Origin of the sequence: Bacillus sp. FSL P2-0069 (genome assembly GCF_038593315.1) — a bacterium.
Taxonomy (GTDB): Bacteria; Bacillota; Bacilli; order Bacillales; family Bacillaceae; genus Bacillus; species Bacillus safensis.
The window spans coordinates 2,240,380-2,355,722 of record NZ_CP151984.1 but is presented as its reverse complement, the minus strand read 5'-3'; the positions used below and the strand labels follow the sequence as shown (position 1 = coordinate 2,355,722).

Below are 115,343 nucleotides of genomic sequence, written 5' to 3'. Positions count from 1 at the left end.
ATCCAGAATTATATCCAGGCGGGGAAAACGAGCGTTATCTAGAAGTATGGAATCTCGTGTTCTCTGAATTCAACCATAATCCAGATGGATCATATACCCCACTGCCGAAGAAAAACATAGATACAGGGATGGGCCTTGAACGAATGGTATCTGTCATTCAAAATGTGCCAACGAACTTCGATACAGACCTTTTCATGCCGATTATTCGTGCAGTCGAAACCATTTCTGGAGAAAGCTATGGTTTGGCGAAGGAAAAAGATACAGCATTTAAAGTCATTGCTGACCATATCCGGACAGTTGCCTTTGCTGTAAGCGACGGTGCGCTTCCTTCCAATGAAGGCCGCGGATATGTATTAAGACGTTTGCTGCGCCGCGCTGTGCGTTATGCAAAAACGATCCATATCCACCGTCCGTTTATGTATGATCTAGTGCCAGTTGTTGCTGAGATCATGAAGGATTTCTACCCAGATGTACAAGCAAAAGAAGAATTTATTGCGAAAGTCATCAAAAACGAAGAAGAACGTTTCCACGAAACACTGAACGAAGGGTTAGCGATTTTGTCAGAAGTGATCAAAAAAGAAAGAGACAAAGGCAGCTCACAAATTTCAGGTGAAGATGTATTTAAGCTGTATGACACGTATGGATTCCCTGTCGAGCTGACAGAAGAATACGCAGAAGATGAAAACATGACAGTTGATCGAGAAGGCTTCCAAGCGGAAATGGAGAAGCAGCGTGAACGGGCAAGAAATGCGAGACAAGATGTCGGCAGTATGCAGGTTCAAGGCGGCGCTTTAGGTGATATTAAAGTGGAAAGTACCTTTGTTGGCTACGAAAATTTAACTGCGGAAACTCGCATTATCGAACTGCTTCAAAATGGTGAACTTGTCTCTGAAGCACATGAAGGAGACACGGTGCAAATCTTGTTAGATGAAACACCTTTCTATGCGGAAAGCGGCGGACAAGTGGCTGATAAAGGGACACTAAAAAGTGCAGAAGCCATCATTGAGATCAAAGACGTGAAAAAAGCACCAAACGGTCAGCATGTCCATGAAGGAGTCGTCGTAAGCGGTACGGCTCAAAAAGGTCTCGAGGTCACTGCTGAAGTGGAATCAGCTCTTCGAAAAGGCATTGTGAAAAACCATACAGCGACACACCTTCTGCATCAAGCGCTGAAAGATGTATTAGGCAGCCACGTAAACCAAGCAGGTTCATTGGTAAATGAAAATAGACTTCGTTTTGATTTCTCTCACTTTGGACAAGTGACGAAAGAAGAATTGTCTCAAATTGAAAAAATCGTGAACGAAAAGATTTGGGAAGGCATCTCTGTTGCCATTGACCTGAAACCAATTGCTGAAGCAAAAGAAATGGGTGCAATGGCGCTCTTTGGCGAGAAGTATGGCGATATTGTCCGTGTTGTCCAAGTGGGCGATTTCAGCATCGAGCTATGCGGCGGCTGTCACGTGCAGAACACTGCGGAAATCGGTTTGTTTAAAATCGCGTCTGAGTCGGGTATTGGTGCTGGAACACGCCGTATTGAAGCTGTGACTGGTAAAGGCGCTTATGAAGAATTAAATGACCAGCTGGCGATTTTAGAGCAGGCAGCAAGCGAGCTGAAGTCAAATACGAAGGATGTACCAAAACGGATTGCTTCATTACAGGCAGATTTAAAAGAGGCTCAAAGAGAAAACGAATCTCTCCTGGCGAAATTAAGCCAAGCAGAAGCAGGCTCTATTTTAGAGAAAGTGACAGAAGTTGGCGGAGTGAAAGTATTAACTGAAAAAGTAAATGCTAAAGACATGAACCATTTAAGAACAATGGTTGATGACTTAAAAGCTAAATTAGGATCAGCTGTCATCGTCCTGGGAGCCGTTCAAAACGGAAAAGTAAACATTTCAGCAGGAGTAACAAAAGACGTGATCGAAAAAGGTCTTCATGCAGGAAAGCTTGTGAAGCAGGCAGCTGAAATCTGCGGCGGAGGCGGAGGCGGACGTCCAGACATGGCACAAGCAGGCGGAAAACAACCAGAAAAGCTTGAAGAAGCACTGGCAACTGTCGAAGAATCTGTCAAATCCGTTTTATAATCAGGCGATGTAGTGTAGAATAATGGTATTAGATGAGCGGTTAGAAAAAAGCTTGCTAGTAGAATGTTGGAAGAGAGGTGCAAGAAGCAGTGAGTTCATTTGATAAGACAATGAAGTTTAACTTCTCTGATGATTCAGCTGAAACCAATGTGAATGAAGTGCTCATTACAGTTCATGACGCACTCCAAGAAAAAGGATACAACCCGATCAATCAAATTGTCGGATACTTGCTGTCAGGCGACCCTGCTTATATTCCAAGACATCAGGATGCACGCAACCTAATTCGTAAACTAGAACGAGACGAATTAATTGAGGAATTGGTTAAATCGTACTTAGAGACACATAAAGAGGCGTAAAACATGAGAATTCTGGGCTTAGATTTAGGCACGAAAACCCTTGGTGTTGCGATCAGTGATGAAATGGGATGGACAGCGCAAGGGATTGAAACCATTAAAATTGATGAAGCAGGCGGAGACTTTGGTCTCAGCCGCCTGTCTGAGATCGTTGCAGAATTTGGAGCGGATAAAATTGTACTTGGCTTTCCAAAAAATATGAACGGCACGGTCGGTCCTAGAGGCGAAGCCAGCCAATCATTTGCGAAAGTGCTAGAAAACACGTACAATGTTCCTGTTGTGCTTTGGGACGAGCGTCTGTCAACTATGGCAGCAGAAAAAATGCTCATCTCTGCAGATGTGAGCAGACAAAAGCGTAAAAAAGTCATTGATAAAATGGCGGCTGTTATGATCCTGCAAGGATATTTAGACAGCTTAAATTAAAATGAGGTGAATCAAATGGAACACGGAGAAAAGCAAATTACAATCGTTGATGATAATGGAAATGAACAGCTTTGCGAAGTACTATTTACTTTTGAAAGCGACCATTTTAACAAATCTTATGTCCTTTACTACCCAATTTCTGAGCAAGACAATGAGGAAATTGAAATTCATGCATCAAGCTTTACACCGAACGAAGACGGTGAAGATGGCGAGCTAGAGCCGATTGAAACGGATGAAGAATGGGACATGATTGAAGAAACGTTAAATACGTTCTTAGATCAAGAAGACGAAGAATAGAACAAATAAAAGGCCTGTGAACAGATCTTCTTGATCTTTCTTCACAGGTCTTTTTTTACGATCAATATGTTAACTAAATTTGATTTTATGTTGACATAATGAATTGTACCTTTTACTCTGTTTTTAACAATAAATTGAGTGAGGGGCATGGAGATTGAAAATACAAGATATGATGCAAATAGCGTTAATAACAGCGGTCATCGGGATGTTAGGCTTGATCCCGCCGATTTTACTTACATTTACACCTGTACCGATTACATTGCAAACCGCAGGTCTTTTGCTTGCTGGGGGGCTGTTAAAGCCTAAACAAGCACTAATCAGTTTATGTCTTTTTCTTTTGGTTGTGGCAGCAGGCGCACCTCTTTTGTCAGGCGGGAGAGGCGGGATAGGGGTCTTTTTTGGTCCAAGCGGTGGTTTTCTTCTTGCTTATCCTGTTGCTGCCTTCATGATCAGCTTATGGGTGAACCGGCTGAAAAAAGTAACCGCACTGCGTCTTTTTGTGATCTATGCGGTTTGCAGTATTGTGATTTTGTATATGTGCGGCATCCCCTTTCAAGCCATGATGATGCATATGAAGGTCTCGCAGGCGGCTTTCCTTAGTTTGATTTATCTTCCAGGTGATCTCATCAAAGCGGGAATGTGTGCTGTCTTTACGGTCAAAATCATACAGGCCATGTCATATCGAAAAAGGGATCTGCATAAAGGGAGGCGTGCAGTTTGAACAGAATAACGGAAAGCTATGCAGTACATGCAGAAATGAAACCAGATCAGATTGCCATCATAGATGAGCAAGAAAGCATTACATATCAAGATTGGTATGAACGTGTGCAGAGATCAGCACAGTGGTTACAAGGAACGGTTCATCAGCAAAAAAGAATCGCTTTTTTATTATCAAATGGTGCTTCTTTTTTGCAAATATTTGCGGGCGCTGCTTATGCAGGATGGACAGCCGTTCCGCTTGATCCGAGATGGAGTCATGAAGAATGTGTCGAAAAGCTCCTGTTAAGTGAGGCGGATCTCGCCATTATAGAGGATCGATTGATAAAGAGATTTGAACAGGGAAGCGTGGACATGCCGCTTCTTTCTTTATCAGAATGGAAGGAAAGAATGAGCCTTCTCACAGACAGTCCATATAACAGCTGCGATACCGAGAAGGATCCCGTCTTTTATATGGGGTTTACGTCAGGATCAACGGGCTCACCGAAAGCCTTTATTAGGCGTCAGCAGTCTTGGATCGAGAGCTTTCGAATGACCGCTGCTTCATTTGGAATCACTCATCAAGATCATGCTCTTATATTAGGTACACTCTTATCCTCTCACTTTTTATATGGTGCTATTAGTACATTATACTTTGGCGGCACAGTGACGCTTTTAGAAAAATTTGTGCCAGTAAAAGCGAAGAAAGCCTTAGAGACAGGTGATATCACCGTGATGTATACTGTCCCGACAATGACAGAAACGTTACTGCAAATCGAAGCTTATAGAGAAGACAATCCGCTTCTTGTCATGTCATCGGGAGCAGATTGGAGCGTCTCTTCAAAAGAACAGCTCGTGACCAACTATCCACATGTCACTTTTTTTGATTTTTATGGCACATCAGAGTTAAGTTTTGTCTCTTATTTGTCTTCAAATGACTTTATGCAAAAACCTTCTTCTGTTGGACGGCCTTTCTCCTCCATTCAAGTAGAAGTAAGGCGGCCCGATCAATCTGTCTGTCAGCCAAATGAAACAGGGAGAATTTATGTAAAGAGCCCAATGACGTTTTCAGGATACTTGCATGAGCAGAAACCGCCGGAGGAGTGGCTGACAGTTTACGATATGGGATGGCTGGATGAAGACGGTTATCTGTATATGAGCGGTCGTGAGAATGGCATGATTGTCTATGGAGGACTGAATATTTTCCCAGAGGAAATTGAGCGTGTGCTAAATGAACAGCCAGAGGTCAAACGGTCGATTGTGGTTGGCGTTCCTGACCCATATTGGGGTGAAATCCCTGTTGCCATACTGGAGCAAGTGCCGCAAATAAAGGCGGTTCGACAAGCTGTTAAAGAAAAACTGGCGGCCTACAAGGTACCAAAAAAATGGCTTGTGATTGATCAAATGATTGAAACATCCGGCGGAAAAATAGCCCGCGCGAGCATAAAAAAGTGGGCGGAGGAGCAATTGTCATGCAAGCAGTGATCGTAGAAGCAAAACGAACACCCTTCGGTGATAAAAATGGGATGCTGAAAAATTATCGCCCAGAGCAATTAGCCGCTCCCCTTATTCGGCATTTGTCTCAGATGAGGACGCCGGATGACGTCATATTAGGCAATGTCGTCGGAGGCGGTGGAAATATGGCCCGTCTGTCCTCATTAGAAGCAGGTCTTCCTTTACACGTTCCCGGTATGACAATTGACAGGCAGTGTGCCTCGGGTCTTGAAGCGATCCGAACAGCTTGCGTCATGGTTCAATCGGGGGAGGGCACGATGTATATCGCTGGCGGGACTGAGAGCATTTCCAGATCACCAATGAAAGAGAGAGCCCGCTTTTCACCGGAGCGGATAGGAGATCCGCATATGGGAGAAGCAGCTGAGCTGACCGCGTCGGCATTTTCTGTCACGAGAAAAGAACAAGATGACTATGCCCTTTTAAGCTGGGAAAGAAGTTTAGCAGCATTCACACATGGTACATATTCAGAAGAAATCGTTTCGATTGACGGGATGAACATAGATGAAGCGGCTGCTAAAATAAGACCGATGGCAAAGCTGATCAAGCGGGCAAAGCCTGTATTTTTACCGGGAAAAGGAACTGTGACCGCCGCCAATAGCTGTAAGGAAGCAGACGGAGCAGCCGCCGTCGCTGTGATGGAAAGATCGCTAGCGGAAGCAAGTGGATATAAGGCAATGCTACGATACGCCGGAAGTGCTGTGACAGCGATACATCCTCATTTTCCAGCTGCTTCACCAATTGATGCGATCAAGAAGCTTTTACATCAAGAGAACATCAAGGCAGAGGAAGTGGCGTTATTTGAAATCAATGAAGCGTTTGCGCTGAAAGCTGCACTTATTGCCCGGACGCTGGGGATACCATATGACCGAATCAATAGAAGAGGCGGTGCACTTTGCCTTGGGCATCCTTACAGCGCGTCAGGAGCTGCTATGATGGTGAGATTATTTTATGAAGGGCGCGCCTTACCGAATGGAAGCTATGTCATGGCTGCTATTGGAAGTGGTGGCGGCATTGGTTTAGCCGTGTTATGTCAAGTTCTGTCATGACATGCATAAGCAAGTAATTGCCGAACTCCGTCGAATCATGTACTATAAAAGCTAGATGTGAGGAGGGCCATGCATGTTTTCAGAACAAAAGAAACGACCATTCTTCAAAAGAAAAATGGGGATCGTCCTGTTATCTGTCCTTGCTGTCATCATCATTGCAGCATTATCAGGCTTTTTATATGTTAAATCAGCACTCGGACCGGTCGATCAAAAAAGTAAACAAACCATTAATATTCATATTCCAAATGGGACATCTGTCCGCGAAATTGCAGGCATTTTAAAAGATAATGGGCTCATTTCGAATGACGCGATTTTTACTTATTATGCAAAATACAAAAAGGCGTCCGGCTTTAAAGCGGGATATTTTCATTTAAAACAAACAATGGACGCAGACACGCTGATCAAAAAGCTGACATCTGGCGGGACAGATTACGCCTTTCAGCTTGTGATTCCAGAGGGAAGACAGCTGTCTGATATTGCAGCCATTATTGCAAATCAGACGAATTTTTCAGCGAAGGAAGTTGAAGCGAAGCTGGATGATCCTGATTTTATTCAAACACTAATGAAAAAATATCCGAAAACCGTGACATCACAGGTGAATGGAAAACAGGTGAAACATCCGTTGGAGGGTTATTTATTCCCTGCTACGTATCCATTTTATCGTGAGGATGAATCGCTCGAAACGATCATTGAAACGATGATTAAACAAACAGATCAATACGTGAAAACGTATGAAAAAGACATGAAAAAAAGAAACATGTCCATACATGATGTGTTAACGATGGCATCACTGATTGAAATGGAAGCAACAGAAAAGACAGATCGGGCAAAAATCTCAAGTGTATTCTATAACCGGTTGAAAAAGGACATGCCGCTTCAAACTGATCCAACCGTTCTTTATGCACTTGGTGAGCATAAATCCCGCGTGTATTACAAAGACCTAAAAGTGAAATCTCCTTATAACACGTATAACAACAAAGGGCTGCCGCCTGGACCTATTGCAAATGCTGGTGAATCCTCTTGGAAAGCCGCTTTGCATCCAGAGAAAACGGATTACGTTTACTTCCTTGCGAAGAAAAATGGCGAAGTCGTATTTACGAAAACGTTAAATGAGCATAATAAAGCAAAAGCGAAATACATCACAGGCAGCAATTAATGGACAAGTGAATCGAAAAAGACTGTAGACAATATGAGATTGCCTGCAGTTTTTTTCGTTGGAATCTCCATTTTATAGGTTCGCAATTACCACTTCTTTGTGGTAAAATATATCGGGTTGTTTTTACTTAGATGAACGAAAGATTGACGAGAAAGAGAGCTGCAATAGGCAGGACTCTTCTTTTTCAGGTCATGAAGGAGCTAGACAAATAATGACTATCGAAGATGATCGAATAAATGATTATATTGAACATTTAATTCACCCAAGTCCAGATGCAATCGCTCAATTAGAGATATATGCAAAAGAGCATCATGTACCCATTATGGAAAAGGTGAGCATCGAGCTTTTATTGCAGCTGCTTTCGATGAAACAGCCGAAAAAAATTCTTGAGGTTGGGACAGCGATTGGCTATTCCGCCATTCGAATGGCAACAGCTCTTCCAGATGCTGAGATTTATACGATTGAGCGAAATGCAAAGCGCTATGAAGAAGCAACACGGAACATTGAGGAATTAAAGTTAAAAGAAAGAATACACGTGTTTTTTGGTGATGCGATGGAATCGGCTAAAACGGTCCAAACGATGGCGCCCTATGATGTGATCTTTATTGATGCCGCAAAAGGGCAGTACAAGCGTTTTTTTGAATTGTTTGAACCGATGCTCGCTCATGACGGAATAATTATCACAGACAATGTATTATTTAAAGGCTTAGTGGCAACGAATTATGAAGAAGAAATTGAAGATAAACGAAAAAAACAATTAATTGGAAAAATTGATCGATACAATCAATGGCTCATGTCAAACCCTGATTTCCAAACGTGCATTATTCCAGTTGGAGACGGGATCGCCATTAGTACAAAAAGAGGTGACCAATCATGAAGAAACCAGAATTGCTTGTGACGCCAAGCAGCGTGTCAGACGTACTGCCATTAATTGAGGCAGGAGCTGATGCATTCTTAATAGGCGAACAAACATACGGTATTCGTCTTGCAGGTGAGTTTTCAAGAGAAGATGTGAAACAAACGGCTCTGCTTGCACATGCCCATCACAAAAAAGTGTATGTAGCGATGAATGCGATTTTTCATAATGACCGCGTGCAGCTGCTTGGAGATTATTTAACCTTTCTCGATTCATTAAACGTGGACGGCGTCGTCTTTGGAGACCCCGCTGTGATCATGGCAGCAAAGGAAACAGGAGTGAACCTGAATCTTCACTGGAGTACAGAAACGACTGGGACAAACTATTACACTTGTAACTACTGGGGCAGAAAAGGCGCATCGCGAGCTGTTCTTGCAAAAGAGCTGAATATGGACAGTGTGATCGACATCAAAGAAAATGCTGAGGTGGAGATTGAAATTCAAGTCCATGGCATGACATGTATGTTTCAATCGAAACGTACGCTCATCGGCAACTACTTTGAATACCAGGGCAAACAAATGGATGTCGTAGGCAGAAACATGGAGGAAGGGCTATTCCTGCATGACCAAGAGCGTCAAAACAAATATCCTATTTTCGAGGATGCAAACGGAACACATATTATGAGTCCAAATGATGTGTGTATGATTGACGAATTAGAAGAGTTTGTTGACGCAGGCATTGACTCATTTAAAATTGACGGAATTTTAAAGTCACTTTCTTATATGACAGAGGTGACATCACTTTATAGAAAAGCAATTGATTTACTAACGACTGACAAAGACGCGTATGAAGATCAGAAAGAGGACTGGGTGAAGCGGATTGAAGAGATTCAGCCAGTGAATCGTTCGATTGATACAGGGTTCTTCTTTAAAGAAACGGTTTATTAAGATAAGAGGAGGCAGAGGAAATGGCATTATTGAAAGATGGTATTTCTGAAATGATTGATGGGAAACGTGTCATTACAAAAAAACCAGAACTGCTTGCACCCGCAGGAAACTTGGAAAAGCTGAAAATTGCTGTACATTACGGAGCTGACGCTGTTTTTATTGGCGGGAAAGAATTTGGACTTCGCTCAAATGCAGATAACTTTTCAATTGAAGAAATGGCAGAAGGTGTCGCATTTGCAAACAAATATGGCGCACGCATTTATGTGACAACAAATATCTTCGCCCACAATGAAAACATGGACGGGCTGGAGGAATACCTTCAAGGGATCGAAGGCGCTGGAGTAGCAGGCATTATCGTAGCTGATCCACTGATCATTGAAACATGTAAACGTGTTGCACCGAAACTTGAAGTCCATTTAAGCACACAGCAATCTCTTTCAAATTGGAAAGCTGTTCAGTTTTGGAAGGAAGAAGGGCTTGAGCGTGTGGTGCTCGCACGTGAAACTAGTGCGCTAGAAATTAGAGAAATGAAAGAAAAGGTCGATATTGAAATCGAAACATTCATTCACGGTGCGATGTGTATCGCATACTCTGGCCGCTGCGTGCTCAGTAACCATATGACGGCAAGAGATTCTAACCGCGGAGGCTGCTGCCAGTCCTGCCGCTGGGATTATGATCTTTATAAACTAGAAGGTTCTGAGGAAGCGCCTTTATTTGGTGAGGAAGATGCGCCATTTGCAATGAGTCCAAAAGATTTGAAGCTTGTTGAATCCATTCCTCAAATGATCGAAATGGGAATTGACAGCTTAAAAATCGAAGGACGGATGAAATCCATTCATTATGTTGCCACTGTTGTAAGTGTATACCGCAAAGTCATTGATGCGTATTGTGCTGACCCAGACAATTTTGTCATTCAGCAGGAATGGTTAGATGAATTAGATAAATGCGCAAACCGTGACACAGCACCAGCCTTTTTCGAAGGCGTACCAGGAACGGATGAACAAATGTTTGGCATTCATGGAAAGAAAACGACATTTGATTTCGCAGGTCTTGTTCTTCATTATGATGAAAAAGAACAAATCGTGACATTGCAGCAGCGTAACTTCTTTAAGCAAGGCGACGAAGTCGAATTCTTCGGACCAGAAATTGAGAATTTCACATGCAAAATTGAAACAATTTGGGATGATAAAGGAAATGAACTAGATGCTGCTCGTCATCCGCTGCAAATCGTCAAATTCAAGCTTGATCAAAAAGTATACCCTAGCAACATGATGAGAAAGGGGAAATAACAGCCACATGAGGAGTAAACCAGTTGTCATTGGTATTGCTGGCGGCTCAGGTTCAGGTAAAACGAGCGTCACCAATTCAATCTATGAAAAATTTAAAGGACATTCCATCCTCATGCTTCAGCAAGACTTATATTACAAAAATCAAAGTCATATGCCATTTGAAGAGCGCCTGCTCACGAACTATGATCATCCGCTTGCATTCGACAATGACCTGATGTTTGAGCATTTGGAACAGCTCCTAAGATACGAATCCATTGAAAAACCAATATACGATTTTAAACTAAACACACGTTCAGAAGAGACGGTTCATGTTGAGCCGAAGGATGTCATTATCGTTGAAGGTATCTTTGCGCTCGAAGACGAACGTTTGAGAGACTTAATGGATATTAAACTGTATGTTGATACAGATGCAGACCTTCGCATCATCCGCCGCATTTTACGCGATACGAAGGAAAGAGGCCGGTCGATCGATTCTGTCATTGAACAATATGTATCTGTTGTCAGACCGATGCATAATCAATTCATTGAACCGACGAAACGATACGCCGATATCATCATCCCAGAAGGCGGCCAAAACCATGTGGCGATCGACTTAATGGTGACAAAAATTCAAACGATTCTTCAAAACCGAGCAGAGTAAATGGTGGAGAAGAAAAAGACCTTTACAGTGTAAAGGTCTTTTCAGCATCATCTTACCAAACTCTCACAAAAACTTGTCCTAAGACAGACGTTCCTTTATAAAGAGTGATAGTGGCATCGCCACGTGAATGAGCGGTCACTAGCCCACTAGAGCTTACAGAAGCAACACTCTGGTTATCGGTCCAATAACGTGTTGCTGCAGCATTATAGACTGAGCATTGCTCACCAACTCTCATAGGTAAATCGTAATTTTGAATCGAAATTTACATCTAATGTTTTAAATCCCGAGGAGCAGCTATTGACTGTGAAATCCGCTGTTTCTTTGGCTGAAGCCATGCCCATTAGTGAAAAAGATAAGGTAGAGATGGATAGAACAGAAACAATTGTTTTCTTCATGTTCATTTAAAACACTCCCTAGCATGTATTTGGTCTTGCATTGATAAAATCCAACAAAAACCAAATATTCCCTTGTTAATATTTGTTAATTGTGTGTGAACATTTATTAAAGCAGCATTCTCGGGAAAAACTTAAGGGTTTGATATGATAAGAAAACAATGAAGAAAAGAAGAGATGGAGAAATCACTACCACATAGCGAAAGAATGAAGTTGAAAAAGTATATTAAAAAAACGACAAACAAATCATCACAAATTTTCAAACAATTCTTGATCAAAATGCAATTTTGTAATAATATAGCATAGACATATCGTACACTGACCATATTATGTATTGGAAGATGGAGAATGGATAAGCTATTCTTCTACATATGATCGAAATGGCCGAACGAGGTACAGGAGCTTCCTGTGCCTTTCCACAGTTTGTGCGATTTTAGACCGCTGCGAGTGGTCCTGTCTAATTAAAGGCATAATAGTTGCATCTAAAAGGGACGCCATGTAAGATGGACTTTTACGAATATGGTACAGAAGGAATGAGGGCCTGAACATGTCCTCATTCTTGTATATTTCAGTCGTCACTCACGTGCAGAAAGTTTGTATGATGAGGATTAATAGAAGGAGTGAATGATTCATGGCACAAGAGAAAGTATTTCCAATGACAGAAGAAGGAAAACGTAAATTAGAAGAAGAGCTTGAATATTTGAAAACGGTTAAACGTAAAGAGGTTGTAGAGCGTATTAAAATCGCTAGAAGTTTTGGAGACCTCTCTGAAAACTCGGAATATGATTCTGCTAAAGAAGAGCAGGCGTTTGTAGAAGGCCGTATTACAACGCTTGATAATATGATTCGTAATGCTAAAATTATCGAAGATGAAGGAAACTCAAATGTGGTTTCACTTGGTAAAACGGTGACATTCGTTGAATTACCAGATGGGGAAGAAGAGTCTTACACAATTGTTGGAAGTGCAGAAGCTGATCCGTTCGAAGGCAAGATTTCAAACGATTCACCTATTGCAAAAAGCCTTTTAGGTAAACAAGTAGACGACAAAGTAACCGTTCAAACACCTGGCGGAGAAATGTTCGTCCAAATTGTAAAAATTTCATAATCACGTTTATCAGGTAAACACCTCGTCCACAATAGGGACGAGGTGTTTTTATGCGCAAAAAAAGAAGAATTCAATGGACAGGTGCGATTATTTTTATACTATTGCTCGGTCTTCTGATGAGACTGGCAGAAATTCAGCTGTTCTTCACAGAATCGTTTTCAAAGCTTGATATCAATTTAATACAAGAAAGTGTCAAACAGCGAACAGAAGAAGTCGTTATTTCAGACGGGCGCGGTGAGTTTTTAGATCGAAACGGCCAAGCACTTCTTACAAAAGAACAGCCTGCGGTTATCTTATTTCCTTTCCTGCAATATGATCTTCCACGCTTGCAGCAAACCGCCTCTATTCTTGAGATGGAAGAGGATGAACTCAAAAAACAGTTAACAGAAACGAAAAAACCTCTCATTTTAAAAGATGACATCACGAAAAAAAAACTGAAAGACATCAATGATATGAAATATTCAGGTGTGTACGGCGTATATATGAAAGAGAAGGACAAAAAAAGACTTGCCCTCCACACATTAGGTTTCACAAGCGAAAATCCAGAACTACTCAGAAAGCGTTATCCTGACAAAAAAGAGCTTTCCATACGTACTGAAATCGGCACATTTGGGCTGGAAAGCACCTTTGACGAATTTCTATTACCCGAGCAAGACACAAAATTGTTATATCATGTGGACGGAAGGGGAAACCCTTTGTTCGGTATGGACGTCAAATATACAGCAGAAGCTCATTCCTTTTATCCACTTCAGGTACAGACAACAATAGATGAAGACATGCAGGCTGAAATGGAGAAGGTGCTCAAAGACCAAGGCGTTGAAAAAGGCGGTGCCGTTCTGCTCGACATTGAAAGCAGCAGTGTACTGGCAATGGCAAGTACCCCAAATGTCACAAGCAAAAATCGGCATGAGGCAAGAAATTACATGCTGACAGCGATTGCTCCAGGCTCTGTCTTTAAAACAGCTGTACTTGCCGCAGCAATCGAAAAAAACCTTGACCAGCCACAAACCATGTATGACTGTCGAAAGAATTTATATGGAGAGCCTGAAGGAAAACAGGAAGTGCTGAATCTGACGGACAGTTTCTCGCAGAGCTGCAATTATACCTTTGCGGCACTTGCTGAAAAGCTCATTCAAACAGATGATCAAATCATCGAAATGACGGCTGCAAAGCTTGGACTCATAGATCGAGCTGGCTGGGAAGGGGATGTCTATCATAAGCATCACTTCAAACAGTTTGATCGTGAAGAAACAGGCAGTGTGTGGGGAGATAAAAGAGACAAGCATGTCAAAAAAGCCATTGCACAAACCGCAATAGGACAAAAAAATGTCAAAACAACTCCTCTGCAAATCGCGAATATGATGGCTGCGATCGCAAGAGGAGGAGAACGAAAAGAAGTGAAAATCGCAGAAAAAGTGCTGTATCAAAACGGAACAACGATGCTGTCCTTTCAAAACAAACGGCCTGAAGGGGGCAGCATTGACCGCTATACAGCTCAAAAGCTGCAAAAATTCTTAAGGCAGGTGGTGACCTCTGACAAGGGAACCGGAAGAAGGTTTCAAGATTTGCCATACGGTGTAGCGGGAAAATCAGGTACTGCCCAAACCGGCAGTCAAGACAAAAAGGGGAATCCGCTTTATCATAAGTGGTTTGCAGGATACTTTCCGGTAGAAAAACCAAAATACGCCCTTGTCGTTGTTCACCTTGACGAGACAAGTGGCCGGGCTAAGACAAATGATGCGTTTTATGATATTGTAAAAAAGGTCAATGAAATTGAAAAGAAACAGACATAGAACATCCCTTCATGACATGTTAGAATAGTAACGACTTAGGGAACAGAGGCAAAGGAGTGCAGAGATTTTGAGTAGAAATTCTCGATTTGAACATCGTGATAAGCGCAGAAAGGCGAATATGGTGCTTAACATATTAATTGGTATCGTTGTGGTGCTTATTTTGGTTGTCGCATCGAGTTTGTTAATTTTTAATAAGCCGAAAGATTCAGATGTAGCGAAAGAGCCATCAAAAACGGCACCTGCAACAAGTGAAAATAAACAAAACTCACAAGAAGATGTGAAAGATCCAAAGAAAGACACATCCAATGATTCAGATGCAAAAAAAGATGATTCATCTGATCAAGACGACGAAACGAAGAAGACAGATGATGAAGAAAAGCCTAATAAAGATGCGTTAAAAGACGCCAAAGAAACAGATGGCGGCAAAACAAGTGACGTAGACAAAACATACGAAAACGATGACTGGGAGCCTGTAGGAACAGAGCAATCCGGTTCACATACAGCAACCTATGATTCCAGCTCAAAAGACTGGAAAGAAATGATCAAAGCCATGTCCTATGCGACAGGAATTTCAGAAGATCAAATGACCGTTCTTTGGTTAGGAAATAACGGAGGTCCTCAAGATGCAAAAGGAACCATCCGTGATAAATCAACAGGTGAACGCTACCGCGTGGAAATTACGTGGGTAGATGAAAAAGGCTGGAAACCTGTGAAGGTTGAAAAATTAAGATGAACATGAAAAAAAGATAGCAGATCTGCTATCTTTTTTGTTTAAACATTTGCTTTAAAATGAACAACTGCTGTATACAAAATCCGCTCATCGATCACAGTCGTTTGATGACTGACAGAATGAACAGTCAGCAGAATCGCTTGATTATGTTCAATTTGTTTTTGGATCTTTTGTTCAAGTTCTTTTAAAGATGTTGCTTCAAAAAATTCTATTTTATCCTTTAAAAAATCCAGCTGAAAATCCATTTGATTCACCTCTCTATACTCTTCATTCATCTTAATCTCTCTCCCTCAGAAGGGCAAATGTTTTTCTGTCTCTCTTAGTATTTTTTAGTAGGAAAGAAACAGAAGTTGTGGTAGGATAGGAACTGTTCGACGGAATAAAACATACTATACGCATAGGAATAAATAGATAAAGTGGAGGGAAAGAAAATGGGACGCGAATTTCTTTCTTTATTTGATCATTGGGCCGACTCTTATGACGACACGGTAAGTGGTCATGACGAGCAGTATAGAGAAGTGTTTCGCCGGTATCCGGCTATTTTAAAAGAAATTGCCCGCCGTTCAGGCCAAGATGTTCTTGAGTTTGGAAGCGGTACGGGGAATCTAACAGCGCTGCTCCTTGCAGCTGATAAAAACGTGTTTGGTGTTGAACCATCAGATGCCATGAAGAAAGCGGCTCTTCAAAAAGGACTGCCAGATCTATTTCATGATGGGGATTTTTTATCATTTCCAGCGCCGCCTTTTGAGCCAGATACGATCGTCAGCTCATATGCATTCCACCATTTAACGGATGAAGAAAAAAAACAAGCCATTCACACCTATAGCAACATCCTTCACTCAGATGGTAAAATAGTTTTTGCTGATACAATGTTTCAAAATCAAGCAGCACATCAAGCTCAGATCGACAAAGCGAGAGCCGAAGGGTTCGACCAGCTTGCAGAGGATTTAGAAACGGAATATTATCCATCCATTGATGTGCTAAAGCAAATCTTTGAAGAAGAAGGTTTTAGCACATCCTTTCATCAAATGAATGATTTTGTTTGGATCGTAGAAGCGAAGAAAAGGGAATGAAAGGATGTTTTTGATTTGAAAATCGCAGTTATAGGTGCAATGGAAGAAGAAGTGACGATTTTAAGAGATCAACTAAAAAATGCTACACAAGAAAACATCGCTGGGTGTGAATTTACAACAGGTGTTTATGAAGATAAAGAAGTGATTTTATTAAAATCAGGGATTGGAAAAGTAAATGCAGCGGTCAGCACAACATTACTGCTTGACCGCTTTCAGCCAGATTATGTGATCAATACAGGATCTGCTGGCGGTTTTCACCACTCATTAAATGTAGGTGATATTGTCATCTCTACTGATGTGAGACATCATGATGTAGATGTGACCATCTTTGATTACGAATATGGACAAGTGCCGGGACTTCCAGCTGCTTTCATTGCAGATGAAAAGCTTGTGAAGCTGGCAGAAGAATCTGCTTTAGAAATTGATCATATTCAAGTGGCAAAAGGAACGATTGCAACAGGAGATTCGTTTATGAATGATCCGGATCGTGTAGCGTTTGTGAGAGAGAAGTTTCCAGAGCTGTATGCGGTGGAAATGGAAGCCGCAGCCGTTGCACAGGTCTGCCAGCTCTTTGGTACGCCATTTGTTGTCGTTCGTGCGCTATCGGATATTGCAGGGAAAGAATCTAATATCTCCTTTGATCAATTCCTTGAGCAAGCAGCGATTCACTCAACCGACCTTGTCTTGCGTATGATAAAGCAAACACAATAAAAGAAGGGGTTTCCCCCTTCTTTTCCATGCAAAGGAAGGGAATCATATGGCTGTCATAAAGGATATTACTGAATTAATTGGCCGCACACCGCTTTTAAAGCTGTCAGGGATTGGCATCCCAAAAGGCGTTGAGGTGTATGCAAAGCTTGAGATGATGAATCCAGGTGGAAGTATTAAGGATCGATTAGGTGATATGCTCATCAGAGAAGCATTGGCATCTGGCAAACTGCGTCCAGGCGGAACTATTGTTGAAGCGACTGCTGGAAACACAGGCATTGGGCTTGCCCTAAGTGCAAGAAAGCATCAATTGCAGACCATTTTTTGTGTACCAGAACATTTTAGTCAAGAAAAACAACAGCTGATGAAGGCGCTCGGTGCAGAGATTATTCATACGCCGAGAAAAGAAGGCATGAAGGGTGCGATTGATCGAGCCCTTGAACTAGAGGCAAGCCTTGACAATGCCTATTGTATTTTACAATTTAAAAACCGAGTAAATCCATTGACTTACTACAGAACACTCGGTCCCGAATTATGGTCCGACTTAAAAGGGAATATCGATATATTCGTGGCGGGAGCAGGATCTGGCGGGACTTTTCAAGGGTGTGCCGCCTATTTAAAAGAGCAGCATCAGGCGTTAAAAACAGTGGTTGTGGAGCCTGAAGGATCAATTTTAAATGGAGGGGACCCGGGCCCGCATAGAACGGAAGGAATTGGCCTTGAATTTATCCCAGATTATATGGAGCAGGCTTTATTCGATGAGATTTACACTGTCAGTGATGATGATGCGTTTCGAATGGTGAAAGAAGCAGCTGAAAAAGAAGGTGTTCTCATCGGCAGCTCTTCTGGTGCCGCTTTATTTGCCGCTTTAGAGGAAGCAAAGAAAGCAGCACCTGGGACAGTCATTGTCACCATTTTTCCTGACAGCAGTGAGCGATATTTAAGTAAAGGAATTTATGAGGGAGGAAAATAGCATGAAACCAAAAACAATGATGATTCACAGCGGAACAACGGGTGATGAAAGAACAGGCGCCGTGTCTGTGCCGATTTATCAAGTGAGTACTTATAAGCAGCCGAAAGCAGGCGAACATACGGGGTATGAATACTCCAGAACAGCAAATCCAACAAGAACTGCACTGGAAACAGTCATTCGTGATCTTGAAGGAGGAGCAAGCGGCTACGCATTTGGTTCAGGGATGGCAGCCATTACGGCTGTGATGATGCTGTTTAACAGCGGAGATCATATTGTCCTGACAGATGACGTGTACGGCGGAACCTACCGCGTCATCACAAAGGTGCTAAACCGCATTGGCATTACTGCAACCTTTGTTGACACAAGTGATCCTGAAGCAGTGAAAAAAGCCATTTTACCTGAAACAAAAGCCGTTTACATTGAATCACCAACCAATCCTTTACTCAAAATAACGGATCTAAAAGCCATCGGCGAATTGACAAAAGAAGCCAACATCTTGATGATTGTCGACAATACATTTTTCACACCGTATTTCCAAAAGCCGATTGAATATGGCGCAGACATTGTCTTGCACAGTGCGACTAAGTATTTAGGCGGCCATAGTGATGTTGTAGGCGGGCTTGTCGTCACAGCGACAAAAGAGCTTGGAGAAGAACTGCACTTTGTTCAAAACTCGACAGGCGGGATTCTTGGACCGCAGGATTCATGGCTTCTCATGAGAGGGATGAAAACGCTTGGACTAAGAATGGAAGCACATCAACAAAATGCACAGAAAATCGCTGAGTTTTTAGAACAACATGCAGCCGTCACACGTGTTTATTATCCAGGTCTCGATACTCACCCTGGACATGAACTTGCGAAAACACAAGCATCCGGCTTCGGCGGCATGATCTCTTTTGATATTGGAAAAGAAGAACATGTCGATGTATTTTTAAGCCAGCTTAAGCTGTTTACAATCGCAGAAAGCCTTGGAGCGGTTGAAAGCTTAATTTCTGTCCCTGCCCGGATGACCCATGCGTCCATTCCAAAAGACCGCAGGGAGGAGCTTGGCATCACAGATGGTTTAATTCGTATTTCCGTCGGAATTGAAGATGTGGATGATTTACTACATGATATCAAGCAAGGACTAAGCGCACTGGCGAATGGATAGATTTACATGCTCCTCGCTTTCTCTCACTATGTTAAGCTATGAATAGACATTGATAACTGGAAGGTGAAACAAGTGAAGAAAAAGTGGAGTGATTTAGTGACAGATTACAAGCAGTACGCTTTTATTTTGCTTGCTGTCAGCACCTTTTTATATATTGGTACGATCTTACCGAACCAGCACATCGAAGCATTTCCAAAAATGCTGATGATGGGAATAGATTGTGTTTTCTTATTAGTAGCTTTTGTTTGTGTTAAACGCGCGATTTTCTTTCAAAAGAAACTGCAAGAATTAGATGAAGATTAATTCGAAAGCCTCCTCATTTGCCTGAGGAGGCTTTTTTTATTGTATTGGATAATCGGACAAGAATAACTGTAGAAATTTAGTCAAAAACACAAAAATCACCTATATGACTAAAAACAGGTTTACAAAATGGTGCTTGCTGGATATACTTACAAAGTAATTAAAAAAAAACGTAAAGGAGGCTGAAGAATATGTTATTCGTATCTACTTGTGATCAATTCAACCAACAATTTCATCATGTCATCAGCCTGTGGAAGAGTTCGTGTCCTTCCTTTGCCTTATACGGTGCACGCTTCAAAACTGTTTAAGTAAACGAGGATTTCACACGTATCATCCATTGCAGGTTGGAAGACACTGTCTTTTGATCTGCATTTTTGTGTGCCCGCAGGTCAACTGATAAAGAAGATCTGCGGGCTATTTCGCGTGCTGCGAACTGAAGGGAGGTGAGCGTATATGACAATCCATTTATTTTTTATTACTTTGACAATTAAGCGGAAATACAAGGACATTGAGACCGTTCTTTACGAACAAGAAGTCGAAACAATTTATGAAGAAATGAAACAGAAACAACTAAAGTATATGAACTAAAACAGGAAATGAAAAATGTGAAAAGGAGGAGATTGACATGTTTATGATGCTAGCCATGCTTGATTGTTATACGATGGAGAAGGACCAGGTTTAGACACGCTCCACATTGATCACCTGCACATATGATACCGTAAAAGGTGATTGTGAGGTGATCAATGAATGTCGATGTCACCATATATGAGATTTCCGTCTGTGGGGCACGGGTATGCATCTATTCCGCATTCCTTAAAGCACGGATACGGCAATCCATACCGCATGCAAAGAGAGCAAGAGGAAATGCTCAGACGTTATATGTATCAGTACCGGACTTATTGGTATTAAAGAAAAGGAGCAGGAAACCATGACGTTTCCTGCTCCTTTTACGTTAGCAAATCCAGCTTGCACCAATGATGATCAACAAAATGAACAGTACAACAAGCAATGCGAATCCGCCTGCAAAACCGCCACCGTAGCCACCGCAGTAGCCTCCAGAATAACCGCCAAAGCCCATAATCTAGCACCACCTTTATCTAATCAAGATACATTTATAAATTATGCAGCTCATGCAGAAAACGAAATCAATCTGAGCACAAATAATGAAAACGCCTATTTAGGTTAAAAAATAATTTTCACTTTCTGCGAAACATTTTCTGAAAAGGAGCGTCTTATAAAAGACAAATAAATTAGGACTAGGTCTTAATTTTTGTTAGGTGAGAGCCGATATGAAAAGTAAGAAAATTTGTAAATAGTTTATTTACTGGTGAAAAGCAGGTGTTAACATTGATTCAAAGCTGGATTGGAAAACAAATGAGGGAACCAAAAGGCTTGTTCTCAAAATGGGTTGCCCGCTATATGGAAAAAAATCATCATAATATCAATGAATGGACGCTTCAACTCTTAAATATACAAGAAAATGACCGAATTTTAGAAATTGGGACTGGAAGAGGCATCACCTTATCAAAGGTAGCTGAAAAACTTGACCGCGGAAAAGTATATGGAGTGGATGCCTCTCGTCATATGATTAAATATGCAAAAAGAAAACATAAGAAGCTTGCGGAACAGGACAAAGCCGTTATTACGCTTGGTAAGGCTGAGCAATTACCTTTTGAAGACAGATCATTCAATAAATTATTTACGGTGCAGACGATCTATTACTTGAAGGATATTGAGCAAGTCATGAAGGAAGTGTACCGCGTCCTTCAAGTGGATGGAGAAGTATTTTTATCCTTCCAAAAGCAGGAGATGATCAACGAACAAAAACGGTCAACATCTTTTTCATCGTACAGTGAAGAAGAGATCAGCCGTCTGTTTTCAGCATATCACTTTAGAGAAGTCTCGGTTTATCACTATGATACATACATCTGTATCAAAGCCTTAAAATGATGAAAATATTTCCCAGGTAATGAACAAGCACTCAAAAAAGAGACTCTTTGTCAGAGGAGCCTCTTTGCCTGCAATAAAAAAAGGCTCTTCATCAGAAGAGCCTTTTGTATGTGATATAGGCGCCAGCCAGGTGTGTAAGGAATGATAGTATATATAAGGAATTTGTTTGTCGATTAAGGATACCTGTCTGGCTTATTTCTTATATCGACACCGTTCTGCAAAAGTTTAGCTTTTTTTTCAATATTTTCTTTTTTATTTCACTGGAAGACACATTTTTCTTTCTCACGTAGACATGTATCTCCTTCTTTTTCACATAATGTGCTGTTTGAAGAAGGGAATTGCTTAAGAAATAGAGAAAATTGTAGAGACTTCATTTTTAAACAAAAGGGAGGAATGAAATCATGTCGGGAAACAAAGGTGTCGTTTATAAAGGAGCAGGAAAAGTAGCAGTTGAGGATATTGGATACCCTGATTTGGTCTTAAAAGACGGCCCGGGTGTACCTAAAGCCAATGTGGGGCGCAAATGTGAGCATGGCGTCATTTTAAAAGTAGTGACGACGAATATTTGCGGAAGTGATCAGCACATGGTGAGAGGGCGTACGACTGCACCTGAAGGACTTGTCCTTGGTCATGAAATTACAGGTGAAGTCGTGGAAGTTGGGCGAGATGTAGAGTTTATTCAAAAAGGAGATCTCGTGTCCGTTCCGTTTAATATTGCATGCGGACGCTGCGTCATGTGTAAGGAACAAAAAACCCATGTGTGCTTAAATGTAAACCCGGACCGCCCTGGCTCTGCCTATGGATATGTAGATATGGGCGGATGGGTTGGCGGCCAATCCGAGTATGTCATGGTTCCATATGCAGATTTTCAACTGCTCAAATTTCCAGACAAAGATCAAGCGATGGAAAAAATACTTGATCTCACGATGCTTTCCGATATTTTCCCGACAGGTTTTCATGGTGCTTATACGGCTGGAGTAAAGCCTGGTTCGACCGTATATATTGCAGGTGCTGGGCCAGTAGGTCTTGCAGCAGCACATTCGGCTCAGCTTCTTGGCGCATCTGCTGTGATTGTTGGAGATCTGAATGAGCAAAGACTGGAACAGGCAAGAAGCTTCGGCTGTGAGACGATCAATCTACGAAAACATGATCGAATCGGCGAACAAATTACGAATATTTTAGGGGAGCCAGAAGTTGATTGTGCTGTCGATTGTGTCGGCTTTGAAGCTTCGGGTCATGGAGACCAGGGAGAAGCACCAGCAACTGTTTTAAATACGATTATGGATATTACTAAAGTTGGCGGCAAGCTTGGAATTCCAGGGCTTTATGTCACAGAAGATCCAGGAGCAGTGGATGCCGATGCAAAAGTCGGTTCTCTGAAAGTGCGAATTGGACTTGGCTGGGCGAAAGCTCATACCTTTGTGACAGGTCAAACCCCTGTTATGCAATATCATCGCAGTCTAATGAAATCCATTTTAAGCGGCAGAGCACAGATCGCTAAAGCCGTCAATGCGACCGTCATTGACCTTGATCAAGCCCCTAAAGGATATAGTGACTTTGATTCGGGTGTGGCGAAGAAATTTGTCATTGACCCGCACGGGATGCTTTCTCGATAATTTTTAACATGAAAGGAGCCGCTCAATAAAATGGGACGGCTCTTTATTGTGGAAAATCACATAGAATATACAAATCCATTTCAAGGGGGAGGAATTAGATGAATTCAGATCAAGCCAAAAGAAGGGTTGTAGAACAATTTGGGAGAAATGCAGAAAAGTATGTGACGAGTCAAACTCATGCAAAGGGAGCAGACCTGGATCTAATCGTTGAATGGACAGCTCCAAAAGAAAGCTGGATCGTCCTCGATATAGCAACTGGTGGCGGGCATACCGCAAAAGCATTGGCTCCATATGTGAATCAAGTATTTGCGACGGATTTAACGAAAGAGATGCTTTCTCATACATCACTTCATTTAAAAGCGTATCCACAAATTTTTTATGTAGTAGCGGATGCAGAAAGCCTTCCTTTTTTAGATGGCACATTTGATATGGTCACATGCCGAATTGCAGCACACCATTTCCCGCACCCTGAACAGTTTGCCAAAGAGGCATCTCGCGTATTAAAGTCAAATGGTCTGTTTTTCTTTATTGATAATGTTTCGCCAAATGATGAAGAGCTTGCACTATTTATCAATGAGCTGGAAAGATTGAGAGACCCAAGTCATGTGTCCTGTCTATCTACAGAACAATGGCGGGAATTGTTTTATAAAGAGGGAATAAAAGAAGTAAGATCAATGGAACGAAAAAAACGTTACCCTTTTCAAGAATGGGTCAAGCGAACAACGAAAACTTTAAAGGAAGAAGAGATCGTTACAAAATACATGCTAGATGCTAACGAGAAAATAAAGCAATATTATAGATTGAACATGACAGAGGATCAAATAGAATCAATAGAGGTGGATGACTGGATTGCTCTTTTCAGGAAAGAATAAAAGTAATTATTCATACCAGTCATAGAAAGGAATCAATCATATGTTACATTTTAAAGGGAAAACCGTCATCATCACAGGTGCAGCCAATGGTATTGGTGAAGCGGTCGCCTGCGGTTATGCAAAAGAAGGGGCGCGTGTGGTGCTTGCGGATATAGATGAAGAGAAGGGGAAGCGTTTGGAGGAGCAGCTGAGAAAAGAGTCCTTTGAAGTTTATTTCATTAAAACAGATGTGAAACAGGAGAAGGATATTCAGCGCTTAATGTCGTTTGCGGCGGAGCACTGCAAAACAATTGATATTCTCATTAATAATGCCGGCGTCATGTGCACTGCATCGCCTTATGAGTTAACGGTCGATGAGTGGGATCATGTGCTGCATACAAATGTAAGAGGGACTTTTTTATGCGCTAGAGAAGCAGCACGTTATATCAAAGAGAATCCAAACGGCGGTTCCATTGTGAACATTTCATCTACCCGTGCGACCATGTCAGAGCCTCATACAGAAGCATATGCTGCATCAAAAGGCGGCATTTCCGCGCTTACTCATGCCTTGGCAGTTTCTTTTAGTCAGGATCACATTACGGTAAATAGCATTTCCCCTGGATGGATTGAAACGAAAGATGAGAATAGTCTTCGAGAAATTGACCATCAGCAGCATCCTTCCAATCGAGTCGGCACGCCAAAGGATATTGTGAAAGCCTGTTTTTATTTAACAGATGAAGACAATCAATTTGTGAACGGCACAGATTTGGTTGTTGATGGCGGCATGACTAGGAAAATGATTTATGCGGATTAACATGAAAAAAACATTGACGCTTTGATCGGAGCGCAGTACAATATGTAACAATTCAGCTGAAGATCGTGATGAAAAAAAGATACAGCGCAAATAGAGAAGAGTACATCATAGCTGCCCCACACAGAGAACACCGTGAAGCTGAGAAGGAGCTGGGAAGCATGATGGAACCAAGCCTCTTAGCTCTGCACCGGATTCCTTCGGATGGTGGTGCAGCGAACTTCTCCCGTTACAGAGAAGGGTGAATAATCACCCGCTAAGGTTCATCTGGCAACAGATGAATGAACTGAGGTGGCAACGCGGAGTAAATCTCGTCCTCAAGACAGACATGTCTTGGAGGCGGGATTTTTTTTATGACAAATAGGGGGGACAATGATGAAAAAACATTGGCGGGATATGAGTATTTTACTTGGAGCCATCGGGATTGCGAACATAGGAGAATGGATTTATATGATTGCCCTCCATCTGCTTATTTTTCAAGAAACGGGCTCTGTACTTGCTGTAACAGCAGTTTATTTGCTAAGACCGGCTGCTGCTCTTTTGACCAATAGCTGGTCCGGCAGTTTGATTGACAGGCTGAATCAGCGGAATGTGATGATCAGTTTAGATATTACCCGTGCTCTGCTCATTGCATGCATCCCTTTTGCCTTATTTTCAGGACATCTGCTCATTCTGTATGTCATGGTGTTTTTCATACAGATGGCACAAGCGATGTTTCATCCAGCGTCGATGGTGTATATGACAGGACTAATCCCGGCGGATAACCGAAAACGGTTTAATGCCATTCGCTCTTTATTACAATCCGGTGGATTTTTACTTGGGCCCGCAGCAGCAGGTCTGCTCTTTCTCATCGGGACTCCTGTGCTTTCAATTTATGTAAATGCGATCTGCCTGTTGATATCTGCTTTGTTAACGATGTGTTTACCGAATTTGGTCAAAACAGATGCTGCCCAAAAGCGGTTTTCCCTTTCAATGTTAAAAGAGGATGCAAAGCTTGTTCTGCGTTTTAGTCTGACGTCACGCCAGATCATGACGGTATATTTATTATTTAGTGCCGCAATATCGGTCCTTCCTACGGCCATAGACTCACTTGAAACAGCCTTTGCAAAAGAAGTATTGATGCTGACTGATACACAATATGGCCTTCTTGTCAGTATAGCTGGAGCGGGTATTATCGCAGGGGCAAGTCTTAATTCGGTCATTGTCGAAAGGCTGTCAGTTTCGCTGATGCTTGGAATCGGCAGTTTGTTTGTGGCGTTTGGCTATCTTATTTATGCATTTTCCAGCAGTCTAGTTGCAGCCGCCGGTGGATTTTTTATATTAGCCTTCTTTTTAGCATTTGCGAATACAGGTTTTATGACGTTCTATCAAACAAATATCCCCGTAGAGGTGATGGGGAGGGTAGCCAGCTTTTATGCTTTGGTTGAAGCCATTCTGACGATGACCATGACAGGAATATTCGGCGGACTCGCTCATATTCTATCGATCAGAATTTCCGTCATCATCGGGTGTCTATGTATGCTTCTTATCTGTCTATTGCTATGTTTTGTCATCTTTCGTCCATTGACTGCCAAAAAAATAGTGCATCCTACTTAGAAAATTAAAAAAATTATGTTATCATTATTTAAGTAAGTTAATTAAATTGATGAGAAAAGGAGTCTTACAAATGAAAGCACTACGCTGGCACGATCAAAAGGACATTCGACTAGAGGAAATTGATGAACCAACAGTTGCTCCAGGAAAAGTGAAACTGAAAGTAAAATGGTGCGGCATTTGCGGTAGTGATTTACATGAATATTTAGGCGGACCGATCTTCATTCCTGTGAATGAACCTCATCCACTTACAAAAGAAAAAGCACCCGTTACACTGGGACACGAGTTCTCTGGTGAAGTTGTTGAAGTAGGAGAAGGCGTGAGCAATTACAAAGTAGGCGACCGAGTGGTTGTTGAACCTATTTTTGCAACTCACGGCCATCAAGGTGCTTATAACTTAGATGAAAACATGGGCTTTTTAGGGCTTGCCGGAGGCGGCGGTGGATTCTCTGAATATGTATCAGTCGATGAAGAATTACTTCATTTATTACCAGACGAAATCTCATATGAGCAAGGCGCGCTTGTCGAGCCTTCTGCGGTTGCTTTATATGCGGTTCGTTCTAGTAAAGTACAAGCTGGGGATACAGCGGCTGTGTTTGGCTGCGGACCAATTGGTTTACTTGTCATTGAAGCATTAAAAGCAGCTGGTGCTACTGATATTTATGCAGTTGAATTATCAAAAGAACGTCAAGAGAAAGCAAAAGAGCTTGGAGCGATCATTGTAGATCCTTCTCAGTATGAAGATGTTGTTCAAGAAATTGCTAGCCGCACAAACGGTGGCGTCGATGTTTCTTTTGAAGTGACAGGTGTACCTGTTGTATTGAAGCAAGCAATCCAATCAACTAGAATTTCAGGCGAAACAGTCATTGTAAGCATTTGGGAAAAAGGCGCAGAAATTATGCCGAATGACATTGTCATTAAAGAACGTACAGTAAAAGGAATTATCGGCTACAGAGACGTATTCCCATCTGTATTAAACTTAATGAGAAAAGGCTATTTCTCTGCAGACACACTCGTCACGAAAAAAATCAAGCTGGACGATGTGATCGAGGATGGCTTCCATGCATTAATCAATGAAAAAGATCAAGTGAAAATTTTAGTCAGTGCTGAATAAGTAAGATAACAAAGAGGATGGCATAAGCCGTTCTCTTTTTTTATGTATTCAGATCTTTTTCATAAAGGGAGCTGCGGTCGAATAGTGATAAGTGAAAAGATGTTTTTGATAAGGGAGATGACATCATGTTTTATCACATCAAAGAATTGCAATATGAAGCAAAGCCCTCAAAGCCTGATCCGGTGTATGCAAAGAAATTACAAGAAGTATTAGGCGGTCAATATGGTGAAATCAGTGTAATGATGCAATATTTATTTCAAGGCTTTAATTGCCGGGCAGATCAAAAATATAGAGATCTGTTATTTGATGTTGGAACCGAGGAAATTGGTCATGTCGAAATGCTGGCAACGATGATCGCACGTTTATTAGATAATGCACCCGTCAAAGACCAAGAACAGGCGTATCAAAGTGATCCAGCACTTGCGGCTGTTATGGGCGGAATGAACCCGCAGCATGCAATTGTTGCCGGTTTAGGGGCAATGGCAGCGGATAGTCAAGGATACCCGTGGAATGCCAAATACATCATTTCAAGCGGAAATTTAATGGCGGATTTCAGAGCCAATTTAAATGCAGAATCACAAGGGAGACTCCAGGTTACAAGACTTTACGAAATGACAGATGACCGCGGCGTCAAAGATATGCTCTCCTTCCTCATTGCTCGTGATACATATCATCAAAATATGTGGCTTGCTGCAATTAAAGAATTAGAAGAGCGAGAAGGGGATGTCGTCGTACCAACCACCTTCCCTCGTTCACTAGAAAAACAGCAAGTATCCTATGACTTGTTTAACTTCTCAAGAGGGGAAGAAAGTAAGCAAGGCAGATGGGCACATGGCCGCAGCATGGATGGAAAAGGAGAGTTCAGATATATTTCTGCACCTGTCGTTTTCGGCTCTGCACCAAAGCTCAAACCCGCACCAAAAGAACTGTTTAACACACCAAAAAAGGGTGAATAAAAAAGTCGATCAGGTTTTTGTGCCTGATCGACTTTTTAACGTCCGAGAGTTCTTCCGTATACGCTGACACGTTTCTCTAATAATGCAAAGGCTAATTCAAAGACAATGCTCAGCAGCCAATAGATCAAAGCAGAGACGAGATAAGTTTCTAAAAACTGATAGCCGTCATTTGCAATGATCCGGGAAATACCCATGATTTCGAGTACCCCAATTGTAAACGCAAGAGATGTCGCTTTTAATAACTGAACGAGCTGATTGCCTAGGTTTGGTAAGGCCACAACAAATGCCTGCGGCAAAATAATGCGTATCATCGCCTGACGTGTGGTCATGCCTACAATTTTTGCCGCTTCAAGCTGCCCTTTATCTACTGCCAGAAGTGCACTTCGGACCACCTCTGTTAAATGAGCGGCTGAATGCAGGCTGAAGGTAATAAGAGCCACAGCTAAAGGGGAGACCATATCCGGATGAAAGGTCAGTCCGAATGTGCCGCTCATACTTGTTAGAAGAAAAGGGAGCCCATAAAAGAAAGCGAACAGTTGAACAATAAGCGGCGTTCCTCTAAAAAAGGAGACGTATAGCGTAACGAGCTGTCTGAGTACAGGGATGCGAAAGAGGCGAATGAAAGCAAAAACAGATCCGATCACAAGACTCACAGCCATGGAAACAAGAGCAATTAATAATGTGAAAGGAACACCTTTTAGAATATGTGGTACTTGGTCAATCGCAAATGGAATATTAATGGTTTGCATCAAATCGCCTCCTTAACGTGACAGACTGGTACGGCCTTTTACAAATTTCTTTTCAAGCAGCATGGTGACTAGTTCAATGCTCATACAAATGAGCCAGTACACAATCGCAATGATCACATACACTTCAAACATGCCGATTCCATAGTTATTTCCTAAGATGATCTTCACCTGTCCCATCATATCGATGAGTCCGATCGTAAAGGCAATCGCCGTGTCTTTCACAAGATCAATGGTGTAATTTCCGAGGTTTGGCAGGGCAATGAGAAAGGCCTGCGGGATAATGATCCTGATCAAGGCCTGTGTATCTGTCATCCCCACAATGTAGGCGGCTTCCAGCTGATCCTTCCCAACAGACGAATACGCACTGCGAAAAACTTCAGATAAATAAGCCCCCGTATGTAAAGAGAACGTCATCATCACAAATAACACACGATCCCAATGATTGATTTGAATTCCTGCCACAAGTAAAAGCTGAGGAAGTCCAAAATAAATTAAGAATAACTGAACAATTAATGGCGTACTTCGTGTAAAAGATAAATAGATAACAGCCAATTGCTTCAGCACTGGGATTTGTTTTATACGTATGCATGCAAATAAGAGCCCTATTAGAATGGCAAAAAACAATGACACTGCAATAATGAGAAAAGTGAGTGGCAGGCGTTCAAGCACCTGTAAAAAAATTCGCAGCCAATCTCCAGCTGTAAACGTCATGACGCTTCCTTCCTTTCTTCATATTGATAGCCTTGCTCTGAGATGTAGTCAATATCTTGAAAGAAATCAACCCCAAACCACTTTTTCGCAAGCTTAGGCAGTGTTCCATCATCAATCATCTCTTGTGTGACCTGGTCCAAGTCTGCTGCAAGCTGCTTCTCACTTGGCTGTAAGACAAGATAGATCGGCTCCTTTGACACGATCCCGCCCACTTTGACCTTCAGATTCAGATGCTTTTGAATGGTATCGAAGGTCGAAATATTCATAAAGGCCGCATCGGACCGTCCGCTTTCAACACGCTTTAAGTTGAGTTCATTTGAAGGGCTTTCAATGGTTGTCAGCGGAATATCTGGATCATGTTCTTCATTATATTGATTTAATATGGAACGCAATCCGCCGCTGGGGCTGACAGGAGCGAGCTTTTTTGATGTCATATCGTCAAGCGATTGAATATCCCGGTTTGATTCTTTCACAATTAATCCTGTCATCGAATAGCCGTACGGAACTTTAGGGTAAAGAAACCGTTTTTCACGTTCAGGGTTACTGAAAAACCAATTAGCTGCCATTTCAAACTTCCCCGCGCCAACACCAATTAAATTGGATTCTTCCTCGCCAAATATGTAATCAAAATGTATGTGTGGAAGTCTTTTTTCCACTTCATTTAAATAATCAATGTTATAGCCAATCGGTTCGTTTTGGTCATTTGTGGCTAAAAAGGGTGGATTGACCTCTGCACTCAGAGCGACTTTCACAATTTGTTTTCCATCATCTGTTGTGGTTTTCACACTGCTGCAGCCAATCAGAGAGAGGAGAATCAGAAGGACACCAGCTGTCATGAATGCTGTCTTTTGCTTCATATGTCTTCCTCCGATCCTTGCCACACTCCGCGATGAATCCTGGATAAAAATTGTTTTGTTCGTTCATGCTGAGGCTTCATGAGGACGTCTTCTGGTGAGCCTTTTTCAACGATTTCTCCATCTGCCATAAAGATCACCGTATCCGCTACGTCCTTTGCAAACGAAATTTCATGCGTCACAATGACCATCGTCATCCCTTGGCTCGCAATATCTTTGATCATTTCAAGGATTTCTCCGACCATCTCTGGGTCCAGTGCGGACGTTGGTTCATCAAACAAAAGCACCGCAGGATTCATCGCAAGAGCGCGGGCAATTCCAATCCGCTGCTGCTGACCGCCAGATAATTCACTTGGAAATGCATCCTTTTTATGAAGCAGTCCAATCCGCTCTAAAAATTGCTCTCCAACCTTTTCTGCTTCTTTTTTAGACATGTTTTGGGACACAATCAATCCCTCTGTAATATTTTCAAGTGCGCGTTTATTTTGAAACAAGTGATAATGCTGAAATACCATGGAAGATTGCTGCCTTAGTTTTAAAAGATCTTTTTTATGATATCGTTCAAATTGAATCGTGGCTTCTCCAACAGTCAGCTCTCCTTTGTCTGGAATATCGAGGCTGTTTAAACTGCGGAGAAGTGTTGTTTTTCCTGATCCGCTCGGTCCAATAATTGCGACCACTTCACCTTCTTGTACGGTGAAATCAATGCCTTTTAACACATGGGTCTGCCCATAAGATTTATGTAGATTAGTAGCTGAGATCATAAAAGCATCACGTTCCTTTGACAGATGTACTTAATATTGATAAAATTTAACACATTAAATCCTATAAGTAAAGTGTGTTTTATTCATTCCAATTGGAAAAATGAGATATCATAGATTGTAAGAAACAGAGGAGTTGGATACGTTTTGTCTAAAGCATTATTTGTCGATACCGATTTTCAAAAAACATGGCTCAATCAGCTGGAATCTCTTCGTGAAACGATCGAACAAAACGCAAAAAAACATGATGAAGGCGCTTATTTTCCTAAACAGAATATCGAATCATTAGTAAACATGGGATATACAGCCCTGTCTCTTCCCGCTGAATATGGAGGCGGGGGTCAATCTGTAACGGATATGGTTCTATTTCAAGAAACCCTAGGCAGCATGGACGGAGCGACTGCCTTATCGATTGGCTGGCACCAAGGAGTTGTTGGTGAAATTTATGAAAAGAAACTATGGAATGAGAAGCAGCTGCAATTCTTTGCGGAAGAAGTGAAGAAGGGCGCCCTTGTCAACCGCGCTGTAAGTGAAGCGCAGACAGGCAGTCCAACAAGAGGCGGCAAGCCTGGGACAACAGCGATGAAATCAGGTGATCGCTGGGTGATCAACGGACGTAAAATTTTCACTACGATGTCACCAGCTCTCACATACTTTTTAGTCGGCGTATGGATCGAAGAAAAAGAAGCCATGGGATTTTTCTTAATTCACCGTGATACAGAAGGTGTTTCTATAGAAGAAACTTGGGATGTTGTCGGTATGAGAGGAACAGAAAGCCATGATTTAATCTTAGATCAGGTTGTGGTTTCAGATGACATGCTTGTTGAAGTGCAAAAAGGACCTCGGGGCGGTACGTTAAACCCTTGGATCGCACATATTCCTTCCTGTTATTTGGGGATTGCGCAAGCGGCAAGAGATTATGCAGTTCAGTATGCCATCACACATTCACCGAACAGTATCAGCGGAACGATTAGCGAACTGCCAAATGTCCAAACACTGATTGGCGAAATTGATTTACTATTAAAGCAAGCACGCCACGTCATCTATTCAACGACAACATTGTATGAAAAGCCTGAGAAAAGAGAGCTGTTAATCAATGAATTCGGTGCTGTGAAGCATACAGTCGTCAATCATAGTCTGCAAGTGGTCGATAAAGCCATGCGTTTAGTCGGTGCAAAAAGCTTAAGTCTCGGCTGTCCGCTTCAGCGTTACTATCGAGATATCCGGGCCGGGCTCCATAACCCGCCAATGGATGATATGACGATTTCAAAAATCGCGAAGCAGGCCATTGAAGAGAAAAAAGAAAGCTAATCTGATCAAAAAGCCGGATGAAACCGGCTTTTTTTATTTGGCAGAAAAGAGGACAAGCGTCCCTTATGTCTCATCGCTCAGGCATGCTACAATCGATAGATATCATAGGAAAAGGAGCGATTTTTTTGAAGAAAAAGCATATGAAATGGCTGTTTTCAGGTTTCATGCTGATGGCACTTTGTATCGGCCAGCCTTCATCAAGTGAGGGAACATCACCAGCGTGGTCAGTAGATGAATTCATGAAAGACCGGGAAGGCACATTTGTGATACAAGAAGTAAAAGAAAAATCGCCATGGGTGTATAACAAAAAAAGAGCGAACAAGCGCTTTGCACCACAATCAACATTTAAAGTGGCAAATGCCCTCATCGGTCTCCAAACAGGCGCAGTGAGAGATGAATATGACATCAAATATTGGGACGGAGTAAAAAGAGAAATTGATAACTGGAATAAGGATCATACACTGGGCTCTGGCATGAGAGATTCAGTCGTCTGGTACTATCAAGCCATGGCGCGTGATATCGGAGAAGAACGCATGAATCATTGGGTGAAAGCCATTCATTATGGGAATGAAGACACATCTGGCGGAATCGATCAATTTTGGTTAAGTAGTTCATTGCGCATTTCTCCAGTAGAACAAGTCCATTTCCTTAAACAGTTATATGAAGAAAGTCTTCCATTTGACCTGTCTGTCATGAGAAAGGTCAAACGAATGATGATCCAAGAAGAAGAGAAACATGCCACCCTATACGGAAAAACAGGCTCCGGCTCAGGCATCGGCTGGTACGTAGGCTTCATCAAACATGAAAACAAAACCTACATCTTCGCCACAAATATCGAAGGTACCGGTCTAGAAGCAAAAGAAATCACCTATCGTATTTTGAAAAATACCATTTGATTGAAGCATCCGTTTAGGATGCTTTTTTATATGTAAAAGGAGATATTTTGATAAGATGATGATATATGGGTTAGTTTTAGGAAAATAATAGTGAAATCACTTGAGTGTTGTAGAAAGGGGGCTTTTGCTTGAACCAGCCTGAGCACTTATTTGTTCGTTCAGAAAAAGATTTCAGGTTCTATCAGAATCTAGTGGATCATGTATTTAATCAAAATAAAAGGCTGCCGCAACAAGTCTTCCGTAAGAATTTTGATTGTTTTTTGTTTCAAGAGTTTGAGTGGGCATTAAGTGATGATATTTTACCTACAATCAAGAATTTATTAAATTCAACAAGTGATAGAGAATTTTTGACCGCAGTCCTTAAGCCAGATCCAGTTGATTATTATTTTAAGGAGTTTGGTTATTACAATTGGCTGAGAGCGAGTGTGAACATTTCCGGTGAGGATTATGTAAATGCACTATGGACGCACCCAAAAGGTTCTATAGCGGATAATATAATTACGAACTCAAACATAGTGGTTTGGTTATCCCGTTCTTTGCAGTGGGCGATTCTAGCAGATAGAGATTTGGAAATTTGTATAATAGGTATGGTATCAAAAAAAGATTGTCCCCAAAATATTTTATTAGAAAAAGGATGGAAACCACTGGATCATCCCGTTTTAGCAAATTGGTTAGAACTGTTATTGAAGGATCAAAAAACATTCAATGAATATTACAGTCAATTGCTATCAAATTATCCGTAATGTTACTTGTGGTTTAAATTGGGAAGTATCAATTACTAATGATAGACAAAGAAATGATTATCAGTAAAGTCTATATATAAAAGGAGCATAAGGCCATGAACATCAGCCAAGATAAAACAGCATTAATCAATGATTTGAAGCAGCGCTATCAATATTGTTTTCATTCAGATTACCCTGAAGAGATCCTATCTTTTGAGGAGGAAACTGGTATCTGGTCCGCTGATTTTTATGAATTTTTCACTCTTGTGACAGGCAGCTTAAGTTATGTGATCGATCATAAACGAATACCAAAAAAACAGTTAAACGTGCTGCGTCAGTCATTTGAAGAGCAATACCCTCAAATCAAATCATTTCAACACGTCCTTGAATCGTATCCTTTATTACATTCCTATATCCAGTACCATGAAGAAACAAGAAAACGAATCATTGCACTTATACAATAACCTCTTGGAGGATAAGCTATGACATTGGTTTTTAGATGAAAAATCCAGAATCTAATTCCTGTTTTCGATGTCAACCCTCTAGAGCAAATCAATGAATTTCACCACTTTAAGGAGTATAATAAATATTACGACTTGACCAATTGTTTTGCTCTTGCACATCACATACGAATCTAGTATCAAATGAATCGTGCTAGTTTCTCTACATATCTGCTACTCATGCTTCCCCATCCCAACATAGAAAGGTGCAATGACATTGAATCGAATCATGAAATGGCTCTTATTTGCGGCGGTCATCGCTGGTTTATTGGTATGTGCATTCTTTGTGTTCCGTTTCAACCAGCCTAAGCCGACAACCAATATCCATTATGCAGACACACAAAATAAACAGCAAACACTCGATATGTATATGCCAAAGGGCAAAGATGAAGACAAAAAGAAGAAGCATCCTGTGATGATCTATCTCCATGGCGGAGGCTGGACAGGCGGCGATAAGAATAGAGTCGCTTCAAAGGCTGATTATTTTACAGGTCAAGGGTATGTGTTTGTTTCGATGAATTACAGGCTTCACCCTGATGCTAATTACGAGCAGATGGCAGATGATACGGCAAACGCCATTAAATGGGTGAAGGATCATGCGGATGAATATCAAATTGATTCATCAAAAATCAATGTCATGGGTCACTCAGCGGGCGGTCATTTGACGGCGCTGGTTGCCACAGATTCGACCTACTTAAAACGTGTGGGGCTGTCGCCAAAAGCGATTAATTCCATCGTGATTTTAGATGGGCCGTTAAACCTCAATCAATTTATACAAGCCATCCCATCGTACAAAAAAGTCTTTGGCAAACAAGAGAAAAATTGGACAAAGGCATCACCTGTCACTTATATGAATCAAGCGAATGTACCTCCTGTCTATTTGGTCACGGGCTGGGAAAATCCTGAGGTGTACCGATTTGCTGAAAAACTGAATCATGACAAAGGCTCTCGGTTTGTTTTTCGGGTGCATACGCTAAGCCATAGTGACCTGAACAAATGGTTTGGATCAGACAGAGCGCCAAAAGAAGCACAAAAAATGACAGAGGCTGTGATGGCTTTTGTTAAAAAACAAAATCAATAATGAAGACCGTATGCTCGGGCAATTCTTTTTGCCGCAGTATAATGATAAAGTGGTTTGAAATTAAAGGAGTGTATGTTGTTGTCATCACGAATGGAAAATAAAGTGTTCAATTGCGAAAAAGAGCTGACGCTGAATATTATCGGCGGTAAGTGGAAAATGCTGATTTTATGGCACCTTGGCAGAGAAGGGACAAAACGTTTTGGTGAGTTAAAGTCGTTAATGCCTGGGATTACGCAAAGAATGCTTGTCAATCAGCTAAGAGAATTAGAGGAAGATCACATTGTGCACCGGGAGGTTTATCCTGTCGTTCCGCCAAAGGTTGAGTATTCTCTCACAGAATTAGGAGAAAGCTTAATGCCGATTTTAGAGGCGATGTATGATTGGGGAAAGCAATATCTGGGCAGCAATTTCTTAAAGGATGATAAATAGAAAGATGACCGATTGTAGACAAAGGGCTAAAATAACTTTATTTTAGCCCTTTGTCTTTACGCTGAGATACTGGCCAAAAGACAGTATCTTTTTTGTAACCATATGCGGAAAAGTATAGTATGTAAAAAAAAAGTGCGTACTTACATTGCGTCATTCCTGTTGTTATACTCATTTCATCGTTCAAGATGCATCATCCGCGGAGCTCTTGAAGATGAGATGAAAAACGGGAGTGAAAGTTGATGAAATTACAATTAGCATTAGATTTAGTGAATATACCAGAGGCGATTGAGCTGATCAAAGAAGTAGAAGCATCCATTGATGTGGTCGAAATTGGGACACCTGTTGTGATTAACGAAGGGCTTCGTGCTGTAAAAGAAGTCAAGCAGGCTTTTCCGAATTTACGTGTACTCGCTGATCTGAAAATTATGGATGCTGCCGGCTATGAAGTGCAGCAGGCCTCCGAAGCAGGAGCAGATATCGTCACCATTCTTGCAGCGGCAGAAGATATGTCTATTCAAGGAGCGGTGAAAGAAGCAAAAGCAAGAGGAAAACAAATTTTAGTTGATATGATTGGCATCAAAGATATCGCAGGCCGTGCAAAAGAGCTGGATGCGCTTGGAGTCGATTATATTTGTGTGCATACAGGCTATGACCTGCAAGCAGTTGGTCAAAATTCATTTGCTGATCTTATGACGATTAAACAAGTTGTCAAGCAGGCGAAAACAGCGATTGCAGGTGGAATTAAGCTTGATACGTTACCTGAAGTCGTAAAATTAAACCCTGATTTAATCATTGTCGGCGGCGGTATCGCAAGTCAGGACAATAAAGCAGAAGTAGCGGCACAAATGAAGCAGCTGATCGCACAATCATGAAGACCAGCGACTATGTGAAAGTCATTTTAAATGAACTTTCTGAGCATTTGTCAGCCATTCAAGATGAACAAGCAGAGCACCTGGTTACAAGTATTTTATCCGCACAAAAAGTCTTTGTGGCAGGTGCGGGCAGGTCTGGCTTGATGGGAAAATCGTTTGCGATGAGACTTACGCATATTGGCGTCAAGGCTTATGTGATTGGTGAAACGAATACGCCTTCCTTTACAGAAGAGGATCTTTTGATTGTGGGGAGCGGATCTGGCCGTACAGAGTCTTTGCTTGTCCTTGCAAAAAAGGCAAAAGCAATTGGCGGAAAAGTGGCAGCGTTCACGCTTTCTGCTGAGTCACCTTTAGCTGATCTATCGGATGAAGTCATCTTATTGTCAGGTGCACCGAAGGATCAACAGGATGGAAACCATCATACCATTCAGCCAATGGGCTCACTATTTGAGCAGTCGCTTCTTCTGATATACGATGCGGTCATTTTAAGGTTAATGGAAATAAAAGAGCTCGACACACATACAATGTACGGTCACCATGCAAATTTAGAGTAGATATTTTCAAAGCCTTTCCTTTCATAAAAGGAAAGGTTTTTTCATTTATCAAGAACAGAATCTTGACATCATCTATTTGATGTAACTATAATTGTTACATCGTTAAAGAAAAAGTGCAGCACGGAAGGAAGATGAAGATGAAAGTACAAATTTGGTCAGATATCGCCTGTCCTTTTTGTTATATAGGAAAAAAACAGCTGGAAACAGCGCTAGAACAATTCCCAGAGAAGGATCAGGTAGAGATAGAGTTTAAAAGCTTTGAGCTTGATCCCCACGCACCTGCTCAAGTCGATCATGACGTTCATGATATGCTCGTCAAAAAATATGGCATGAGCCGCAGCCAGGCCATGGCGATGAATGAGCAGGTGAAGCAGGCCGGCAAAGAGAAAGGGATCGATTTTCAATTTGATCCGCTCGTGTTGACCAACACCTTTGATGCCCATCGATTGGCGCAATATGCTGGTCAAATGGGGAAAGGCGATTTCGTTATGGGAGAGCTGTTTCAAGCATATTTTACAGATGGAAAGCATGTTGGTGATCGTCAAACCCTTTTACAAATTGCAGAAAAAGCAGGTCTTGATGAGAAGGAAGTACAGCAAGTTTTGGGCAGCGAAGCATTTGCCGATCATGTCCGAAAAGATGAACAAGAAGCGAGACAGCTTGGGATCAATGCTGTTCCGTTTTTCTTGATCAATGACAAGTATTCAGTTGCAGGTGCGCAGCCAGCCGATACGTTCCTGGGTGCACTTGAAACAGCTTGGAAAGAGGAAGCAGCTCAGGCAGAGAAAACTCCTGACAATGCGTTTGAAGCGGCATGTGCAGATGGCGTATGTGCGGTGCCTACCCCTAAAGAAGAAGCGTAATAGGCAAGTTCCCTATCTTTCTAAAAGATGGGGATTTTTTCTTGTTTTAATATAAAGGTTGCTTTATACTTAAGTTATCTTAATTATGAAGGTGATAAAAGTGACATCCAAAACAGCTATGATTCAAGAGCTAAACAATATCGAAGCCCGCATCCATCAAAAGCTCCGATTAGAGTTTGAAGAATTATTTGTAGATGAGTTAACCGATAAGCAGCATATTGTACTGAATTTTATTGAGCAGAAAGGGGGAAGTTCTCCTATTCAAATTGCCCAGCAATTAGGCATCACTCAAAGTGCAGTGAGTCAATTGTTAAACACGCTTGAAAAAAAAGAATGGATTCGCCGCAGCATTAACCCGAATAACCGGAGGGAATTGCATGTTGAACTTTCTGAGAAGGCAAAAACGTACCTTGAGAATATGCGAAAGGTAGAGCTTGCGATTATTGAAAAATATTATTCAGCATTATCCTTCGATGAGATCTCCACATTGACATCGATTTATGAAAAGCTTGATCAATTGATCCCACATCAAAACGAAGAGAAAGGATGAGAATGAATGACGCTCAAACAAGAAGTACAGAGAATTCCTCTTATACAGAGAAAAAGAAGGAGGCGCTGCTTGTGATCGGACTGATTCATCAAGGGGAAACGCATGTCTTTCATTTCGGGGATCACCCTATACAAAAGCGAGTGCAGCCAGAGGATGTCATTTTTGAGATTGGCTCGATTTCAAAAGTCTTTACGACAAGTATATTGGCAAGCATGATGCAAAAAGGGCAGATGAAACTCGATAATTCGATTTCTCTGTATTGTCCTCACATTCGAAAGAATCACCCCATTCAAATAGAGCAGCTGGCAACCCATACGTCTGGTCTTCCTCCGCATCGTCTTCTTAGAGATTTGCAGCTATGCTTCCTTCCTAAAGTGAGAAGAGATATGTTCTGTCAGTATTCACTCGATGAATTAATGAAACTGTTAAATTCGAAAAAGTGGAATCAGCCAAAAAGCTTTCCATCTCGTTATTCCAATGTGGGTATGGGTCTGCTTGGTTTAATCATGGGCTGGTCTCGTCACAAAACATATGAACAGCTATTGATGGAATATATCGTGGATGAGCTTCATCTATCAAGTACCTTTATTACGATTAAGGATAATGTAGAAGCAAAGATGTTCTTAGGGCATCGGGAAAATGGAAAAGAGGTTCCGCCGCTTCATATGCTTGACTATCAAGGAGCTGGCGCTATTCGCTCGACCATCACAGATTTATTGTCATTTCTCTCTAGCCATCTACACGCAGATGCGGATTCTTTTTGGAAAATCACGCATGAACCAAGACGGGATATGGGCAGGAACATGTCAATGGGACTCGGCTGGGTCATCGATGACACAGGACTCATTTGCCATAATGGGGCGACGTCTGGATTCTCCAGTTTCATGGGCTTCCGCCCGCATTCAAAAACAGGCGTGGTCGTTTTATCCAACTACCGTAATCGAATCACGCAAGACTCTCCCGATCGTATAGCGTATGATCTGCTGGATATGCTGGAATCTAAAATAAAATGAGCCACTTGGAGTAGGGGCTCATTTTATTCGTTTGATCGTTTCACCTGGAACCAATTCAGGCTCGTAAAACGTTTGATCAGGGAGATTCTTTTTCCCTTGAACTTTTTTAATCATCCAGTCAGCTGCATCCCGGCCCATTTGCTCCTGAGGATGGGTCAGTGTTGTCAGCTTCACATGGGCATTTTTCTGGGCGATATATGAATTATCCTGTCCAATAATCGAGAGATCATCTGGAATGGACAGCCCGATTTCGCTGCATACATTGGCTACTTCTAAACCTACCTCATCGTTATAGCAAACAAGGGCAGTCAGCTCATGTCTGTGCGCCATCAGGAATGTGGAAATTTGCTCCCCTAAATGCTGCTTCGATTCTGTATCGAAAAAAAGCACATGCTCAGGCAGGAAATTAAGCTTCGCTTCACCTAGCGCCTGAATATAGCCCTTCATCCGATATTTTCCCTGTAAATCATCTGTTTTTGAAATAAGCCCAATTTGCTGATGTCCAGAGGTGATCAGCTCTTTTGTGGCTAAATAGCTGGACTTCACATCATCCAAACAGAGAAAAGGAACCTCTAACTGCTCATAATAGGCATTGATCATAATGAGCGGTACATCCTGTTCTTTAAAGGATAAATAGTACGAGATGTTTGGGTTATATAAATTGCTTTTCGTCGGTTCGACAATAAGTCCGTCCACACCAAACGACAGCATCATTTCCAGCGCTTTTTTCTCCTGCTCAACATCGTTATTTGTGCTTGCCAGTAATAAAGAATAGTTCTCTTCGTTTAAACGGCTTTCAATGCCTCGAATGATAGAAGGAAAAATGTAATCGGATATGTATGTTGTAATGACACCAATTGTTTTCATATGTGCATGTCCCGCAGGCTTTGTTTGATATTGATTGGTCACAAATGTGCCCGAACCTTTTTCGCTGCGCAAAAATCCTTCGCTGGACAATTCCAAAATGGCTTTTCGAACTGTATGTCTGCTCACTTGATACATGTCTTGCAGGCTTGATTCGGTTGGAATACGCTCCCCGATCCGATAATCCCCTGTGAGTATTTTGCTTTTTATATCATCAATAATGATCTGGTACTTCTTTTTCATCGTTTCACTTCTTTCTCAGTTGATCATCTACTCGGATTGAGAAGAAATTGTATGGACATATTTTAACATGGTTGTCGGATCAAAAACAGGCGCTTCCCTTTTCTGTTATGACCCCTTCAGAAAAAATGAAAGTTTTTGTCGCATTATGTATGTACAACTATATTTAATATTGACATATGTACGTACAAATATTATATTGTGATTGTACCAGAGAATCAATGAATCTAGAAAAAGAAAATTGAAACCGCTATCAAAAATGGGGGTGGACGTAGAGTGGATCACAAAGAGACGGCCAAAGCCTTGAAAGAAGGACGGACATCTTTAGGCATTGAATTTGGTTCAACACGAATTAAAGCGATTTTAATAGATGAGGAATTTCAGCCAATTGCACAAGGTGCATATGAATGGGAAAGTTTTCTCGAGGATGGAATATGGACGTACAACTTAATTGATATCATTACAGGTCTGCAAGTGGCGTATCGAGAGATGAAAGAACAGGCTGAGCAAAAGTATGGTGTGACCATTCAAACCATTGGCTCAATCGGGGTATCAGCGATGATGCATGGCTATGTGGCATGTGATCATACAGGAGAGGTTCTCGTTCCGTTCCGAACATGGCGGAACGGAGCGACCACCGAGGCGAGTCAAAAGCTGACAGACGTATTTCAATTTCATATTCCAGAAAGATGGAGCATAGCCCATTTGTATCAAGCGGTATTAGAAGAGGAAAAACATCTATCCCGATTAGAATATATGACCACTTTGTCAGGATATATTCACTGGCTGTTAACCGGAAAGCAGGCCATTGGCATTGGGGATGCGTCAGGTATGTTCCCAATTGACGAACAAACGAAGGACTACAATGAAGAAATGCTCCAGCAATTTGAAGCATTGATTGCAGAAAAAGGCTATCCGTGGAAGCTCCGGCACCTTCTGCCGCGTGTTTATTTAGCAGGCGAAGAGGCAGGCATGTTAACGGCAGCAGGAGCAGCCATTTTGGATCAAGGAAAACATTTGCAGCCAGGCATTCCATTTTGCCCGCCAGAAGGTGACGCTGGAACGGGAATGGTGGCGACAAACAGTGTAGAAAGACGGACCGGGAATATTTCTGTTGGGACGTCGGTTTTTGCCATGATTGTGCTGGAGCAGGATCTAAAAGGTGTGTATCCAGAAGTGGATCTTGTCACGACGCCGGATGGACTGCCAGTTGCCATGGTTCATGCGAATAACTGTACAAGTGACTTAAACGCTTGGATGAATATATTCAGAGAGGCATTTGAAGCACTTGGCCTGCAAGTGGAGTCAGAAAGGTTATACGAATCCTTATTGCAGCAAGCTTTAAAAGCAGATCGAGATGGCGGCGGACTCTTAAGCTATGGCTATTACTCTGGTGAAAATATTACGAGACTGCCAGAAGGAAGACCTCTTTTTGTCAGGTCTCCTGAAAGCCGCTTTAACCTTGCTAATTTCATGCGAACCCATTTGTTCTCTGCTTTTGGTGCTATGAAAATAGGTATGGACCGGTTAAAGGAACAGGAACATGTAGTGATCGACCGCTTACTAGGGCATGGGGGATTATTTAAAACACCGCTCGTTGGACAAAAAATGGTTGCCGCAGCACTGAATACACCTGTATCAGTCGTTTCAACAGCCGGAGAAGGCGGTGCGTTTGGGATGGCTGTCCTTGCTTCGTATATGGTCCATCAGCAGCAGCAAACATTGGCTGAATTTCTCACCCACCGCGTATTTGCCCATACATCAGAAGAACTCATGGAGCCCGATCCACTCGATGTCAAAGGCTTTAACGAATTTTTAAAGCGCTATCAAAATGGTCTTGCGATTGAAGAAGCAGCGGTAGCGCATCTCATGCCAAAGAAAGGAGTGACGACGGTATGCTAGATCGCTTAAAAGAAGAAGTGTATCAAGCAAATTTAGATTTGCCAAAATACGGACTTGTGAAATTTACATGGGGTAATGTCAGTGCATGTGATCGTGACAGTGGTTTGTTTGTGATTAAGCCGAGCGGCATAGCGTATGACCAACTATCAGCAAAAGATATGGTCGTGGTGAACTTTGATGGTGAAGTGGTGGAAGGAGAATTGAGTCCTTCGTCAGATACAGCTACACATGCAGTTCTTTACAAACACTTTGAGGAAATTGGCGGCATTTCACATAGCCATTCCATGTGGGCAACCGTTTGGGCGCAGGCAGGACTTGATTTACCAGCAATGGGCACAACACATGCCGATACATTTTACGGCGCCGTTCCGTGCGCTCGTTTTCTAACAGAAGAAGAAGTCAATCGGGGTTATGAGGTAGAAACGGGCAAGCTGATTATCGAAACGTTTGAGAAAAGAAACCTAGATGTGATGGCGGTGCCGGGTGTATTGCTTCAAGGGCATGGTCCATTTACATGGGGGAAGGATGCTAAAAGTGCGGTCACAAACAGTGTGATTTTAGATGAAGTCGCCAAGATGAATCTTTTTGCCAAGCAATTGAACGAATTTGCTGAGCCATTGCCGCAGCGAATTTTAGATAAACATTACTTAAGAAAACATGGAAAGCATGCGTATTACGGACAAAAACCTTCAAGATAAAGAAAAGAGGGATATTTATGTTAACAAGTCTGAAAAAAGAGTTTTGGTTTATCGTTGGGTCACAGCATTTATATGGTGATGAAGCACTGCAAAAAGTAAAAGCAGATGCACAAAAGATGACGGATGCTTTAAATGAGAGCGGTTTACTTCCTTATCCAGTGATCTTGCAGGACCTGGCTGTCAGTGCCGATCAAATCACAAAGCTTATGAAAGAGGTCAATTATCGTGATGAAGTTGTCGGTGTGATGACGTGGATGCATACATTTTCTCCAGCAAAAATGTGGATACGCGGCACCAGTCTTTTGCAAAAGCCTCTTTTGCATCTTGCTACACAATATTATGAAAAGATTCCATGGGACACGATCGACATGGACTATATGAATCTCCATCAATCCGCACATGGAGACAGAGAATATGGCTATATCAATGCACGTTTAAATAAACAAAACCAAATTGTGACCGGTCATTGGTCTAAGCCGGAAGTGCAGCAGCAAATTGCGGATTGGATGGACGTTGCGGCTGCCTATCATGAGAGCTTTCACATCAAAGTAGCCCGGTTTGGTGACAACATGCGGCATGTGGCTGTGACAGAAGGCGATAAAATCGAAGCGCAGATTCAATTAGGATGGACCGTTGACTACTTTGGAATAGGCGATCTCGTCGAATATGTAAATGCAGTAGAAGACGAAGAGGTAGATGCATTATTTGCTGAGTATTTAACGCAATATGATGTGAATTATGGAACGTATTCAGTTGAAGAGTGGGAAAAAAGTGTCAAGGTGCAGGCGCGATATGAGATCGCCATCAAACGTTTCTTAGATGAAGGCGGCTATAATGCCTTTACAACAAACTTTGAAGACTTACATGGGATGAAGCAGCTGCCTGGACTTGCGGTACAGCGGCTGATGGCAAAGGGATACGGCTTTGCCGGGGAAGGTGATTGGAAAACGGCCGCACTTGACCGCTTATTAAAGGTGATGAGCCATCATCAATCCACTGGATTTATGGAGGACTACACGTATGAAATGACATCTGGGCAGGAAGCAGTACTGCAATCTCATATGCTGGAAGTAGATCCAGCGCTTGCCCATACAAAACCTGTCATTGTCGTATCTCCACTTGGAATCGGAAACCGGGAGGATCCAGCACGTCTTGTGTTTGATGGAAAAGCAGGCGAGGGTGTCGTTGTCTCTATAGCGGATTTTGGAACACATTTCAAATGGCTGATACAAGAAGTCGAAGCCTTTGAGCCGGAGGAAGCAGCACCTCATTTACCAGTTGCGCGTGTATTGTGGAAAATCAAACCGAATTTTCAGGATGGCGTCAAAGCATGGATTAAAGAAGGCGGGGGCCATCATACAGTCGTGTCTCTCAATTTAACGGTTGATCAAATTGTTCACTTTGCAAAGCTAGTCAATGCAGAATATGTGGTTTTATAGAAGGGGGAAAGGTCTTCTACTGGTTACAGTAGAAGCACCGGGATGAAATGAAAGCGGTTAATTAAGTGAGGGGGTCATCCACTTGGAGAAAAAAGTATCAAGCAAATTTATCTTCTTTTTCGGGTCCTTTGCAGGCATCTTATTTGGATATGATATTGGTATTATTGCAGGGGCAGAGGGACATATTCAGGAAGAATTTCAGCTCAGCCCATTATGGCTTGGAATCGTTGTCTCTTCATTAATGGGCGGGGCCATCATTGGCTCCATCTTAAGCGGTCTCTTAGGGGATAAATTTGGCCGCAGAAAACTCATTTTGGTCTCATCCGTGATCTTTTTTGTCGGGGCGATCGGATCAGCTGTCGCACCAGAAGAGATTTCACTCACCATCGCTCGAATCTTTTTAGGGACAGCAGTAGGAACAGCTTCATCTTTGGTTCCTGCTTACATGTCTGAAATCGCTCCTGCTAAAATCCGCGGGAAATTATCTGGGCTCAATCAGCTTATGATTGTAACTGGACTATTGCTCAGCTATATTGTTGCGTTTGTGTTTGAGTCCATCCCGGACAGCTGGCGCTGGATGCTGGGAAGTGCCGCTTTATTTGCGATCGTGCTTTATATTGGCATGCTGAAGCTTCCTGAATCTCCGAGATATTTGATTAAACACGGAATGGCTCATAAAGCACGGGAAGTATTAGGATCACTGCGTTCTTCCCGTGAAGAAATCGAATCAGAAATGCAGGAAATTTTAGAAGTCGCCAAAGAAGAACGCTCGGGGATTCGTGAATTGTTTCAAAAGAAATTCCGAATGGCTCTTTTCATTGGGGTTGGAATGGCAACCCTTCAGCAAATTCAAGGCGCGAACTCCATTGTCTATTATGCAACGAGTATCGCTCGGAATGTAGGTCTTGCGCCGCAGGTCGCCGCAGGTTTTACAGTCATTGTCGGTGTCATTTTCGTCGTCACGACCGTGATCTTTTTACAATTTGTTGACCGCTTCGACCGCCGAACGATTCTCACCGTAGGGGGATCGGGCATGGCCCTTTCTTTCTTTGCTCCAGCCGCATTAGGGGCACTTGGTGTTAGTGAAGGAATTTTAAACTGGGTGACATTGATTTCACTTTGCTGCTTTATTTTGTGCTATGCCTTCTCGTGGGCACCGATCACTTGGATCATCATCGGCGAAATCTTCCCGCTTTCTGTCAGAGGCATCGGAGCAGGTATCTCTTCTGCTTTTAACTGGACCGGATCATTAGCAGTTGGACTTGTTTTCCCTATTCTGGCTGATCAATTCAGCTTTGGGGTCATTTTCTCCTCATTCGGAGTCATCTGCTTAATCGGGCTGTTATTCACCCGATTTGTGCTAGTCGAGACAAAGGGAAGAAGCTTAGAGCAAATCGAAACCGATATGGCTGCACGTGTATAAATTTAAGAAAACCATCTATCCCATGTGGGTAGATGGTTTTTTACTCAAGCGTCTGTTTGAGCTCATTTGGCAGTAAATCAATCAATTGATCATAGGAAGACAAATCCAGCACTTCAAGCAGTGCGTAATATTTCGCGTAAATTTCACTCAGCTGATCAGGATGGTTTGTTTGATATTGATTCAGATGTAATTGAGTTAGTTCAAGTGCAATGTCTAGCTTGTTTCGTTCGAATGGCTGTGTCGTGTTGATCATATCGTTCACCTCTTATTTGATAATGAGTGGAAAAAATGCATTGAATAAAAAGAGCTGATGTTTTGTTTTCATGGATGACCTGTCTTCGTAAGATATCACTTGTATAATATGTTAAAATTGTCCTTTTGTAAAGATAGAGAAAACGAGGTCGATAGTGGATTTTTTTTAAAATAGACAAGCATCTAATCACGAAAGGTGCCTCTGACATACGATAGAGTGTAAGTGAAAGACAACTTGAAGGGGTGTTGAGATGAGCCGAAATCGATTAGATGATTTCTTCTTTGGACCTCGCAGAGGAAACCAAGGAGGAGACGAAACGGTTGTTTTCCCCACACGTCAAATTGTCAACACAAGAACGAATGAACAAACGATCAGAAAAATTCATCCAACGCATATCACAAACGTCAATAAAAACATCAAAAGAATCGAAAACTACTATCCGGTCACTGAATCGACTCACAACGAGTATATTGTAGAAGAATACGATTGCGGCAGTGATATCAAAAACCCTTGCTGCCGTCCGGTGAAGCGCTGTAAGTGGTAATGAAGGGGCATCCTTTTATGGGATGCCTTTTGTATGTCTAATGCTCCATTTCATTTAATTGTCCCTGATCCAGCTGGAAGAAACGATTTCCTAACTCTGAATAAAGGTAGCGCTGATGGCTTGTAAATAAAACACATCGATGAGAGAACTCTTTTTTTAATAAAGAAATCGATTGTATTTGAGAGGCTTCATCAAGAGAGGTAAAAGGCTCGTCAAGAATGATCAGCTCTGGAGATCTTGCCACCATACAATTAAAGAAAAGTTTATATCTCATGCCCAATGAATACTGTTTGACAGGCATTTTTAGGGCATGAGTTAAATCAAATGTATCACAAAGCGATAGAAAGGTCTCTTTGTATAAAACCTTTTCCGACTTTTTCATTTTCCATAAAGACTGGATAAGCTCCATATGCTCGAAACCAGTGAGCGCATCATAGACTAAAGGTTTATCTGGGATGTATGCTACCAGACTTTTATATTGAGCGGTTCCAGGGTGATGCTGCTCGTTAAGTAAAATCGTTTCTGATGCTGAAGGAAGCAGACCTGCGATGATCTTTAAAAGTGTCGATTTACCGCTGCCGTTCTTTCCAATAATACAAGCTCGATCACTTTCTTTCAGATCAAATGACACATGATCGAGAAGGGGAGAATTCTCTTCTGTTGTTTCATAGCGAAAAGATAGCTGAGACACTTGAAGTTTAGCCATTGATGAATCCTCCAATAACAAACGCAGTCGTCACAAGCATATACAAGATCACAGTTGCTAAGGCAGCTTTTTTTGATCCTTCAGCATAGTAAATAATTCCATCATAAAGGATCCGTAAAAGATATAAGTTGAATAAGAAGGAAACTATTTGAATCAAGAGAAAATAGTGATCTAATTGTAACACCATCACACAATAGATCGCTGCACTATTCACTAATAAAAGAAATGCATTATAAACCAAAATAACAAGATACATTTTGCGTAAAATAAAAGCTTTATGAAAAAAATACATATAAATAGAAGTTAGGACAGTACTGAGAAAATTTAAAATGAAATAAAGCGGGATTGTCAGCAAAAAGATAAAAACAATGCTGGCAAGTTGTTTCCCAGTGGATAAAGGTTCATCTACTAACAAATCAATAATAAAAAATGTTAAAAAGACAGTCGACACAAATAATGATAGTAAGACAAGGCCTACAATGGTTTTAATCGATTGATTCTGATTGAAAAATTGCTTAGGACGTAGAAGTAGCTCCATGGAACCAGATTCTCCTTTCTTCTATGGTAGATGTACATGGCTAACGTATTGCTCTAAAAGAGATGCCATGAATAAAAGAATGGCTGCTGCAAAAATCAATTGAAGCACAGTTAGGGTCAGTTTTTTTAATTCAATTGTTTCTCCTTTTATAAATCGATAGAGATAAATAAAAGGATAAGAGCTGACGATTGAAAACAGAATTAATCCAAGGACTTCTACGAAAGCATGAGGCAGGAGTCCTGTGAATAGCTGCTGCGCTTTGTGATTGACAATCAAATACTGAACGAGTTTGCCGATAATGTAGCCGTTGTAAAAAAGAATGCCTGCAGACATGATGCCGCCTGTAAAAGCTCCAATTCCTAATATCGCCATTCCAACTTGTAAATTGTTTAAGAAAATAGATAGAAAAAACATCTCTTCATCCTTTTTAAGATAAGGAATCTGATCATAAGGAAGAAGGCTTCCGATTAGCACAGCTGCAATAAAGATAGCAGCGTAGAGGTAACCGAGGCGTAGAATCAGTCTATTCTCCGATATAAAACATCTTATTTTTTTCAACATATTCAATCCCTTTATAGATGGTCTTGCGGCATAACACCCAGCAAATCACTGAAACGATCACAAAATATAAAGCAAACAGAACGCTTATGAGACTTGTAGAATGCTGCAAAATAGGTAGAAAAGAGGTCAAGATCATATAGTACATGAAAGGCAGCACGAGAAAATTCCTTGCAAAGGCCTGTCCTTTATCGATAACTTCTATTTCTTCATTGGTTGTCCCTATTTCATGCTCGTGAATAAAATTGAATTTTGTTGTGAATGGAAACAAATACAGCTGAATCAATGGAAAAATGTAAAAGCCAATCCCCAATGCCACCAATTGAATGAGCATCTGAACATCAAAAAGGTGATATACACTCATGATTGATAGATTAATGAAAAGTAGAAAGAGTGATGGTATAGAAAATAAACAATAAAATAACTGGATTTTTGATAAGAAAAACTGCATAAGAGATGTTTGAGAAAGCTCATAGAGCCAAATATTCTTTTTTTCAGCACTCAAAGAAAATATAGAAGGGGTCAGCATTCTCATTTCATATGTTTGATTAGCTAAAATCATCACATTTAATGTGAATAATATCTGAATTTGCAAAGCTTGATGATCAATAAGCGAGATCAAACCTGTCATAACCCCGACATAGAAGAAGGCTTCATATGACATGAACATATAATTAAAAAACTCTTTAGACAGCAGCCACCTTTTTTCTTTTAACACCTTAAGGTCTTTTTGAATCAACATATTCTTTTGAAACAGCGAGCCCTGAATTTTATCAAGTGCTTGAAAGTACCAATAATATAAATCTCTAAAATGTTTTGAGCTTGGATCATGCTCTTTCCCAGTCGGAATCCAGCGAACAGGGGTCTTAATGACGAGTGTTGCAGCTAATATCACCACGAAAAATGTGACAGGTGAAGTAAAAAGCGCTAGAAATTGTAGAAATACCGAATCCTGTGAAAATAAAGCATGATGGATTTGCTGAAGATTATTCTGATATAAAGACACCAAGTTGTTTGAAAGTGTAATCCAAAACGCATCTTCTGCAAGCGAAGAAATTGATTGAAAAAGTTGTCGGAAGGTGTGATAAAAAGGGAAAATAACGTTCGATATTAGAACCCTTCCGAATAAGAAGAAAAGTAAAGAGATGCTTGCGAAAAAAAGAACACGAATGATCCCAATTTTTTTTACGACAATGTTATAGATGTAAGCACCAAATATCTTATTGCTGACGATAAAAAGTAAGAAGCCTGTCAATATAACATTGAGATGCTTCAACCAAAATATCCAGTCATGTGTTTGAGCAATGAAATATTGAAAGAGAAAATAAATCAAATAAGTACTCAAGCTCGTAAATAGAAGCCATACCAACTCTGAAAATAAAAGCGTTTGAAAAAGGCGTCTCGCGGAAACAGGTGCAAGCTGTATTAACTCTTCAAAAGGAAGAATATGCGTTCTTCTATAAGATTCAATTCCTTTGACAATAGAGAAAAGGAACAAAAATATCACAAAAGCACTTTCCCATTCTATTTGATAGACCGAAGAGTAAAGATATGAAGAAATAACGAATACAATCAGGCATCCGAATAAAGTATCAAGAATGCAAGAAAATAATATGTATTGTTTAGAAGAAAACGATTTGAAAAATGAAACCCTGCGTATTATAAACTGAGCTAGATTTGAATATTGTTGTTTCATTCTAATTGATAGAAGTAGTGATAATAATGGATATAACATCTTCTCACCTGCATAAAAATTTAAATAGAAGGAGAACAAAGTCTCCTTCTATTGGGTCATAAAATTGAATTACCAAGCAATAACAGCTTTACGGCCTTTTTTCTTAATTTCGTTTTTAAGGTACTGACGAATTGTCTCTTTACCAGCCGCTGCAATGAGAGAAAGACCACCTGATCCTACAGCAGTTAAAATGGACACAATTGTTGTAACAGCCCCGCCCGCTTCAACCACGTTCAGAACAACAGCTGCAACACTGCCTGGAATACCAAATTCTTTTGCTAGATCAGCAACGGGCAGCATTTGTAGCGAGAAGGAAAAAAGAGCTAGCATAAGGAATCCTACTGCTAAAGCACCAAAAAGAACATGTAGTTTGATTTCATTTCTTGTTTCTGTCATATCAAATTCCTCCCTTTTTTGTATTTTTATTACTATTTTATCTTAAGATATCTTTTAGTTTATCGCAATCCTTTTTTTTCATTTTTTTCATGAATTAGTTATAGATTAATATAAAAAAGGTGAAAAGATAAGTGAGAAAAGAATCGTTTTTGCTAGAATAAAACACGTAAACATGATCTGAAATACCTTGTTTTCACAGGTGGGAAAGCGAGTCTAATTTGCATATAGGTAAAGAGATATGTGCAGAGGGACCAATATCCTTTGATCAAAATCTTCTTTCAAGATAAAATTGGAAGTATCCATCATTCTTTTGGAGGCGATTTTCTGAATATTCGATTGTTAACACCAGATGATGCTGAAGAATATGCAGCACTCAGACTAGAAGCACTGCGATTAAATCCAGAGGGTTTTGCGATGAGCTATGAGGAAGAGCGAATCAATATAGAGGATAAATATAAAGTGCGTTTTGCTTCGGCGAAATCTATGTGGACTTTTGGTGCTTTTCATCAAGGGCAGCTTGTGGGGGCAGTCACGCTCCTCCAAGAAACCTTGCAGAAGTTAAAACACCGAGCGAATCTGACAGCGATGTATGTAACACCTAGTGCCCGCGGAAAAGGAGCAAGCCAGGCCTTGATGACAAAAGCTCTTTCCTTTGCGCGAGAACGGGAGGATATCGAGCAAATGTATTTATCAGTGGTGACAACTAATCACTCAGCCAAACGCCTCTATCGCTCCGTTGGATTTGAGTCGTACGCTGTCGAAGAAAAAGCGCTAAAATGGACTGATACATATGCAGATGAGGAAAAAATGGTTTTATTTTTATCATAGTCTGGAGGAGATAGAAGTGGATCAACAGGCCATGCGTATCATATTAGCAGCAGGACCCAATAGTGAGCTGGAATCTTTTGCCCTGCGTGCAGCACTTGAAAACTTCGGCGTGAAAGTCGATATGCATTGGATTGGAAGACCGAATGATCTGATTCATGTGTTATCTGGTAGAGTTAGAGGGGAAATAGATTACCTTCTTTTATCGTTTCATGGTGAAGAAGGAGCATTTATCATGCCTGAATTAGGGGAAGATGTTTACGAAGATGAGGAGCCTAGAGATACTGCCTTTGGAGCGGATGGAATCAAGCGGTATGCCTCCTTAGAAGGAGTTCATGTCATCTCTACAGGCTGTACACTAGGAGAGAAAAATATAGCAGATGCTTTTTTAGAGGCAGGGGCTACATCTTATTCGGCGCCGGATGATTACATCGATGGGAATGCAGCATTTATCTTTGTACTGACCATGCTGTACGAGCTTATTAACAATACAAAGACAGTCAGAGCGGCATTTGATCGAGCGCGTTCCATTGATGAAGAAACGAAATTATTTCAACTATATATGCAAAAGTAATCAAAGGACTGAGAAATCAAGTCCTTTTTTTATTCCTCTCTAAAAATGTGTCGAAAATGTGACAATTGTGTGATTTGCAAACTAAAAAGGGGGCATGCAAAGTCTATCCTACAAACACACGTCATTCAGGCATGACGGCATCACGAGAGGAGAATCATTGTGTCAATTAAATGGAAAGTCAGTCTCGTCCTATGCGGACTTGCGATGATCATCGGAATCGCTGCGTTTTATCATAATCAGCAGGCAAGCGGGACAGAGAAGAAGAAGGTAGAACCAGATGCGAGCTATAAAGAAGTTGAGATTGTAACTCTCGTGAATGACGGGAGATACTTGAGATATGCTGTGAACTATCCTGTGTTTCATCAAAAAAAGCTAGATCAAGAGATGAAAAGATTTGCAGAAACAGCGATCGATAAATTCAAAACATCGTTTAGTGAAGCAAGTGATGTCGATGAAGATCATCGATACGAATTAAACATAGATTATGAGATTACTCATTATGCCAAACAAACTGCTGCGATCAAATTCAATACATATGAATGGAAAGGCGGAGTAAAAGGCACACATGAAACGAAGATATTCAATTTTGATTTCAAGAAACAGCAGTTTTTATCAATAGATGATCTATTTTTATCAAAGAAAAAAAGTCTGCAAAAACTGTCTCAAATGACATTTGAGGAGTTAAAAAAAGATCGCTCTCTTGCGGAAAACGAGTATTTGCTTAAACAAGGAACATCTCCTGAGGCAGAGCATTATCAGTATTTTGCCATCAAAGATCGTTTTATTGAATTCTACTTCCCAGCAGGGCAAATTGCACCAGACAAAAAAGGTCCTCAAGTGCTGGCGATTAAGAAAACACTGCTTAAAGGAATGTTAAAGCCAGAATACATTAATAAAGAAAAGAACAAAAACGAGAAAAAAGAACCGATCGCAAAAAGAAAGATCGTAAAACTGCCAAAACAGGGAATATTCAACCCAAATCAAAAAGCCATTGCCCTTACATTTGATGATGGACCAAATCCATCAACAACTTCAAAAATCTTAACAGCTTTAAAAGAAAACAAAGGACGCGCGACATTTTTTGTATTAGGAAGCAGGGTTCAATATTATCCCGATATGCTAGGTGAAATCAGAAAAGGTGGAAATGAAATCGGAAATCATTCCTATAACCACCCTTTACTCACAAGACTGCCATTAAAACAAGCCATCAAACAAGTAGAAGATACGCAGCAAATCATTGAAAAAGCAGGCGGGTTCACACCGACTCACTTTAGACCGCCATATGGTGGAACAAACGGGCAGATTAACGCGGCTGTCAACATGAAAGTTACGCTTTGGGATGTAGATCCCGAAGATTGGAAATATCGCAACAGCCAATACGTTTCCAACTACATTCTTACACATGCGTCTAGTGGAGAAACCGTCTTAATGCACGACATCTATGACACCTCTGCCAACGCGGCTGTCACGATCATCAAGGAATTGACCAAACAAGGATATCAATTACTAACAGTCTCGGAGCTTGAGCAGTGGAAGGAAGCACGGGCGAAAAAGGTGAATTGAATACGTAAAAAAGATGCGAGTCTTAATGGATTCGCATCTTTTTTAAAGCCAATTATGAGAATGAAGGGAAAATATGTTAAAGTGATTGTAGAAAGGGAGGGCTTCGAATGGTGTTGATGAGGTTGATCAGCATATATATGCTGACAGCGTTTAGTTTGGGATTTGTCGTAAACTATGTACCTGGTTTGATGCTGCCCATCTATATTCTTGCGATGATTGGGCTCATTTTATGTCTTGCTCATATTGCGCTTCATTATATTCGGCGAATTAGATATATGTTGTTTGATGAAAAACGATAAGATTTCTCCTATTGTAAACACCTCCTGCTAGTTGCATGAGGTGTTTTTTTCGGTTTTTGATGTTCTAACAGTTGGATGATTTTCTCGTTTGACGCTTTGAGTTGTCTCAAAAGAGAAACGATATTTCTTGTGAATCTTGTGAGTACAATAAGTAAAATGTTGATCATCCACATGCTCTGGCCTCCAATCGCTGACTACTAATACAGTATAATAAGAATGTATAAAATGAACAGTTCGTGCCATATATTCGGCAATTGAATGGAGAATGTTGAGGGGGATTTATTTGAAACGAGTAGACGTGGTTTCAGCTATTATTTATGATGAGGAAGGAAATCTATTAACAGTCAAGAATGTAAAGGGATATTGGGAACTTCCGGGCGGTGCTGTGGAAAAAGGTGAACACCTGCAGCAGGCTGTCATCCGTGAAGTAAAAGAAGAGACAGGGTATGTTGTCAAAGTAAATGAACTTCATTCGGTTCGAGAAGCGTTCTTTCAAGATAAAAAACATCATGCGCTTATCATTACGTTCTTTGCGGGAATCACCGGAGGAGAGATGAACATTCTAGATCCGGATCAGGATATTGAAGAAGTAAAATGGGTCAGCACTCAAACCTTTCAAAAGCTAAACCCAAAGCTATCTCACATGCTAAAATTAAACCAGCAAACACAAGCTTTTTATGATTTTGAGGGGAATAGAACAATTGGTTAAATCCAAATTGATATAGGCATGAAGGAGCGATATTGATGTTTTTATACTACGGGCCTACAGAAGCTCCAGTAGAAAATCCGGGAGAAGAATTCATGAAAAAGATCTTCTTTCAGGAGGGTGAAGAGTATTGGAAACAAGGTAACGGGGAATCTTCCATTGAGATAGAGGAAGATTGGGAATGCGAGACTCTAGTTTTCTTTTATACTGAGCCGTATGGATTCTTTATCATCAGATATCCAGATTGTTTAGTCCCTTTTCAAAAGGTAGAAAAGATCGAAACGATCGAGCATTTCATAGCAGGATCACCATTGCATGTGCCATCATGCAGCTATGTCGACCGTCATCAGGCTTATCAAATCGTCCAATACTTTTTGACGACAAAAACGGTACCTGATTTTGTTGATTGGGTTGAGTTGAGGAATATTGATTTTCAGCAAGATATGAAAGTTAAGGGAGCAAGATAAAAGTGTGTACAGATGAAAGAATACATAGGTTAGATGAGAGTATGCATGTACATGTAGGATATTATGAACAAGGTTGTGATTATGAAGGCGTGTTTTTTAAGAGTTTAGAAACAGGAAAATGGTTATTGTTTTTTGATCAAAAAAGTTACGGGTTGAATCTCTTAAAGAGTTATGAGGAATACAATCATTTAGGCTTATTCATTGGGGAATATCCCATTGAAGATGATCAAATCGAAGAGAAAGGTCAGCAATTATTTGAGTGCTTTTTAAAAGAAAATGGCATTGTGGAATAAATGAATGGATCTTTAACTGACCTTACTTTTCATAAGAATGTACTGATTTTAACTTTCTACCGATAAAATTAGCAGATACAGGTGTTAATTCTTTTTCTCTTGCCCAAACAGAAAGTTGACCGATATGGTGAATTTCGTGGGCAATTATATGATGTAATATTTCATTTTTAGTGTATTCATCTTCATCCCAAGGAACTGTTACTATTCGATCTTGTTTTTCATCTAAATGAAACTTTAAAATTTCAACGATTTCATGTCGTAAAGTAGATGAGAGAGTTTTTACCTTCGTCAGAGACTTGTAATCATCAAAATTCAATACCACGTCTTCTTTACCCTGAATAGCACGGAGCCAACTATATTCAACATCGATAATGTGAAAAAGAGTGTATAAAATACTCCCCACTCCACCTATGCGGTCTTGTAACAACTCTTCTGTTGTTAGTTGATGACACCAGTTAACCCATTCGTCTCTAACCTGCCAGTTGTACTCAAAAAACTTAATCATTATGATCACTCCAAAGTTAAATTGTTTCTTTAAGTACTGCTATTTCTTAAAGATATTCTTGTAGAATTAAACGACACAATGTACATGATCTGGTGTCAGTTTAGAACCAATCATACTATCAACCTTGTTTTCATAACATGACCCTTGGAAACTGTTACGTTTATAGGGTCTCTTGCAGCAAGTTGTTCTTTTGGGTAAGCGGTAGTTTATCAATGTGTTTTAACAAATTACTAAACGCCTTCCTCATACTTCTAATATCCCGAATGTTTGTTCCTGTATTGATTATACTAAGCTTTCTGACAGGTATCAAATATCAACATTTACTTTTAACAGAGCCTTTTTCTCTTCAAAAAAATTGATTAGCAAGAATACACGAAGCATCATATTTTATTTTTTCGTATTTAAATTTTTTAAGCATTAATGCAGAATACAATACTTATATGCAAATCGCTTTGCCATCATTTCCTGCAGTACTCTAAATAGTGGAGCATAATAAATTGATTTCCTTCATGCCTTAGTTCATGACCAAAATCTTGCCATTGTTCTTGAGGGCTAAGGCGGCAGCTATTATCAAAAGAAATGCAGAGTGACAGTAGCTTAGCGCCGAAATAAAAAACAGACCTCATGAGGTCTGTTTTTGTTAGAAGTTAGGAAAATTCATTTTCACTTCCCCTTCTCCCGCTTTCGTTTCTCCTTCTCCGCCCGGTAAAACTCATGAAACATCTTCATAAGCGCGCGCTTCTCAATACGAGACACATAGCTACGCGATATCCCAAGCTCTTTGGCTATTTCCCGCTGCGTTTTTTCTTTTTTTAAATCAAGGCCGAACCGGCCGACGATCACTTCTTTTTCTCGGCCGTCGAGAATATCGATATACTCCTTTACTTTTTCTAGCTCCATGTTGAGCTGAATGGTATCGATCACATCTTCATTTTCGGATTTTAAGACATCAATTAATGAAATTTCGTTGCCTTCTTTATCCTGACCGATGGGGTCATGCAAGGAGACATCCTTTTTTGTTTTTTTGAGCGCGCGTAAGTGCATGAGAATTTCATTTTCAATACACCGCGCCGCATACGTTGCCAGCTTTGTTCCTTTTCCAGAGGAATAGCTTTCGATGGCTTTAATGAGTCCGATCGTCCCGATGGAGATGAGGTCTTCAGCGTCTTCCCCGGTATTTTCAAATTTCTTTACAATATGGGCGACGAGCCGAAGGTTATGTTCAATCAGCATGTTTCTTGCGTGTTCATCGCCCTGTGCCATGAGGGCTAAGTATTTTTTTTCATCATCTCCCGAAAGGGGCTGTGGAAAGGCATTGTTTTTGACATAGGACACTAAAAACACCAATTCTTTGACCATCAATCCCATCGCTGTAAATACTCCTGCCACGATTTTCACCTCCACCATGTTTAGGCCGCTGCCTATATCCTCAAATGTATGTGAAGGAGGGATTGTCTGTGTCTGTACGATGAAAAAATCATCTTTTTCAAAAAAATCGTGCTTCTGTTCGTCTCTTTTTTATGTTTGCGGTTTCTTTGCGGTGCTTGGCGGTCAAGAAGCGTGCTAAAATATGTAATATTAGACCGAAAAGGAAGGGGTAATTTCGGAACATGGGGAAGGTTCTATCTTCACATGTAGGTATGAAAATTAATGAATGGTATCGAATGATACGGCAGTTCAGTGTTCCAGATGCGGAAATCTTGAAAGCGGAAGTTGAAGCGGAAATTGAACAGATGGAAGAGGACCAGCATTTACTGATTTATTATCAGCTCATGTGTTTTCGGCACCAAATCATGCTTGACTATATACACCCTTCAAAATATCAACCTTTCTCAGTATCTAATCTAGTCGATAAAATCGAAAATTCCAACCATGAGTTATCTGATATGCTGCATTATTACCATGCATTTTTTCGTGGCATGCATGAATTTAGTCAAAAAGAATATTTAGAAGCCGTCAAATATTATCGAGTCGCAGAAAAGCAGCTGTCTATGGTATTTGATGATATTGAGCAGGCAGAGTTTCATTTTAAAGTGGCAGAAGCCTACTATATAATGAAACAAACACATGTCTCCATGCACCATATTTTAAAGGCGCTGGAAATATACGATCAGCATGATGCGTATACCATTCGCATCATTCAATGTCTCTTTGTCATCTCAGGAAATTATCAAGATTTAAAACGAAAAGACCGGGCACTGCCTCATTTAAAAAAGGCAAAACAGCTCGCATCTCAAATTGATCACCCGCGCATATACAGTTCAGCGCTCTATAATTTAGGAAAATGTTATGGCGAGCTTGGCTATAGAGAGGAAGCGGAACGATATTTAACGGAATCCGCTGATCTTGCCCGCAAAGAGCTGCTCCCAACGCTTCCGCATACGCTCTATACGCTGGCGAAGCTGCTTTTTAGACAGAATGAACAGGCGGATGCCCTGCGCATATTAGAAGCTGGGAAATTGGCCGCAAAGAAGCATGAAGACCAGCTGTTCTGTCATATGTTTGAGTATCTGGATGCTTTATATGTTCAGGAAATCAATGAAGACCAACTACAAAAAACCATTGATTATTTGGAAAAACTTAGCCTATACTCTTATATAGAGGATATCTCACTAGAAATTGCGACAGCCTTAGAAGCCTCTCAACAATACAAAAAGTCCAACCAGTATTATCAGAAATTATTATGGGCTCAAAATCAAATCCAAGAAGGAGAGTGTCTGTATGAATTCTAAGCAACGTTCGACAGTTGAAGAGAGAAACCAAACGTGAAACAAAGAGCGGGCCAATATGGCCGGCTTTTTTTATTTGAAAAAGAAGCCGGATATCACCATGAAGCTTGCATGAATTGATGAGAAAGCGGGCAATTTATCGGTAATGATGTTCGGTGGAGGAGGCGGTCGAATGAGAGGGCTGCATATCTTGATGTGTATATGGCTGCTATGTGCTATTATTCCTAATAAAATAGAGGCACGTACATTAAAACGAGTGGATCTTGAAAAAACGGGACGTGCCTTTTGGGATGTGAGAGCGGAACGGAAAAAGATTGCGATCACCTTTGATGATGGACCTCATCCAGTGTATACAAATCAAATATTGGATGTGCTGAAGGAGCATCAAGTGAATGCAAGCTTTTTTGTGATAGGGAGCCGAATTCATACATATCCAATGATCGCAGAACGGATTGTGGACGAAGGGAATGAACTCGGCAATCATACGATGAATCATACGTATTTTGACCTTTTGTCGTCAAAGGAGATCAAGCGGGAATTAAAAGAATCAGCGGCTCATATCGCTTCACTCCAGCCTGGCGGTCCCTTATTATTTCGCCCTCCTGGTGGACGCTTAACAATGAAATCATTCCGCATTCTATCAAAGCAAGGGTACGATGTGGTCATGTGGTCCTTTACGCAAGATCCGAAGGACTGGTCAAGACCAGGCGCACGTAAAATTGCAAGCCGAATCATTGATCATATTCAAGGCGGCGATATCATCCTTTTACATGATGGCGGAGGAAATCGCAAGCAAACGGTAGAAGCATTGAAACAAGTGATTCCTGAGTTGAAGAAGAGGGGCTATGAATTTGTAAAAGTAAGTGAACTGCTGCACCATGATAAAGCATATATGCCTGTTCAGCTGCAATAGACAGCATTCGTCAAAAACATTCATTCATTGAAACCAAAAGTCTTGTCGTTTACTATATGAAGAGGGCTTTTGGAGGTGAATGTTGTGAAGAAATATGTTTTCCTTTTCATCCTATTATGTGTTGCTGCTGGATGCTCAAAGCCAGTACAAGAAAGCGTCATTGCATTTGGTGACAGCAATACAAGAGGATCAAACTGGGACTTTCGAGATTATCCAACATCTGAAAAATGGGTGAATCTCATGAAAAACGTCGAGCGCGGCCAAATTCAAGTGAAGAATGCAGGCATTGGCGGGCAGACGACTGAAGACGCGAAACTTCGCTTTGAGCAGGATATTTTAAAACAGAAACCAACTTACGTCCTCATCATGTTCGGTACGAATGATGCGGCGATTTTAGACGGGAAACATCCCCGAGTGACGAAAAAACGGTTTAAAGAAAATTTAACCTACTTCATTTCTGAAAGTAGAAAAGAAGGCATTACCCCGATTCTCATGACCTGTGTGCCTGTTGTAGAAGGCGGGAAAAAGGGCTTGTATTATTACTCCAGATATAAGTCATCTTATTTTGCCGGGAGAGGCGGGGCAAGAGCCTGGCAAAACTCTTATAATGATATCACAAGAGAAGTAGCGAAGGATGAGCAGGTGCCGCTTGTCGACAACTGGAAAGCTTTCATCCGAGAAGCTGGAGAAGATAGTGATCATGCCCTGATTCAGTCTGGCTTGATCGACCCTTCTGGCAATCATATGACACCAAAAGGGGCGAGAATTATTTATAACGAAATCAAAGAGCGTGACGTCATCAAACATTTTTAAATGATGGCCATCTGCCTAAACAAGACCATCCATCCAGCATAGTCTAACAGTATATCTTCCTAGAAGGAGGTAACTGATATGTGGGGATGTCCTTATCCTTACCCTGCGTGTTCGCCTTATCCAGCACAAGGAGCAGGAATCGGTTACGCTTTTCTTGTTGTGTTCCTTGTGGTCATTTTAGTCGTAGGCGGAGGGTTATGGTTTTGGAATGAACAGCCTTGCAATTAAGACACCTCTTCTTTCATCAGAAGGGGTGTTTTTTACGGAAAATAGTAGTAAGCCTATAGCGCAAGTGATATAATATCAGTCACCTGAGTTTAAAAAAGGAGAGTGCTCGGGAGGCATGGTTCCTGTGATATGGAATTAAGAGGAAACAGAGAGCATATGCCCGAGCGAACGTCTTTTCATTTCTGTCTCAATTAATTCAATGAAGTCGCGATTTAAGTTCATTTCATTTGCTTTATAATACGATTCTATAAGTAAATCATCTGACAGCTTTTTCATACTAGAAACCCATATGATGGGAAAAACACCTCCCCTGAAAAAGTTGGCATAAAATTTGAGGAAAAGACATATCATCATAGGTTGATCGACTGTCTTTGAAGTACCTTTAATCTACCATGAATGGGAAACAAGAACAATCGTTCTGTTATCCACATGGTTAAGTGGATAACTTGTGGGTAGAGTGTTTATAATTGAATGAAAGCGTGATGAAATATAGGTGGATAATGTGTGTAAAATTATCCACACCTGTTGAAGGTCCTCGTCATATGTCGAAAACTTTTTCATTGTATTCGATAGACAGACAAATTGTGATTTGATTCGACACAATCGCTGAAAACCAATGGAAGAAAGGGTGCAAATTGTGCTAAAGAAGTATTTCTTACCGGATGAATTTGTGAAAAGTATTTTCCACATTTCACCGCAAAAATTAAAAGAACGAAATGTAAAAGGAATTATTACCGATCTAGATAACACACTAGTAGAATGGGACCGTCCAAGTGCGACACCGCGCTTAATTGAATGGTTTCAAGAAATGAAAGATCACGGGATACAAGTGACGATTGTATCGAACAATAATGAAAAAAGGGTCAAGCTTTTTTCTGAACCGGTTCATATCCCGTTTATTTATAAAGCGAGAAAGCCTATGGGAAGAGCCTTTAATAAGGCAGTCGCTGATATGCAGTTGAAAAAAGAAGATGTGGTTGTCATTGGGGATCAGCTCATGACAGATGTTCTTGGCGGGAATCGTCATGGCTTCCATACGATTTTGGTCGTTCCTGTTGCTGCCTCGGACGGATTTTTCACAAAGTTTAACAGGCAGATTGAACGCAGAATTTTAGGAGCCTTAAAGCGTAAGGGCCACATTCAGTGGGAGGAAGAGTAATAATGGAAAAGGTTGTTTGTATTGGCTGCGGTGTAGCCATTCAGACGGAAGATAAAGATCAATTAGGATATGCGCCGGCAGCATCTCTATTGAAAGAAGATGTGATCTGTCAGCGCTGTTTTAGGTTAAAGAACTACAATGAGATTCAAGATGTTTCTTTAACAGAAGACGACTTTTTAAATATATTGCACAGCATTGGAGAGACAAATTCTCTCATTGTGAAGGTCGTTGATATTTTTGACTTTAACGGAAGCTGGATCAACGGGCTGAGCCGTATTGTCGGCGGTAATCCGATTTTACTTGTCGGCAACAAAGTGGATATTTTACCGAAATCCGTGAAAAAAGATCGTCTGATTCATTGGATGGAACGGGAAGCAAAGGAAAACGGATTAAACCCTATCGATGTTTTCTTGATCAGTGCAAGCAGAGGCCAGGGTGTGCCTGAGGTGATGGAAGCGATCGATCATTACCGCGAGGGAAGAAATGTCTATGTCGTCGGCTGTACGAATGTTGGAAAATCAACATTTATCAATCGAATCATCAAAGAAGTATCTGGCGAAGAGAACGTCATTACTACATCCCAATATCCAGGTACTACACTTGATGCGATTGAAATCCCGCTTGATGACGGGTCTGCTTTATTCGATACGCCGGGCATCATCAACCGCCATCAAATGGCGCACTATGTCAGCAAAAATGACTTAAAGATTTTAACGCCGAAAAAAGAATTGAAACCGAGAACGTTCCAATTAAACGAAGCACAAACGCTTTATTTTGGCGGACTGGCTCGATTTGATTACGTAAAAGGCGGCAGAACATCATTTGTCTGCTATATGCCAAATGAGCTGAACATTCACCGGACAAAGCTGGAGAACGCAGATGATTTATATGAAAAACATGCAGGGGAACTGCTGTCACCGCCATCAAAAGAGGGAATGGAAGATTTCCCGCCGCTCGTTCCGCATACTTTTACCATTGATCAGCCAAAAATGGACATCGTCTTTTCAGGTTTAGGCTGGGTTACTGCAAATGATGCGGGCAAGCAAGTCAAAGTTTATGCGCCAAAAGGCGTTCATGTGTTTATGAGACGTTCGTTAATTTAAATGTTAAAAGGGGGAGAGACCTTGAAACCTTTATACGGAGTAATCGGTAACCCTGTTGGCCACTCAATGTCTCCGGATATTCATAATGCAGCACTAAAGGACGCTGGAATTGATGGACATTATCATGGCTTTCAAGTAGAAAATGATGACCTGAAAGATGCGATTAGCGGCATGAAGGCATTAGGAATCAGCGGCATTAACGTCACTGTTCCGCACAAGGTAGAAATCATGAAGTACCTTGACAAAATTGATGTGACGGCTGAACGCCTCGGTGCCGTCAATACGGTGCGGCTCGAAGGGGATCAGCTCGTTGGATACAATACAGATGGAGAAGGCTTTCTTCATTCATTGCTTGAAGCCTTGGATCAGCCGTTATCAGAGCTGTCATTTCTCTTGATTGGTGCTGGCGGAGCGGCAAGAGCGATTTATACGACAATTGCTCAGTATGCACCGAAGAGCTTTGATATTACGAACCGCACCATTGAAAAAGCTGAAGCTTTAATTGAAAGTGCAGAGGGAAAAATCACATCTCAAGCAATCACATTAAATGCAGCAGAAGAGCGGCTTGGGGAATATGATGTCATCATCCATACGACCTCGATCGGCATGTATCCGAATGTTGAAGAAACCCCGATTTCTTTAGCGAACGCAAAAAAAACAGCGGTCGTTTGTGATATTGTGTATAATCCAATAGAAACAAAACTGCTCAGTGAAGCAGCAGGTTTAGGCTTGAAAACAGTGGATGGGGTTGGCATGTTTGTTGGACAAGCAGTAAGAGCCTTTGAACTGTGGACAGGCATTACGCCTGATGCCGGAAAAATGAAGTCAATTGTCATAGAGAAATTAGGAGGAACACCATGTTAAAAGGTAAGCAAAAACGTTTTTTACGTGCACAAGCACATCATTTATCACCTATTTTTCAAGTTGGAAAAGGCGGGGTAAATGACAATATGGTCAAGCAAATTTCCGAGGCGCTTGAAGCAAGAGAACTGTTAAAGGTCAGCGTATTGCAAAATTGCGACGAGGACAAAACGGAAGTTGCGAAAGCACTTGTCAAAGGTGCAAAGGCTGAACTCGTTCAAACGATCGGAAATGTGATTGTCCTTTACAAAGAATCTAAGGAAAATAAACAAATTAAGCTGCCGTAAAGGTGGATACGATATGAAAAAAATAGGGTTGTTCGGCGGTACGTTTGATCCTCCCCATAACGGGCATTTGCTGATGGCAAGTGAAGTGCGAATTCAAGTGGGGCTTGATGAAATTTGGTTTATCCCAAACCATATGCCTCCTCATAAAACTGGACGGAAACGAGCAGATAGTCATCACCGGATAAAAATGGTGGAGGCGGCGATTCAATCAAATCCATATTTTCGGCTCGAGCTCATTGAAATGGAGCGGGAGGGTCCGTCTTATACGGTAGATACAGTCGATCTGTTAAAGAAGCGTCATCCAGAAGATCAGTTCTTTTTTATGATAGGAGCGGACATGGTCGAGTATTTGCCAAAATGGCACCGGATCGATGATTTGCTTCAAATGATCACCTTTATTGGGATGAAAAGGCCGGGTTACGTTGGAAGTACGGGATATCCTCTTTTGTTTGCAGATGTTCCAGCTTTTGATGTATCATCGACATTGATTAGGCAGCGAATAGAGCAGGGGAACCCTGTCGATTATTTGATTCCGAAAGCTGTTGAGCGTTATATAAAGGAGCATCATTTATATGAATCGTGAAGAAGCATTGAACTGTGTCAAAGAGCAGTTAACAGAGCATAGATATACACATACACTCGGAGTCATGGAGACAGCCATTTCATTAGCGGAACGGTTCGGTGCAGATGTGAAAAAAGCAGAGATCGCCGCTATTTTTCATGATTATGCGAAATTTAGGCCAAAAGAAGAAATGAAGGGGATTATCCAAAAAGAACAGATGAACCCTTTATTGCTTGAATATTCGCCCGAGCTTTGGCACGCCCCGGTTGGTGCCTATTTGGTCAAAAAAGAAGCTGGAATTGACGATCAAGATGTGTTAACAGCTATTGAATTTCATACTTCCGGCAGACCAGACATGACTTTACTTGAAAAAGTCATTTATGTCGCAGATTATATTGAACCAGGACGTCATTTCCCTGGTGTCGAAGAAGTAAGGGAGTTAGCAGAAAATGATCTAGATCGTGCACTGATCCAATCATTAAAAAACACCATCAGTTTTCTAATGAAAAAGAATCAGCCAGTCTTTCCAGATACGCTTGCTACTTACAACTCGCTTGTGCATAAGAACAACTAAGGAGGAATTTTGGATGGATTCATCATCAATTTTAAACGTCGCAGCAGGAGCATGCGATGATAAACGGGCTGAGGATATTATTGCCCTTAATATGCAAGGAATCTCACTTGTTGCAGATTATTTTCTCATTTGTCACGGGAATTCTGATAAACAAGTGCAAGCCATTGCAAGAGAAGTAAAACATCTTGCAGAGGAAAGCGGAATCGAAGTGAAGAAGATGGAAGGCTTTGATGAAGCAAGATGGGTATTGATTGACCTAGGTGATGTCATTGCCCATGTGTTCCACAAAGAAGAAAGAGGATACTACAATCTAGAAAAGCTATGGGGAGATGCGCCGAGAGAAACGCTTTCACTTGGCATTAACTCATGATTTATCAAGGGTTTGCAGGTGTGTATGACGAGCTCATGACACATGCACCTTATGATGAATGGGTTCAGTGGATCCAGCAGTATATGAAGCCGAATGCTGCCATCATCGATGTAGGCTGTGGAACTGGAGAGATTTCTCTTCGATTAGCTGAAAAGGGCCACAAGGTCACAGGAATTGACCTCAGTGAAGAAATGCTGGCCTTTGCGCAGCAAAAAGCGCAGGCGAAAAAGCAGTCGATTCAATTTTTACATCAAGATATGAGAGAGGTTACGGGCTTTGAACAAGCCTTCCAGGCAGCCGTTATTTGCTGTGATTCCTTGAATTACTTAAAAAACGAAAATGACGTCAAAAAAACCTTTAAAAACATGTTTCAGCTTTTAGAGGCAGATGGGGTTTTACTTTTTGATGTTCATACGCCTTATAAAATGGAAGAGGTATTCCCAGGTTCGACTTATGCAGATCAAGATGAAGAGATCAGCTATATTTGGCAGAGTGATAAAGGGGATGACATGTATTCGGTCATACATGATTTAAGCTTTTTTGTAAAAGACGGAGACATGTATCAGCGTTATGATGAGACACATGAACAGCGCACATTTCCATTTGAAGTATATGCAGCGTTCCTTGAGTCCGCTGGCTTTGAACAAATAGAAGTGACTGCTGATTTTACAAATGAAGCCCCCGGTGAATTCGCCGAAAGATATTTCATCTCAGCTAAGAAACCAAAAACCATCGTTTAATAGAACGATGGTTTTTTAAAACCCTTTTTTCGCTTATTGCAAAGGTGATTAATTTCTGCGATCATCAGTGAACACACTTGGCGGATATTGATGCGCAACTGCTTCTAGATCTTCATCGAATTTTTTATGGGTATTTTGAAAGAGAAGGTGAAACATATCTTGCACACCTGCTTCAAGTGCTTTAATGCCTTCACCAGTGACGCCGCCTTTCACACATACTTTGTCTTGCAGTGTCGGAAGGGTATAGACTCTTTTTTCAATCAAACGGCCAAGACCAACAAGCATATCCTCTGATAAGGTGGTGGCTTCTTCTTTAGAAATATCCGTTTCTTCTACGGCTGCTTCAATCATTTTCTGAACGAGAAAACTGATAAAAGCAGGTCCGCAGCTGACAATATCGGAAGCCGCTCTTGTAATTGAATGATGGATCTCGATAGGTGTTGAAATGCACGAAGCTAACTGTCTTAACGCAGTTTTTGTCCCGGCATTGCATGATGAACCAAAAGTTAAAAGTGATGCGCCTGATAAAGCGCGGTTTGTAATGCTTGGAATCAGCCTGGCTGTTTGACAAGGAACGATATCCTGAAGCTGTTCAGGATGAACCGGACTTGTAATGATGACAACGGTTTGCTGCTCCGTTAAAAGAGGGCTCAGCTCTTTTAAAAGTGGATAAATATCAAGTGGTTTGACACAAACAAAAATGAAATCTTTATTCGTGACAGCCCCTGAAAGCTGTTTCGTTACTTCAAGCTCTGGATGGTTCTTTTTTATATTGAACGCTTTTTCAATGGTTCGGTTTGTAATGGTGATCGATGAGGGATTGACTGCCTTTGATTCAATAAATGCCTCAGTAAGTATGGTACCCATGTTTCCTGTACCGATTAACCCTATATTCAAACGTTCTCCCTCCTTAGACGCATAGGATCTGTTATCTTCTAAACAGTATGTTGAGCAGTAGAAAAATATGATTGAAAGAAGCGTGAGTAAGTGAAACGATTCATTTCATTAAAAAAATACAGTCTTTATATCGCCGCTGGACTCATAGTCGTGATCATCTTCAGTTTCTTCTTTTTCACTGGAAGAGGAGAGGGCAGCAAAGAGCCAAGTGTATTGAAGGAAAATAAAGACATACAAGTCACATTAGAAGACAAACAAGAAAAGACAGAAAAAGAGCCATCGACGATTTTTGTAGAGGTCAAAGGAGCTGTAAGGAAGCCAGGTGTTTATACGTTTCAATCTGATGCTCGGGTAGAGGAAGCGATTCAAAGGGCAGGAGGCTTTACCAGCAAAGCAGACTCGATTGAAATCAACCAAGCAGCTAAATTAGAGGATAGTATGATGATTTATGTTCGGAAGCAGGGGGAAGCGGAAAGAGAGACGCAAACAGCATCAGCTGACGCATCAACGGGCGTTGAAAAGAGTGAGGGTGTGAATGTCAATCAGGCCGATGCAGCCGAATTGCAAACCATTAACGGCATAGGACCAGCTAAAGCCGAAGCTATCATTACGTATAGAGAGGAACACGGAGAATTTCAACAAATTGAAGACTTGCGGAACATTTCAGGTTTTGGGGAAAAGACGATTGAACGGCTGAAAAGTCAATTGACCGTGAAGTAGAATTGACGTTAGAGAAGAAAGGCATGTACACTTAATATCAACCATCATTCTGGAGGGATCAGCTCGTGGAAAGAATTTCATGGAATCAATATTTTATGGCACAAAGCCATTTGCTTGCTTTACGAAGCACCTGTGAGCGGTTAGCTGTTGGGGCGACCATCGTAAGGGACAAGCGCATCATAGCAGGGGGGTACAATGGCTCCATTGCCGGTGATGTGCATTGTGCGGATGTAGGGTGCTATGTCATTGATCATCACTGTGTTCGCACCATCCATGCGGAAATGAATGCTATTTTACAATGTGCCAAATTTGGTGCACCTACAGCTGATGCTGAAATATATGTCACACATTTTCCTTGTTTACAGTGCTGTAAAGCCATCATTCAAGCGGGCATACGAACAGTGTACTATGCAAAGGATTATAAAAATCATCCATATGCCATTGATTTATTCGAGCAGGCGGGTGTTCAAACAGAGCAAGTTGAATTAGATGAAATGATCATCGACTTAAAAAATCAAGAAAAATTGGCCTTTGTTGCAGATTTAATTGGGAAGCTGAGTGAATCAGGACTTAGCGAAACAGAAATTCGCGATATGCATGAGAAGGCGAATCAATTATTTACTTCCTATGTTTAAATATTTGCCGTTTGGGGCAATTTCAGCAGCTGTTGGAATTGCTCTGGCTGCATATCATCTTCATATGTATTTCCTTCTCTTTCTTCTCATCATATTACTTCTCAGCCTACTGAAAAAAATGCCTCAGCTCTTTTTAATGGTCAGCCTATGCGGTGCTGTCTATATACTCATTTTTATGATTCATGAGTCTCTTGAAACAGATCAACCCGTACTAGAAAAATTCCTATCTGGTTCCGTTGTGATTGAAAGTATTCCGAAAACAGATGGCAATCGTTTTTCAGCGACTGTTTCAACAGCACATGAACAACTAGCCACTTTTTATACAATTCAAACAGAGCGTGAAAAAGAGGCATTAAAAGAGATAGAACCTGGTATGAGCTGTCACATGACAGGTGATGTTCGTCCAGCAAAGCACGCAACCATTCCTAACGGGTTTCAATACGATCAATTTTTAAAATCAAAAGGCATTGACGCCATTTTTCTGCCACAGTCGATCAAAAACTGTACAAAAAAAGACAGTTCTCCCTATTATCTTCAAGTGATAAGGCAAAAGGGTTTGAAATTTTTAGAAGATCATGTGCCTAAACACTCTGTTGGCATTGTACAGGCACTTATTTTTGGTGATCGTGAGTTGATAGACCCTGACACATTAAGAGATTATCAAATGCTTGGCATTATTCATTTACTAGCGATCTCAGGATTGCATGTACAAACGCTTCTTGCGTGTTTATTTTGGTGCCTCCTTCGTGCGGGCGTGACAAGAGAGACAGCACGTATTCTTCTATTATGCTTTCTTCCTATTTATGCTTGTTTGACAGGTGCTGCACCATCTGTTTTAAGAGCTTGTCTCATGGCAGGAATCTATTTAGTGATGACTAGTCTACCAAAAGAAATGAAACAGCCTTCTGCTGTGGTATTAAGTGCAACGTTTTTACTCTTACTAGCAATTCATCCTCTTTATTTATTTGATATTGGATTTCAGCTTTCATTCGTGGTCACGTTTTTTATTTTGTTATCGACTAGGATTTTATCAAAAGCAAAAAGTTCAGTCATGCAATTATTCCTGATTTCCTTTATTGCACAGCTTGCTTCACTTCCTGTTCTTTTATATCATTTTCATCAATTCTCTTTACTGAGCGTACCTTTGAACATGATATTTGTTCCTTTATATACGACGGTCGTTATGCCGCTATCCTTACTCTTTTTTATTCTCACTACCATTTATCTTCCGCTTGGACAAACATTGTTTCAGTTGCTTGATTCGGTGATTCAGCTTAGTCATCAATTGTCAGCCTATATGGCTGTTTTTGATGAATTCAACTTGATTTTTATGAAGTCTGCTTGGTGGCATATTCTTCTTGAGGTGAGCGCCTTAATTGTTCTGTTATTTGTGATGGAGTGCAAAACTTCTGTGAAATCCTATGCACTGCCGATCCTTTTTCTTATTGGTGTCTTGAGTACACACTATTTCACCCCGAATTTTTTCGAAAAAGGGGAAGTGACGATGCTGGATGTAGGACAGGGGGATAGTTTGTTTATTCAGCTGCCCTATCGAAAAGGGCACTTGCTTGTGGATACAGGAGGCAGACTTTCTTTTGAAGAAGAACCGTGGAAAAAAAGACGGAAAGTGTCTACGATCGGTGATCAAACGCTGATCCCGTTTCTGCACTCTAAAGGTATAGCGAAACTAGATGTCCTTATTCTTACACATGCGGATCAAGACCATATGGGAGAAGCAGCTCGTTTAATCAAACGAAATAAAGTAAAGCGGCTGGCTATTCCGAAAGGCTTTGCACGGAGTCCAGAGGATGCGGAGCTGTTAAAAGAAGCAGCTGATCAAGGGATCATGATTGATGAATTAGAGAGAGGAGATCAGCTTCAGATTGGAGAGCAAATATTTAAGGTCCTTCATCCATCGGGTGATCTTGTAACAACTAAGAATAATGATTCACTCGTTTTGACATTTACTCTAGGCGGGAAGCGGTTTATGCTCACTGGAGATCTTGAACAAGAAGGGGAGCGAGACATGATAGAAGCCTTTCCTCATCTGCGGGCAGATATCTTAAAGGTTGGACATCACGGGAGTAAAGGGTCAACAAGCGAAGAATGGCTTCAGCATCTCAAGCCCTCACATGCACTCATTTCAGCAGGTGAACGCAATCGTTATCAGCATCCACATCAGGAAGTATTGAAAAAATTAAAGGATCAACAAATGAAAGTGTATCGGACAGATATCGATGGGAGCGTGACGTATGAATTTCTCGATGAGCAAGGAACGTTTTACACTCATCCTCCATATGATATCTTACAAAATCAATAAAAAAACTGCCAAAACGGCAGTCATGTAACCTTCATGAAGTTAAGATCCAACGAGGTGTATAATGGTTGCCAAAATAAACATTGAGGCGAAAAATCCGAATGTGACGATAAAACCAACGGCTGAGTCGGTCACATCATTCCGCTTGCTTTGAACATTTTTTTCAAATTCATTCATTTTCATCCCTCCTGGCTAATTTTAGTATACTTGAACTCATTTGGAATTGCTAGAAGGTAAAGTAACCGTTTTCCATTTTATGATCATTTTATGAATATCGTCTGACAGCAGGCTGACCCGGGAGCTTGCGCCGGACGTTTACTATAAATGAGGAGGCGGCACTTTCAGCTTCCTCTTTACTAATGTCTTCACACACTTTAGGATAGAGGAGGAAGTGAAAGAGAGGGAGTCAATTGATGGTCTTTGATGTATGGAATAATTTAAAACGAGGGGATATCCATCCCGTTTATTGCTTATATGGGAAAGAAACATATTTACTGCAAGAAACCGCTGCTAAATTGAGACAAGCTGTAGTAGAGGAAGAAACGAAGGATTTTAATTACTCCGTCTTCGATATGGAAGAAGTGCCGCTTGAACAGGCTGTGACGGATGCAGAAACATTTCCGTTTATGGGAGAAAGACGTCTCGTCGTGATCAAGAATCCTTATTTTCTTACTGCTGAAAAGAAAAAGGAAAAGATTGAGCATGAGCTTTCTGTATTAGAAGCTTATTTAGAAAAGCCAGCGCCCTATACCATTCTCGTGTTATTGGCACCATATGAAAAGCTGGATGAGCGTAAGAAAATCACCAAATTGCTAAAAAAGAAAGCTGCTGTCGTTGAGGCGAAAGAGTTAAACCCAAAAGAAACAACTGATTTCACCATCACACTGGTGAAGACAGAAGGAAAGACGATTACATCCGAAGCGGCTGAGCAGCTTGTGATGCTATGCGGCGGAAGTCTCTCCTCTCTATTCCAAGAGGTTCGAAAGCTAAGTACATATATTGGAGAGCGGGAAGAAATTGAGTTAGCAGATGTCAATCAGCTCGTTGCAAGAAGCTTAGAGCAAAATATTTTCGAGCTGATTAATCAAATCGTAAACAGACGCCGCTCTGAGGCCATGCAGATGTTTTATGACCTGCTGAAGCAAAATGAGGAACCCATTAAAATATTAGCACTCATTTCAACTCAATTTCGATTGATTTTGCAGACGAAGTACTTCGCTCAGCAAGGATATGGACAAAAACAAATTGCTTCAAATCTAAAAGTCCATCCGTTTCGGGTCAAACTTGCGATGGATCAGGCAAGACTGTTTTCAGAAGAAGAGCTCAAGCAGATCGTCAAAGAGCTTTCAACGATTGATTATGAAATGAAAACCGGTAAAAAGGACAAGCAGCTGCTGTTAGAATTGTTCCTGCTTCGTTTGTTAGGCGCTTGAACATAAAAAAACGACCTTCTAAAAAGAGGGTCGTTTTTGTTTAGATGTATAATTGCCAGTCTGTCCTTAAGGCTCGGCCGGTCAGGACGGACGTACAGTTAAACAGGTGCCTCATCACTGAGGCGTTGCAAGCATTATGCAGAAAGTCCGTTTACTTGTTTAGCAAGTCTTGATTTGTAACGCGCAGCTGCGTTTTTGTGTACAAGACCAGTTTTAACGGCTTTGTCAATGCGTTTTGCAGCAGAAGCAAGAGCAGCTTTTGCTTGCTCAGCATCGTTGTTAGCTACAGAAACTTCAACTTGTTTAATCGCAGTACGCATCGCAGACTTGATTGTTACGTTATGTGCACGGCGTTCGTTATTCGTTTTTGTACGTTTGATCGCTGATTTAATATTTGGCATGTGTTTCACCTCCTAAGATACAACCTAAACACAATTGTCTTAAGGTTAAATCTTCACAATAGAACAAATTGTATTCTATCAAACACACCTTTAGAATGCAATATAAATGTAAAGTATTTTTCATTGATGACGTACTCGAATGTTTCTTTCAAGAGATGGAAAGACTACTGTTAATTACTTGGTGGAAGGAGTCTTTTTATGGAGAAACAGAAACTTGATTTAAGCGTTTATCAAATCCGGACAGACCTCGCTGTTGAAACAAAAGAGATACTAGAACAAGAGAACGATCCGAATGTCGTCAAAAAGGACGGGATCCAAGGGATTGTCGAAAAGGAAAAAGAAGAGCAAGGCATCCGCATACGTACTGTGGAAATCACGAAAGAAGGGGAGGAGCTGACCGGCAAAAAGGCAGGGACATACTTGACGTTTGAGGCACAAGGCATTCGGGAGAAAGACTCTGAGATGCAAGAAAAAGTCGTTGAAGTCTTTGCCCATCATTTTGCTCAGTTTTTAAAAGACCGAGGCATTCAGGCTGATGCAAGCTGCCTTGTAGTAGGGCTGGGAAACTGGAATGTTACGCCAGATGCACTAGGTCCTCTCACAGTTGAAAACCTGCTTGTAACCCGCCATCTCTTTGAATTGCAGCCGGAAAATGTTCAGGAAGGCTATCGCCCGGTTTCTTCTTTGTCACCTGGTGTGATGGGACTGACCGGTATTGAAACAAGTGACATTATCCAAGGCGTGATCGAGCGGTCTAAGCCTGATTTTGTCATCGCGGTCGATGCCCTTGCTGCTCGTGCGGTGGAACGAGTGAATACAACCATTCAAATTTCTGATACAGGTATCCATCCCGGCTCTGGTGTAGGGAATAAGCGAAAAGAATTAAGCAAAGAAACATTGGGAATTCCAGTGATTGCGATTGGCGTTCCGACAGTGGTGGATGCAGTAACCATTGCAAGTGACACAATTGATTATGTCTTAAAGCATTTTGGTAGAGAACTAAAAGATGATAGACCATCCCGCTCTCTTGTGCCGGCTGGTTTGACATTCGGGAAGAAAAAAGTACTTAACGAAGAAGACTTGCCAGATGAAGAAACGCGTCAGTCATTCTTAGGCATCGTAGGCACCCTTCCTGAAGAAGAAAAAAGGCAGCTGATCCACGAAGTGCTTGCGCCCCTGGGACAAAATTTAATGGTCACGCCTAAGGAAGTCGATACATTCATTGATGATATGGCAAACGTACTTGCCAACGGATTAAACACAGCGCTTCATCAAAAAATCACTCAAGATAATATGGGTTCATATAATCATTAATCGGTTCTACTTTCTCTAGCTCGCTCATAGTGTAATTACTAGAAAGCGTGCTGGAGGGAGTAAATCATGAAAAAAAGACCCCGCCGTCCTCGACAGTTGGTCGTTGCGATTAATGGAACGAAAGTAGTAAAAAGCATCTTCTTATTTATTGCCTCTCTTGTTGTGGTGTTTGTGATGTCAGGGGCTTTGACCTCTTTAAAACCCGAGCTGAGGCCACAAGCCTCGTTATATGGTGTAGCAGATGAGCTCTCTGGCGCATTTTTTGCCACATTAATGGGCATGGAAAACCAATATTTCGCCTCAGCAGTTCCAGAAGATCAAAAAGGATTTCATTTCTCTGGGCTGTCACTGAAGCTTGCAACCAGTATTAATTTAGAAGACCCGCGCAGTTTCCTAGGAAGAGAGCTCCCAGGCTTTGAACATTTTGATACAAAAATCATCTTAGCGGGTGAAGGAACAGACTATACCAATATGCCAATGGAATCGCCGCCGCCTAGTGAAGTGATCCAAGATGAAAAAGAAGCAAATTTGGCTGAGCTGGACAAGCTCGATGATGATACGCCGAAAAAGCCTGCCAAAGAACCGGACCGGTCAACAGGAAAACGAAAAGCTGTGTACATTTACCACACACATAATACGGAATCATATTTACCATTTTTAAAAGGAGAAACGAATCCAAATAATGCACGGCACTCAAAAGTGAATGTCACCCTTGTTGGCGACATGTTTGGAAAGGCGCTTGATCAGCAAGGAATCGGCAATACAGTCGACAAAACGGAAATTGAGAAAAGACTCGTGAAAAAAGGATTAAAATATCCGCAGTCTTATAATGAATCAAGATTGGTCGTGAAAGAAGCCTTAGCGAAAAATGATGACCTCGATTATTTAATTGATATTCACCGGGACTCAAGAAGAAAGAAAGATACGACTGTCGAAATCAAAGGGAAAAAATATGCGAGAATTGCGTTTGTTGTTGGGAAGAAGAATCAAAGCTATGAGAAAAACTTAAAGCTTGCGACAGAGTTCCACCATTTGATGGAGAAAAAATATAAAGGTCTTAGTGTCGGTGTGTTTGCCAAAGGAGAAATTGGCGATAATGGAATCTATAATCAAGATTTATCCGACAAAGCCCTTCTTTTAGAATTTGGCGGAGTAGATAATAATATGGAAGAATTAAGAAATGCATCCAATGCGGCAGCTGATGTATTCAGCGACATTTTCTGGGACGCGGAAAAGGTGGACGGCAAAGCAAAGGATGAGAAAAAACGCTCTTAAGGTGGTGACGGGGATGGGCTCATTTATTGGAAAAACCATTATTTTAGGATTGGTCTTGCTGTTTGGTGTCTTTTTAGGAATGCAGCAAGCGAATAATGGCATGCTGCAAATGAAGGGCTACCATGATCCGCAATTAAAAGGAGCTTTCTCCATTCAAATGAACGACGATGAAGAAAAGGAAGCTTCTATCTTAGGAACTGCTGTTACAGAAAAGGATCTTGCCGAAAAACAAAAACAGCTGGAGGAAATAGAGGGCTTTAATGCCTTTTCCAAAGCAGGAAAAGCCCTGTCTGATGGCATGACACATGCAGCCCGTTCTCTTTATGATTGGGTGAATGGGAAATAAACGAATTTCATGAGATATCACCCTTTTAATCAAAGCCGCTGACTGATAAGCGGCTTTTCTTGATTTCGATTGAATCTTTACAGCCCTATTGATATAATCTAACCTAGCGCAACCCGCGTTTTATAGTAGGAGTGATAGATTGTGACAGATAAAGAAAAACGATTAGAGCGGCAATCAAGAATTCGAAATTTCTCCATTATCGCCCATATTGACCATGGGAAATCCACATTGGCAGACCGTATTTTGGAAAAAACAGCGGCGATTACTCAACGGGAAATGAAAGAACAATTGCTTGATTCCATGGATTTAGAGCGTGAACGCGGCATAACGATTAAATTAAACTCTGTCCAGCTGAAGTATAAGGCGAAGGATGGGGAAGAATATATCATGCACCTGATTGATACTCCAGGGCATGTCGACTTCACCTATGAGGTATCTCGAAGCCTAGCTGCCTGTGAGGGTGCGATTCTTGTAGTAGATGCAGCACAAGGAATTGAAGCACAGACACTTGCGAACGTTTATTTAGCTCTTGATAACAACTTAGAAATTCTTCCGATTATCAACAAAATCGATCTGCCAAGTGCAGAGCCTGAGCGTGTAAGAGAAGAAATTGAAGATGTCATCGGGTTGGATGCGTCTGAAGCTGTTCTCACCTCTGCTAAGGCGGGTATTGGAATCGAGGATATTTTAGAACAAATCGTTGAAAAGGTGCCGGCTCCCGCTGGAGATCCAGAAGCACCACTTCAAGCCCTTATTTTTGATTCTCTTTACGATGCGTATCGCGGCGTTATTGCGTACATACGAATTGTCGAAGGAACCGTCAGACCTGGTCAGAAAATTAAAATGATGGCGACGGGGAAAGAATTTGAAGTACTTGAAGTTGGCGTTTTCACACCAAAAGCCATGCCAACAGACGAACTCACCGTTGGAGATGTTGGCTACTTAACCGCTGCGATTAAAAATGTCGGTGATACACGTGTAGGGGATACGATCACAAGCGCGGAAAACCCTGCGAAAGAAGCACTTCCAGGATACAGAAAGCTAAACCCAATGGTATACTGCGGACTTTATCCAATTGATACAGCGAAATACAACGACTTACGTGAAGCGTTAGAAAAGCTTGAATTAAATGATTCTTCACTTCAATATGAGGCAGAGACATCCCAAGCACTTGGCTTCGGTTTCCGCTGCGGCTTCCTTGGAATGCTTCATATGGAAATCATCCAGGAACGGATTGAACGTGAATTTAAAATTGATCTGATTACGACAGCGCCAAGTGTTATTTATGATGTATATATGACAGATGGAGAAAAAATTGTCGTAGATAACCCGTCCAATCTGCCTGATCCGCAAAAGATTGAGCGAATTGAAGAACCGTATGTAAAAGCAACAATGATGGTGCCGAATGACTATGTAGGCTCTGTGATGGAGCTTTGCCAAGGAAAGCGCGGGAATTTCATTGATATGCAGTATCTTGATGCGAACCGCGTGAGCATTGTGTACGAAATTCCTTTGGCAGAGATCGTATACGAATTCTTTGATCAGCTAAAGTCCAACACAAAAGGCTATGCGTCCTTTGATTATGAGCTGATTGGCTATCGTCCTTCGACGCTGGTGAAGATGGATATCATGCTGAATGGCGAAAAAATCGATGCCCTTTCCTTTATTGTTCACCGCGATTATGCATATGAACGAGGCAAGATCATCGTAGAAAAGCTAAAAGAACTGATTCCACGCCAGCACTTTGAAGTGCCGGTTCAAGCAGCAATCGGTCAAAAAATCGTTGCACGTTCCACCATTAAAGCGATGCGTAAAAACGTACTTGCTAAATGTTATGGTGGAGACATTTCCCGGAAAAGAAAGCTTCTTGAGAAGCAAAAAGAAGGGAAAAAGCGCATGAAGCAAGTGGGCTCTGTTGAAGTCCCACAAGAAGCATTTATGGCTGTGCTGAAGATGGACGACAGCACACCAAAAAAATAACATCCTCAAGGCTACCTGCTTTACAATGTCTGCCTTGACGTTTATAGTCGATAACAAACAAAGACGCCGCAGCGATAAACTGCGGCTCTTTACCTGTAAAGAAGGTGTCATCTAATGAAAGCAGCATACATTCACATTCCATTTTGTGAGCATATTTGCCACTATTGTGATTTCAATAAATTTTTCATCAAAACGCAGCCAGTCGACGAATACTTAGCGGCTCTTGAGAAAGAGATGCAGCACACGATCGAGCAAAAAGGCGAACAGGAACTAAAGACAATTTTTATTGGCGGGGGAACCCCGACATCACTGACTGTCAGTCAGCTAGACAAGCTCATGAACAGCATTCACAGCGTATTAAAGCCGACAAAAAAACTGATTGAATTTGCAGTAGAAGCAAACCCAGATGAATTATCGCTTGAGAAACTGCATGTGCTTAAAGCAGCCGGCGTGAATCGGCTGAGCTTTGGCGTTCAAACCTTTGAAGACGATTTGCTCAAGAAAATTGGACGAGTTCATCAAAAGAAGGATGTCCTTACATCCTTTGAGCGAGCTAGAGCGGTTGGATTTGACAATATTAGCCTCGATCTTATGTTTGGCTTGCCGCATCAAGAAAAGCATCATGTGATGAATTCACTTGAGACGGCTTTCTCGCTGGGGGCAGAGCATTATTCGGTTTACTCACTCATCGTCGAGCCGAAAACCGTTTTTTATAACTTAATGCAAAAAGGAAAACTTCATTTACCGCCGCAAGAACGTGAGGCTGAAATGTATGAGCTTGTGATGGATGAAATGGAGCGCCATGGATTAAAGCAGTACGAAATTAGCAATTACGCCAAACCTGGCTTTGAAAGCCAGCATAACCTGACCTATTGGAGCAATGAAGATTACTTCGGTTTTGGTGCAGGCGCACACGGGTATGTAGATGGCATCCGAAATGTGAACGCAGGGCCGGTGAAACATTATTTGGAGCTGATTGACCAAACAGGGTTCCCGTATAAGGAAACACATCAGGTCACAAAAGCAGAGCAAATAGAAGAAGAAATGTTTTTAGGTCTTCGAAAAATCGAAGGGGTGAAAAGCGCTGATTTCCAAGCAAAATATGGTGCTGCACCAGAAGCACTTTTTTCCACTGTTCTTGAAGATTTAGAAGAAAAAGGCCTCATTGTAAAAGATGACAAGGGGATACGTTTAACAAGAAAAGGAAAATTGTTAGGCAATGAAGTATTTCAAGCGTTTCTCGGTGAGTTATAATTGACATTTTAATTTGAGTTTGGTAATTTTGTTTATACAATTAGCACTCGTTGAAAGAGAGTGCTAACAGGGGTGATGATGATGTTAACAAATCGTCAGCTTTTGATTCTGCAAGTCATCATTAATGACTTTATTCGTTCGGCGCAGCCAGTTGGATCAAGGACTCTTTCTAAAAAAGAAGACATTACATTCAGCTCTGCGACGATTAGAAACGAAATGGCTGATTTGGAGGAACTTGGTTTTATTGAAAAGACCCATTCTTCATCAGGAAGAATTCCTTCCGAAAAAGGATATCGTTATTATGTAGATCATTTGCTCTCTCCGCGAAAACTGTCGTCTAAAGAGCTTGTGCTCATCCAGTCGGCCTTTCAGGAGAAAATTTTTGAGCTGGAAAAGACAGTTCAAAAATCGGCGGAAATTTTATCAGATCTCACAAACTATACATCGATTGTGCTTGGTCCAAAGCTAAGTGAAAATCGATTAAAGCAAATTCAGCTTGTCCCTGTTCAGCCAAACAAAGCAGTGGCGATCATGATTACAGACAGCGGACATGTTGAAAACAAAACCATTACCTTCTCTGAGCATCTCGATGTCTCCGATATTGAGAAGCTGATGAATATTTTAAACAGCCGCCTAGCCGGAGTCCCGATGGATCAGCTGAAGGACAGAATGTATAAAGAAGTTGTGATGCTTCTTCGTACGCATTTAAAAGATTATGATCATATTTTAGATGCCCTCGGCAATACATTTACATCGACTCAAAATGAATCAAAACTTTTCTTTGGCGGGAAGATTAATATGTTGAATCAGCCGGAGTTTCATGACATTGACCGCATCCGTTCACTCATGATGCTTATTGAGCAAAAGAATGATGTCATGCAGCTGTTTCATCCAAATCAGCAAGGAATCACCATTAAAATCGGTTCAGAAAACAATTTGGAAGCGATGGAGAACTGCAGCTTAATCACAGCTACTTATTCGATTGATCAAAAATCACTCGGCTCCATTGCCGTCATTGGTCCAACCCGTATGGATTATGGCAGGGTTGTCAGTCTCTTGCATCATGTATCAAAAGACTTGTCAAACGCACTTTCCAATTTGTATGATGAGTAGGGTGATAAAAGATAGGGGCACAGCCCCTTCGTATTTTTGAATCTTTTGAGGGAGGTGAACACAATGTCAGAAGAAAAACAGACACCTGAGCAAGAAGCAGAGGTTGAAGCACAAGAAGAAGCAGTTCAAGCAGATACTGAGGAAGTAACAAATGATGAACAGTCTGCCTTCCAAGAAAAAATCGATGAATTGCAGCAGCTTCTAGATGAAAAAGAAAACAAAATTCTGCGTGTTCAAGCAGATTTTGAAAACTATAAACGCCGTGCTCGAACTGAAGTGGAGACCGTGCAAAAATATCGTTCTCAACATGTTGTCAGTGATCTTCTCCCAGCTCTTGATAACTTTGAAAGAGCGCTTGGAATTGATCCAGACAATGAGCAGACGAAAAGTTTGTTAGAAGGAATGCAAATGGTTTACCGCCAGCTGGTAGAAGCGTTGAAAAATGAAGGCGTTGAACCAATTGAAGCTGTCGGCAAAGAGTTCGATCCAAACCTTCATCAAGCCGTCATGCAAGTTGAAGATGAAAACTACGATTCAAATATCGTTGTAGAAGAATTGCAAAAGGGCTATAAACTCAAAGACCGAGTTATTCGTCCATCAATGGTAAAAGTAAATCAATAACTACATAATGGGAGGTCATCGAATATGAGTAAAATCATTGGGATTGACTTAGGAACAACAAACTCATGTGTTGCAGTACTTGAAGGCGGCGAGCCAAAAGTCATTGCTAACGCTGAAGGAGCACGTACAACACCATCTGTTGTCGCTTTTAAAAACGGAGAGCGCCAAGTGGGTGAAGTAGCAAAACGTCAATCAATTACAAACCCGAACACGATCATGTCTGTTAAAAGACATATGGGTACTGATTATAAAGTAGAAGTTGAAGGTAAGAACTATACACCGCAGGAAATCTCTGCAATTATTCTTCAGCACCTTAAATCTTACGCTGAAGGCTATCTTGGCGAAGAAGTAACAAAAGCTGTTATCACAGTTCCTGCTTACTTCAACGATGCAGAACGTCAAGCAACGAAAGATGCTGGTAAAATTGCTGGTCTTGAAGTAGAACGTATCATCAACGAACCAACAGCAGCTGCACTTGCGTATGGTTTAGATAAAACAGAAGAAGATCAAACGATTCTTGTATACGACCTTGGCGGCGGTACATTTGACGTATCGATCCTTGAGCTTGGAGACGGCGTCTTTGAAGTGCGCTCAACTGCTGGGGACAACCGTCTAGGTGGAGACGATTTTGACCAAGTTATCATTGATCACCTAGTGGCTGAATTCAAAAAAGAAAATGGCATTGACCTTTCTAAAGATAAAATGGCGCTTCAGCGTTTAAAAGATGCTGCTGAAAAAGCGAAAAAAGATCTTTCTGGTGTATCTTCTACACAAATCTCACTGCCATTTATCACAGCTGGAGAAGCAGGACCTCTTCACCTTGAATTAACGTTAACACGTGCTAAATTCGAAGAGCTTTCTGCAGATCTTGTAGAGCGTACAATGACACCTGTACGTCAAGCACTGAAAGATGCTGGTTTATCTGCTAGCGAGATTGATAAAGTCATCCTTGTTGGTGGATCAACTCGTATTCCTGCAGTACAAGAAGCAATCAAAAAAGAAACAGGCAAAGAGCCTCATAAAGGTGTAAACCCTGATGAAGTAGTTGCACTTGGTGCAGCGATCCAAGGTGGAGTGATCACAGGGGATGTCAAAGACGTTGTTCTTCTTGACGTAACACCACTTTCTTTAGGAATTGAAACAATGGGCGGCGTATTCACGAAGCTGATTGAACGCAATACAACAATTCCAACAAGTAAATCTCAAGTATTCTCAACAGCTGCTGACAACCAAACAGCTGTAGATATCCATGTCCTGCAAGGTGAGCGCCCAATGGCTGCAGATAACAAAACATTAGGCCGCTTCCAATTGACTGATATCCCGCCGGCACCACGCGGCGTACCGCAAATCGAAGTATCTTTTGATATCGATAAAAACGGTATTGTCAACGTACGTGCGAAAGATATGGGTACAGGCAAAGAGCAAAACATCACAATCAAATCTTCTTCAGGTCTTTCTGATGATGAGATCGAAAAAATGGTCAAAGAAGCAGAAGAAAATGCTGAAGCAGATGCGAAGAAAAAAGAAGAAATCGAAGTGCGCAACGAAGCAGATCAATTAGTGTTCACAACTGAAAAAACATTAAAAGATCTAGAAGGCAAAATCGATGAAGAGCAAGTGAAAAAAGCAAATGACGCGAAAGATGCGCTAAAAGCTGCGATCGAAAAAGGCGAGTTTGAAGACATCAAAGCGAAAAAAGATGAGCTGCAAACAATCGTTCAAGAATTAACGACAAAGCTCTATGAAGAAGCTGCAAAACAAGCACAAGCTCAGCAAGAAGGCGCTGAAGGTGCTCAAAAAGCAGATGACAATGTAGTGGATGCAGAATACGAAGAAGTAAACGACGATCAAGAGAAAAAATAATCACCTTTACTTTTGAAAAGGACTGCTGAAACGTACTCGTCAGAAAGTCAAAGTCAGGATCTCTTGGCTTTGACTTTTTTTCTTTTCAACGATGAAAGGAATTGAAAAAGGTTAAATCAAAATGATACAATCGTATTTATGTGAGAAAATCGGGAGTGTGAAGAGATGAGTAAGCGTGATTACTATGAAGTGCTTGGCGTAAGTAAGAGCGCCTCAAAGGACGAAATCAAAAAGGCATACCGCAAGCTTTCAAAAAAGTATCACCCTGATATTAATAAAGAAGCTGGCTCAGATGAGAAATTCAAAGAAGTAAAAGAAGCCTATGAAACCCTTTCTGATGATCAAAAACGTTCGCATTATGACCAGTTCGGTCATACCGATCCAAACCAAGGCTTTGGCGGCGGCGGTTTTGGCGGAGGAGGAGACTTTGGCGGCTTCGGCGGCTTTGATGACATCTTCTCTAGTATTTTTGGCGGCGGAGCCAGAAGAAGAGATCCAAATGCACCGCGCCAAGGAGCGGACCTGCAATATACAATGACGCTTTCGTTTGAAGAAGCGGCATTTGGAAAAGAAGCAACCATTGAAATCCCTCGTGAAGAATCTTGCGAGACATGTCATGGATCAGGTGCAAAGCCTGGTACGCAGGCAAAAACCTGTTCACATTGCGGCGGTTCTGGTCAATTAAATGTTGAGCAATCCACTCCGTTTGGTAAAGTGGTCAACCGCAGAGTATGTAACTACTGCAGCGGAACAGGGAAACAAATTGATCATAAATGTTCAACATGCGGCGGCTCTGGCAAAGTGCGTAAGCGTAAGAAAATTAACGTGACGATCCCTGCAGGTGTTGATGATGGCCAGCAGCTCAGAGTGTCTGGGCAAGGTGAACCAGGCGTAAATGGAGGACCTCCAGGCGATCTATTCGTTGTATTCCATGTGCGTGCGCATGAATTCTTCGAACGTGATGGAGATGACATTTACTGCGAGATGCCGCTTACCTTTGCGCAGGCTGCATTAGGTGACGAAATTGAAGTGCCGACATTACACGGAAAAGTAAAATTAAAAGTTCCTGCTGGCACTCAAACTGGCACGAAGTTTAGACTCAAAGGAAAAGGTGTGAAAAATGTACGCGGCTACGGCCAAGGCGATCAGCATATCGTTGTACGTGTCGTCACACCGACAAATTTAACAGACAATCAAAAAGATATCATTAGAAAATTTGCTGAAGTGAGCGGAAATAAACCAGACGAACAAGAAATGAGCTTTTTCGATAAGGTAAAACGCGCATTTAAAGGCGAGTAAGACGGATAAGGAGTTGGTAGTATTGAAGTGGTCAGAAATTAGCGTCCATACAACAAATGAAGCGGTGGAACCGATCACCAATATTTTGCATGAAGCAGGTGCAAGTGGTGTCGTGATTGAGGACCCGCTTGATTTAGTCAAGGAACGTGAAAATGTATACGGTGAGATCTACCAGCTCGATCCGAATGACTATCCAGATGAAGGTGTCATTGTGAAAGCCTATCTTCCAATGAACAGCTTTTTGATGGAAACGGTAGATGAGATCAAAGAAGCCATCAACAACCTTCTTCTATACGATATTGACCTTGGGCGCAATACACTGTCAATTTGTGAAGTAAATGAAGAAGAATGGGCCACCGCATGGAAGAAATACTATCATCCTGTGAAAATCTCTGAAAAATTCACCATCGTTCCAACGTGGGAAGAATATACACCAGTTCATTCTGATGAACTGATTATTGAAATGGACCCTGGAATGGCATTTGGAACAGGTACGCATCCAACAACCGTCCTTTGCATTCAGGCGCTTGAGCGCTACGTGAAGGAAAACGATACGGTGATTGATGTTGGAACAGGCTCTGGAATTTTAAGTGTGGCAGCAGCAATGCTTGGTGCAAAGGACATTCAAGCCTTTGATCTCGACACCGTTGCGGTAGAAAGTGCGAAGCAAAACATCGAACTAAATGGTGTAAGTGACCAAGTGACGGTCAAACAAAACAATTTGCTTGATGGAATTTCAGGTGAGCGTGATGTGATTGTCGCCAACATTCTGGCAGAAGTGATTTTGCGCTTTACAGATCAAGCCTATGACCTATTGAAGAAAGATGGCTATTTCATTACATCAGGCATCATTGGACAAAAGAAATTACAGGTCAAAACAGCATTAGAAGAAGCAGGTTTTGACATTGTTGAAGTGCTGTCAATGGAAGATTGGGTCAGCATTATAGCGAAAAAATAAAGCGAGTAGGTGTCAGGACACGTATGCAACGATATTTTATCGACCTCACGAAAGAAGAAGTGACGTTAAAGGGAGCCATCGTTATAAAAGGTGAAGATGTACATCATCTTTCCAATGTCATGCGGATGAAAGCAGGGCAGGAAATCCTTTGTTTAACGACAGACGGCTTTGAAGCGCTCAGTAAAATTGATACAATAACAAAGGAAGAAGTGATTTGTCACCTTGAAAGCTGGACAAATCAGGACAGAGAACTTCCGATTAGGGTGACGATTGCAAGCGGTCTTCCAAAAGGAGATAAGCTTGAGCTCATTATCCAAAAAGGCACAGAGCTTGGCGCAAGTGCTTTTATCCCGTTTCAAGCGGCTCGTTCTATTACAAAGCTTGACCAAAAAAAGTCCCATAAAAAACGAGAGCGCTGGGAGAAAATCGCGAAAGAAGCAGCCGAGCAGTCCTACCGGAATATCATTCCCCGTGTTTATTCAGTATCAACGTTTAAAGAGCTGACGCAATTAGCTGGTGAATTCGATAAATGTGTCGTTGCATACGAAGAATCATCGAAAGAAGGAGAGCAAAGCCGTTTTCAAACTGTGCTTCAACAGATGAAAGGCGGACAAACCTTGCTAGTGGTTTTTGGCCCTGAAGGCGGTTTGGCAGAAAAGGAGATTGAAGAGCTTGAAACGCTTGGTGCAGTCATTTGCGGGCTTGGACCACGCATTTTAAGAACAGAAACTGCTCCTTTATATGCGCTTTCTGCTATATCTTATCAAACAGAGTTATTAAGAGGTGAATCATGATGGGAACAGTAGCGTTCCATACACTTGGCTGTAAGGTCAACCACTATGAAACAGAGGCGATCTGGCAGCTGTTTAAAGAAGCTGGCTATGAAAGAAAAGAGTATGAATCAAAAGCAGACGTATATGTCATTAATACATGTACGGTCACGAATACAGGCGATAAGAAAAGCCGCCAAGTCATTAGAAGAGCCATTCGCCATAACCCGGATGGTGTCATTTGTGTAACAGGCTGCTATGCGCAAACATCACCAGCAGAAATCATGGCGATTCCTGGTGTTGATATTGTGGTTGGAACACAGGACCGACATAAATTACTAGGCTATATTGAAGAATACCGCAGAGAAAGACAGCCGATCAACGGGGTTGGCAATATCATGAAAGCACGTGTATTTGAAGAACTTGATGTTCCTGCCTTTACAGACAGAACGCGCGCTTCATTAAAAATCCAAGAAGGCTGTAACAATTTCTGTACCTTCTGCATTATTCCTTGGGCGCGCGGCCTTCTTCGTTCTCGTGATCCAGAAGAGGTCATCAATCAAGCGCAGCAGCTTGTTGATGCGGGCTATAAAGAAATTGTGCTTACAGGTATTCACACAGGCGGATATGGAGAAGACTTAAAGGATTATAACTTTGCAAAGCTTCTAAAAGAACTAGATAAACGTGTTATTGGTTTAAAACGAATCCGTATTTCATCTATTGAAGCAAGTCAAATTACAGATGAAGTGATTGAAGTGCTTGATCAGTCAGATAAAATTGTCAGACACTTACACATCCCGCTTCAATCTGGCTCAAATACTGTGCTAAAAAGAATGCGCCGTAAATATACGATGGAATTCTTTGCAGAGCGTTTAACAAAGCTGAAAAAAGCATTGCCAGGACTTGCTGTCACCTCTGACGTGATCGTTGGATTCCCTGGGGAAACAGAAGAAGAGTTCTTGGAAACGTACAATTTTGTCAAAGATCATCAATTCTCTGAGCTGCACGTCTTCCCTTACAGCAAACGTACAGGTACCCCGGCTGCAAGAATGGAAGATCAAGTGGATGAGAATGTGAAAAACGAACGTGTCCACCGTTTGATCGCTCTTTCTGACCAGCTTGCGAAAGAGTACGCATCAGCCTACGAAGGTGATGTGCTAGAGATTATTCCGGAAGAATCCTTCAAAGAACAAGAAGGAAACCACAATCTTTATGTTGGTTATACCGATAACTACATGAAGGTTGTTTTTGAAGGGACAGAGGACATGATCGGCCGTCTGGTCAAAGTGAAAATTACGAAAGCGGGCTATCCTTATAACGAAGGACAATTCGTTCGCATCAGCGATGATGTGCAGCCAGACAAAGTGAGAATGACCTCATAATAGATAAAAAAACCGGCAGCCAAAAGGGCAAGCCGGTTTCTTTTATTTTGACTGATTCGGCATGAGACACAAGATCAATGCGTGAAAAGGGCGAATGAACGGAAAGAAGAGGAGAGAGCTTGCCACATTAAACAGCAGGCTGAAATGCGCAATCTGCTGGGCAGGAGAGCTTGCGAGAAGGGCGACAACCTCTGTGATCAGGGCGAGAAACGGCAGGCATAAAAGAACCCCAAGCACATTAAACACGACGTGTGCATAAGCCGTTTGACGTGCTGCGTAGCCGCCGGATATCGCAGCCATCACAGCCGTAATACATGTCCCAATATTGGACCCCAACACAAAGCTGATGCCTTCCTGAAGTGCCACAGTTCCTTCATTCATAAATCCCATTAAAATACCGATGCAGACTGAGCTCGAATGAACAATTGCTGTGAAAATGGTACCCGAAAGCAGCGCTGTCCAGTCTGAATGCTGCATCATTTCAAGAAAACGCAATGTCTCAGGCTGGCTTGTCATCATCCCTGCAATTTTTGAAAAGCCTTGTATGCAAAAAAAGATCATCCCGAGCCCAAATAAACTTTTTCCTGCATGTCTAAAAGATGTCCTGCCAAAAAGGATAAATACAAGACCGGCTATGATCAAAACCCACATGAATACGTCCATTTTAATGGCGATAAATTCTGTCGTAAACGTTGAGCCGATATTGGTTCCAAGAATCATTGGGATCGATTTTTTAAAAGAGAGAATGCCAGTACTGACAAAGCCAATGACGATGACCATAAAAGCAGAACTGCTTTGTAGAACCCCTGTAAACACAATGCTGACCAAGAATGCTTTGACCGGGTGATCTGTAAAGAGAAGAAGTGATTTCTCAATACGAGACGACGCAAGCGCCATTAATCCTTTTCTCAGCAAACCCATTGACCATAAAAAAATGAAAATAAGTGCACAAAAATAAATGATCGCCATCATAGAAAAGTCCTCCTCTTACCAATGAATATATGGACTTGTCTACCTGCTCATGACGAAAATATATTTCCAAATCACTTAGTTGACCTCACACTGGGCTTATATTATAATGTCTAGGTACATGTTTTGCATGTATATCTTTTTTTAATGCAGTCGATTGGTGTATTCGGAGGGAGGGAAAGAGAATGTCAAAAACGGTCGTTAGAAAAAACGAATCGCTTGAAGATGCTCTTCGTCGCTTTAAACGCAGTGTATCCAAAACTGGAACATTGCAAGAAGCAAGAAAGCGTGAATTTTATGAAAAGCCTAGCGTAAAGCGTAAGAAAAAGTCTGAAGCTGCTAGAAAACGTAAATTCTAAAGAGGGTGGATTTTATGAGTCTTCTTGAGCAATTAAATTCTGATATGAAGCTTATGATGAAAAACCGTGAGAAAGACAAGCTTGTTGTCATTCGTATGGTAAAGGCTTCGCTGCAAAATGAAGCAATTAAGCTTAAGAAAGACAGTTTGACCGGCGATGAGGAACTAACCGTCCTTTCCCGCGAGATTAAGCAACGTAAAGACTCCCTCCGTGAATTTTCGAAAGCTAATCGCTTAGATTTAGTAGATAAAGTTCAAAAAGAGATTGACATATTAGACGTTTATTTACCAGAACAGCTTTCTGAAGAAGAACTGCAAACGATCGTGAAAGAAACGGTCGCTGAAACAGGTGCTTCCTCGAAGGCTGACATGGGTAAAGTCATGAGCGCTATTATGCCAAAAGTAAAAGGTAAAGCTGATGGAGCTGTCATTAACAGACTTGTCAGCGAGCAGCTGTCTCAATAAAAAAGTATCCTTCTATTGTTAGAAGGGTACTTTTTTTATGTCCTCGTGATTCTGTCATATAAAAATGAAACCTATGATACATTTGTAACGTATGTAAAGGAACGGTAAAATGGAAGAAAGAGAGGAGGGATCACCAAATAGATGAAAAAAATAAAAATTTCTATTGCTCTCTTCAGTTGTTTTATAATATGCTTGTTATTAGGGGTTCAATTGACCGCGAAATCAGCAGATCAGAAAGTTCATGTTATCCCAATTGAAGATACAGTAGAAAAAGGACTTTCTAAATTCATTGAACGATCGTTTGAGCAGGCAAAGTCGGAACGGGCGAAGCATATTATTCTCGACATCAATACACCGGGTGGTGCAGTTGATGCAGCGCTTAAAATCGCAGATACGATTCGTGCTTCCGATATCCCAGTGACAGCGTTTGTCAATCATAGAGCGCTTTCAGCGGGGGCATTCCTTGCATTAAATGCCGATCAAATTTATATGACCCCGAATGGAAAAATGGGGGCTGCTGCGATCATTGATGGAGAAGGCAATGCTGCCGATCAAAAATCTGAATCTCTATGGCTTGCTGAAATGAGTGATGCTGCCGAAAAGCAGGGGCGTGATCCAAAGTATGCTCTTGCCATGGCAGATGTAGATATAGACGCAAAAGAAGCCGGTGCACCAAAAGGAGAATTGCTCACCTTCAATACAGACCGTGCGCTTCAATTCGGGTATGCAGAAGGGGAAGCAAAAAATATGGATGACTTGCTTCAGAAGCTGAAATTACAAGACGCTTCTGTTCAATACGATGAAGTGAGCTTTGCTGAAAAGGTTGCGCGTTTTCTTACGCACCCAATTGTCATTCCAATCCTTTTATCCATTGCAAGCTTAGGGTTAGTTGTTGAGCTCTATTCTCCTGGCTTTGGGGTCCCGGGCACCATGGGAGTGACAGCGCTTCTTCTATTCTTTTATGGTCATCTCGTGGCAGGTTTTGCAGGATATGAGACGTTGTTCCTGTTTTTAGCAGGGATTGCACTCATCATTCTGGAATTGTTTTTGCCAGGGGGAATCGTAGGTGTCATTGGACTGATCTGTGTCGTTGTCAGCTTATTTTTAGCAGCTGGAAGCTTTACAGAAATGGCGATTTCCATCTTGATTGCCACTGCTGTTTCAACCATAGCAGTTATTTTATTGACAAAGGTGTTGGGGAAACGTATGAAATTCTTTAAAAAGTTCATTTTAACCGATTCAACCAATAAGGAAAGCGGTTATGTCTCAAATGAAACAAGAGAGGATCTTGTTGGACAAATCGCAGTGACAGCCACTGCACTTCGTCCATCTGGTACGATCGTACTTGGAGATGAGCGCATTGATGTTGTGTCAGAAGGTGCATTTATCGATAAAGATGAACAAGTAAAAATTGTGAAAGCGGAAGGCTCACGCATTGTCGTGAGGAAAGTATAGATATACTGATTTTAGAGGAGGAATAAAATGGATCCATCTACTTTACTATTATTTGTGATTATCGCAGCAGGTTTGATTGTTCTATCGATCTTTTTCACTTTTGTACCGGTGATGCTGTGGATTTCTGCCCTAGCGGCTGGCGTAAAAGTGAGCATTTTTACACTTGTAGGAATGAGACTGCGCCGAGTGATTCCAAACCGAGTGGTCAACCCGCTCATCAAAGCACATAAAGCAGGTCTTGATGTGACGATTAACCAGCTGGAGAGCCACTATCTTGCAGGTGGTAACGTGGACCGAGTTGTGAACGCATTAATTGCAGCTCAACGCGCGAATATCGAATTGAACTTTGCCCGCTGTGCAGCCATCGACCTAGCAGGCCGTGATGTACTTGAAGCAGTTCAAATGAGTGTAAACCCTAAAGTCATTGAAACACCATTTATTTCTGGTGTTGCGATGGACGGGATTGAAGTCAAAGCAAAAGCACGTATTACAGTTCGTGCAAACATCGACCGACTTGTCGGTGGTGCAGGGGAAGAAACAATTATTGCCCGTGTAGGTGAAGGGATTGTCTCTACAATCGGTTCATCAGATAATCATAAAAAGGTTCTTGAGAACCCTGATATGATTTCTCAAACGGTTCTTGGTAAAGGATTAGATTCAGGTACTGCATTTGAAATTCTCTCGATTGATATCGCAGATGTTGATATCGGTAAGAACATCGGGGCAATTCTGCAAACAGACCAAGCAGAAGCAGACAAAAACATTGCACAGGCGAAAGCAGAAGAACGCCGCGCAATGGCTGTTGCACAAGAACAAGAGATGCGTGCGAAAGTTGAAGAAATGCGCGCGAAAGTCGTAGAAGCAGAGGCTGAAGTACCACTTGCAATGGCTGAAGCATTACGTGAAGGCAATATTGGTGTCATGGACTACATGAACATTAAGAATATCGATGCTGATACGGATATGAGAGATTCATTTGGCAAAATGACAAAAGGTCCATCTGATAATGAAAACAAATAAGCATCCTCTCACGCTTTAAGGAGGGAGCCCATTGGACATTCTATTTGAAAATCCGCTACTAATTGCGATTATCATCGGTATCATCTCTGCCGTCTTTGGGAAGATCGGCAAACAAGAGGAGAACGAAGAGCAGAATCAGCAAAAGAAGCCCGCTCCTCAGCGTAAGCAGGTGCCCCAAAAGCAAACAAAGCAAACAAGTCCAGATCCAGTCGTGACCGATCAGCTGGACGATTTCGGCGATGTACATGATCATGGCGGGATGAAGAAAAAAACTTCTCCGTCCTTACAAGATCGCTATACGGCTACACTTGCCGAAATGGAAGAAAGAAAAAACGAGCTGAACAAAGAGTTCCAATCGCTTGAAAGAGAGCTGACAAGGCCAAAGGCTGCATCTACTGAAATGAGGCCAAAATTCATTGAGAAGCTGAACCAAGATACAATTGTTCAAGGAATGATCCTTGGAGAAGTATTTGGAGAGCCGCGCGCGAAAAAGCCGCACAGAACGATGAAACGGCCATATAAAAGATAAAGAAGAAAGCCCCCTTTATGAAAAAGGGGGCTTTTTTTGCCTGATGACATTTTTTCTTAAAGAAAATGCTGAAACAGCTATTTTACGGGATTCATTAGCATGATATGAACCCCTGAGGAATAGGATGATATAGAGGCTTTCTCATCAGTCTCACCATCTTTCAGTTTGATCTCATACACATGAGGTGGGAAGGGGTTCTTATTGAATGGGAAAAAGAAAAAATCGACTTAAAGCATGGCTGACAAGAACACTTGAAATCCCTCCAGACGTGATGATGGATCTTCCCCGTATTACGATGGTTGGCAGACTCCACATTTACATAGAGAACCATAAAGGGCTTTTGCTTTTCAGTGATCAAGAGGTAAGGCTGATGCTCAAACAGGGACAATGCATTATTTCAGGGAAAGATTTTGTGATTAAAACGATTTTGCCAGAAGAGATTTTATTGGAAGGGAAAATCGATGAGGTCCGTTATATTGATTCTTAACTGACGGAGGGGAGAAGCGTGAAGAATAAATGGTTCGCCTATTTTATTGGCAGAGTGGAAGTGGAGATCAAAGGAAATGGCATTGAGCGGCTTATCAATGAGTGCACGAGGCAGGGGATCACAATGTTTCAAGTGAGCCGCCGTCAAGACAGCGTGCGCTTATTTATTCGCTTATCAGATGTACATGCCTTCAGAAAGGTACGCAGACATCATGACGTGACATGTTCATTTCATCAAAAAAAGGGCTTTCCATTTCTACTCCTATGGTCAAGGAAGAATATCGGATTTACCCTTGGGATTGTATGCTTTCTAGTGACGATATTGGCGCTTTCAAACATGGTATGGAAAATCGATATTAAAGGAGCCAATCCAGAAACTGAACATCAAATGAGAAAGCATTTAGACGACATTGGGGTGCAAAAAGGACGTTTTCAGTTTCTAATGGGAACACCTGAAAAAATTCAAAAATCCCTGACAACCAATATTCAAAGCATCACATGGGTCGGCGTAGAACTAAACGGAACAACCTTTCAAATGAAAGTTGTGGAAAAAAATGAACCTGAAAAAGAAAAATACACGAGTCCTCAGCATATCGTCGCCAAGAAAAAGGCTGTCATCACGAGAATGTATGTAGAAAAAGGGGAGCCGCTTGCCGCGGTTGATGAACATGTAAAGAAAGGACAGATGCTTGTCTCTGGACTCATTGGCAGCGAAGATCAGCAAAAAACGGTAGGAGCCAAAGCGAAAATCTATGGTGAAACGTGGTATCGTTCAGAAGTTTCTGTCCCTCTTCGAACATCTTTTGACGTTTTTACGGGTAAAATGAAGACAAAGCACAAGCTCTCCGCATTTGGAGGCTCACTGCCATTTTGGGGCTTTTCTTTTAAAAAGGATGATTTTAAGCAGCCAAAAACAGAAACAGAAGTTCATCCGCTTCATTTCTTAAACATGCAGCTCCCATTCTCTTATGAAAAGGAAATTACACGCGAAAGTGAGAAAATAAATCGCGAATACACAAATAAAGAAGCGGTTCAAGCAGGGATTAAAATGGGTAAAAAAGAATTAGAAGAGAAGCTAGGTCAAACAGGAGAGGTGAAAAGTGAAAAAGTTTTGCACGAGACAACAGGGAATGGTAAAGTTAAGTTAATCATCCTTTACCAAGTAATAGAAGATATTGTTCAACCAACACCTATTGTTCAGGGAGACTAGAGAATGACAGAACATTTACTTGAGATTCAACAAAAATTGGATAGCCCAAACGAAGCGATTGCTTTATTTGGCAATCAAGATGCTTATCTGAAACTAATGGAAAACGAGCTGAACGTCTCCATTATTACGCGTGGAGAAAAAGTGTATGTTTCTGGTGAGGAAGCATCGAGAGATACAGTAAGCCGTTTGATCACATCTCTTTTACATCTCATCCGTAAAGGAATTGAGATATCTGAACGGGATGTCGTCTATGCCATTAAAATGGCGCAAAAAAACAAGCTGAATTATTTTGAAAATATGTATGAAGATGAAATTACGAAAAATGCCAAAGGAAAGTCGATCAGGGTGAAAACAATCGGCCAGCGTGAATATGCTGCGGCGATGAAAAAAGATGACCTGGTCTTTGGAATTGGACCCGCTGGTACAGGGAAGACGTATTTGGCAGTCGTCCATGCGGTCCATTCGCTGAAAAATGGACATGTGAAACGGATAATCCTGACAAGACCAGCTGTTGAAGCAGGAGAGAGTCTTGGCTTTTTACCAGGCGATCTAAAGGAAAAAGTAGATCCTTATTTAAGACCACTATATGATGCCCTGCATGATGTGCTTGGCAGTGATCATACGGAACGACTAATCGAGCGCGGCGTGATTGAAATAGCGCCCCTTGCCTATATGAGAGGCCGGACGCTTGATGATGCATTTGTGATATTAGATGAAGCGCAGAATACAACACCTGCCCAAATGAAAATGTTTTTGACGAGACTTGGGTTTGGCTCTAAAATGGTCATTACAGGAGATATTACACAGATTGATCTGCCAAAGGGCATGCAGTCAGGTCTTGCAGCTGCAAAGGACATGCTTGCAGAGATCAGGGGCATCTCATTTATTGAATTAGACCAGACAGATGTGGTCAGACACCCGCTTGTGGCGAAGATCATTGGCGCATACGAAAAGCAAAAATGAACTGAGTGACCCGATCGTCTTCATCGGGTCATTTTGTTTCGATCGTGGTTTAAAGTAAAAAAGGAGGTACTTTCCTTGAGAAAGAATCAAAAAGGCAGTAAGCGCAAAAGACTGCTGTCTAAAAAAGAACCTCAGAAAATGGAGCGCTCACGTTATTTAAATGTTTTGCTGTACGCTGGTTTAGCAGCCATTTTATTCGTGGTGCTCTTCTTCCATGTAAAGCCTGAATCGCTCGACTTAGATTTATTTTCAGTGAGCGAACAGACCATCTATTCTCCGTCAACCGTTGATGATCAAGAAGCGACAGAAGAAAAGAAACAAGAAGCAACAGATCAGGTAGAAGATCAATATACGCTCAAAAAAGCGTATTCTGATAATCGCGTAGACCTCATCTCATCCCTCTTTGAAGCCATTAAAGAAGAGAAGAAAGCAGCTGATGATAAAGAGAACGCGCCATCAGATCAAGAAATGGTCAAGCGTGTCAAAGAAAAGCTCACAACAGATATGCAGGAAGCTGTTTCGGATCAATCCATCAAAGCACTGCTCCAAGCAAGTGATGAAAATCTCTCATTTACTAAGGATTCCATCATCACAGTGGTGAATTCACTGATGAGTAAAGAAATCACAGCAGCGAAATTACAAGATGAGAAAAAACAAGTCAAAACAGAGCTTAAAAACAATTCGATTCCATCAAAATACTTAAATGCGGCGAAAGAAATCGGTGAATTTGCGATCATTCCAAACTATGTATTTGACCCAGTGGCAACAGAGAAGAAAAGACAGGAAGCGGCTGACAATATTCAGCCTGTGCAAATTAAGCAGGGGCAAATCTTAGTTGAAGAAGGAGAGCTCATTGACCGGGAAGTTTATCGCAAATTAGAACTCACGGGTCTGTTAAACAGCTCAAATTTATTTAAGCCTGTAAGTGGTCTTCTCATATTAATTGGACTTTTCTTAGCAGCGATTGTTCATTCCCTTGAATCGAGGAAAAAATCGCTTGTCCATAAGAATAAGTCGTTACTGCTTTACTCGCTTATTTTCACGATTATATTAATTATCATGGAAGTGTTCAGCCTCTTCCAGGAAACGAAGTATACGACGATAGGCTATGTCGTGCCAGTGGCACTTGGCACGATGCTGATCAAGCTGCTTATTAATGAGCGGCTGGCGATCTTCTCCGGTCTTGTATTTGCTCTTTGCGGCAGTATGATGTTTAATCAAGGAGTAACCGGCGTCTTTAACTATGTGATCTGCGCTTATTATCTGATGAGCGGGATGGCGGGTATTTTATTTTTAAGAAAACATAATGCAAGATCAAAAATATTGCAGGCGGGGCTTTTGGTTGCTTTGGTGAATGTACTTGTGGTTTTATCCATTACACTCATCCAAAATTCTTCACCATCAGGGCTTGAAATCGGTGTGAACCTCATGATGGCGATTGTGTCAGGGTTTGCATCATCTATCTTGGTCATTGGGTTAATGCCTGTTTTTGAGAGCATGTTTGGTATTCTTTCCACAATGAAACTGATTGAATTATCCAATCCAAATCATCCGCTGCTCAAAAAGATTTTAACCGAGACACCAGGTACATATCATCATAGTGTCATGGTGGCGAATTTAGCGGATGCTGCATGTGAAGCAGTCGGCGCAAATGGTCTTTTAGCAAGGGTCGGTGCTTATTATCATGACATTGGGAAAACGAAAAGACCGCAGTACTTTATCGAAAACCAAATGAACATTGATAATCCGCATGACAAGCTTTCTCCTCAGCTGAGTAAAAATATTATTATTGCCCATACGACAGATGGCGCTGATATGCTGAGAGAAAAGAAGTTTCCTGAAGAACTTGTCGACATTGCCGAACAGCATCACGGGAAGTCTCTTTTAAAGTTCTTTTACTATAAGGCGAAAGAGCGTGATGATCAGGTGACAGAAGATGAATTCCGTTACCCTGGTCCAAAGCCGCAATCAAAAGAAGCAGCGATTATTTCTGTGGCTGACAGCGTTGAAGCGGCGGTTCGTTCGATGCATAATCCAAATCCAGAGCGGATTGAAAAGCTTGTCAAAGGCATTATTTCAGATAAAATGCAGGACGGGCAATTTAGTGAATGTGACCTCACATTTAAAGAATTAAATATTATCAGCCAAACGATTTGTACAACATTAAAGGGGATTTTCCATTCTCGGATTGAATATCCAGATGCCCCGAAGCAGAAGGTGAAGTAAATGACATTGTTAATCGATTTAATAGATGAAACAGGACAAGTATCAAAAGAGCAGCTTGAAGAAGTGGAAAAGCTTCTTCAGTTTGCTGCAGACGAACTTGAGGTCAAGGATCAAGCGGAAGTATCAGTGACGATCGTTTCGAATGAAGAGATTCATCAAATCAATAAAGAATACCGCGGAAAAGACGCACCAACAGATGTGATCTCCTTTGCACTTGAGGAAGAAGGAGAAGGGGAAATTGAAATCATTGGAGCAGATGATATCCCGCCTGTACTCGGTGACATTATTATTAGTGTAGATCGAACGAAAGAGCAGGCAGAGGAATATGGACATTCCTTTATGAGAGAGCTTGGATTCTTAACGATTCATGGCTTCCTCCATTTGCTCGGGTACGATCATATGACAGAGGAAGATGAAAAAGAAATGTTCGCCAAACAGACAAAGATCCTGGATGATTATGGTCTTTCGAGATCATCGTAAGAAAAGAAGGCCGCTCGCCCGTTTTTTTCGGAGTTTTTACTATGCATTTAGAGGAATATGGCGAACTTTCTTGAATGAACGGAATTTTCGATTTCACACAGTCGCAGCCATCATCGTGGTGATCTGCGGCTTTTGGTTCCGCATTGACCCATTTGAATGGCTGATCGTTCTTCTTCTTTGCGGGGGGATGTTTGCGCTTGAGCTTGTCAATACAGCCATTGAACATACAGTGGATCTGATGACAGAAGAAAGGCACCCGCTTGCAGAGAGAGCGAAGGACGCTGCGGCAGGCGCTGTTTGCGTTTACGCCGCGATTTCGGTTATGATTGGGTTGATCATCTTCTTACCGAAGATCATGCAATAGAACAATATTACTATTTATTAACATTTTTAGAAATGGGCGTGAAAATGTCACGTGAATTATGTAAAATATAAATGTGACAGTGGTACCATTTCTTCTGAAAGTGGGAACTAGGAATGAACAAACAAGAGTTGATTTCAGAAGCAATCAAAGCAAGAGATTTTGCATATGTACCCTATTCTAAATTCAAAGTCGGTGCAGCATTACTGTCGAATGATGGAAAAGTGTATGGCGGCTGCAACATTGAAAATGCAGCATATGGTATGTGTAATTGTGCGGAAAGAACAGCACTTTTTAAAGCCTATTCAGAAGGCATTACATCTTTTCAAATGTTAGCAGTGGTGGCTGATACAGACCGTCCTGTTTCGCCGTGCGGCGCATGCAGACAGGTCATTTCAGAGCTATGTGCACCTGATATGCCAGTGATTCTAACGAACTTAAAAGGACATATATACGAAACAACAGTAAACGAACTATTGCCAGGCGCATTTTCACCGGAGGATTTAAATGACTAACGAAAGCTTCAAATCAGGATTTGTATCAATTATTGGAAGACCAAATGTAGGGAAATCAACCTTTCTTAATCGTGTCATTGGACAAAAGATCGCCATCATGAGCGATAAGCCCCAAACGACGCGAAACAAAGTGCAAGGTGTTCTGACAACAAACACATCACAAACGATCTTTATCGATACACCGGGGATTCATAAACCTAAGCATAAGCTTGGTGATTTTATGATGAGGGTGGCTCAAAATACACTGAAGGAAGTCGACCTGATCTTGTTTATGATTAACGCACAGGAAGGCTATGGCAAAGGTGATGAATTCATCATTGAACGACTAAAGCAAACATCTACACCGGTGTTCCTAGTCGTTAATAAAATTGACCAAATTCATCCAGATGAACTGTTCCTTTTAATTGATGAATACCGCACACGTTACCCATTCAAGGAAATTGTGCCAATTTCAGCTCTTGAAGGAAACAATATCGACACGCTTCTTCAGCAGATTGAAGGTTATCTTCCAGAGGGCCCTCAATTTTATCCGGCAGATCAAGTAACAGATCATCCAGAACGGTTTATTATTTCTGAATTAATTCGTGAAAAAGTGCTGCATTTAACGAGAGAAGAGATTCCGCACAGTATTGCGGTTGCGATTGAATCGATTAAGCCAGATGAAAATGGCAAGATCCATGTCGCGGCGACCATTGTCGTAGAACGTGATTCGCAAAAAGGGATCGTCATTGGTAAACGAGGCAGCTTGTTAAAAGAAGTGGGACAAAAAGCGCGCAGAGATATTGAAGCACTTCTAGGCTCAAAAGTGTATTTAGAGCTTTGGGTCAAAGTTCAGAAGGACTGGCGTAATAAATCCACTCACCTGCGTGATTTTGGATTTAGAGAAGACGAATATTAAAAAATCGCTGCATTTGTCAGCAAATCTGACAATGGTGCGGTTCGATTAGTAAAAATTGTTTATCATGAAATGGAGGTAGCCTGGTCAAGATAAAATTAATATGTTGGATGTAGCGTTGCTGCTTCTAATAAAGAAAGGTGGGGTTTTTATGTTGAATTTTACATGGAACGTATTTTCACAAACAGGAAGCGTTGACACGTATCTGCTTTTCAAAGAGTTAGAAAAGGAGAACCTGGAAAGACCCGATGTACTTGAAGAAGAAATAGCACGATTTGATTTTCCAATCTTATAATTCTTGACCCCTCCAATGCTCGGAGTGTAGACAAATGCTCATTAAAAGTGAAGGAATCGTCCTTAGAACAACAGATTATGGCGAAACAAACAAAATTGTCACGCTGCTCACTAGAGAACATGGAAAAATTGGCGTGATGGCAAGAGGCGCTAAAAAATCAAACAGCCGCCTGTCAGCTATAAGCCAGCCGTTTTTATACGGCACCTTTCTCATCCAATCATCAACAGGACTTGGAACGCTCCAGCAAGGCGAAATGATTGAAAGTATGCGGGCCATTCGGGAAGACTTATTTCTGACCGCATATGCCGCATATATGACGGAATTGATGGATAAAGGGACAGAAGAAAAAAAGCCAAACCCTTATTTGTTTGAGCTTCTGCTTCAATCTCTGCGTCATCTCAACGAAGGTACAGATGCTGATATTATTTTATTTATCTTAGAGGTCAAAATGTTATCAGTGATGGGGATGAAGCCTGAACTTGATCAATGTGTGCACTGTGGTCAAAAAGAAGGGCAGTTCCATTTCTCAATAAGAGATAACGGCTTCATTTGCCAAAATTGTTTTTCGAAAGATCCATATAAACTGCCCTTATCCCCCGCAGCTGCAAGGCTGCTCCGTTTGTTTCATTATTTTGATTTATCAAGGCTTGGTCAGGTTGATGTGAAACAGCAGACGAAACAAGAAATTCGTCAAGTGCTTGATCACTACTATGACGAATATTCCGGCCTCTATTTAAAATCAAAAAAATTCATGAATCAGATGGAATCCATGAAAAAGCTAATGGGCGGGGAAAACAAAAGTTGACATCTCCCATGACTTTTTGTAAGATCATCTAAGATAAAATATGTTGCATTGACAGAAAGAAGTACTTACGTAAAATCCATAAAAGCGACCTTAGGGCGGTGTGAGCTAAGGATGGAGGCGTAACGAAAGGCATTCTTGAGCAACGTAAAACAAAGCGGCTGGGTGCTACTACACCAGCAAATAGGGTGGAACCGCGGGAAAAACTCTCGTCCCTATGTTTGCAAGAACCTTGCGAGCATAGAGACGGGAGTTTTTGTGTTCTCTTACAAGGTTCTCATCCCACCCGCCATACATAGCGGTTGGTCTAGAAAAGATGGAGGTGCGATCATTGAATATTCAAGACATGATTTTGACGCTGCAAAAGCATTGGTCAAATGAAGGCTGCGTATTAATGCAGGCGTATGACACAGAAAAAGGTGCCGGAACGATGAGTCCATACACGTTCCTCAGAAGCATCGGCCCTGAGCCGTGGAAGGTAGCATATGTAGAGCCTTCAAGACGCCCGGCTGATGGCAGATATGGAGAAAACCCAAATAGATTGTATCAGCATCACCAATTTCAAGTGATCATTAAGCCATCACCTGACAATATTCAAGAGCTATATCTTGAATCATTGAAGGCACTTGGCATTGACCCGCTGAAACATGATATTCGTTTTGTGGAAGATAACTGGGAAAATCCATCTCTTGGCTGTGCTGGACTTGGCTGGGAAGTATGGCTTGATGGGATGGAAATTACGCAGTTCACGTATTTCCAACAAGTCGGCGGCTTAGAATGTAAGCCCGTTTCTGTTGAAATCACATACGGTATTGAACGTCTTGCTTCTTACATCCAGGACAAAGAAAATGTCTTCGATCTTGAATGGACAGACGGATTTACGGTCAGAGATTTATTCTTAATGGCTGAATACGAGCACTCTGTTTATACATTTGAAACATCTAATACTGACATGCTGTTCGAGCTATTTACAACCTATGAGAAAGAAGCACATAGCCAAATGGACAAAGGGCTTGTTCACCCGGCATACGATTATGTCCTCAAATGCTCTCATACGTTTAACCTGCTCGATGCAAAGGGTGCTATTTCTGTGACTGAGCGAACTGGTTATATCGGAAGAGTGCGTCAGTTAGCAAGAAAAGTAGCCAAAACCTATTATGAAGAACGCGAAAAACTGGGATTCCCTATGCTAAAAGAGGAGGCGGCTTCTCATGAATAAACAAGATGTATTACTTGAAATCGGCTTAGAAGAGATGCCGGCTCGTTTCATGCCAGAGAGCACAAAGCAGCTGGGTGAGAAAGTAAAAGCATGGTTTGAAACGCAAAATATTTCATTCGAAGAGACTGCTTTATTTAACTCACCTAGACGTCTTGCTGTACTTGTGAAAGGTGTCGCAGAAAAACAAGAAGACATTAAGGAAGAAGCAAAAGGCCCGGCTAAAAAAATTGCCCAAGATGCTGAAGGCAATTGGACAAAAGCAGCTGAAGGCTTTGCAAGAGGACAAGGTGCTTCAACAGATGATCTCTATTTCAAAGAGATCAAAGGAGTAGATTATGTCCATGTCCAAAAGTTTCAAGAAGGAAAGCAAGTCAAAGACCTTCTGCCAGCGTTAGGTGAAATCGCCGCTTCATTAAGTTTTCCAAAGAACATGAGATGGGGAAGCGAGGATTTACGCTATATCCGTCCGATTAAATGGATTGTTTGTTTATTTGGAAAAGAGATTGTACCTGTTGAAATTGCTGGGGTGAAAAGCGGCCGGGAGACTAGAGGACACCGTTTCCTTGGAACGACAGCCAGCATTGACACACCTGCTTCCTATGAACAAACTTTGCGCGATCAATTTGTGATTGCAGACTCAGAGAAAAGAAAACAATTCATTACTGAACAGCTAGATGCGCTATCTTTAGAAAAAGGCTGGGTCATTCCTGTTGATCCTGAACTTTTAGAAGAAGTGAACGACCTTGTAGAATATCCAACTGTGCTGTCTGGTTCCTTTGAAGAAGAGTTTCTTGCATTGCCGGAAGAAGTATTGGTGACGACAATGAAAGAGCATCAGCGCTACTTCCCTGTGAAAAATGAGCAAGGGGAATTATTGCCGCACTTTATTACAGTCAGAAATGGAAACAGTGAGGCGCTCGAAAATGTCGCAAGAGGGAATGAAAAAGTACTTCGTGCGCGTTTATCAGATGCTGCATTCTTCTATAAAGAAGACGAAAAACTAGTGATTGAAGACAATATTAAAAAGCTTGATAAAGTGGTATTCCATGAGAAACTTGGAACAATCGGCGACAAGCTGAAGAGAGTGACAGACATTGCAACCCGTCTAGCGGCGCATGTCGGAGCAGATGACGAAACCACTAAACGTGTGGCGAGAGCAGCAAGTATTTCGAAGTTTGACCTTGTTACTCAAATGGTCTATGAATTCCCAGAATTACAAGGAATCATGGGTGAGAAATATGCAAGAGCTCTTGGTGAACATGAAGAAGTAGCAAGAAGCATCAACGAGCACTATATGCCGCGCTTTGCTGGTGACGAGGCGCCGTCCACTTTGATTGGTGCGATTGTGGCAGTAGCAGATAAGCTTGATTCTATTTGTTCATTCTTCTCAATTGATGTGATCCCAACGGGTTCTCAAGACCCTTATGGACTTAGAAGACAAGCGAGCGGTATCGTTCAAATCCTGCTCGACCGTCATTGGAATATTTCATTTAAAGAGCTGCTAGCACTTGCACAAGTAAAGGCAGAACATGAAGCTGCTCTAATTGAATTTTTAACACATCGTTTAAAATATGTTCTTCAAGCAGAGCATATCCGCCATGATGTTGTTGATGCAGTGCTGGATGTTGAAAATATTGAGCCATATGCAGTCGTCAAAAAAGCAGCTGTTCTTGAAGAGAGTGTGAAACAAGAAAGCTTCAAAGAAACGGCTGAAGCATTGGGACGCGTCATTTCAATCAGTAAAAAAGGGGAAGATGCAGAGATTCAGCCTGAACTGTTTGAAAATGAACATGAGCAAAAGCTGTTTGAGGCGTATCAGCAAGTAGAGAAAGCTGTAAAGGAACATGTAGCAGCAGGACAATACAGCTTGGCACTTGAGGCGCTGGATACGTTAAAAACACCGATTGTTCATTATTTCGATCATACAATGGTTCATGCGGATGATGAAAAACTGAAGCGAAATCGTTTAGCACAAATGGTCAAACTAGCCAAAGTCATTCAATCATTTGCGAATATGAACAATTTAATTGTAAAATAAATACCTAAGAACGGTTGCCTTTTCCGAAGGGCAATCGTTTTTTACTCATTTAATTCAAGGTTTTTGAGTGGATTTTTGTTTCATTCGGACAAAGATGCGCTATAATATGATGAGTTATGAAAATGATATACATAAAATAAAGATTTCGCTCTCTCTATTTAAAGGTGGTGAGTACAATCGAGTTAAATAAACGGCAAGAGCAGATTTTACAGATTGTCAAAGAGAATGGTCCGATCACTGGAGAGCATATCGCCGATCGGCTGAACTTAACAAGGGCGACCCTCAGACCGGATTTAGCCATTTTAACAATGTCAGGCTTTTTAGAAGCAAGACCAAGGGTCGGCTACTTTTTCACAGGAAAAACAGGCACGCAGCTTCTCGCAGATAAGCTGAAAAAACTTCAAGTGAAAGACTTTCAATCCATTCCAGTGGTAATACATGAGAATGTTTCGGTTTATGATGCGATTTGTACGATGTTTTTAGAGGATGTGGGCACATTATTCGTTGTGGACGATCACTCTATTTTAACAGGCGTGTTATCAAGAAAAGACCTCCTCCGCGCAAGTATAGGGAAACAGGAGCTTCCATCTATCCCTGTCCATATTATTATGACAAGAATGCCGAACATCACCGTTTGCCGCAAGGAAGATTTCATTATGGATGTGGCGAAGCACTTGATTGAAAAGCAAATAGATGCACTTCCTGTGATAAAAGATACGGATAAAGGCTTTGAAGTGGTCGGAAGAATTACGAAAACAAATATGACGAAAATACTTGTCAGCTTATCGGAGAACGAAATAATCTAATGACAGAAGACTGCGAGGGGATGTTATGAGTAATCGCGTAATTTTTGTGGTATCAGATTCAGTTGGAGAAACGGCAGAGCTCGTGGTCAAAGCGGCACTTAGCCAATTTGATGGCGGCTCATCAGACCATTCAAATATTAGAAGAATCCCGTATGTAGAAGATGTTGGTACGATTAAAGAAGTCATTTCACTGGCGAAAGCAGATAATGGGATCGTCTGCTTTACTCTTGTTGTGCCAGAAATGCGCCAATTCTTAATCGAGGAAGCAGAAGCAAACGGTGTCGTTTATTATGACATCATCGGTCCGCTCATTGATAAAATGGAAACGGCATATGGAAATGAAGCGAAACATGAGCCGGGTCGTGTACGTCAATTAGATGAGGACTATTTTAAAAAGGTAGAAGCCATCGAGTTCGCTGTGAAATACGATGACGGCAGAGACCCAAGAGGTATTCTAAAGGCTGATATTGTGCTCATTGGTGTATCACGCACGTCCAAGACACCATTATCTCAATATTTGGCACATAAGCGGCTGAAGGTAGCGAACGTTCCAATTGTACCTGAAGTTGATCCGCCAGAAGAGTTATTTTCAGTTGATCCGAAGAAATGTATCGGTTTAAAAATTAGTCCAGACAAACTAAATCATATTCGCAAAGAGCGTTTAAAATCTCTTGGTTTAAATGATCGCGCTATTTATGCGAACATTGAGCGGATTAAAGAGGAACTAGAGTATTTTGAAAAAGTGGTTGACCGCATTAACTGTCAAGTCGTTGATGTATCGAATAAAGCAGTTGAGGAAACGGCAAATGTCATTCATCAAATGCTGACCAAAAGAGGTTCCGAATAAACTCAGGATGCTCCTCCTGGGTTTTTCCTATGGTGGGAAACGGGTAAACAAAAACAATGGCATATTTGCTGCATTTGTATTATAATAAAAAATTGTGATAAAATGATTGATTTTAGGTTTAAGTTAAGTCAAGAACGAATAAACTAATATTGGCAGAAGTCAAGTGATTCCGAACATAACTTTTCGACAAAATGAGTTTTACTGTTGATTGCTTTATGGGGGAAAAGTATGGTCTTTTTGCTTCTCTAAAGCAGGAATAAGGTGGAGGGATGGAGAATTAGTCACCTGAATGAACGTAAAAAAGAGAGGACGATTTATGTCGATGCAGATGCTTGTCCTGTAAAAGACGAAATCCTTTCTGTCGCATCTCAATTTCAAGTACCAGTGACATTCATTGCTTCATATGAGCATTTTCAAACCAAAAGATCTCCACTTGAAGATTGGCGGTTTGTAGATACACATAAGGAAGCAGCGGATTTAGTCATTGCAAACTCAGCTGCCGCACATGATATTGTCGTCACCCAAGATATTGGTCTTGCCTCCTTACTGCTTCCGAGACAGGTCATTGTTCTGTCTGAAAGAGGACGAATGTACACAAACGAAACAATTGATTTTGATTTGGAACGCAGGCATGTTTCTAGCAAACAGCGAAGAAAAGGTGTATACGGAAAAGGTCCCAAAAAGCTTTTAGAAGAGGATAAGAAGCGATTTATGGCGCAACTACAAAAAATCCTGTCGAATCATGAAGGATTTTTAAATTAAAAGGCGAATAATGTACGACGGAGTGTTATTAGGATGAGCAAACGTATACCAGATGAACTTTTGGAGCAGATCCAAAAAAACGCAGACATTGTCGAAGTGATTGGAGAATACGTACAGCTTAGAAAGCAAGGTCGAAATTACTTCGGTCTTTGTCCATTCCATGGTGAAAATACTCCTTCATTCTCTGTTTCAGCAGATAAGCAAATCTTCCATTGTTTCGGCTGTGGTGCAGGAGGCAATGTGTTTTCTTTCCTCAGACAAATGGAAGGCTACTCATTTATTGAAGCCGTTTCACATGTGGCTGATAAGTACCATATTGATCTGCCTGATCAGGTAGCGAATGCTCAGATGAGTTCCTCTCAGCAAGAGGACACTGCAGATCATAAAATGATTGAGGCCCATGAGCTTCTTAAGAAATTTTACCACCATTTGCTGGTAAATACAAAGGAAGGTCAAAACGCACTCGATTATTTACGGTCCAGAGGCTTTACGGATGAAACAATTGCCAAGTTTGAGATCGGGTATGCTCTTGATTCTTGGGATTTCGTGACCAAGTTTTTAGAAAAACGAGGATTTGATCCTGTGATGATGGAGAAGGCTGGTCTTTTGATTCAACGTGAAAACGGCACAGGCTTTTTTGACCGCTTTAGAGATCGTGTCATGTTTCCCATTCATGATCATCATGGAACGGTCATCGCTTTTTCCGGAAGATCGCTTGGTGATCAGCAGCCTAAATATATGAATAGTCCTGAAACGCCGCTTTTTCATAAAAGTAAGCTGCTTTATCACTTTCATGACGCACGTATGCATATTCGCAAACGCGAACGGGCGGTTCTTTTTGAAGGATTTGCAGACGTCATCTCAGCTGTTACATCAGGTGTCGGTGAAAGTGTTGCAACAATGGGTACGTCTCTTACAGAAGAGCACGTAAAGCTTCTCAGGCGGAACGTAGAAGAGATCATCCTTTGCTATGACTCTGATACGGCCGGATACGAAGCGACCATGAAAGCATCAGATTTGCTTGGAAAAAGAGGATGTAAAGTTCGCGTTGCCATGATACCAGATGGACTTGATCCAGATGATTACATTCGTAAATATGGCGGCGAGAAATTTAGGAATGACATCATAGATGCAAGTGTGACATTAATGACGTTTAAGATGAATTTTTTCCGAAGAGGAAAAAACTTATCAGACGAAGGAGACCGTCTTACTTATATGAAGCAGGTTCTCCGAGAAATCAGCCGGTTAAACGGCTCTTTGGAGCAAGAGATTTACATGAAACAGCTTGCTGGGGAGTTTTCGATCTCACTTGATTCATTAAAAGAACAACTGGAGCTGTTTGAAAAACAGCAGCGGCAAGAAACCAAAAGCACGCAGGAAGAAAACGGGCTTGAAAAACGGCGTGCACATCTGTCAACACAAGTGAGAAGAAAGCGTCTGCGGCCGGCATATGAAAATGCAGAGCGAATGCTGCTTGCTCATATGTTAAAAAGCGATGACGTGATCCGCAAAGTACTTGACAGAATCGGGATTGAATTTAATATAGATTCGCACAGGGCGCTGGCAACGTACATTTATGCCTTGTATGAAGAAGGCAAAGAACCAACGCCGCAGCACCTGATGAACCGTATAGAAGATGATGTCATGAATCAGCTGTTGACGGATATATTGATGATTCAAGTCGGAGACGAACTAAGTGAAGCTGAATTAAGTGATTATGTAAAAAAAGTGTTGAATCATCGGAATTTGTCAATGATAAAGGAAAAAGAACTAGAACGTGCAGAAGCGGAGAGGCAAAAAGATTTCTTCAAAGCGGCAACACTTGGACAAGAAATTATTCAGTTAACCCGTTCGCTGAAGTAATACGTCTATTATTAATGACAGGACTTACGGCTGGCAATGAATCCTTTACGGGAGGAGCATAAGACCGCAAGCATCTTGCCTTCATCATTATTTATTTTATTTCCTATTTGCTTCGTCATCTGTTTGATAGAGAGAGAAAAGCAGGGCGGAAGTAAATCGCAAGTTACTTTAGAATTCGTTGCAAGCTTTGGAAGGAGGGATCCATAATGGCTGATAAACAAGCCCACGAAACCGAAACTGAATTAACCTTTGAACAGGTGAGAGATAAGCTCACTGAAACGGGTAAAAAACGGGGCGTTTTAACATACGAAGAAATTGCAGAGCGTATGTCTAGCTTTGAAATTGAATCAGACCAAATGGATGAATACTATGAATACTTAGGCGAACAGGGTGTAGAGCTCATTAGTGAAAACGAAGAGACAGAAGACCCAAATGTTCAGCAGCTGGCTAAAGCAGAAGAAGAATTTGACCTAAATGATTTAAGCGTACCACCAGGTGTCAAAATCAATGATCCTGTTCGTATGTACTTAAAAGAAATCGGACGCGTCAATTTGTTATCTGCTAAAGAAGAAATTACGTATGCTCAAAAGATCGAAGAGGGCGATGAGGAATCAAAAAGAAGATTAGCGGAAGCGAACCTTCGTCTCGTTGTCAGCATTGCGAAACGCTATGTCGGTCGTGGTATGCTGTTCCTTGACTTGATTCAAGAAGGAAACATGGGTCTAATGAAGGCGGTTGAGAAGTTTGATTACCGCAAAGGATATAAATTCTCAACATATGCGACTTGGTGGATTAGACAGGCGATCACACGTGCGATTGCCGATCAGGCGAGAACAATCCGGATTCCGGTTCATATGGTGGAAACGATTAATAAATTGATCCGTGTTCAAAGACAGCTTCTGCAAGACCTAGGCAGAGAACCAACGCCTGAGGAAATTGCTGAAGACATGGATTTAACTCCAGAAAAGGTAAGAGAGATTCTTAAAATTGCGCAAGAGCCTGTATCTTTAGAAACACCTATTGGTGAAGAAGATGACTCGCATCTTGGTGATTTTATCGAAGACCAAGAGGCGACATCTCCATCTGACCACGCTGCGTATGAACTCTTAAAAGAGCAGCTTGAAGATGTATTAGACACGCTGACGGACCGTGAAGAAAATGTGCTGAGACTACGTTTCGGACTAGACGACGGAAGAACTCGCACGTTAGAAGAGGTTGGAAAGGTGTTCGGCGTAACAAGAGAGCGTATCAGACAAATTGAAGCGAAAGCTCTTCGTAAATTAAGACACCCAAGCAGAAGTAAACGATTAAAAGACTTCTTAGAGTAGAAACCGGACGGATCTTGAAAGAGATCCGTTCTTTCTTATCAAAAATGAAAACGCTTTTTTCAATCTGATTATATTTTACTGAATAACAAATGAATTTGCAACGTTCTTAGAGAAAAGATGTATAAAAAATACATCTAAATGTGCTGAAGGCTTCATTTCTCATCTTGAATCATTTTTGTCTAATCTGTGAACTTGACCAAAGTTTTGTATCATAATTCGTTTACTTTTTGTAAAATTAAAGTAGAATTAGAATTGTTTGCATAGTCTCAAAGGGGTTTTCACAAAGGGGAGGATGAAAGAAATGAAACGGAATCCACTTATACCATTTTTATTGATTGCCATTTTAGGTATTGGACTCACTTTTTTCTTATCAATGAAGGGGCTGAAAGATGAAGAAAAAATTGCCTCTGGGGGCAAAGAGCAAAAGCAAGAAGAGACAGCAAATGCAACGCCGGAAGAATTGTATAAGCAGAACTGTCTAAGCTGTCACGGGGAAAACTATGAAGGCGGCGCAGGTCCTGCATTAAAAGGTGTTGGAGACAAGCTTGAAGTAGCTGACATCAAGAAGAAAATCCAAGAAGGCGGCAACGGGATGCCAGGCGGGCTGATTCCGAATGAAAAGCTCGATGAAATGGCGGAATGGGTGTCTAAAATTAAATAATCTTACACAAAAAGCTCTTTTTCAAAAGAAGAGCTTTTTTCATTTGAAAACGACTTTTAAAAAGTCCATAATTTATATAAGATAGACAAGTATGAACATTAAAGAAAAGTAGTGATACGTATGAATGAAATGAATTTATCGAAACGATTAAAAAAAGTCGCAGACTTTTTACCAGATGAGGCAGTCTTCGCTGATATAGGCTCAGATCATGCCTATTTGCCATGCTATGCGATCCTGCATCAAAAAGCAGTGAAAGCCATTGCTGGTGAAATTACCGATGGACCGCTTCAATCGGCGCAGCAGCAAGTACATAGACTTGAATTAGATGAAGAAATTTCAGTCAGAAAAGGAAATGGCCTTGAAGTCATTGAAAAAGGCGAAGTGAATGCAGTGACGATTGCAGGTATGGGCGGGGCGCTCATCGCAAGCATTCTAAATGAAGGAAGGCATAAGCTCGCAGGCCATGAGAGGCTCATTCTTCAGCCGAATATCCATGCCCATCATATTCGTTTATGGCTTTATCAAGAGGGGTATGATTTGTTAGATGAAGTCATCTTAGAAGAGGACGGCAAAATATACGAAATCATCATCGCAGAAAAAGGCGATAAAGATAAAGCTTATGAAGGAATGTCACTTGAAGCAGGCATGCTGGTTGGTCCGTTCCTTGCGAAAGAGCAAAATGACGTCTTCCGGCGCAAGTGGATGCAAGAGCTTCAGCATATGGAGAAGATAGAAAGTCAAATTCAGCAGGCGGCGCGGACAGAAGAAAATAAAGAACGCCTTGAAGAGCTGAATGCGAAAATAAAGATGCTAAAGGAGGTTTTGACTGTTGGCTAAAACAGTAAACGGGCATGAAATCATCCAATTGTTTGAACAATTTTCACCAAAGGCATACGCCATGGAAGGGGATAAAATTGGTCTTCAGATTGGGACTTTAAATAAAAAAGTAACCAATGTGATGATTACCTTGGATGTATTAGAGAATGTAGTAGATGAGGCGATCGAGCGAAAAGTGGATCTTATTATTGCCCACCATCCGCCGATTTTCCGTCCATTAAAACATGTAGCGACGGATCAGCCGGCTGGACGTATCATTGAAAAATGCATCAAACATGATATTGCGGTATATGTGGCACATACGAATTTAGACGTAGCTGATGGCGGAGTCAATGACCTGCTTGCTGAGGCCTTAGAGCTTGAAGAAACAAGAGTGTTAGTGCCGACATACGAAGATCCAATCAAACAGCTTGCTCTGTATGTCCCAGTGGAATTTGAAGAGGCCATCCGGACAGCTTTAGGAAATGCGGGCGCCGGCCATATCGGCAACTACAGCCATTGTGCGTTTTCAAATGAAGGGACAGGCAGCTTTCTGCCATCAGAAGAAGCTGAGCCGTTTATTGGTGAGTCGGGTCAATTAGAATTTGTGAAAGAAGTGCGGATTGAAACCATTTTCCCAGCAAGTATAGAAAAACAAGTGATTCGCGAAATGATCAAAGCACATCCTTATGAAGAAGTCGCCTATAGTGTACACACGACAGACCTTCCTCCTATTCAAAAAGGTCTTGGCCGTATTGGAGAGCTAAATGAGCCAATGACACTGAGAGATTTCACACAATTTGTGAAAACGAAGCTGGATGTGAATGGTGCTCGTTTTGTAGGAGACCAAAACGCTGTTGTGAAAAAAGTGGCGGTGCTTGGCGGAGACGGAAATAAATACATCCATCAAGCGAAAAGAATGGGTGCAGATGTGTATGTGACAGGAGACCTTTATTTCCATGTTGCGCACGATGCCATGATGCTAGGGCTGAACGTTGTGGACCCGGGGCATTATGCTGAAAAAATTATGAAAGAGGGCGTAAAGGCGAAGCTTCAATCGCTGTGTGCGGATAAAAAATATAACGTACAGCTCTTTGTTTCTGAATCAAACACAAACCCATTTCAATTTATGTAAACAAAAAACGTCAGAGCGGATATGCTCTGACGTTTTCTTATTTCTTTGTTTTGACGCGAGGTAAAATTTTAGAAAGGGGAACAGTCCGTTCAATCTTCCAGGTCGTTTCATCATCTGGTTCATAGTTTTCTAAGAAACGAATGACTTCCTTTGTAATAGGTGTTGGTGTTGAAGCACCAGCAGTAACGGCAACGGTTTTGACGCCCTGCAGCCACTCCAGCTTGAGTTCACTTAAGTCGCCAATACGGTAAGCCTGCGTTCCGGCAATCTCCATTGACACTTGTGCGAGACGGTTAGAGTTATTACTTTTTGGATCGCCGACAACAATGGTTAAATCGGCTTGGCCAGCTTGCTGCGATACAGCTTCCTGACGCACCTGTGTCGCAAGGCAAATTTCTTGATGATACTCGACGTGAGGGTATTTCTCTTTAATCAGCTCCATCAAGTCGTGGACATCCCATTGCGACATCGTCGTTTGGTTCGTGATAAGCAGTTTTTCTGATGTTAAATCGAGTGCCTCAATGTCGGCTTCTGTTTCGACAAGGTGTACCTTGTCAGGGGCTACTCCGACAGCTCCTTCTGGCTCAGGATGACCCTTTTTCCCAATATAAATAATGTCATAGCCATCGGCTGTTTTCTCTGAAATGAGTTCGTGAGTTTTCGTTACATCTGGACAGGTCGCATCAATGGTGACAAGGCCTTTTTCTTCTGCGATTTGACGAACCTCAGGAGAAACGCCGTGAGCCGTGAAAATGACTGTTCCGCTTTCAACCTGCTTTAAAATGTCTAAGCGGTTTGGTCCGTCCAGTGTGTAAATACCATCTTCCTCGAAGGCATCAGTGACATGTTTGTTGTGCACAATCATACCTAATATATAAATTGGGCGTGGCAAGTTCTTATCAAGTGCGGCATTTTTAGCAATGACCATTGCATCCACAACGCCATAGCAATAGCCACGCGGCGATATTTTAATTACATTCATTTATTCGTCCTCCTGTAGGGAAGTGCTGCTAGAGAAGAACAATATAAAAAGCCGTAAAAAACGGCTTTTTATCATTCTCTTGCTTCCATTATAGCCAAAGTAAGCGTATATATCAAAGATTGTTATACGCAGTGAACACTTCGCCGTTAAAAGATCACTAGACATATAGTTTTGGAACAGAGCTGCCAGATCTTTTTTTCGGTTTTGCTTGAGGAGCAGGTGATGTGTGAGGTGCTGTTTTTTTGACGAGGATGTCTTCTGGTTCTTTATTTTTTTCTATTTCGTCAGTTTGTGCTTCTTCCTCGGGCACTTCTGTTTCTGCGCTGGTCTCCGCTGATTCTGCATCAGCATCATTTGCACTTTCTTCATCATCATCCGCACTGCCAAGCTGGCTGTACAGTTTAATCATCGCCGGCAAATTTCTCACTAAAGGACCGTATTGCTGAATCATTGGCGTAAATTGCTGCGCCATCCCGAGCACTTTTTGAACATTTCCTAACATGCTTGAGAGGGTTGCAGGATTTGTGAAGCTCTGGATTCCTTGTAATCCCGCACCACCTCCAGAGACTCCAGCTCCTCCTGCGCCAGGAAGAAATTTAGAGAGCATGCCTTTAATTCCTGCTCCGCCGCCTAGTGCACGGCTCTCACCTCCTGGAATACCGCCCATCCCGGGTAAACCGCCTCCCTGTACAGACGGGGAGCGAGGCATCATTTGCTGAAATGGATTGCCCTGCCCTTGAAAAGGCTGCTGGATAGGAGGCTGCTGCCCTCTTTGAAACATTCCGGGCTGTCCGCCATTTCCAAGGTGCCGGCGTGAGGGACGGCGCGGCTGAAAATCGCCCATAGGCCTTTGCCCTAACATACTTGTACCTCCCTTACTGCATTCTCTTTCTCTTCATAGGTTATGCAAGGAAGCACTAATTGGTTTCCTGTAGGAAAAGCGGACATGGTTTTTTTACTGAAAATCAGCTATAATGAGGAGATGAGCAAAAAGGCATTGCCTTAAGGAGTGAAAACATGAAAGAAACGAAATTTACGACATATGAATTAAAGCCTTTTATTATAGATGCTATTCATGAACTAGGCTTTTATGAGCCGACTGATATTCAAAAAAGAATCATCCCTGCTGTTTTAAAAGGAGAAAGCGTGATTGGCCAGTCACAAACCGGAACAGGAAAAACTCATGCCTACTTACTGCCGCTGATTCATTCAATTGATCCAAGCAAAGAACAGGTACAAGTAGTGATTACTGCACCTACAAGAGAATTAGCCAATCAAATTTTCAAAGAAGCTCAAACGATTTTAAAGAATGCTTCTCCAGAAGAAGAGATCAAAGCAAAGCTTTACATTGGCGGAACGGACAAGCAGAAATCAATTCAAAAGCTAAAAAACCAGCCGCATTTGGTTGTCGGTACACCTGGACGTATTGCTGACCTCATTCATGAGCAGGCGCTGAATGTTTATAAAGCGACCTCTCTTGTTATTGATGAAGCTGATTTAATGCTGGATATGGGATTTTTAGAAGATGTGGACCGTATTGGTGCACAAATGCCAGAACAGCTGCAAATGCTTGTGTTCTCTGCAACCATTCCAGAAAAACTAAAGCCTTTCTTGAAGAAATATATGGACAATCCAAAGTATGCGCATGTTGAACCAAGACGGATTACAGCAGAAAACATTCAGCATATTTTAGTTCCGTCTAAACAGCGTGATAAATTAAAATTGCTCCATGAAATGGTGACGAATGTACAGCCTTATTTAGGAATCATTTTTGCCAATACAAAAACAACTGTTGATGAAATCGCATCGTTCCTACAAGAAAAAGGAATGAAAATCGGTGTGCTTCATGGCGGATTAACGCCGCGCGAACGTAAAAAAGTTATGAAACAAATTGAAGATTTGGAGTTCACTTATATTGTGGCATCTGATCTTGCAGCACGCGGGATTGACATCAAAGGCGTCAGCCACGTGATTAACTATGAACTTCCATCTGATCTTGATTTTTATGTGCACCGAGTTGGAAGAACAGCTCGTGCTGGTTCTTCTGGAATTGCCATGACCATTTATGAGCTGGCTGATGAGGATGCACTCATTCAAATTGAGAAAATGGGCGTTGTATTTGAAAACAAAAC

The 115,343-nt window shown here is 41.5% G+C and carries 128 protein-coding genes and 1 pseudogene (2 of these 129 only partly in view); 106 read left to right on the top strand and 23 right to left on the bottom strand.

Going from position 1 to position 115,343, the window contains the following annotated elements:
* The 12 genes from alaS to udk all read left to right on the top strand — a co-directional run.
* Window positions 1-2,081, top strand: the 3' portion of a protein-coding gene (gene alaS, locus NSQ34_RS12075) for an alanine--tRNA ligase (protein WP_176966909.1). 556 nt of this gene lie to the left of the window's left edge; only the last 2,081 of its 2,637 coding nucleotides appear in the window; its start codon lies off the left edge, out of view; the stop codon is at window positions 2,079-2,081.
* A gap of 89 nt (window positions 2,082-2,170) precedes the next feature.
* Window positions 2,171-2,437 (top strand): IreB family regulatory phosphoprotein, encoded by a 267-nt coding sequence (locus NSQ34_RS12070; RefSeq protein WP_008358522.1) that lies wholly within the window; start codon window positions 2,171-2,173, stop codon window positions 2,435-2,437.
* A gap of 3 nt (window positions 2,438-2,440) precedes the next feature.
* Window positions 2,441-2,857, top strand: coding sequence for a Holliday junction resolvase RuvX (ruvX, locus tag NSQ34_RS12065; RefSeq protein WP_024427871.1), 417 nt, complete (start codon window positions 2,441-2,443; stop codon window positions 2,855-2,857).
* Between the two features lie 15 nt (window positions 2,858-2,872).
* Window positions 2,873-3,154 (top strand): DUF1292 domain-containing protein, encoded by a 282-nt coding sequence (locus NSQ34_RS12060; protein WP_024423112.1) that lies wholly within the window; start codon window positions 2,873-2,875, stop codon window positions 3,152-3,154.
* A gap of 154 nt (window positions 3,155-3,308) precedes the next feature.
* Window positions 3,309-3,875, top strand: a complete 567-nt coding sequence (locus NSQ34_RS12055) for a biotin transporter BioY (RefSeq protein ID WP_065214588.1) — start codon at window positions 3,309-3,311, stop codon at window positions 3,873-3,875.
* Complete coding sequence (locus tag NSQ34_RS12050; protein WP_098676987.1) at window positions 3,872-5,335, top strand: acyl-CoA synthetase; 1,464 nt, start codon at window positions 3,872-3,874, stop codon at window positions 5,333-5,335. Before NSQ34_RS12055 ends, NSQ34_RS12050 begins: the two co-directional genes overlap by 4 nt.
* A complete protein-coding gene (locus tag NSQ34_RS12045) occupies window positions 5,323-6,411 on the top strand; it encodes an acetyl-CoA C-acyltransferase (protein WP_176966911.1) in 1,089 nt (362 codons plus the stop codon). Before NSQ34_RS12050 ends, NSQ34_RS12045 begins: the two co-directional genes overlap by 13 nt.
* 73 nt (window positions 6,412-6,484) lie before the next feature.
* Window positions 6,485-7,567, top strand: coding sequence for an endolytic transglycosylase MltG (gene mltG / locus NSQ34_RS12040; protein ID WP_041118095.1), 1,083 nt, complete (start codon window positions 6,485-6,487; stop codon window positions 7,565-7,567).
* A 211-nt stretch (window positions 7,568-7,778) separates the two neighbouring features.
* Window positions 7,779-8,444: an O-methyltransferase gene (locus tag NSQ34_RS12035; protein ID WP_268456546.1), complete on the top strand. Its 666-nt coding sequence runs from the start codon at window positions 7,779-7,781 to the stop codon at window positions 8,442-8,444.
* The gene (locus NSQ34_RS12030) at window positions 8,441-9,370 is read left to right on the top strand and encodes a peptidase U32 family protein (protein ID WP_024427876.1); all 930 of its coding nucleotides are present in this window, start codon (window positions 8,441-8,443) and stop codon (window positions 9,368-9,370) included. Before NSQ34_RS12035 ends, NSQ34_RS12030 begins: the two co-directional genes overlap by 4 nt.
* A gap of 20 nt (window positions 9,371-9,390) precedes the next feature.
* Window positions 9,391-10,659, top strand: coding sequence for a U32 family peptidase (locus NSQ34_RS12025; protein WP_098676983.1), 1,269 nt, complete (start codon window positions 9,391-9,393; stop codon window positions 10,657-10,659).
* Between the two features lie 7 nt (window positions 10,660-10,666).
* Window positions 10,667-11,299, top strand: a complete 633-nt coding sequence (gene udk / locus NSQ34_RS12020) for a uridine kinase (protein ID WP_024423106.1) — start codon at window positions 10,667-10,669, stop codon at window positions 11,297-11,299.
* A 52-nt stretch (window positions 11,300-11,351) separates the two neighbouring features.
* Here udk and NSQ34_RS12015 read toward each other — a convergent pair whose 3' ends face one another.
* Window positions 11,352-11,534, bottom strand: a complete 183-nt coding sequence (locus NSQ34_RS12015) for an Ig-like domain-containing protein (protein WP_255290962.1) — start codon at window positions 11,532-11,534, stop codon at window positions 11,352-11,354.
* Window positions 11,535-12,322: 788 nt separating this feature from the next.
* Here NSQ34_RS12015 and greA point away from each other — a divergent pair.
* The 3 genes from greA to NSQ34_RS12000 all read left to right on the top strand — a co-directional run bounded on the left by greA (window position 12,323) and on the right by NSQ34_RS12000 (window position 15,322).
* The gene (gene greA, locus NSQ34_RS12010) at window positions 12,323-12,796 is read left to right on the top strand and encodes a transcription elongation factor GreA (protein ID WP_008358505.1); all 474 of its coding nucleotides are present in this window, start codon (window positions 12,323-12,325) and stop codon (window positions 12,794-12,796) included.
* A 50-nt stretch (window positions 12,797-12,846) separates the two neighbouring features.
* Window positions 12,847-14,589, top strand: a complete 1,743-nt coding sequence (locus NSQ34_RS12005; RefSeq protein WP_176966913.1) for a penicillin-binding protein 2 — start codon at window positions 12,847-12,849, stop codon at window positions 14,587-14,589.
* Window positions 14,590-14,656: 67 nt separating this feature from the next.
* A complete protein-coding gene (locus tag NSQ34_RS12000) occupies window positions 14,657-15,322 on the top strand; it encodes a YrrS family protein (RefSeq protein WP_061109399.1) in 666 nt (221 codons plus the stop codon).
* Window positions 15,323-15,360: 38 nt separating this feature from the next.
* Here NSQ34_RS12000 and NSQ34_RS11995 read toward each other — a convergent pair whose 3' ends face one another.
* Window positions 15,361-15,564 carry a YrzA family protein gene (locus NSQ34_RS11995; RefSeq protein WP_024423103.1) on the bottom strand — a complete coding sequence of 68 codons (204 nt, stop codon included), beginning with the start codon at window positions 15,562-15,564 and terminating at the stop codon, window positions 15,361-15,363.
* A gap of 186 nt (window positions 15,565-15,750) precedes the next feature.
* Here NSQ34_RS11995 and NSQ34_RS11990 point away from each other — a divergent pair, with 186 nt between their 5' ends.
* The 7 genes from NSQ34_RS11990 (at window position 15,751) to NSQ34_RS11960 (ending at window position 20,432) form a co-directional block, all read left to right on the top strand.
* Window positions 15,751-16,392 carry a methyltransferase domain-containing protein gene (locus NSQ34_RS11990; protein WP_327827649.1) on the top strand — a complete coding sequence of 214 codons (642 nt, stop codon included), beginning with the start codon at window positions 15,751-15,753 and terminating at the stop codon, window positions 16,390-16,392.
* A gap of 15 nt (window positions 16,393-16,407) precedes the next feature.
* On the top strand, window positions 16,408-17,103 hold the full coding sequence (gene mtnN, locus NSQ34_RS11985) for a 5'-methylthioadenosine/S-adenosylhomocysteine nucleosidase (RefSeq protein WP_024423101.1): 696 nt from the start codon (window positions 16,408-16,410) through the stop codon (window positions 17,101-17,103).
* A gap of 46 nt (window positions 17,104-17,149) precedes the next feature.
* On the top strand, window positions 17,150-18,073 hold the full coding sequence (locus NSQ34_RS11980) for a cysteine synthase family protein (protein WP_176966915.1): 924 nt from the start codon (window positions 17,150-17,152) through the stop codon (window positions 18,071-18,073).
* Between the two features lies 1 nt (window position 18,074).
* The gene (locus NSQ34_RS11975; RefSeq protein ID WP_327827647.1) at window positions 18,075-19,223 is read left to right on the top strand and encodes a bifunctional cystathionine gamma-lyase/homocysteine desulfhydrase; all 1,149 of its coding nucleotides are present in this window, start codon (window positions 18,075-18,077) and stop codon (window positions 19,221-19,223) included.
* 72 nt (window positions 19,224-19,295) lie between these two features.
* The gene (locus NSQ34_RS11970) at window positions 19,296-19,526 is read left to right on the top strand and encodes a YrhC family protein (RefSeq protein ID WP_065214596.1); all 231 of its coding nucleotides are present in this window, start codon (window positions 19,296-19,298) and stop codon (window positions 19,524-19,526) included.
* A gap of 450 nt (window positions 19,527-19,976) precedes the next feature.
* Window positions 19,977-20,111 carry a YrzI family small protein gene (locus NSQ34_RS11965; protein ID WP_065214597.1) on the top strand — a complete coding sequence of 45 codons (135 nt, stop codon included), beginning with the start codon at window positions 19,977-19,979 and terminating at the stop codon, window positions 20,109-20,111.
* A gap of 165 nt (window positions 20,112-20,276) precedes the next feature.
* Entirely contained in the window at window positions 20,277-20,432 is a 156-nt protein-coding gene (locus tag NSQ34_RS11960; protein ID WP_223251019.1) for a hypothetical protein, read from the top strand.
* Between the two features lie 43 nt (window positions 20,433-20,475).
* Here NSQ34_RS11960 and NSQ34_RS11955 read toward each other — a convergent pair.
* Window positions 20,476-20,550 (bottom strand): annotated as a pseudogene (locus NSQ34_RS11955) (YjcZ family sporulation protein); the annotation flags it as partial.
* Between the two features lie 320 nt (window positions 20,551-20,870).
* On the opposite strand from NSQ34_RS11955, the gene NSQ34_RS11950 reads away from it, so the two are divergent.
* The 7 genes from NSQ34_RS11950 (at window position 20,871) to NSQ34_RS11920 (ending at window position 28,414) form a co-directional block, all read left to right on the top strand.
* Window positions 20,871-21,473 carry a class I SAM-dependent methyltransferase gene (locus NSQ34_RS11950; RefSeq protein ID WP_176967073.1) on the top strand — a complete coding sequence of 201 codons (603 nt, stop codon included), beginning with the start codon at window positions 20,871-20,873 and terminating at the stop codon, window positions 21,471-21,473.
* Window positions 21,474-21,874: 401 nt separating this feature from the next.
* Complete coding sequence (gene fdhA / locus NSQ34_RS11945; protein WP_024423097.1) at window positions 21,875-23,089, top strand: formaldehyde dehydrogenase, glutathione-independent; 1,215 nt, start codon at window positions 21,875-21,877, stop codon at window positions 23,087-23,089.
* A gap of 98 nt (window positions 23,090-23,187) precedes the next feature.
* Window positions 23,188-23,961 carry a class I SAM-dependent methyltransferase gene (locus tag NSQ34_RS11940; protein WP_056767935.1) on the top strand — a complete coding sequence of 258 codons (774 nt, stop codon included), beginning with the start codon at window positions 23,188-23,190 and terminating at the stop codon, window positions 23,959-23,961.
* 40 nt (window positions 23,962-24,001) lie between these two features.
* Window positions 24,002-24,754 carry an SDR family oxidoreductase gene (locus NSQ34_RS11935; protein WP_326483959.1) on the top strand — a complete coding sequence of 251 codons (753 nt, stop codon included), beginning with the start codon at window positions 24,002-24,004 and terminating at the stop codon, window positions 24,752-24,754.
* A 372-nt stretch (window positions 24,755-25,126) separates the two neighbouring features.
* A complete protein-coding gene (locus NSQ34_RS11930) occupies window positions 25,127-26,347 on the top strand; it encodes an MFS transporter (RefSeq protein ID WP_176966917.1) in 1,221 nt (406 codons plus the stop codon).
* A gap of 70 nt (window positions 26,348-26,417) precedes the next feature.
* Complete coding sequence (locus tag NSQ34_RS11925) at window positions 26,418-27,458, top strand: 2,3-butanediol dehydrogenase (RefSeq protein WP_047201964.1); 1,041 nt, start codon at window positions 26,418-26,420, stop codon at window positions 27,456-27,458.
* A 125-nt stretch (window positions 27,459-27,583) separates the two neighbouring features.
* The gene (locus NSQ34_RS11920; RefSeq protein WP_025092842.1) at window positions 27,584-28,414 is read left to right on the top strand and encodes a manganese catalase family protein; all 831 of its coding nucleotides are present in this window, start codon (window positions 27,584-27,586) and stop codon (window positions 28,412-28,414) included.
* A 35-nt stretch (window positions 28,415-28,449) separates the two neighbouring features.
* On the opposite strand, the gene NSQ34_RS11915 is transcribed toward NSQ34_RS11920, so the two are convergent.
* From NSQ34_RS11915 to NSQ34_RS11900, 4 genes are read right to left on the bottom strand one after another with little or no spacing between them, the layout of a single operon-like run.
* The gene (locus NSQ34_RS11915) at window positions 28,450-29,163 is read right to left on the bottom strand and encodes an amino acid ABC transporter permease (RefSeq protein WP_061109395.1); all 714 of its coding nucleotides are present in this window, start codon (window positions 29,161-29,163) and stop codon (window positions 28,450-28,452) included.
* A 12-nt stretch (window positions 29,164-29,175) separates the two neighbouring features.
* Window positions 29,176-29,874, bottom strand: a complete 699-nt coding sequence (locus NSQ34_RS11910) for an amino acid ABC transporter permease (RefSeq protein ID WP_176966918.1) — start codon at window positions 29,872-29,874, stop codon at window positions 29,176-29,178.
* Entirely contained in the window at window positions 29,871-30,731 is an 861-nt protein-coding gene (locus NSQ34_RS11905; protein ID WP_024423087.1) for an amino acid ABC transporter substrate-binding protein, read from the bottom strand. Before NSQ34_RS11905 ends, NSQ34_RS11910 begins: the two co-directional genes overlap by 4 nt.
* A complete protein-coding gene (locus tag NSQ34_RS11900; RefSeq protein ID WP_268456537.1) occupies window positions 30,728-31,492 on the bottom strand; it encodes an amino acid ABC transporter ATP-binding protein in 765 nt (254 codons plus the stop codon). The genes NSQ34_RS11905 and NSQ34_RS11900 overlap by 4 nt, the downstream gene beginning before the upstream one ends.
* Before the next feature lie 144 nt (window positions 31,493-31,636).
* Here NSQ34_RS11900 and NSQ34_RS11895 point away from each other — a divergent pair, with 144 nt between their 5' ends.
* The 11 genes from NSQ34_RS11895 (at window position 31,637) to NSQ34_RS11845 (ending at window position 40,280) form a co-directional block, all read left to right on the top strand.
* On the top strand, window positions 31,637-32,800 hold the full coding sequence (locus tag NSQ34_RS11895; protein ID WP_268456536.1) for an acyl-CoA dehydrogenase family protein: 1,164 nt from the start codon (window positions 31,637-31,639) through the stop codon (window positions 32,798-32,800).
* A 170-nt stretch (window positions 32,801-32,970) separates the two neighbouring features.
* Window positions 32,971-33,696 (top strand): BPU family class D beta-lactamase, encoded by a 726-nt coding sequence (gene blaBPU, locus NSQ34_RS11890; protein ID WP_268456636.1) that lies wholly within the window; start codon window positions 32,971-32,973, stop codon window positions 33,694-33,696.
* Window positions 33,697-33,824: 128 nt separating this feature from the next.
* Entirely contained in the window at window positions 33,825-34,439 is a 615-nt protein-coding gene (locus NSQ34_RS11885) for a hypothetical protein (protein ID WP_268456535.1), read from the top strand.
* A 95-nt stretch (window positions 34,440-34,534) separates the two neighbouring features.
* Window positions 34,535-34,882, top strand: a complete 348-nt coding sequence (locus tag NSQ34_RS11880; protein ID WP_264315977.1) for a YxiJ-like family protein — start codon at window positions 34,535-34,537, stop codon at window positions 34,880-34,882.
* Window positions 34,883-35,129: 247 nt separating this feature from the next.
* Window positions 35,130-35,999, top strand: a complete 870-nt coding sequence (locus tag NSQ34_RS11875) for an alpha/beta hydrolase (protein WP_061109391.1) — start codon at window positions 35,130-35,132, stop codon at window positions 35,997-35,999.
* Between the two features lie 72 nt (window positions 36,000-36,071).
* Complete coding sequence (locus NSQ34_RS11870) at window positions 36,072-36,428, top strand: winged helix-turn-helix transcriptional regulator (protein WP_029706158.1); 357 nt, start codon at window positions 36,072-36,074, stop codon at window positions 36,426-36,428.
* A gap of 239 nt (window positions 36,429-36,667) precedes the next feature.
* Window positions 36,668-37,300, top strand: a complete 633-nt coding sequence (gene hxlA / locus NSQ34_RS11865) for a 3-hexulose-6-phosphate synthase (protein ID WP_024423080.1) — start codon at window positions 36,668-36,670, stop codon at window positions 37,298-37,300.
* A complete protein-coding gene (hxlB, locus tag NSQ34_RS11860) occupies window positions 37,297-37,854 on the top strand; it encodes a 6-phospho-3-hexuloisomerase (RefSeq protein ID WP_224426907.1) in 558 nt (185 codons plus the stop codon). Before hxlA ends, hxlB begins: the two co-directional genes overlap by 4 nt.
* Window positions 37,855-37,991: 137 nt before the next feature.
* Window positions 37,992-38,717 carry a DsbA family oxidoreductase gene (locus tag NSQ34_RS11855; RefSeq protein ID WP_264315976.1) on the top strand — a complete coding sequence of 242 codons (726 nt, stop codon included), beginning with the start codon at window positions 37,992-37,994 and terminating at the stop codon, window positions 38,715-38,717.
* A gap of 100 nt (window positions 38,718-38,817) precedes the next feature.
* Window positions 38,818-39,267: a MarR family transcriptional regulator gene (locus tag NSQ34_RS11850; RefSeq protein WP_052470354.1), complete on the top strand. Its 450-nt coding sequence runs from the start codon at window positions 38,818-38,820 to the stop codon at window positions 39,265-39,267.
* Window positions 39,268-39,269: 2 nt separating this feature from the next.
* Window positions 39,270-40,280 (top strand): serine hydrolase, encoded by a 1,011-nt coding sequence (locus NSQ34_RS11845; protein ID WP_268414508.1) that lies wholly within the window; start codon window positions 39,270-39,272, stop codon window positions 40,278-40,280.
* Window positions 40,281-40,298: 18 nt separating this feature from the next.
* Here NSQ34_RS11845 and NSQ34_RS11840 read toward each other — a convergent pair whose 3' ends face one another.
* A complete protein-coding gene (locus NSQ34_RS11840) occupies window positions 40,299-41,387 on the bottom strand; it encodes a GntR family transcriptional regulator (RefSeq protein WP_025092855.1) in 1,089 nt (362 codons plus the stop codon).
* A gap of 273 nt (window positions 41,388-41,660) precedes the next feature.
* Here NSQ34_RS11840 and NSQ34_RS11835 point away from each other — a divergent pair, with 273 nt between their 5' ends.
* The 4 genes from NSQ34_RS11835 to NSQ34_RS11820 all read left to right on the top strand — a co-directional run bounded on the left by NSQ34_RS11835 (window position 41,661) and on the right by NSQ34_RS11820 (window position 46,846).
* Entirely contained in the window at window positions 41,661-43,286 is a 1,626-nt protein-coding gene (locus tag NSQ34_RS11835) for an FGGY-family carbohydrate kinase (RefSeq protein WP_098676965.1), read from the top strand.
* Window positions 43,280-43,984: an L-ribulose-5-phosphate 4-epimerase gene (locus NSQ34_RS11830; RefSeq protein WP_034280028.1), complete on the top strand. Its 705-nt coding sequence runs from the start codon at window positions 43,280-43,282 to the stop codon at window positions 43,982-43,984. Before NSQ34_RS11835 ends, NSQ34_RS11830 begins: the two co-directional genes overlap by 7 nt.
* A 17-nt stretch (window positions 43,985-44,001) precedes the next feature.
* Entirely contained in the window at window positions 44,002-45,423 is a 1,422-nt protein-coding gene (araA, locus tag NSQ34_RS11825) for an L-arabinose isomerase (protein WP_098676964.1), read from the top strand.
* 82 nt (window positions 45,424-45,505) lie between these two features.
* Window positions 45,506-46,846: a sugar porter family MFS transporter gene (locus tag NSQ34_RS11820; RefSeq protein ID WP_342500936.1), complete on the top strand. Its 1,341-nt coding sequence runs from the start codon at window positions 45,506-45,508 to the stop codon at window positions 46,844-46,846.
* 40 nt (window positions 46,847-46,886) lie between these two features.
* Here NSQ34_RS11820 and NSQ34_RS11815 read toward each other — a convergent pair whose 3' ends face one another.
* Entirely contained in the window at window positions 46,887-47,099 is a 213-nt protein-coding gene (locus NSQ34_RS11815) for a hypothetical protein (protein WP_024427922.1), read from the bottom strand.
* A 250-nt stretch (window positions 47,100-47,349) separates the two neighbouring features.
* On the opposite strand from NSQ34_RS11815, the gene NSQ34_RS11810 reads away from it, so the two are divergent.
* Complete coding sequence (locus NSQ34_RS11810; RefSeq protein WP_024423071.1) at window positions 47,350-47,643, top strand: spore coat protein; 294 nt, start codon at window positions 47,350-47,352, stop codon at window positions 47,641-47,643.
* A gap of 37 nt (window positions 47,644-47,680) precedes the next feature.
* Here NSQ34_RS11810 and NSQ34_RS11805 read toward each other — a convergent pair whose 3' ends face one another.
* The 5 genes from NSQ34_RS11805 to NSQ34_RS11785 form a co-directional block, all read right to left on the bottom strand.
* Window positions 47,681-48,349, bottom strand: coding sequence for an ABC transporter ATP-binding protein (locus NSQ34_RS11805; protein WP_101676854.1), 669 nt, complete (start codon window positions 48,347-48,349; stop codon window positions 47,681-47,683).
* Entirely contained in the window at window positions 48,342-48,887 is a 546-nt protein-coding gene (locus tag NSQ34_RS11800) for a hypothetical protein (protein WP_034280043.1), read from the bottom strand. The genes NSQ34_RS11805 and NSQ34_RS11800 overlap by 8 nt, the downstream gene beginning before the upstream one ends.
* 21 nt (window positions 48,888-48,908) lie before the next feature.
* On the bottom strand, window positions 48,909-49,448 hold the full coding sequence (locus NSQ34_RS11795; RefSeq protein ID WP_242025938.1) for a stage II sporulation protein M: 540 nt from the start codon (window positions 49,446-49,448) through the stop codon (window positions 48,909-48,911).
* A complete protein-coding gene (locus tag NSQ34_RS11790; protein ID WP_242025940.1) occupies window positions 49,411-50,721 on the bottom strand; it encodes a hypothetical protein in 1,311 nt (436 codons plus the stop codon). The genes NSQ34_RS11795 and NSQ34_RS11790 overlap by 38 nt, the downstream gene beginning before the upstream one ends.
* A 528-nt stretch (window positions 50,722-51,249) precedes the next feature.
* Window positions 51,250-51,576: an uberolysin/carnocyclin family circular bacteriocin gene (locus NSQ34_RS11785; RefSeq protein ID WP_034280046.1), complete on the bottom strand. Its 327-nt coding sequence runs from the start codon at window positions 51,574-51,576 to the stop codon at window positions 51,250-51,252.
* 261 nt (window positions 51,577-51,837) lie between these two features.
* Between NSQ34_RS11785 and NSQ34_RS11780 the strand changes: the two genes are divergently transcribed.
* The 7 genes from NSQ34_RS11780 (at window position 51,838) to NSQ34_RS11750 (ending at window position 56,303) form a co-directional block, all read left to right on the top strand.
* Entirely contained in the window at window positions 51,838-52,404 is a 567-nt protein-coding gene (locus tag NSQ34_RS11780; protein ID WP_326847826.1) for a GNAT family N-acetyltransferase, read from the top strand.
* A 16-nt stretch (window positions 52,405-52,420) separates the two neighbouring features.
* Window positions 52,421-52,975: a delta-aminolevulinic acid dehydratase gene (locus NSQ34_RS11775; RefSeq protein WP_268456523.1), complete on the top strand. Its 555-nt coding sequence runs from the start codon at window positions 52,421-52,423 to the stop codon at window positions 52,973-52,975.
* A gap of 159 nt (window positions 52,976-53,134) precedes the next feature.
* Window positions 53,135-54,538, top strand: a complete 1,404-nt coding sequence (locus NSQ34_RS11770) for a polysaccharide deacetylase family protein (protein WP_125586624.1) — start codon at window positions 53,135-53,137, stop codon at window positions 54,536-54,538.
* Between the two features lie 107 nt (window positions 54,539-54,645).
* Window positions 54,646-54,837: a hypothetical protein gene (locus tag NSQ34_RS11765; protein WP_142945484.1), complete on the top strand. Its 192-nt coding sequence runs from the start codon at window positions 54,646-54,648 to the stop codon at window positions 54,835-54,837.
* 283 nt (window positions 54,838-55,120) lie between these two features.
* Window positions 55,121-55,546, top strand: coding sequence for an NUDIX hydrolase (locus tag NSQ34_RS11760; protein ID WP_041118041.1), 426 nt, complete (start codon window positions 55,121-55,123; stop codon window positions 55,544-55,546).
* 35 nt (window positions 55,547-55,581) lie between these two features.
* Window positions 55,582-56,010 carry a hypothetical protein gene (locus tag NSQ34_RS11755; RefSeq protein WP_061109382.1) on the top strand — a complete coding sequence of 143 codons (429 nt, stop codon included), beginning with the start codon at window positions 55,582-55,584 and terminating at the stop codon, window positions 56,008-56,010.
* Window positions 56,011-56,012: 2 nt separating this feature from the next.
* Window positions 56,013-56,303 (top strand): DUF3986 family protein, encoded by a 291-nt coding sequence (locus NSQ34_RS11750; RefSeq protein ID WP_227001671.1) that lies wholly within the window; start codon window positions 56,013-56,015, stop codon window positions 56,301-56,303.
* 22 nt (window positions 56,304-56,325) lie between these two features.
* Here the strand turns inward: NSQ34_RS11750 and NSQ34_RS11745 are convergent, their stop codons facing one another.
* Window positions 56,326-56,808, bottom strand: coding sequence for a DinB family protein (locus tag NSQ34_RS11745; protein WP_144496231.1), 483 nt, complete (start codon window positions 56,806-56,808; stop codon window positions 56,326-56,328).
* Between the two features lie 663 nt (window positions 56,809-57,471).
* Window positions 57,472-58,200 (bottom strand): RNA polymerase sporulation sigma factor SigK, encoded by a 729-nt coding sequence (gene sigK, locus NSQ34_RS11740; RefSeq protein WP_034738387.1) that lies wholly within the window; start codon window positions 58,198-58,200, stop codon window positions 57,472-57,474.
* Between the two features lie 218 nt (window positions 58,201-58,418).
* On the opposite strand from sigK, the gene NSQ34_RS11735 reads away from it, so the two are divergent.
* The 4 genes from NSQ34_RS11735 (at window position 58,419) to NSQ34_RS11720 (ending at window position 61,491) form a co-directional block, all read left to right on the top strand.
* Window positions 58,419-59,540, top strand: coding sequence for a tetratricopeptide repeat protein (locus tag NSQ34_RS11735; RefSeq protein WP_041086294.1), 1,122 nt, complete (start codon window positions 58,419-58,421; stop codon window positions 59,538-59,540).
* Window positions 59,541-59,709: 169 nt separating this feature from the next.
* Window positions 59,710-60,450, top strand: a complete 741-nt coding sequence (locus NSQ34_RS11730) for a polysaccharide deacetylase family protein (RefSeq protein WP_076840440.1) — start codon at window positions 59,710-59,712, stop codon at window positions 60,448-60,450.
* Between the two features lie 84 nt (window positions 60,451-60,534).
* A complete protein-coding gene (locus NSQ34_RS11725; protein WP_024423053.1) occupies window positions 60,535-61,263 on the top strand; it encodes a GDSL-type esterase/lipase family protein in 729 nt (242 codons plus the stop codon).
* A 78-nt stretch (window positions 61,264-61,341) separates the two neighbouring features.
* The gene (locus NSQ34_RS11720) at window positions 61,342-61,491 is read left to right on the top strand and encodes a hypothetical protein (RefSeq protein ID WP_162842499.1); all 150 of its coding nucleotides are present in this window, start codon (window positions 61,342-61,344) and stop codon (window positions 61,489-61,491) included.
* A 135-nt stretch (window positions 61,492-61,626) separates the two neighbouring features.
* Here NSQ34_RS11720 and NSQ34_RS11715 read toward each other — a convergent pair whose 3' ends face one another.
* Entirely contained in the window at window positions 61,627-61,767 is a 141-nt protein-coding gene (locus tag NSQ34_RS11715; protein ID WP_003217327.1) for a sporulation histidine kinase inhibitor Sda, read from the bottom strand.
* 361 nt (window positions 61,768-62,128) lie between these two features.
* On the opposite strand from NSQ34_RS11715, the gene NSQ34_RS11710 reads away from it, so the two are divergent.
* The 8 genes from NSQ34_RS11710 to NSQ34_RS11675 are packed head-to-tail and all read left to right on the top strand — an operon-like array spanning window position 62,129 to window position 67,147.
* Window positions 62,129-62,650: a YqeG family HAD IIIA-type phosphatase gene (locus tag NSQ34_RS11710; RefSeq protein ID WP_008356191.1), complete on the top strand. Its 522-nt coding sequence runs from the start codon at window positions 62,129-62,131 to the stop codon at window positions 62,648-62,650.
* 2 nt (window positions 62,651-62,652) lie between these two features.
* Entirely contained in the window at window positions 62,653-63,753 is a 1,101-nt protein-coding gene (gene yqeH / locus NSQ34_RS11705) for a ribosome biogenesis GTPase YqeH (protein ID WP_176966975.1), read from the top strand.
* A 21-nt stretch (window positions 63,754-63,774) separates the two neighbouring features.
* Window positions 63,775-64,617: a shikimate dehydrogenase gene (gene aroE / locus NSQ34_RS11700; protein WP_076840442.1), complete on the top strand. Its 843-nt coding sequence runs from the start codon at window positions 63,775-63,777 to the stop codon at window positions 64,615-64,617.
* Window positions 64,611-64,901 (top strand): ribosome assembly RNA-binding protein YhbY, encoded by a 291-nt coding sequence (gene yhbY / locus NSQ34_RS11695; RefSeq protein WP_008342507.1) that lies wholly within the window; start codon window positions 64,611-64,613, stop codon window positions 64,899-64,901. The genes aroE and yhbY overlap by 7 nt, the downstream gene beginning before the upstream one ends.
* 13 nt (window positions 64,902-64,914) lie before the next feature.
* Entirely contained in the window at window positions 64,915-65,484 is a 570-nt protein-coding gene (locus NSQ34_RS11690) for a nicotinate-nucleotide adenylyltransferase (RefSeq protein ID WP_197203007.1), read from the top strand.
* The gene (gene yqeK / locus NSQ34_RS11685; protein ID WP_087975784.1) at window positions 65,474-66,037 is read left to right on the top strand and encodes a bis(5'-nucleosyl)-tetraphosphatase (symmetrical) YqeK; all 564 of its coding nucleotides are present in this window, start codon (window positions 65,474-65,476) and stop codon (window positions 66,035-66,037) included. Before NSQ34_RS11690 ends, yqeK begins: the two co-directional genes overlap by 11 nt.
* Before the next feature lie 13 nt (window positions 66,038-66,050).
* A complete protein-coding gene (rsfS, locus tag NSQ34_RS11680) occupies window positions 66,051-66,407 on the top strand; it encodes a ribosome silencing factor (protein WP_003217467.1) in 357 nt (118 codons plus the stop codon).
* Window positions 66,404-67,147 carry a class I SAM-dependent methyltransferase gene (locus NSQ34_RS11675; RefSeq protein ID WP_268456481.1) on the top strand — a complete coding sequence of 248 codons (744 nt, stop codon included), beginning with the start codon at window positions 66,404-66,406 and terminating at the stop codon, window positions 67,145-67,147. The genes rsfS and NSQ34_RS11675 overlap by 4 nt, the downstream gene beginning before the upstream one ends.
* Window positions 67,148-67,195: 48 nt before the next feature.
* Here the strand turns inward: NSQ34_RS11675 and comER are convergent, their stop codons facing one another.
* A complete protein-coding gene (gene comER, locus NSQ34_RS11670) occupies window positions 67,196-68,044 on the bottom strand; it encodes a late competence protein ComER (RefSeq protein ID WP_268456480.1) in 849 nt (282 codons plus the stop codon).
* A 90-nt stretch (window positions 68,045-68,134) separates the two neighbouring features.
* Here comER and NSQ34_RS11665 point away from each other — a divergent pair, with 90 nt between their 5' ends.
* From NSQ34_RS11665 to NSQ34_RS11655, 3 genes are all read left to right on the top strand, one after another.
* Complete coding sequence (locus NSQ34_RS11665; protein WP_087975787.1) at window positions 68,135-68,764, top strand: helix-hairpin-helix domain-containing protein; 630 nt, start codon at window positions 68,135-68,137, stop codon at window positions 68,762-68,764.
* Window positions 68,765-68,829: 65 nt separating this feature from the next.
* The gene (locus NSQ34_RS11660; protein WP_024423045.1) at window positions 68,830-69,399 is read left to right on the top strand and encodes a ComE operon protein 2; all 570 of its coding nucleotides are present in this window, start codon (window positions 68,830-68,832) and stop codon (window positions 69,397-69,399) included.
* Window positions 69,392-71,719 (top strand): DNA internalization-related competence protein ComEC/Rec2, encoded by a 2,328-nt coding sequence (locus NSQ34_RS11655; RefSeq protein ID WP_342501086.1) that lies wholly within the window; start codon window positions 69,392-69,394, stop codon window positions 71,717-71,719. Before NSQ34_RS11660 ends, NSQ34_RS11655 begins: the two co-directional genes overlap by 8 nt.
* A gap of 39 nt (window positions 71,720-71,758) precedes the next feature.
* Here the strand turns inward: NSQ34_RS11655 and NSQ34_RS11650 are convergent, their stop codons facing one another.
* Complete coding sequence (locus tag NSQ34_RS11650; protein WP_012010638.1) at window positions 71,759-71,893, bottom strand: YqzM family protein; 135 nt, start codon at window positions 71,891-71,893, stop codon at window positions 71,759-71,761.
* A 236-nt stretch (window positions 71,894-72,129) separates the two neighbouring features.
* On the opposite strand from NSQ34_RS11650, the gene holA reads away from it, so the two are divergent.
* A complete protein-coding gene (gene holA, locus NSQ34_RS11645) occupies window positions 72,130-73,149 on the top strand; it encodes a DNA polymerase III subunit delta (RefSeq protein WP_034280095.1) in 1,020 nt (339 codons plus the stop codon).
* 134 nt (window positions 73,150-73,283) lie between these two features.
* Here holA and rpsT read toward each other — a convergent pair whose 3' ends face one another.
* Window positions 73,284-73,550: a 30S ribosomal protein S20 gene (rpsT, locus tag NSQ34_RS11640; RefSeq protein WP_024423042.1), complete on the bottom strand. Its 267-nt coding sequence runs from the start codon at window positions 73,548-73,550 to the stop codon at window positions 73,284-73,286.
* Window positions 73,551-73,748: 198 nt separating this feature from the next.
* On the opposite strand from rpsT, the gene gpr reads away from it, so the two are divergent.
* The 12 genes from gpr to mtaB all read left to right on the top strand — a co-directional run bounded on the left by gpr (window position 73,749) and on the right by mtaB (window position 87,725).
* Window positions 73,749-74,864 carry a GPR endopeptidase gene (gpr, locus tag NSQ34_RS11635; protein WP_024423041.1) on the top strand — a complete coding sequence of 372 codons (1,116 nt, stop codon included), beginning with the start codon at window positions 73,749-73,751 and terminating at the stop codon, window positions 74,862-74,864.
* Window positions 74,865-74,930: 66 nt separating this feature from the next.
* Complete coding sequence (locus NSQ34_RS11630) at window positions 74,931-76,139, top strand: stage II sporulation protein P (RefSeq protein WP_025092944.1); 1,209 nt, start codon at window positions 74,931-74,933, stop codon at window positions 76,137-76,139.
* A 13-nt stretch (window positions 76,140-76,152) separates the two neighbouring features.
* Window positions 76,153-76,485: a YqxA family protein gene (locus tag NSQ34_RS11625; RefSeq protein WP_024427951.1), complete on the top strand. Its 333-nt coding sequence runs from the start codon at window positions 76,153-76,155 to the stop codon at window positions 76,483-76,485.
* Window positions 76,486-76,626: 141 nt separating this feature from the next.
* Window positions 76,627-78,465 (top strand): translation elongation factor 4, encoded by a 1,839-nt coding sequence (lepA, locus tag NSQ34_RS11620; RefSeq protein ID WP_024423038.1) that lies wholly within the window; start codon window positions 76,627-76,629, stop codon window positions 78,463-78,465.
* 114 nt (window positions 78,466-78,579) lie between these two features.
* Entirely contained in the window at window positions 78,580-79,719 is a 1,140-nt protein-coding gene (gene hemW / locus NSQ34_RS11615; protein WP_098676954.1) for a radical SAM family heme chaperone HemW, read from the top strand.
* A gap of 81 nt (window positions 79,720-79,800) precedes the next feature.
* The gene (hrcA, locus tag NSQ34_RS11610; protein WP_003217350.1) at window positions 79,801-80,832 is read left to right on the top strand and encodes a heat-inducible transcriptional repressor HrcA; all 1,032 of its coding nucleotides are present in this window, start codon (window positions 79,801-79,803) and stop codon (window positions 80,830-80,832) included.
* 63 nt (window positions 80,833-80,895) lie between these two features.
* Entirely contained in the window at window positions 80,896-81,453 is a 558-nt protein-coding gene (grpE, locus tag NSQ34_RS11605; RefSeq protein ID WP_024423035.1) for a nucleotide exchange factor GrpE, read from the top strand.
* Between the two features lie 24 nt (window positions 81,454-81,477).
* Window positions 81,478-83,316, top strand: coding sequence for a molecular chaperone DnaK (gene dnaK / locus NSQ34_RS11600; RefSeq protein WP_024423034.1), 1,839 nt, complete (start codon window positions 81,478-81,480; stop codon window positions 83,314-83,316).
* 165 nt (window positions 83,317-83,481) lie between these two features.
* Window positions 83,482-84,615, top strand: a complete 1,134-nt coding sequence (gene dnaJ / locus NSQ34_RS11595; protein ID WP_024427952.1) for a molecular chaperone DnaJ — start codon at window positions 83,482-83,484, stop codon at window positions 84,613-84,615.
* Window positions 84,616-84,637: 22 nt separating this feature from the next.
* Window positions 84,638-85,573 (top strand): 50S ribosomal protein L11 methyltransferase, encoded by a 936-nt coding sequence (gene prmA / locus NSQ34_RS11590; protein WP_024423032.1) that lies wholly within the window; start codon window positions 84,638-84,640, stop codon window positions 85,571-85,573.
* A 23-nt stretch (window positions 85,574-85,596) separates the two neighbouring features.
* On the top strand, window positions 85,597-86,367 hold the full coding sequence (locus tag NSQ34_RS11585) for a 16S rRNA (uracil(1498)-N(3))-methyltransferase (protein WP_024427953.1): 771 nt from the start codon (window positions 85,597-85,599) through the stop codon (window positions 86,365-86,367).
* A complete protein-coding gene (mtaB, locus tag NSQ34_RS11580) occupies window positions 86,367-87,725 on the top strand; it encodes a tRNA (N(6)-L-threonylcarbamoyladenosine(37)-C(2))-methylthiotransferase MtaB (RefSeq protein ID WP_073206350.1) in 1,359 nt (452 codons plus the stop codon). The genes NSQ34_RS11585 and mtaB overlap by 1 nt, the downstream gene beginning before the upstream one ends.
* Before the next feature lie 42 nt (window positions 87,726-87,767).
* Here the strand turns inward: mtaB and NSQ34_RS11575 are convergent, their stop codons facing one another.
* Window positions 87,768-88,697 (bottom strand): Na/Pi symporter, encoded by a 930-nt coding sequence (locus tag NSQ34_RS11575; protein WP_076840451.1) that lies wholly within the window; start codon window positions 88,695-88,697, stop codon window positions 87,768-87,770.
* 182 nt (window positions 88,698-88,879) lie between these two features.
* Here NSQ34_RS11575 and rpsU point away from each other — a divergent pair, with 182 nt between their 5' ends.
* The 25 genes from rpsU to NSQ34_RS11450 all read left to right on the top strand — a co-directional run bounded on the left by rpsU (window position 88,880) and on the right by NSQ34_RS11450 (window position 112,229).
* Complete coding sequence (gene rpsU, locus NSQ34_RS11570) at window positions 88,880-89,053, top strand: 30S ribosomal protein S21 (protein ID WP_003152957.1); 174 nt, start codon at window positions 88,880-88,882, stop codon at window positions 89,051-89,053.
* A gap of 14 nt (window positions 89,054-89,067) precedes the next feature.
* Entirely contained in the window at window positions 89,068-89,517 is a 450-nt protein-coding gene (locus NSQ34_RS11565; protein WP_034280115.1) for a GatB/YqeY domain-containing protein, read from the top strand.
* A gap of 141 nt (window positions 89,518-89,658) precedes the next feature.
* Window positions 89,659-90,972: a nodulation protein NfeD gene (locus NSQ34_RS11560; protein WP_070326492.1), complete on the top strand. Its 1,314-nt coding sequence runs from the start codon at window positions 89,659-89,661 to the stop codon at window positions 90,970-90,972.
* Between the two features lie 27 nt (window positions 90,973-90,999).
* A complete protein-coding gene (gene floA / locus NSQ34_RS11555; protein ID WP_024423026.1) occupies window positions 91,000-91,992 on the top strand; it encodes a flotillin-like protein FloA in 993 nt (330 codons plus the stop codon).
* 31 nt (window positions 91,993-92,023) lie between these two features.
* Entirely contained in the window at window positions 92,024-92,521 is a 498-nt protein-coding gene (locus NSQ34_RS11550; RefSeq protein WP_098676953.1) for a hypothetical protein, read from the top strand.
* A 205-nt stretch (window positions 92,522-92,726) separates the two neighbouring features.
* Window positions 92,727-93,008: a sporulation protein YqfC gene (gene yqfC / locus NSQ34_RS11545; protein WP_012010618.1), complete on the top strand. Its 282-nt coding sequence runs from the start codon at window positions 92,727-92,729 to the stop codon at window positions 93,006-93,008.
* Between the two features lie 18 nt (window positions 93,009-93,026).
* Window positions 93,027-94,217, top strand: a complete 1,191-nt coding sequence (yqfD, locus tag NSQ34_RS11540) for a sporulation protein YqfD (protein ID WP_041118008.1) — start codon at window positions 93,027-93,029, stop codon at window positions 94,215-94,217.
* 3 nt (window positions 94,218-94,220) lie between these two features.
* Complete coding sequence (locus NSQ34_RS11535) at window positions 94,221-95,180, top strand: PhoH family protein (RefSeq protein WP_034280122.1); 960 nt, start codon at window positions 94,221-94,223, stop codon at window positions 95,178-95,180.
* Between the two features lie 138 nt (window positions 95,181-95,318).
* Entirely contained in the window at window positions 95,319-97,406 is a 2,088-nt protein-coding gene (locus NSQ34_RS11530; RefSeq protein ID WP_193510700.1) for an HD family phosphohydrolase, read from the top strand.
* Window positions 97,407-97,886 carry an rRNA maturation RNase YbeY gene (ybeY, locus tag NSQ34_RS11525; protein WP_024423021.1) on the top strand — a complete coding sequence of 160 codons (480 nt, stop codon included), beginning with the start codon at window positions 97,407-97,409 and terminating at the stop codon, window positions 97,884-97,886.
* Window positions 97,864-98,250 (top strand): diacylglycerol kinase family protein, encoded by a 387-nt coding sequence (locus NSQ34_RS11520; RefSeq protein ID WP_034280126.1) that lies wholly within the window; start codon window positions 97,864-97,866, stop codon window positions 98,248-98,250. The genes ybeY and NSQ34_RS11520 overlap by 23 nt, the downstream gene beginning before the upstream one ends.
* Before the next feature lie 113 nt (window positions 98,251-98,363).
* On the top strand, window positions 98,364-98,762 hold the full coding sequence (locus NSQ34_RS11515; protein ID WP_008356263.1) for a cytidine deaminase: 399 nt from the start codon (window positions 98,364-98,366) through the stop codon (window positions 98,760-98,762).
* Complete coding sequence (gene era, locus NSQ34_RS11510) at window positions 98,755-99,660, top strand: GTPase Era (protein ID WP_007501305.1); 906 nt, start codon at window positions 98,755-98,757, stop codon at window positions 99,658-99,660. Before NSQ34_RS11515 ends, era begins: the two co-directional genes overlap by 8 nt.
* A 148-nt stretch (window positions 99,661-99,808) precedes the next feature.
* Entirely contained in the window at window positions 99,809-99,952 is a 144-nt protein-coding gene (locus NSQ34_RS11505) for a YqzL family protein (protein WP_003217288.1), read from the top strand.
* A gap of 34 nt (window positions 99,953-99,986) precedes the next feature.
* Window positions 99,987-100,757: a DNA repair protein RecO gene (recO, locus tag NSQ34_RS11500; protein WP_268413827.1), complete on the top strand. Its 771-nt coding sequence runs from the start codon at window positions 99,987-99,989 to the stop codon at window positions 100,755-100,757.
* A gap of 328 nt (window positions 100,758-101,085) precedes the next feature.
* Window positions 101,086-101,973 carry a glycine--tRNA ligase subunit alpha gene (gene glyQ / locus NSQ34_RS11495; protein ID WP_012010611.1) on the top strand — a complete coding sequence of 296 codons (888 nt, stop codon included), beginning with the start codon at window positions 101,086-101,088 and terminating at the stop codon, window positions 101,971-101,973.
* Window positions 101,966-104,011 (top strand): glycine--tRNA ligase subunit beta, encoded by a 2,046-nt coding sequence (glyS, locus tag NSQ34_RS11490; RefSeq protein ID WP_120208221.1) that lies wholly within the window; start codon window positions 101,966-101,968, stop codon window positions 104,009-104,011. Before glyQ ends, glyS begins: the two co-directional genes overlap by 8 nt.
* 167 nt (window positions 104,012-104,178) lie before the next feature.
* A complete protein-coding gene (locus NSQ34_RS11485) occupies window positions 104,179-104,817 on the top strand; it encodes a helix-turn-helix transcriptional regulator (RefSeq protein WP_024423017.1) in 639 nt (212 codons plus the stop codon).
* Window positions 104,818-104,842: 25 nt separating this feature from the next.
* The gene (locus NSQ34_RS11480) at window positions 104,843-105,664 is read left to right on the top strand and encodes a pyruvate, water dikinase regulatory protein (RefSeq protein ID WP_008342399.1); all 822 of its coding nucleotides are present in this window, start codon (window positions 104,843-104,845) and stop codon (window positions 105,662-105,664) included.
* Between the two features lie 261 nt (window positions 105,665-105,925).
* Window positions 105,926-106,426, top strand: a complete 501-nt coding sequence (locus NSQ34_RS11475; protein WP_024423016.1) for a YaiI/YqxD family protein — start codon at window positions 105,926-105,928, stop codon at window positions 106,424-106,426.
* A gap of 33 nt (window positions 106,427-106,459) precedes the next feature.
* Window positions 106,460-108,289: a DNA primase gene (dnaG, locus tag NSQ34_RS11470; RefSeq protein WP_260774283.1), complete on the top strand. Its 1,830-nt coding sequence runs from the start codon at window positions 106,460-106,462 to the stop codon at window positions 108,287-108,289.
* A 206-nt stretch (window positions 108,290-108,495) separates the two neighbouring features.
* Window positions 108,496-109,617, top strand: coding sequence for an RNA polymerase sigma factor RpoD (gene rpoD, locus NSQ34_RS11465; RefSeq protein WP_008342392.1), 1,122 nt, complete (start codon window positions 108,496-108,498; stop codon window positions 109,615-109,617).
* A gap of 301 nt (window positions 109,618-109,918) precedes the next feature.
* The gene (gene cccA, locus NSQ34_RS11460; RefSeq protein ID WP_034280134.1) at window positions 109,919-110,278 is read left to right on the top strand and encodes a cytochrome c550; all 360 of its coding nucleotides are present in this window, start codon (window positions 109,919-109,921) and stop codon (window positions 110,276-110,278) included.
* 120 nt (window positions 110,279-110,398) lie between these two features.
* On the top strand, window positions 110,399-111,115 hold the full coding sequence (locus NSQ34_RS11455; protein ID WP_176966983.1) for a tRNA (adenine(22)-N(1))-methyltransferase TrmK: 717 nt from the start codon (window positions 110,399-110,401) through the stop codon (window positions 111,113-111,115).
* A complete protein-coding gene (locus tag NSQ34_RS11450) occupies window positions 111,108-112,229 on the top strand; it encodes a Nif3-like dinuclear metal center hexameric protein (RefSeq protein WP_041117999.1) in 1,122 nt (373 codons plus the stop codon). The genes NSQ34_RS11455 and NSQ34_RS11450 overlap by 8 nt, the downstream gene beginning before the upstream one ends.
* 37 nt (window positions 112,230-112,266) lie before the next feature.
* Here NSQ34_RS11450 and NSQ34_RS11445 read toward each other — a convergent pair whose 3' ends face one another.
* Window positions 112,267-113,211 (bottom strand): 4-hydroxy-3-methylbut-2-enyl diphosphate reductase, encoded by a 945-nt coding sequence (locus tag NSQ34_RS11445; protein WP_034280141.1) that lies wholly within the window; start codon window positions 113,209-113,211, stop codon window positions 112,267-112,269.
* A 157-nt stretch (window positions 113,212-113,368) separates the two neighbouring features.
* Entirely contained in the window at window positions 113,369-114,073 is a 705-nt protein-coding gene (gene vrrA / locus NSQ34_RS11440) for a VrrA/YqfQ family protein (RefSeq protein WP_041117998.1), read from the bottom strand.
* Window positions 114,074-114,228: 155 nt separating this feature from the next.
* Here vrrA and NSQ34_RS11435 point away from each other — a divergent pair, with 155 nt between their 5' ends.
* Window positions 114,229-115,343, top strand: the 5' portion of a protein-coding gene (locus NSQ34_RS11435; RefSeq protein WP_024423009.1) for a DEAD/DEAH box helicase. Its footprint extends 205 nt past the window's final position; the window shows 1,115 of its 1,320 coding nt (coding positions 1-1,115); the start codon lies at window positions 114,229-114,231; its stop codon lies beyond the right edge, outside the window.

Bases quoted from the DNA above. Each gene is read 5' to 3' on its own strand.
- vrrA (WP_041117998.1), bottom strand. From the start codon at position 114,073: ATGTTAGGGCAAAGGCCTATGGGCGATTTTCAGCCGCGCCGTCCCTCA.
- NSQ34_RS11880 (WP_264315977.1), top strand. From the start codon at position 34,535: ATGAACATCAGCCAAGATAAAACAGCATTAATCAATGATTTGAAGCAG.
- NSQ34_RS12025 (WP_098676983.1), top strand. From the start codon at position 9,391: ATGGCATTATTGAAAGATGGTATTTCTGAAATGATTGATGGGAAACGT.
- dnaJ (WP_024427952.1), top strand. From the start codon at position 83,482: ATGAGTAAGCGTGATTACTATGAAGTGCTTGGCGTAAGTAAGAGCGCC.
- greA (WP_008358505.1), top strand. From the start codon at position 12,323: ATGGCACAAGAGAAAGTATTTCCAATGACAGAAGAAGGAAAACGTAAA.
- NSQ34_RS11655 (WP_342501086.1), top strand. From the start codon at position 69,392: ATGTTTAAATATTTGCCGTTTGGGGCAATTTCAGCAGCTGTTGGAATT.
- hrcA (WP_003217350.1), top strand. From the start codon at position 79,801: ATGTTAACAAATCGTCAGCTTTTGATTCTGCAAGTCATCATTAATGAC.
- blaBPU (WP_268456636.1), top strand. From the start codon at position 32,971: ATGGCACTTTGTATCGGCCAGCCTTCATCAAGTGAGGGAACATCACCA.
- NSQ34_RS11650 (WP_012010638.1), bottom strand. From the start codon at position 71,893: ATGAATGAATTTGAAAAAAATGTTCAAAGCAAGCGGAATGATGTGACC.
- NSQ34_RS11690 (WP_197203007.1), top strand. From the start codon at position 64,915: ATGAAAAAAATAGGGTTGTTCGGCGGTACGTTTGATCCTCCCCATAAC.
- NSQ34_RS12030 (WP_024427876.1), top strand. From the start codon at position 8,441: ATGAAGAAACCAGAATTGCTTGTGACGCCAAGCAGCGTGTCAGACGTA.
- dnaK (WP_024423034.1), top strand. From the start codon at position 81,478: ATGAGTAAAATCATTGGGATTGACTTAGGAACAACAAACTCATGTGTT.
- NSQ34_RS11840 (WP_025092855.1), bottom strand. From the start codon at position 41,387: ATGAAAAAGAAGTACCAGATCATTATTGATGATATAAAAAGCAAAATA.
- NSQ34_RS11625 (WP_024427951.1), top strand. From the start codon at position 76,153: ATGGGCTCATTTATTGGAAAAACCATTATTTTAGGATTGGTCTTGCTG.
- rsfS (WP_003217467.1), top strand. From the start codon at position 66,051: ATGGATTCATCATCAATTTTAAACGTCGCAGCAGGAGCATGCGATGAT.
- NSQ34_RS11900 (WP_268456537.1), bottom strand. From the start codon at position 31,492: ATGATCTCAGCTACTAATCTACATAAATCTTATGGGCAGACCCATGTG.
- era (WP_007501305.1), top strand. From the start codon at position 98,755: ATGACTAACGAAAGCTTCAAATCAGGATTTGTATCAATTATTGGAAGA.
- NSQ34_RS11785 (WP_034280046.1), bottom strand. From the start codon at position 51,576: ATGACAGAAACAAGAAATGAAATCAAACTACATGTTCTTTTTGGTGCT.
- NSQ34_RS11805 (WP_101676854.1), bottom strand. From the start codon at position 48,349: ATGGCTAAACTTCAAGTGTCTCAGCTATCTTTTCGCTATGAAACAACA.
- NSQ34_RS11960 (WP_223251019.1), top strand. From the start codon at position 20,277: ATGTCACCATATATGAGATTTCCGTCTGTGGGGCACGGGTATGCATCT.
- NSQ34_RS11815 (WP_024427922.1), bottom strand. From the start codon at position 47,099: ATGATCAACACGACACAGCCATTCGAACGAAACAAGCTAGACATTGCA.
- NSQ34_RS11990 (WP_327827649.1), top strand. From the start codon at position 15,751: ATGGGACGCGAATTTCTTTCTTTATTTGATCATTGGGCCGACTCTTAT.
- cccA (WP_034280134.1), top strand. From the start codon at position 109,919: ATGAAACGGAATCCACTTATACCATTTTTATTGATTGCCATTTTAGGT.
- NSQ34_RS11875 (WP_061109391.1), top strand. From the start codon at position 35,130: ATGACATTGAATCGAATCATGAAATGGCTCTTATTTGCGGCGGTCATC.
- NSQ34_RS11910 (WP_176966918.1), bottom strand. From the start codon at position 29,874: ATGACGTTTACAGCTGGAGATTGGCTGCGAATTTTTTTACAGGTGCTT.
- NSQ34_RS11940 (WP_056767935.1), top strand. From the start codon at position 23,188: ATGAATTCAGATCAAGCCAAAAGAAGGGTTGTAGAACAATTTGGGAGA.
- NSQ34_RS11935 (WP_326483959.1), top strand. From the start codon at position 24,002: ATGTTACATTTTAAAGGGAAAACCGTCATCATCACAGGTGCAGCCAAT.
- yqeH (WP_176966975.1), top strand. From the start codon at position 62,653: ATGGAAAAGGTTGTTTGTATTGGCTGCGGTGTAGCCATTCAGACGGAA.
- NSQ34_RS11575 (WP_076840451.1), bottom strand. From the start codon at position 88,697: ATGATGGCGATCATTTATTTTTGTGCACTTATTTTCATTTTTTTATGG.
- yqeK (WP_087975784.1), top strand. From the start codon at position 65,474: ATGAATCGTGAAGAAGCATTGAACTGTGTCAAAGAGCAGTTAACAGAG.
- recO (WP_268413827.1), top strand. From the start codon at position 99,987: ATGCTCATTAAAAGTGAAGGAATCGTCCTTAGAACAACAGATTATGGC.
- NSQ34_RS11480 (WP_008342399.1), top strand. From the start codon at position 104,843: ATGAGTAATCGCGTAATTTTTGTGGTATCAGATTCAGTTGGAGAAACG.
- NSQ34_RS11915 (WP_061109395.1), bottom strand. From the start codon at position 29,163: ATGCAAACCATTAATATTCCATTTGCGATTGACCAAGTACCACATATT.
- NSQ34_RS12045 (WP_176966911.1), top strand. From the start codon at position 5,323: ATGCAAGCAGTGATCGTAGAAGCAAAACGAACACCCTTCGGTGATAAA.
- NSQ34_RS11520 (WP_034280126.1), top strand. From the start codon at position 97,864: ATGGTCTTTCGAGATCATCGTAAGAAAAGAAGGCCGCTCGCCCGTTTT.
- yhbY (WP_008342507.1), top strand. From the start codon at position 64,611: ATGTTAAAAGGTAAGCAAAAACGTTTTTTACGTGCACAAGCACATCAT.
- NSQ34_RS11905 (WP_024423087.1), bottom strand. From the start codon at position 30,731: ATGAAGCAAAAGACAGCATTCATGACAGCTGGTGTCCTTCTGATTCTC.
- NSQ34_RS11730 (WP_076840440.1), top strand. From the start codon at position 59,710: ATGAGAGGGCTGCATATCTTGATGTGTATATGGCTGCTATGTGCTATT.
- NSQ34_RS11975 (WP_327827647.1), top strand. From the start codon at position 18,075: ATGAAACCAAAAACAATGATGATTCACAGCGGAACAACGGGTGATGAA.
- rpoD (WP_008342392.1), top strand. From the start codon at position 108,496: ATGGCTGATAAACAAGCCCACGAAACCGAAACTGAATTAACCTTTGAA.
- yqfC (WP_012010618.1), top strand. From the start codon at position 92,727: ATGGGAAAAAGAAAAAATCGACTTAAAGCATGGCTGACAAGAACACTT.
- NSQ34_RS11715 (WP_003217327.1), bottom strand. From the start codon at position 61,767: ATGAAAAAGCTGTCAGATGATTTACTTATAGAATCGTATTATAAAGCA.
- NSQ34_RS11930 (WP_176966917.1), top strand. From the start codon at position 25,127: ATGAAAAAACATTGGCGGGATATGAGTATTTTACTTGGAGCCATCGGG.
- hxlA (WP_024423080.1), top strand. From the start codon at position 36,668: ATGAAATTACAATTAGCATTAGATTTAGTGAATATACCAGAGGCGATT.
- NSQ34_RS11530 (WP_193510700.1), top strand. From the start codon at position 95,319: ATGGAGCGCTCACGTTATTTAAATGTTTTGCTGTACGCTGGTTTAGCA.
- NSQ34_RS11515 (WP_008356263.1), top strand. From the start codon at position 98,364: ATGAACAAACAAGAGTTGATTTCAGAAGCAATCAAAGCAAGAGATTTT.
- NSQ34_RS12015 (WP_255290962.1), bottom strand. From the start codon at position 11,534: ATGAGAGTTGGTGAGCAATGCTCAGTCTATAATGCTGCAGCAACACGT.
- NSQ34_RS11845 (WP_268414508.1), top strand. From the start codon at position 39,270: ATGAATGACGCTCAAACAAGAAGTACAGAGAATTCCTCTTATACAGAG.
- NSQ34_RS11720 (WP_162842499.1), top strand. From the start codon at position 61,342: ATGTGGGGATGTCCTTATCCTTACCCTGCGTGTTCGCCTTATCCAGCA.
- rpsU (WP_003152957.1), top strand. From the start codon at position 88,880: ATGTCAAAAACGGTCGTTAGAAAAAACGAATCGCTTGAAGATGCTCTT.
- floA (WP_024423026.1), top strand. From the start codon at position 91,000: ATGGATCCATCTACTTTACTATTATTTGTGATTATCGCAGCAGGTTTG.
- NSQ34_RS11560 (WP_070326492.1), top strand. From the start codon at position 89,659: ATGAAAAAAATAAAAATTTCTATTGCTCTCTTCAGTTGTTTTATAATA.
- dnaG (WP_260774283.1), top strand. From the start codon at position 106,460: ATGAGCAAACGTATACCAGATGAACTTTTGGAGCAGATCCAAAAAAAC.
- ruvX (WP_024427871.1), top strand. From the start codon at position 2,441: ATGAGAATTCTGGGCTTAGATTTAGGCACGAAAACCCTTGGTGTTGCG.
- NSQ34_RS11870 (WP_029706158.1), top strand. From the start codon at position 36,072: ATGTTGTTGTCATCACGAATGGAAAATAAAGTGTTCAATTGCGAAAAA.
- NSQ34_RS11965 (WP_065214597.1), top strand. From the start codon at position 19,977: ATGACAATCCATTTATTTTTTATTACTTTGACAATTAAGCGGAAATAC.
- NSQ34_RS11765 (WP_142945484.1), top strand. From the start codon at position 54,646: ATGGTGTTGATGAGGTTGATCAGCATATATATGCTGACAGCGTTTAGT.
- hemW (WP_098676954.1), top strand. From the start codon at position 78,580: ATGAAAGCAGCATACATTCACATTCCATTTTGTGAGCATATTTGCCAC.
- NSQ34_RS11830 (WP_034280028.1), top strand. From the start codon at position 43,280: ATGCTAGATCGCTTAAAAGAAGAAGTGTATCAAGCAAATTTAGATTTG.
- NSQ34_RS11445 (WP_034280141.1), bottom strand. From the start codon at position 113,211: ATGAATGTAATTAAAATATCGCCGCGTGGCTATTGCTATGGCGTTGTG.
- NSQ34_RS12035 (WP_268456546.1), top strand. From the start codon at position 7,779: ATGACTATCGAAGATGATCGAATAAATGATTATATTGAACATTTAATT.
- mltG (WP_041118095.1), top strand. From the start codon at position 6,485: ATGTTTTCAGAACAAAAGAAACGACCATTCTTCAAAAGAAAAATGGGG.
- gpr (WP_024423041.1), top strand. From the start codon at position 73,749: ATGGAGAAACAGAAACTTGATTTAAGCGTTTATCAAATCCGGACAGAC.
- rpsT (WP_024423042.1), bottom strand. From the start codon at position 73,550: ATGCCAAATATTAAATCAGCGATCAAACGTACAAAAACGAATAACGAA.
- mtaB (WP_073206350.1), top strand. From the start codon at position 86,367: ATGGGAACAGTAGCGTTCCATACACTTGGCTGTAAGGTCAACCACTAT.
- NSQ34_RS11675 (WP_268456481.1), top strand. From the start codon at position 66,404: ATGATTTATCAAGGGTTTGCAGGTGTGTATGACGAGCTCATGACACAT.
- grpE (WP_024423035.1), top strand. From the start codon at position 80,896: ATGTCAGAAGAAAAACAGACACCTGAGCAAGAAGCAGAGGTTGAAGCA.
- NSQ34_RS11810 (WP_024423071.1), top strand. From the start codon at position 47,350: ATGAGCCGAAATCGATTAGATGATTTCTTCTTTGGACCTCGCAGAGGA.
- NSQ34_RS11980 (WP_176966915.1), top strand. From the start codon at position 17,150: ATGGCTGTCATAAAGGATATTACTGAATTAATTGGCCGCACACCGCTT.
- NSQ34_RS11920 (WP_025092842.1), top strand. From the start codon at position 27,584: ATGTTTTATCACATCAAAGAATTGCAATATGAAGCAAAGCCCTCAAAG.
- NSQ34_RS11505 (WP_003217288.1), top strand. From the start codon at position 99,809: ATGTTGAATTTTACATGGAACGTATTTTCACAAACAGGAAGCGTTGAC.
- NSQ34_RS11755 (WP_061109382.1), top strand. From the start codon at position 55,582: ATGTTTTTATACTACGGGCCTACAGAAGCTCCAGTAGAAAATCCGGGA.
- NSQ34_RS11925 (WP_047201964.1), top strand. From the start codon at position 26,418: ATGAAAGCACTACGCTGGCACGATCAAAAGGACATTCGACTAGAGGAA.
- araA (WP_098676964.1), top strand. From the start codon at position 44,002: ATGTTAACAAGTCTGAAAAAAGAGTTTTGGTTTATCGTTGGGTCACAG.
- NSQ34_RS11795 (WP_242025938.1), bottom strand. From the start codon at position 49,448: ATGTTGAAAAAAATAAGATGTTTTATATCGGAGAATAGACTGATTCTA.
- fdhA (WP_024423097.1), top strand. From the start codon at position 21,875: ATGTCGGGAAACAAAGGTGTCGTTTATAAAGGAGCAGGAAAAGTAGCA.
- NSQ34_RS11565 (WP_034280115.1), top strand. From the start codon at position 89,068: ATGAGTCTTCTTGAGCAATTAAATTCTGATATGAAGCTTATGATGAAA.
- NSQ34_RS11535 (WP_034280122.1), top strand. From the start codon at position 94,221: ATGACAGAACATTTACTTGAGATTCAACAAAAATTGGATAGCCCAAAC.
- NSQ34_RS11995 (WP_024423103.1), bottom strand. From the start codon at position 15,564: ATGGATTTTCAGCTGGATTTTTTAAAGGATAAAATAGAATTTTTTGAA.
- NSQ34_RS11630 (WP_025092944.1), top strand. From the start codon at position 74,931: ATGAAAAAAAGACCCCGCCGTCCTCGACAGTTGGTCGTTGCGATTAAT.
- glyS (WP_120208221.1), top strand. From the start codon at position 101,966: ATGAATAAACAAGATGTATTACTTGAAATCGGCTTAGAAGAGATGCCG.
- NSQ34_RS11455 (WP_176966983.1), top strand. From the start codon at position 110,399: ATGAATGAAATGAATTTATCGAAACGATTAAAAAAAGTCGCAGACTTT.
- NSQ34_RS11800 (WP_034280043.1), bottom strand. From the start codon at position 48,887: ATGGAGCTACTTCTACGTCCTAAGCAATTTTTCAATCAGAATCAATCG.
- NSQ34_RS12005 (WP_176966913.1), top strand. From the start codon at position 12,847: ATGCGCAAAAAAAGAAGAATTCAATGGACAGGTGCGATTATTTTTATA.
- hxlB (WP_224426907.1), top strand. From the start codon at position 37,297: ATGAAGACCAGCGACTATGTGAAAGTCATTTTAAATGAACTTTCTGAG.
- NSQ34_RS11735 (WP_041086294.1), top strand. From the start codon at position 58,419: ATGGGGAAGGTTCTATCTTCACATGTAGGTATGAAAATTAATGAATGG.
- NSQ34_RS11585 (WP_024427953.1), top strand. From the start codon at position 85,597: ATGCAACGATATTTTATCGACCTCACGAAAGAAGAAGTGACGTTAAAG.
- ybeY (WP_024423021.1), top strand. From the start codon at position 97,407: ATGACATTGTTAATCGATTTAATAGATGAAACAGGACAAGTATCAAAA.
- NSQ34_RS11855 (WP_264315976.1), top strand. From the start codon at position 37,992: ATGAAAGTACAAATTTGGTCAGATATCGCCTGTCCTTTTTGTTATATA.
- NSQ34_RS12060 (WP_024423112.1), top strand. From the start codon at position 2,873: ATGGAACACGGAGAAAAGCAAATTACAATCGTTGATGATAATGGAAAT.
- NSQ34_RS11745 (WP_144496231.1), bottom strand. From the start codon at position 56,808: ATGATTAAGTTTTTTGAGTACAACTGGCAGGTTAGAGACGAATGGGTT.
- udk (WP_024423106.1), top strand. From the start codon at position 10,667: ATGAGGAGTAAACCAGTTGTCATTGGTATTGCTGGCGGCTCAGGTTCA.
- holA (WP_034280095.1), top strand. From the start codon at position 72,130: ATGGTCTTTGATGTATGGAATAATTTAAAACGAGGGGATATCCATCCC.